General features: G+C 64.8%; 102 protein-coding genes, 2 tRNA genes and 1 pseudogene (2 of these 105 cut by a window edge). 71 read left to right on the forward strand and 34 right to left on the reverse strand.

Annotation, left to right across the window (positions count from 1 at the left end; translation table 11 throughout):
- The 15 genes from GGR38_RS11595 to GGR38_RS11665 all read left to right on the forward strand — a co-directional run.
- Positions 1-302, forward strand: partial view of an AtzE family amidohydrolase gene (locus tag GGR38_RS11595; RefSeq protein WP_246404528.1) — the 3' portion only. 967 nt of this gene lie to the left of the window's left edge; 302 of the gene's 1,269 nt are visible here — the last part of the coding sequence; the start codon falls outside the window, past its left edge; its stop codon occupies positions 300-302.
- Positions 299-1,633, forward strand: coding sequence for an NCS2 family permease (locus tag GGR38_RS11600; protein ID WP_183625679.1), 1,335 nt, complete (start codon positions 299-301; stop codon positions 1,631-1,633). Before GGR38_RS11595 ends, GGR38_RS11600 begins: the two co-directional genes overlap by 4 nt.
- Positions 1,633-3,210 (forward strand): gamma-glutamyltransferase family protein, encoded by a 1,578-nt coding sequence (locus GGR38_RS11605; protein ID WP_183625680.1) that lies wholly within the window; start codon positions 1,633-1,635, stop codon positions 3,208-3,210. Before GGR38_RS11600 ends, GGR38_RS11605 begins: the two co-directional genes overlap by 1 nt.
- Entirely contained in the window at positions 3,204-4,430 is a 1,227-nt protein-coding gene (locus GGR38_RS11610; protein WP_183625682.1) for an allantoate amidohydrolase, read from the forward strand. Before GGR38_RS11605 ends, GGR38_RS11610 begins: the two co-directional genes overlap by 7 nt.
- Positions 4,423-5,661, forward strand: coding sequence for a pyridoxal-phosphate-dependent aminotransferase family protein (locus GGR38_RS11615; RefSeq protein WP_183625683.1), 1,239 nt, complete (start codon positions 4,423-4,425; stop codon positions 5,659-5,661). The genes GGR38_RS11610 and GGR38_RS11615 overlap by 8 nt, the downstream gene beginning before the upstream one ends.
- Entirely contained in the window at positions 5,658-6,551 is an 894-nt protein-coding gene (gene puuE, locus GGR38_RS11620; RefSeq protein WP_183625684.1) for an allantoinase PuuE, read from the forward strand. Before GGR38_RS11615 ends, puuE begins: the two co-directional genes overlap by 4 nt.
- Positions 6,548-6,940, forward strand: coding sequence for an oxalurate catabolism protein HpxZ (hpxZ, locus tag GGR38_RS11625; protein ID WP_183625685.1), 393 nt, complete (start codon positions 6,548-6,550; stop codon positions 6,938-6,940). The genes puuE and hpxZ overlap by 4 nt, the downstream gene beginning before the upstream one ends.
- Entirely contained in the window at positions 6,937-7,377 is a 441-nt protein-coding gene (uraD, locus tag GGR38_RS11630) for a 2-oxo-4-hydroxy-4-carboxy-5-ureidoimidazoline decarboxylase (protein WP_183625686.1), read from the forward strand. The genes hpxZ and uraD overlap by 4 nt, the downstream gene beginning before the upstream one ends.
- Positions 7,374-7,724: a hydroxyisourate hydrolase gene (gene uraH / locus GGR38_RS11635; protein ID WP_183625687.1), complete on the forward strand. Its 351-nt coding sequence runs from the start codon at positions 7,374-7,376 to the stop codon at positions 7,722-7,724. The genes uraD and uraH overlap by 4 nt, the downstream gene beginning before the upstream one ends.
- A 1-nt stretch (position 7,725) precedes the next feature.
- Positions 7,726-9,123 (forward strand): xanthine dehydrogenase small subunit, encoded by a 1,398-nt coding sequence (gene xdhA, locus GGR38_RS11640; RefSeq protein ID WP_183625688.1) that lies wholly within the window; start codon positions 7,726-7,728, stop codon positions 9,121-9,123.
- Complete coding sequence (gene xdhB, locus GGR38_RS11645) at positions 9,116-11,401, forward strand: xanthine dehydrogenase molybdopterin binding subunit (RefSeq protein ID WP_183625690.1); 2,286 nt, start codon at positions 9,116-9,118, stop codon at positions 11,399-11,401. The genes xdhA and xdhB overlap by 8 nt, the downstream gene beginning before the upstream one ends.
- Positions 11,398-12,300, forward strand: coding sequence for a xanthine dehydrogenase accessory protein XdhC (gene xdhC / locus GGR38_RS11650; protein ID WP_183625692.1), 903 nt, complete (start codon positions 11,398-11,400; stop codon positions 12,298-12,300). Before xdhB ends, xdhC begins: the two co-directional genes overlap by 4 nt.
- Positions 12,297-13,556, forward strand: a complete 1,260-nt coding sequence (guaD, locus tag GGR38_RS11655; RefSeq protein ID WP_183625694.1) for a guanine deaminase — start codon at positions 12,297-12,299, stop codon at positions 13,554-13,556. Before xdhC ends, guaD begins: the two co-directional genes overlap by 4 nt.
- A 9-nt stretch (positions 13,557-13,565) precedes the next feature.
- Entirely contained in the window at positions 13,566-14,570 is a 1,005-nt protein-coding gene (locus GGR38_RS11660; protein WP_183625696.1) for an adenosine deaminase, read from the forward strand.
- A gap of 195 nt (positions 14,571-14,765) precedes the next feature.
- Positions 14,766-16,568: a DEAD/DEAH box helicase gene (locus tag GGR38_RS11665; RefSeq protein WP_183625698.1), complete on the forward strand. Its 1,803-nt coding sequence runs from the start codon at positions 14,766-14,768 to the stop codon at positions 16,566-16,568.
- A 111-nt stretch (positions 16,569-16,679) separates the two neighbouring features.
- Here GGR38_RS11665 and GGR38_RS11670 read toward each other — a convergent pair whose 3' ends face one another.
- Complete coding sequence (locus GGR38_RS11670) at positions 16,680-17,966, reverse strand: sugar MFS transporter (RefSeq protein ID WP_183625700.1); 1,287 nt, start codon at positions 17,964-17,966, stop codon at positions 16,680-16,682.
- Between the two features lie 198 nt (positions 17,967-18,164).
- On the opposite strand from GGR38_RS11670, the gene GGR38_RS11675 reads away from it, so the two are divergent.
- The 9 genes from GGR38_RS11675 (at position 18,165) to GGR38_RS11715 (ending at position 32,477) form a co-directional block, all read left to right on the forward strand.
- Positions 18,165-18,812 (forward strand): trimeric intracellular cation channel family protein, encoded by a 648-nt coding sequence (locus GGR38_RS11675; protein ID WP_183625702.1) that lies wholly within the window; start codon positions 18,165-18,167, stop codon positions 18,810-18,812.
- A 53-nt stretch (positions 18,813-18,865) separates the two neighbouring features.
- Positions 18,866-21,145 (forward strand): patatin-like protein, encoded by a 2,280-nt coding sequence (locus GGR38_RS11680; RefSeq protein WP_183625705.1) that lies wholly within the window; start codon positions 18,866-18,868, stop codon positions 21,143-21,145.
- 121 nt (positions 21,146-21,266) lie between these two features.
- Positions 21,267-21,668: a hypothetical protein gene (locus GGR38_RS11685; protein WP_183625707.1), complete on the forward strand. Its 402-nt coding sequence runs from the start codon at positions 21,267-21,269 to the stop codon at positions 21,666-21,668.
- Positions 21,668-22,381, forward strand: coding sequence for a nucleotide-binding protein (locus tag GGR38_RS11690; protein ID WP_183625709.1), 714 nt, complete (start codon positions 21,668-21,670; stop codon positions 22,379-22,381). Before GGR38_RS11685 ends, GGR38_RS11690 begins: the two co-directional genes overlap by 1 nt.
- Entirely contained in the window at positions 22,378-26,958 is a 4,581-nt protein-coding gene (gene bcsA, locus GGR38_RS11695; RefSeq protein WP_343059086.1) for a UDP-forming cellulose synthase catalytic subunit, read from the forward strand. Before GGR38_RS11690 ends, bcsA begins: the two co-directional genes overlap by 4 nt.
- Positions 26,955-30,497 (forward strand): cellulose synthase subunit BcsC-related outer membrane protein, encoded by a 3,543-nt coding sequence (locus GGR38_RS11700; protein WP_343059087.1) that lies wholly within the window; start codon positions 26,955-26,957, stop codon positions 30,495-30,497. Before bcsA ends, GGR38_RS11700 begins: the two co-directional genes overlap by 4 nt.
- Positions 30,498-30,510: 13 nt before the next feature.
- The gene (bcsD, locus tag GGR38_RS11705; protein WP_183625711.1) at positions 30,511-31,014 is read left to right on the forward strand and encodes a cellulose biosynthesis protein BcsD; all 504 of its coding nucleotides are present in this window, start codon (positions 30,511-30,513) and stop codon (positions 31,012-31,014) included.
- Complete coding sequence (locus GGR38_RS11710) at positions 31,004-32,095, forward strand: family 8 glycosyl hydrolase (RefSeq protein ID WP_246404530.1); 1,092 nt, start codon at positions 31,004-31,006, stop codon at positions 32,093-32,095. The genes bcsD and GGR38_RS11710 overlap by 11 nt, the downstream gene beginning before the upstream one ends.
- A gap of 79 nt (positions 32,096-32,174) precedes the next feature.
- Positions 32,175-32,477, forward strand: coding sequence for a GNAT family N-acetyltransferase (locus tag GGR38_RS11715; protein WP_183625713.1), 303 nt, complete (start codon positions 32,175-32,177; stop codon positions 32,475-32,477).
- 112 nt (positions 32,478-32,589) lie between these two features.
- On the opposite strand, the gene GGR38_RS11720 is transcribed toward GGR38_RS11715, so the two are convergent.
- Positions 32,590-32,766, reverse strand: coding sequence for a CsbD family protein (locus tag GGR38_RS11720; protein ID WP_172340674.1), 177 nt, complete (start codon positions 32,764-32,766; stop codon positions 32,590-32,592).
- Between the two features lie 223 nt (positions 32,767-32,989).
- On the opposite strand from GGR38_RS11720, the gene GGR38_RS11725 reads away from it, so the two are divergent.
- From GGR38_RS11725 to GGR38_RS11740, 4 genes are read left to right on the forward strand one after another with little or no spacing between them, the layout of a single operon-like run.
- Positions 32,990-33,268 (forward strand): hypothetical protein, encoded by a 279-nt coding sequence (locus GGR38_RS11725; RefSeq protein WP_183625715.1) that lies wholly within the window; start codon positions 32,990-32,992, stop codon positions 33,266-33,268.
- Position 33,269: 1 nt separating this feature from the next.
- Positions 33,270-34,730: a sensor histidine kinase gene (locus GGR38_RS11730; RefSeq protein ID WP_183625717.1), complete on the forward strand. Its 1,461-nt coding sequence runs from the start codon at positions 33,270-33,272 to the stop codon at positions 34,728-34,730.
- Complete coding sequence (locus tag GGR38_RS11735) at positions 34,727-35,167, forward strand: response regulator (RefSeq protein ID WP_183625719.1); 441 nt, start codon at positions 34,727-34,729, stop codon at positions 35,165-35,167. The genes GGR38_RS11730 and GGR38_RS11735 overlap by 4 nt, the downstream gene beginning before the upstream one ends.
- A complete protein-coding gene (locus GGR38_RS11740) occupies positions 35,167-36,270 on the forward strand; it encodes a histidine kinase dimerization/phosphoacceptor domain -containing protein (RefSeq protein ID WP_183625721.1) in 1,104 nt (367 codons plus the stop codon). The genes GGR38_RS11735 and GGR38_RS11740 overlap by 1 nt, the downstream gene beginning before the upstream one ends.
- 54 nt (positions 36,271-36,324) lie before the next feature.
- Here the strand turns inward: GGR38_RS11740 and GGR38_RS11745 are convergent, their stop codons facing one another.
- Entirely contained in the window at positions 36,325-36,975 is a 651-nt protein-coding gene (locus GGR38_RS11745; RefSeq protein ID WP_183625723.1) for a sigma-70 family RNA polymerase sigma factor, read from the reverse strand.
- Between the two features lie 223 nt (positions 36,976-37,198).
- Between GGR38_RS11745 and GGR38_RS11750 the strand changes: the two genes are divergently transcribed.
- From GGR38_RS11750 to GGR38_RS11770, 5 genes are all read left to right on the forward strand, one after another.
- Complete coding sequence (locus GGR38_RS11750) at positions 37,199-38,011, forward strand: response regulator (RefSeq protein WP_183625725.1); 813 nt, start codon at positions 37,199-37,201, stop codon at positions 38,009-38,011.
- A gap of 66 nt (positions 38,012-38,077) precedes the next feature.
- A complete protein-coding gene (locus tag GGR38_RS11755) occupies positions 38,078-38,293 on the forward strand; it encodes a NepR family anti-sigma factor (RefSeq protein ID WP_183625727.1) in 216 nt (71 codons plus the stop codon).
- 97 nt (positions 38,294-38,390) lie between these two features.
- A complete protein-coding gene (locus tag GGR38_RS11760; protein ID WP_183625729.1) occupies positions 38,391-38,543 on the forward strand; it encodes a lmo0937 family membrane protein in 153 nt (50 codons plus the stop codon).
- A gap of 23 nt (positions 38,544-38,566) precedes the next feature.
- Positions 38,567-38,824: a GlsB/YeaQ/YmgE family stress response membrane protein gene (locus GGR38_RS11765; RefSeq protein WP_172340684.1), complete on the forward strand. Its 258-nt coding sequence runs from the start codon at positions 38,567-38,569 to the stop codon at positions 38,822-38,824.
- A gap of 125 nt (positions 38,825-38,949) precedes the next feature.
- Complete coding sequence (locus GGR38_RS11770) at positions 38,950-40,722, forward strand: SLC13 family permease (protein ID WP_183625731.1); 1,773 nt, start codon at positions 38,950-38,952, stop codon at positions 40,720-40,722.
- Between the two features lie 30 nt (positions 40,723-40,752).
- Here the strand turns inward: GGR38_RS11770 and GGR38_RS11775 are convergent, their stop codons facing one another.
- The gene (locus tag GGR38_RS11775) at positions 40,753-41,004 is read right to left on the reverse strand and encodes a GlsB/YeaQ/YmgE family stress response membrane protein (RefSeq protein ID WP_172340686.1); all 252 of its coding nucleotides are present in this window, start codon (positions 41,002-41,004) and stop codon (positions 40,753-40,755) included.
- A 211-nt stretch (positions 41,005-41,215) separates the two neighbouring features.
- Here GGR38_RS11775 and GGR38_RS11780 point away from each other — a divergent pair, with 211 nt between their 5' ends.
- Entirely contained in the window at positions 41,216-42,346 is a 1,131-nt protein-coding gene (locus tag GGR38_RS11780) for an OmpA family protein (protein ID WP_183625733.1), read from the forward strand.
- Between the two features lie 164 nt (positions 42,347-42,510).
- A complete protein-coding gene (locus GGR38_RS11785) occupies positions 42,511-44,610 on the forward strand; it encodes a phosphocholine-specific phospholipase C (protein WP_246404534.1) in 2,100 nt (699 codons plus the stop codon).
- Between the two features lie 81 nt (positions 44,611-44,691).
- Here the strand turns inward: GGR38_RS11785 and GGR38_RS11790 are convergent.
- Positions 44,692-44,782 (reverse strand) — tRNA-Ser (locus GGR38_RS11790).
- A gap of 75 nt (positions 44,783-44,857) precedes the next feature.
- Here GGR38_RS11790 and GGR38_RS11795 point away from each other — a divergent pair.
- From GGR38_RS11795 to GGR38_RS11825, 7 genes are all read left to right on the forward strand, one after another.
- Positions 44,858-45,784 carry a peptidylprolyl isomerase gene (locus GGR38_RS11795; protein ID WP_183625735.1) on the forward strand — a complete coding sequence of 309 codons (927 nt, stop codon included), beginning with the start codon at positions 44,858-44,860 and terminating at the stop codon, positions 45,782-45,784.
- 262 nt (positions 45,785-46,046) lie between these two features.
- Entirely contained in the window at positions 46,047-47,486 is a 1,440-nt protein-coding gene (gene zwf, locus GGR38_RS11800) for a glucose-6-phosphate dehydrogenase (RefSeq protein ID WP_183625918.1), read from the forward strand.
- A gap of 30 nt (positions 47,487-47,516) precedes the next feature.
- A complete protein-coding gene (edd, locus tag GGR38_RS11805) occupies positions 47,517-49,331 on the forward strand; it encodes a phosphogluconate dehydratase (protein WP_183625737.1) in 1,815 nt (604 codons plus the stop codon).
- A gap of 29 nt (positions 49,332-49,360) precedes the next feature.
- A complete protein-coding gene (locus GGR38_RS11810; RefSeq protein WP_183625739.1) occupies positions 49,361-50,329 on the forward strand; it encodes a glucokinase in 969 nt (322 codons plus the stop codon).
- Entirely contained in the window at positions 50,329-50,961 is a 633-nt protein-coding gene (locus GGR38_RS11815) for a bifunctional 4-hydroxy-2-oxoglutarate aldolase/2-dehydro-3-deoxy-phosphogluconate aldolase (protein WP_183625741.1), read from the forward strand. Before GGR38_RS11810 ends, GGR38_RS11815 begins: the two co-directional genes overlap by 1 nt.
- Before the next feature lie 207 nt (positions 50,962-51,168).
- Positions 51,169-53,937: a phosphoenolpyruvate carboxylase gene (locus GGR38_RS11820; RefSeq protein ID WP_183625743.1), complete on the forward strand. Its 2,769-nt coding sequence runs from the start codon at positions 51,169-51,171 to the stop codon at positions 53,935-53,937.
- Positions 53,938-54,069: 132 nt separating this feature from the next.
- A complete protein-coding gene (locus GGR38_RS11825; protein ID WP_183625745.1) occupies positions 54,070-54,852 on the forward strand; it encodes a L,D-transpeptidase family protein in 783 nt (260 codons plus the stop codon).
- A 12-nt stretch (positions 54,853-54,864) separates the two neighbouring features.
- Here the strand turns inward: GGR38_RS11825 and tilS are convergent, their stop codons facing one another.
- The 5 genes from tilS to GGR38_RS24545 form a co-directional block, all read right to left on the reverse strand.
- Positions 54,865-55,818 (reverse strand): tRNA lysidine(34) synthetase TilS, encoded by a 954-nt coding sequence (tilS, locus tag GGR38_RS11830; RefSeq protein ID WP_343059088.1) that lies wholly within the window; start codon positions 55,816-55,818, stop codon positions 54,865-54,867.
- Positions 55,809-56,783: a tetratricopeptide repeat protein gene (locus tag GGR38_RS11835; RefSeq protein WP_246404536.1), complete on the reverse strand. Its 975-nt coding sequence runs from the start codon at positions 56,781-56,783 to the stop codon at positions 55,809-55,811. Before GGR38_RS11835 ends, tilS begins: the two co-directional genes overlap by 10 nt.
- Positions 56,784-56,891: 108 nt before the next feature.
- Positions 56,892-57,887, reverse strand: coding sequence for a helix-turn-helix domain-containing protein (locus tag GGR38_RS11840; RefSeq protein ID WP_183625747.1), 996 nt, complete (start codon positions 57,885-57,887; stop codon positions 56,892-56,894).
- A 161-nt stretch (positions 57,888-58,048) separates the two neighbouring features.
- Positions 58,049-60,352, reverse strand: coding sequence for a phosphoenolpyruvate--protein phosphotransferase (gene ptsP, locus GGR38_RS11845; RefSeq protein ID WP_183625749.1), 2,304 nt, complete (start codon positions 60,350-60,352; stop codon positions 58,049-58,051).
- 256 nt (positions 60,353-60,608) lie between these two features.
- Entirely contained in the window at positions 60,609-60,932 is a 324-nt protein-coding gene (locus tag GGR38_RS24545) for a YdcH family protein (protein WP_343059089.1), read from the reverse strand.
- Positions 60,933-61,201: 269 nt separating this feature from the next.
- Here GGR38_RS24545 and GGR38_RS11855 point away from each other — a divergent pair, with 269 nt between their 5' ends.
- The 5 genes from GGR38_RS11855 to nadA all read left to right on the forward strand — a co-directional run bounded on the left by GGR38_RS11855 (position 61,202) and on the right by nadA (position 64,824).
- Complete coding sequence (locus tag GGR38_RS11855; protein ID WP_172340697.1) at positions 61,202-61,399, forward strand: DUF465 domain-containing protein; 198 nt, start codon at positions 61,202-61,204, stop codon at positions 61,397-61,399.
- A 176-nt stretch (positions 61,400-61,575) separates the two neighbouring features.
- Positions 61,576-62,037: a DUF1465 family protein gene (locus GGR38_RS11860; RefSeq protein WP_183625751.1), complete on the forward strand. Its 462-nt coding sequence runs from the start codon at positions 61,576-61,578 to the stop codon at positions 62,035-62,037.
- 47 nt (positions 62,038-62,084) lie between these two features.
- On the forward strand, positions 62,085-62,960 hold the full coding sequence (locus GGR38_RS11865) for an MBL fold metallo-hydrolase (protein WP_183625753.1): 876 nt from the start codon (positions 62,085-62,087) through the stop codon (positions 62,958-62,960).
- A 67-nt stretch (positions 62,961-63,027) separates the two neighbouring features.
- Complete coding sequence (locus tag GGR38_RS11870) at positions 63,028-63,759, forward strand: hypothetical protein (protein ID WP_183625755.1); 732 nt, start codon at positions 63,028-63,030, stop codon at positions 63,757-63,759.
- 78 nt (positions 63,760-63,837) lie between these two features.
- Positions 63,838-64,824 (forward strand): quinolinate synthase NadA, encoded by a 987-nt coding sequence (gene nadA / locus GGR38_RS11875; RefSeq protein WP_183625757.1) that lies wholly within the window; start codon positions 63,838-63,840, stop codon positions 64,822-64,824.
- Between the two features lie 311 nt (positions 64,825-65,135).
- On the opposite strand, the gene nusG is transcribed toward nadA, so the two are convergent.
- From nusG to GGR38_RS11895, 4 genes are all read right to left on the reverse strand, one after another.
- Positions 65,136-65,672 carry a transcription termination/antitermination protein NusG gene (gene nusG / locus GGR38_RS11880; protein ID WP_183625759.1) on the reverse strand — a complete coding sequence of 179 codons (537 nt, stop codon included), beginning with the start codon at positions 65,670-65,672 and terminating at the stop codon, positions 65,136-65,138.
- 23 nt (positions 65,673-65,695) lie between these two features.
- Positions 65,696-65,902: a preprotein translocase subunit SecE gene (gene secE / locus GGR38_RS11885; protein ID WP_172340703.1), complete on the reverse strand. Its 207-nt coding sequence runs from the start codon at positions 65,900-65,902 to the stop codon at positions 65,696-65,698.
- A 127-nt stretch (positions 65,903-66,029) separates the two neighbouring features.
- A complete protein-coding gene (locus tag GGR38_RS11890) occupies positions 66,030-67,520 on the reverse strand; it encodes a hypothetical protein (protein ID WP_183625761.1) in 1,491 nt (496 codons plus the stop codon).
- A gap of 160 nt (positions 67,521-67,680) precedes the next feature.
- A tRNA-Trp gene (locus GGR38_RS11895) sits at positions 67,681-67,756 on the reverse strand.
- A gap of 155 nt (positions 67,757-67,911) precedes the next feature.
- On the opposite strand from GGR38_RS11895, the gene aat reads away from it, so the two are divergent.
- A complete protein-coding gene (aat, locus tag GGR38_RS11900) occupies positions 67,912-68,700 on the forward strand; it encodes a leucyl/phenylalanyl-tRNA--protein transferase (protein WP_183625763.1) in 789 nt (262 codons plus the stop codon).
- 35 nt (positions 68,701-68,735) lie between these two features.
- On the opposite strand, the pseudogene GGR38_RS11905 reads toward aat, so the two are convergent.
- From GGR38_RS11905 to GGR38_RS11915, 3 genes and pseudogenes are all read right to left on the reverse strand, one after another.
- Positions 68,736-69,134 (reverse strand): annotated as a pseudogene (locus tag GGR38_RS11905) (DUF2155 domain-containing protein); the annotation flags it as partial.
- A gap of 8 nt (positions 69,135-69,142) precedes the next feature.
- Positions 69,143-69,541 (reverse strand): NADH:ubiquinone oxidoreductase subunit NDUFA12, encoded by a 399-nt coding sequence (locus GGR38_RS11910; RefSeq protein ID WP_183625764.1) that lies wholly within the window; start codon positions 69,539-69,541, stop codon positions 69,143-69,145.
- 134 nt (positions 69,542-69,675) lie between these two features.
- Entirely contained in the window at positions 69,676-70,260 is a 585-nt protein-coding gene (locus GGR38_RS11915) for a RecX family transcriptional regulator (protein WP_183625765.1), read from the reverse strand.
- 134 nt (positions 70,261-70,394) lie between these two features.
- On the opposite strand from GGR38_RS11915, the gene GGR38_RS11920 reads away from it, so the two are divergent.
- Both GGR38_RS11920 and GGR38_RS11925 read left to right on the forward strand, forming a co-directional pair.
- Positions 70,395-72,167, forward strand: a complete 1,773-nt coding sequence (locus GGR38_RS11920) for a fatty acyl-AMP ligase (protein WP_183625767.1) — start codon at positions 70,395-70,397, stop codon at positions 72,165-72,167.
- A 268-nt stretch (positions 72,168-72,435) separates the two neighbouring features.
- On the forward strand, positions 72,436-73,518 hold the full coding sequence (locus tag GGR38_RS11925) for an alkene reductase (RefSeq protein ID WP_183625769.1): 1,083 nt from the start codon (positions 72,436-72,438) through the stop codon (positions 73,516-73,518).
- Between the two features lie 141 nt (positions 73,519-73,659).
- Here GGR38_RS11925 and GGR38_RS11930 read toward each other — a convergent pair whose 3' ends face one another.
- Positions 73,660-73,911 carry a hypothetical protein gene (locus GGR38_RS11930; RefSeq protein ID WP_183625771.1) on the reverse strand — a complete coding sequence of 84 codons (252 nt, stop codon included), beginning with the start codon at positions 73,909-73,911 and terminating at the stop codon, positions 73,660-73,662.
- Positions 73,908-74,618 carry a lipoyl(octanoyl) transferase LipB gene (lipB, locus tag GGR38_RS11935; protein ID WP_183625773.1) on the reverse strand — a complete coding sequence of 237 codons (711 nt, stop codon included), beginning with the start codon at positions 74,616-74,618 and terminating at the stop codon, positions 73,908-73,910. Before lipB ends, GGR38_RS11930 begins: the two co-directional genes overlap by 4 nt.
- A 97-nt stretch (positions 74,619-74,715) precedes the next feature.
- On the opposite strand from lipB, the gene GGR38_RS11940 reads away from it, so the two are divergent.
- A complete protein-coding gene (locus tag GGR38_RS11940) occupies positions 74,716-75,531 on the forward strand; it encodes a DUF7847 domain-containing protein (protein WP_183625775.1) in 816 nt (271 codons plus the stop codon).
- 254 nt (positions 75,532-75,785) lie between these two features.
- Here GGR38_RS11940 and GGR38_RS11945 read toward each other — a convergent pair whose 3' ends face one another.
- The 4 genes from GGR38_RS11945 to GGR38_RS11960 form a co-directional block, all read right to left on the reverse strand.
- On the reverse strand, positions 75,786-76,415 hold the full coding sequence (locus GGR38_RS11945; RefSeq protein WP_183625777.1) for a class I SAM-dependent methyltransferase: 630 nt from the start codon (positions 76,413-76,415) through the stop codon (positions 75,786-75,788).
- Between the two features lie 143 nt (positions 76,416-76,558).
- On the reverse strand, positions 76,559-76,903 hold the full coding sequence (locus GGR38_RS11950; protein ID WP_183625779.1) for an arsenate reductase family protein: 345 nt from the start codon (positions 76,901-76,903) through the stop codon (positions 76,559-76,561).
- Entirely contained in the window at positions 76,900-77,415 is a 516-nt protein-coding gene (locus tag GGR38_RS11955) for a (2Fe-2S)-binding protein (protein ID WP_183625781.1), read from the reverse strand. The genes GGR38_RS11950 and GGR38_RS11955 overlap by 4 nt, the downstream gene beginning before the upstream one ends.
- A gap of 41 nt (positions 77,416-77,456) precedes the next feature.
- Positions 77,457-79,505, reverse strand: a complete 2,049-nt coding sequence (locus GGR38_RS11960; protein WP_183625783.1) for a TonB-dependent receptor plug domain-containing protein — start codon at positions 79,503-79,505, stop codon at positions 77,457-77,459.
- A 271-nt stretch (positions 79,506-79,776) separates the two neighbouring features.
- Between GGR38_RS11960 and dxs the strand changes: the two genes are divergently transcribed.
- A complete protein-coding gene (dxs, locus tag GGR38_RS11965; RefSeq protein WP_183625785.1) occupies positions 79,777-81,720 on the forward strand; it encodes a 1-deoxy-D-xylulose-5-phosphate synthase in 1,944 nt (647 codons plus the stop codon).
- Entirely contained in the window at positions 81,717-82,157 is a 441-nt protein-coding gene (locus GGR38_RS11970) for a DUF2141 domain-containing protein (protein WP_246404538.1), read from the forward strand. Before dxs ends, GGR38_RS11970 begins: the two co-directional genes overlap by 4 nt.
- Before the next feature lie 39 nt (positions 82,158-82,196).
- Here the strand turns inward: GGR38_RS11970 and GGR38_RS11975 are convergent, their stop codons facing one another.
- Positions 82,197-82,823: an ABC transporter substrate-binding protein gene (locus tag GGR38_RS11975; protein WP_183625788.1), complete on the reverse strand. Its 627-nt coding sequence runs from the start codon at positions 82,821-82,823 to the stop codon at positions 82,197-82,199.
- A 235-nt stretch (positions 82,824-83,058) separates the two neighbouring features.
- Here GGR38_RS11975 and ispH point away from each other — a divergent pair, with 235 nt between their 5' ends.
- The gene (gene ispH, locus GGR38_RS11980) at positions 83,059-84,054 is read left to right on the forward strand and encodes a 4-hydroxy-3-methylbut-2-enyl diphosphate reductase (protein WP_246404541.1); all 996 of its coding nucleotides are present in this window, start codon (positions 83,059-83,061) and stop codon (positions 84,052-84,054) included.
- A gap of 22 nt (positions 84,055-84,076) precedes the next feature.
- The gene (gene hpnH, locus GGR38_RS11985; RefSeq protein WP_183625790.1) at positions 84,077-85,249 is read left to right on the forward strand and encodes an adenosyl-hopene transferase HpnH; all 1,173 of its coding nucleotides are present in this window, start codon (positions 84,077-84,079) and stop codon (positions 85,247-85,249) included.
- Positions 85,250-85,307: 58 nt separating this feature from the next.
- On the opposite strand, the gene GGR38_RS11990 is transcribed toward hpnH, so the two are convergent.
- Genes GGR38_RS11990 through hpnA form a run of 7 tightly spaced genes read right to left on the reverse strand, consistent with a single transcriptional unit; the run spans position 85,308 to position 93,048 of the window.
- The gene (locus GGR38_RS11990) at positions 85,308-85,985 is read right to left on the reverse strand and encodes a phosphorylase family protein (RefSeq protein ID WP_183625792.1); all 678 of its coding nucleotides are present in this window, start codon (positions 85,983-85,985) and stop codon (positions 85,308-85,310) included.
- The gene (gene shc, locus GGR38_RS11995; RefSeq protein ID WP_183625794.1) at positions 85,973-87,910 is read right to left on the reverse strand and encodes a squalene--hopene cyclase; all 1,938 of its coding nucleotides are present in this window, start codon (positions 87,908-87,910) and stop codon (positions 85,973-85,975) included. The genes GGR38_RS11990 and shc overlap by 13 nt, the downstream gene beginning before the upstream one ends.
- Positions 87,907-89,178: a hydroxysqualene dehydroxylase HpnE gene (gene hpnE, locus GGR38_RS12000; RefSeq protein ID WP_183625796.1), complete on the reverse strand. Its 1,272-nt coding sequence runs from the start codon at positions 89,176-89,178 to the stop codon at positions 87,907-87,909. Before hpnE ends, shc begins: the two co-directional genes overlap by 4 nt.
- On the reverse strand, positions 89,179-90,027 hold the full coding sequence (hpnD, locus tag GGR38_RS12005) for a presqualene diphosphate synthase HpnD (protein WP_183625798.1): 849 nt from the start codon (positions 90,025-90,027) through the stop codon (positions 89,179-89,181).
- A gap of 5 nt (positions 90,028-90,032) precedes the next feature.
- Positions 90,033-90,899, reverse strand: coding sequence for a squalene synthase HpnC (gene hpnC, locus GGR38_RS12010; RefSeq protein ID WP_183625800.1), 867 nt, complete (start codon positions 90,897-90,899; stop codon positions 90,033-90,035).
- Complete coding sequence (locus GGR38_RS12015) at positions 90,896-92,056, reverse strand: glycosyltransferase (RefSeq protein WP_183625802.1); 1,161 nt, start codon at positions 92,054-92,056, stop codon at positions 90,896-90,898. Before GGR38_RS12015 ends, hpnC begins: the two co-directional genes overlap by 4 nt.
- Entirely contained in the window at positions 92,053-93,048 is a 996-nt protein-coding gene (gene hpnA, locus GGR38_RS12020) for a hopanoid-associated sugar epimerase (RefSeq protein ID WP_183625804.1), read from the reverse strand. The genes GGR38_RS12015 and hpnA overlap by 4 nt, the downstream gene beginning before the upstream one ends.
- Positions 93,049-93,105: 57 nt before the next feature.
- Here hpnA and hpnI point away from each other — a divergent pair, with 57 nt between their 5' ends.
- From hpnI to GGR38_RS12040, 4 genes are read left to right on the forward strand one after another with little or no spacing between them, the layout of a single operon-like run.
- Positions 93,106-94,263, forward strand: coding sequence for a bacteriohopanetetrol glucosamine biosynthesis glycosyltransferase HpnI (gene hpnI / locus GGR38_RS12025; RefSeq protein ID WP_183625813.1), 1,158 nt, complete (start codon positions 93,106-93,108; stop codon positions 94,261-94,263).
- A complete protein-coding gene (hpnJ, locus tag GGR38_RS12030) occupies positions 94,260-95,705 on the forward strand; it encodes a hopanoid biosynthesis associated radical SAM protein HpnJ (protein ID WP_183625820.1) in 1,446 nt (481 codons plus the stop codon). The genes hpnI and hpnJ overlap by 4 nt, the downstream gene beginning before the upstream one ends.
- A gap of 4 nt (positions 95,706-95,709) precedes the next feature.
- The gene (gene hpnK / locus GGR38_RS12035) at positions 95,710-96,528 is read left to right on the forward strand and encodes a hopanoid biosynthesis-associated protein HpnK (RefSeq protein ID WP_221227083.1); all 819 of its coding nucleotides are present in this window, start codon (positions 95,710-95,712) and stop codon (positions 96,526-96,528) included.
- On the forward strand, positions 96,528-97,526 hold the full coding sequence (locus GGR38_RS12040; protein WP_183625822.1) for an MlaA family lipoprotein: 999 nt from the start codon (positions 96,528-96,530) through the stop codon (positions 97,524-97,526). The genes hpnK and GGR38_RS12040 overlap by 1 nt, the downstream gene beginning before the upstream one ends.
- Here the strand turns inward: GGR38_RS12040 and GGR38_RS12045 are convergent.
- A complete protein-coding gene (locus GGR38_RS12045) occupies positions 97,523-98,509 on the reverse strand; it encodes a lysylphosphatidylglycerol synthase domain-containing protein (RefSeq protein ID WP_183625824.1) in 987 nt (328 codons plus the stop codon). The two genes, GGR38_RS12040 and GGR38_RS12045, sit on opposite strands and share 4 nt — an antisense overlap.
- Positions 98,510-98,592: 83 nt before the next feature.
- On the opposite strand from GGR38_RS12045, the gene GGR38_RS12050 reads away from it, so the two are divergent.
- The 6 genes from GGR38_RS12050 (at position 98,593) to GGR38_RS12075 (ending at position 106,348) form a co-directional block, all read left to right on the forward strand.
- Positions 98,593-101,217, forward strand: coding sequence for an MMPL family transporter (locus tag GGR38_RS12050; RefSeq protein ID WP_183625826.1), 2,625 nt, complete (start codon positions 98,593-98,595; stop codon positions 101,215-101,217).
- Positions 101,214-101,957 (forward strand): DUF2334 domain-containing protein, encoded by a 744-nt coding sequence (locus tag GGR38_RS12055; protein WP_183625828.1) that lies wholly within the window; start codon positions 101,214-101,216, stop codon positions 101,955-101,957. The genes GGR38_RS12050 and GGR38_RS12055 overlap by 4 nt, the downstream gene beginning before the upstream one ends.
- 109 nt (positions 101,958-102,066) lie before the next feature.
- Positions 102,067-103,059 carry a hypothetical protein gene (locus tag GGR38_RS12060; protein WP_172340785.1) on the forward strand — a complete coding sequence of 331 codons (993 nt, stop codon included), beginning with the start codon at positions 102,067-102,069 and terminating at the stop codon, positions 103,057-103,059.
- A 3-nt stretch (positions 103,060-103,062) separates the two neighbouring features.
- Complete coding sequence (locus tag GGR38_RS12065; RefSeq protein ID WP_183625830.1) at positions 103,063-103,587, forward strand: DUF2141 domain-containing protein; 525 nt, start codon at positions 103,063-103,065, stop codon at positions 103,585-103,587.
- A gap of 158 nt (positions 103,588-103,745) precedes the next feature.
- Positions 103,746-104,939 carry a glycosyltransferase gene (locus GGR38_RS12070; RefSeq protein ID WP_183625832.1) on the forward strand — a complete coding sequence of 398 codons (1,194 nt, stop codon included), beginning with the start codon at positions 103,746-103,748 and terminating at the stop codon, positions 104,937-104,939.
- Positions 104,940-105,037: 98 nt separating this feature from the next.
- Positions 105,038-106,348 carry a dipeptidase gene (locus GGR38_RS12075; RefSeq protein ID WP_183625834.1) on the forward strand — a complete coding sequence of 437 codons (1,311 nt, stop codon included), beginning with the start codon at positions 105,038-105,040 and terminating at the stop codon, positions 106,346-106,348.
- A 256-nt stretch (positions 106,349-106,604) separates the two neighbouring features.
- Here GGR38_RS12075 and GGR38_RS12080 read toward each other — a convergent pair whose 3' ends face one another.
- Positions 106,605-109,004, reverse strand: a complete 2,400-nt coding sequence (locus GGR38_RS12080) for a S8 family peptidase (protein WP_183625836.1) — start codon at positions 109,002-109,004, stop codon at positions 106,605-106,607.
- Positions 109,005-109,153: 149 nt separating this feature from the next.
- Here GGR38_RS12080 and dapD point away from each other — a divergent pair, with 149 nt between their 5' ends.
- From dapD to GGR38_RS12105, 5 genes are all read left to right on the forward strand, one after another.
- Positions 109,154-109,996 carry a 2,3,4,5-tetrahydropyridine-2,6-dicarboxylate N-succinyltransferase gene (gene dapD / locus GGR38_RS12085; RefSeq protein WP_183625838.1) on the forward strand — a complete coding sequence of 281 codons (843 nt, stop codon included), beginning with the start codon at positions 109,154-109,156 and terminating at the stop codon, positions 109,994-109,996.
- Between the two features lie 18 nt (positions 109,997-110,014).
- A complete protein-coding gene (locus GGR38_RS12090) occupies positions 110,015-110,827 on the forward strand; it encodes a glutaminyl-peptide cyclotransferase (protein ID WP_183625840.1) in 813 nt (270 codons plus the stop codon).
- Between the two features lie 62 nt (positions 110,828-110,889).
- Positions 110,890-111,327, forward strand: coding sequence for a potassium channel family protein (locus tag GGR38_RS12095; protein WP_183625842.1), 438 nt, complete (start codon positions 110,890-110,892; stop codon positions 111,325-111,327).
- Between the two features lie 70 nt (positions 111,328-111,397).
- Entirely contained in the window at positions 111,398-112,720 is a 1,323-nt protein-coding gene (locus GGR38_RS12100) for a NupC/NupG family nucleoside CNT transporter (protein ID WP_183625844.1), read from the forward strand.
- A gap of 4 nt (positions 112,721-112,724) precedes the next feature.
- Complete coding sequence (locus tag GGR38_RS12105; RefSeq protein WP_246404543.1) at positions 112,725-113,282, forward strand: thermonuclease family protein; 558 nt, start codon at positions 112,725-112,727, stop codon at positions 113,280-113,282.
- Between the two features lie 269 nt (positions 113,283-113,551).
- Here the strand turns inward: GGR38_RS12105 and GGR38_RS12110 are convergent, their stop codons facing one another.
- A complete protein-coding gene (locus GGR38_RS12110) occupies positions 113,552-114,880 on the reverse strand; it encodes a nucleotide sugar dehydrogenase (RefSeq protein ID WP_183625937.1) in 1,329 nt (442 codons plus the stop codon).
- 152 nt (positions 114,881-115,032) lie between these two features.
- On the opposite strand from GGR38_RS12110, the gene wecB reads away from it, so the two are divergent.
- Positions 115,033-115,343, forward strand: the 5' end (the start) of a protein-coding gene (gene wecB / locus GGR38_RS12115; RefSeq protein WP_183625846.1) for a non-hydrolyzing UDP-N-acetylglucosamine 2-epimerase. Its footprint extends 829 nt past the window's final position; only the first 311 of its 1,140 coding nucleotides appear in the window; it begins with the start codon at positions 115,033-115,035; its stop codon lies off the right edge, out of view.

Here is a 115,343-nt window from a genome sequence, read left to right on the forward strand (position 1 = left end):
CACTGTTTGCCGATTTCGACCTGCTGCTCTCCCCCGCCACGCCATGCAGCGCCCCGCGCATCGGCGAGGCCACCATCGAGATCGAAGGCCAGCAGGTCCCCGTCCGCGCCAATCTGGGCATGTTCTGCCAGCCGATCAGCTTTATCGGCCTGCCCGCGATCTCCGTCCCAGCATTGGCCGACACACCCCTGCCGATCGGCGTCCAGATGATCGCGCCCGCATGGGCCGAAGCGCGCCTGATCGACGCCGCCCACCACCTTCACCGCGCCGGGATCACCGGCACCACAGGACCCACGCCATGAGCCTGACTTCTACGCTCGACCGCCATTTCGCGCTATCCGAAAGGGGCACTTCGATCCGCACCGAGGTGCTGGCCGGGGCGACGACTTTCCTGACCATGGCCTATATCATTCTGGTCAACCCCTCGATCCTCGGGCTGGCCGGAATGCCGGTGGCAGGGGTTGCGGCGGCCACGTGTTTTGCCGCCGGTTTCGCCAGCATCCTGATGGGCACGATCGCCAATACGCCGCTGGCGCTGGCGCCGGGCATGGGGCTCAACGCCTATTTCAGCTTTACCGTGGTCCAGTCGATGCATGTGCCATGGCCGGTGGCGCTGGGCTGCGTGTTTGTCTCAGGCGCGATTTTCCTGATCCTGACGCTGGCGGGGATACGCCAGATGATCGTGGCGGCGATTCCTGCCCATCTGTTCGCGGCGGTGGCGGCGGGGATTGGCCTGTTCATCGGGCTGATTGGCCTCAAAAACGGCGGTCTAGTGGTCAACAGCCCGGCCACGGGGCTGGCGCTGGGCAATCTGCATGAAAGCGGGCCGATTCTGGCGATTGTCGGCCTTGTGCTGGTGGTGGCGCTGCATGTGTGGCGGGTGAATGCGGCCATCCTGATCGCCATTGCCACCACGACGGTTCTGGCATGGATCGTGGGCGCGGTCAGCTTTGACGTAAAACCCTATTCCATTGCCGCCATGACCGAGACGGTGGGCAAGCTCGACCTTGGCGGCGTGTTCGGCTTTGGCGGCAAGGCTGGGTTGGGGATTTTCGAAATCCTGTTCGTGTTCCTCTTCGTCGATCTGTTCGACAATCTGGGCACGCTGATGGCGGTGACGCGGCGCGCTGGCCTGATTGAACCGGCGGGCAATATTCCGGGGCTGAACCGGATGCTGGTGGCCGATTCGCTGGCCACGATGGTGGGCGCGGTGGCGGGCACATCCACCGTCACCTCCTATGTCGAAAGCGCCAGCGGGGTTGAGGTCGGCGGGCGCACCGGCCTGACCGCGATTGTCACAGGCGTACTGTTTCTGGCCGCGATGTTCGTTGCCCCCTATGCGCAATTGGTGCCCAGCGCGGCAACCGCGCCCGCGCTGATTTTGGTGGGCGCGTTGATGATGGTGCCATTGGCGGACGTGGAATGGACCGATCCGGAGGCCGCGATCCCGGCCTTCCTGACGCTGGTGGGCATTCCTTTCACCTTTTCCATCGCCAATGGTCTGGCGCTGGGCATTGCCGCCCATGCGCTGATCAAACTGGTGCGCGGCAAGACCACGCAAAAGGACTGGCTGCTGCTGGCGCTGGCGGGGCTGTTTATCGCGCGCTTCGTCTGGCTGACGGGGGCAGCGTGATGCAGACAGTTCGCGGCGCACAAGGCATCGTCACCGCGCCGCATTATCTGGCATCGCGCGCGGGCCTGTCGGTCTTGCGCGATGGCGGGACGGCGGTGGAGGCCTGCGTGGCGGTGGCGGCGGCGCTGGCCGTGGTCTATCCGCATATGACCGGGATCGGCGGCGATGGCTTCTGGGTGATCCGCGAGGGCGATGGGCGCGTTCATGGCGTCCACGGCTGCGGCGGCGCGGCGGAAAAGGCGGATCTTGCGCTTTATGCCGGGCTTGATGCCGTGCCATGGCGCGGGCCTCTGGCGGCCAACACCGTGGCAGGCACGATCAGCGGGTGGCAGACGGCGCTGGAAAGCGATGGCGGGGCTTTGCCTTTGGAACGCCTGCTGCGCGATGCCATCGCCCATGCCGAGGCGGGCGTGGCGATAACGCGCGGCGGGGCGGAAATTGCCGCCGCCAAGGGCCCGGAATTGCGCATTCAGCCGGGCGCCTATGCCGCCGTGTTCGAGCCCGATGGCCAGCCCCTGCGCGAAGGGGATATTCTGCGCCAGCCCTTGCTGGCCGCGACATTGCGACGCCTGTGCGAGGAGGGGCTGGAGAGCTTCTATCGCGGTCCTCTGGCGGCGGATATGGCCGAGGATCTGGCCGCGCTGGGCAGCCCGGTTGCGGCCTCCGACATGGCCGCGCATCGCGCCACGCGCCCGGCCCCGCCGCATGTGCGGACCAGCCACGGCACGCTGTATAATGCCGCCCCGCCGACGCAGGGGGTGGCCTCGCTCTTGATCCTCGCTCTGTTCGACCGGTTGCAGGCGGGCGCGGTGGATGGGTTCGATCATATTCATGGGCTGGTGGAGGCCACCAAGCAGGCCTTCCTCTGGCGCGACCGGCATTGCGGCGATCCGCAATATATGGAGGGCGATCCGCAGGCCCTGCTCGACGATCCCGCCGCGCTGGACGCGATGGCCGCGCGGATTGATCCGGCCCGCGCCCTGCCATGGCCCCAGCCCAGCCAGTGGGGCGACACCTGTTGGTTCGGCGCCGCCGATGGCAGGGGGCAGGTCGTCTCCTGCATTCAAAGCACCTATTTCGAATTTGGCTCGGGGCTGGTTTTGCCGCGCACCGGGATCACATGGCAGAACCGGGGGGCATCGTTTCGTCTGACGCCGGGGGGATGGAATGCGCTCAAACCCTTTCGCAAGCCGTTCCACACTTTGAATCCCGCGCTGGCCCTGTTCGATGATGGCCGCGTGATGGCCTATGGCACGATGGGCGGCGAGGGACAGCCCCAGACCCAAGCCGCGCTCTTTTCCCGCTATGCCCGCTTTGGCGCGGATCTTCAGGAGGCGATCTCCGCCCCGCGCTGGCTGCTGGGCCGGACATGGGGGGATCAGAGCACCACGCTCAAGATCGAGGACGGGTTTGCGCCCGAGGTCTATGATGCGCTGATCGCGGCGGGCCATGATGTCGAGCGCGTCGGGCCGATCACGGCGATGATGGGCCATGCGGGCGCGATTGTGTGCCACCCCGATGGCGGATTGGAAGGCGCCACCGACCCGCGCAGCGATGGCGAGGCCGCAGCATGGTAGGCGGGGCCAGAGCCACCCGGCGCTGCGAGGCTTTGGGCGCCATGCCCTTTTCCGACATGGAGGGCGGGCTCTACCGCGCATGGCTGAGCCCCGCCTATCGCGCCGCGCGTGAACAGCTCTCGGCATGGATGGTCGAGGCGGGCATGACCCCGCGCACCGATGCGGCGGCCAATCTGATCGGGCGCTATCCCGGCACGCAGGACATGCCGCCCCTCATCATCGCCAGCCATTTGGACAGCGTGCGCGATGGCGGGTTTTACGACGGGCCTTTGGGGGTGATGCTGGGGCTGGAATGCGTGGCGGCGCTCTCGGCCTCCGGGCGGCGCATGCCCTTTCCTATCGAGGTCATCGCCTTTGGCGACGAGGAGGGCAGCCGCTTTCCCGCCGCCATGCTGACCAGCAAGGCGGTGGCGGGGGTTCTGGATGGCGTGCCGGACATGGCCGATGCCAAAGGCATCACGCTGGCGCAGGCTTTGGCCGAATATGGCCTTTCGCCCGGTGGGCTGGCGGGCGCGCGGCATCCCGGCGCGCTGGCCTATCTGGAGGCGCATATCGAGCAAGGCCCGGTGCTGGAGGCCGAGGGGCTGGCGCTGGGCGTCGTCACCGGGATTGCCGCGCAGTTGCGCTATGGCATGGTGGTGCGCGGGCTGGCAGGCCATGCGGGGACAAGCTCGATGCCGCTGCGCCGCGATGCCTTGGCCGGGGCGGCGGAAATGGTGCTGGCGGTGGAGGCCATCGCGCGGGCGGATGAGAGCGATCTGGTCGCCACGGTGGGCCGGATCGAGGCTTTGCCGGGCGCGGCCAATGTCATTGCGGGCGAGGTGCGTTTTACGCTCGACGTGCGCGCCGGCGATGCAGGGCGGCGCAACCGGGCAGCGGAGGAGATCCTCGACGCGCTGGTCGATATTGCCGATGCGCGCGGGCTGGATTTTGAATTTGAGCGGGTCCACGATCTGCCCGCCAGCCCATGCGACGGGCGGCTGATGGATTGGCTGGAGGAGGCGCTGGTGGAGAACGGGCATCCTGCGCGGCGGCTGGTGTCGGGAGCGGGGCATGATGCGATGGTGATGGCGCAATTGTGCCCCACCGCGATGCTGTTCATCCGTTGCCGCGACGGCATCAGCCACAATCCCGCCGAATATGTCGAGCCCGCCGATGCCGAGGCGGCATTGGCCGTCATGTTGGGCTTTATCGAGAAATTGGGAGCGACCTATGCTTGATCCGCTGCTCTTTGGCGAGATCGATCCGCCGCAACGCCTGTTGATGGGGCCGGGGCCGGTCAATGCCCATCCGCGCGTGCTGCGCGCGATGAGCGCGGATTTGCTGGGCCAATTCGACCCGGAAATGACCGCCTATATGAATCAGGTGATGGCGCTCTATCGCCCGATCTTTGGCACAGGCAATCGCTGGACCATGCTGGTGGACGGCACGGCGCGCGCGGGGATCGAGGCGGCTCTGGTCAGCCTGATCCAGCCGGGCGAGACAGCGCTGGTGGTCAATTTCGGGCGCTTTGGGCTGCTCTTGCAGGAGATCCTGACGCGGATCGGCGCGCGGTTCGAAACCGTCGATGCGCCATGGGGACAGGTCGTGCCGATGGAGGCGATCCGCTATGCCGCGCTGCGGGTGCGCCCCGCGCTGATTTGCAGCGTGCATGGCGATACGTCCACCACGATGGCCCAGCCCCTAGACGGGCTTGGCGCGATCGCCCGCGAGGTCGGCGCGCTGACCTATATTGACGCGACCGCCACGATCGGAGGTATGGAAATCGCCGCCGACCGCTGGGGTGTCGATGTCATCACGGGGGGCCTGCAAAAGTGTCTGGGCGGGCCGTCGGGCAGCGCGCCGATCACCATTTCCGACGCCGCCGCCGAGAAGATCTTCGCCCGCCGCCATGATGAAAAGGGCATTCGCAGCCCCGATGCCGTCGATGGCCATGGGCCGCGCATCGGCTCGAACTATTTCGATCTGGCCATGGTGATGGATTACTGGAGCGAGAAACGGCTGAACCACCATACCGAGGCGACGAGCATGCTCTATGGCGCGCGAGAATGCGCGCGCGTGGCCTTGGGCGAAGGGTTGGAGGCGCGATACCGCCGCCACCGCGCGGCGGGCGTAGCGATGAGCGCAGGGCTGCGCGCGATGGGCCTGACCTTGTTTGGCGATGATGCCCACCGGATGACTAATGTCACGGGCGTCTACATCCCCGATGGCGTCGATGGCGAGGCGATCCGCCGCGCGATGCGCGAGCATTTCGAGATCGAGATCGGCACCGCCTTTGGCCCGCTGGCAGGGCGGATCTGGCGGATCGGGGCGATGGGCTATAATGCGATGAAGCATAAGGTGCTGATAACGCTGGCCGCTTTGGAGGCTTGTTTGAACGCGCAGGGGTTCAACCTGCCGATGGGCGCGGCGGTTCCCGCGGCGCTCTCCGCTTGGGACGATGCCCAATGAGCCGCGACCTGATCGGCTATGGCCCTACGCCGCCTGATGCCGGGTGGCCGGGCGGCGCGCGCGTGGCGGTCAATTTCGTCATCAATTATGAGGAAGGCGCGGAGAACAGCCCGCTTTACGGCGATGAACTGTCCGAAGGCTTCCTGTCCGACATGGTGGGCGCCGCGCGCCATCCGGCCCGCGCGATGGCCATGGAAAGCCTCTATGAATATGGCAGCCGCGCCGGTTTCTGGCGGCTGCACCGCCTGTTTACCGATCGCGCCGCGCCCGTCACCGTGTTCGGCGTGGCCGCCGCGATGGAGCAGAACCCGGCGGCGGTCGAGGCCATGCTGAAGGCCGATTGGGAGGTGGCGACGCATGGCTACCGCTGGATCGACTATCAAACTATCGCGCCCGAGGTCGAGGCCGAGCATATCGCCAAAGCCATCGAGATCCACACAGCGCTGACCGGAGAGCGCCCGCTGGGCTGGTATCAGGGGCGCACCAGCCCCAATACCGCGCGCCTCGTGGCGCAGGAGGGCGGGTTTCTCTACGATGCCGATTCCTATGCCGATGATCTGCCCTATTGGGATGATCGTTTCGGCAAACCGCAGCTCATCGTGCCCTACAGTCTCGACGCCAATGACATGAAGATGGTCGCGCTCAACGGCTTTACCGAAGGCGAGCAATTCTTTCGCTATCTGCGCGACACGTTCGACCAACTGGCCGAGGAAGGCGGTCGGATGATGAGCATCGGCCTGCATGGGCGCATCGCGGGGCGGCCCGGACGGACGCGGGCGGTGGCACGTTTCCTCGACCATGTGATGCAAAGCGGCGCGGCGTGGATCACCACAAGGCGCGACATCGCCCGCCACTGGATCGCCACCCACCCTTATGGAGGCGGCGCATGACCATCGACGATCCGGTGCTGCTGGCCGAAGTTACGGCGGCGTTTCAAGAATATGAGCGCGCCTTGATGACGGATGACATTCCCGCGATGGACGCGCTGTTTCACGATGCGCCCACCACCAACCGCTATGGCGTGGGTGAGGTGCTCTATGGCATCGAGGCGATCAGGGAGTTTCGCAAGGGGCGCGGCGGATCGCCCCAGCGGCGGCTGGGCCGGGTTGCGATCACGACCTATGGCGATGCCTTTGCCACCGCGGACGCCGAATTTTTCCGCGAAGGATCGGATCGCCGCGGACGCCAGACGCAAAGCTGGGTCAAATTTCCCGATGGCGGTTTCGGGGGCTGGAAAGTCGTCTCCGCCCATGTCAGCATGGAAGGCAATTCGCATTGAGCGCCCTGTTTGAACATTCGCCCTGGGTGGAAGCGCGGGCCGATGCCGCGCCATCATCGGGCGACCGCCATGCCGATCTGATGGCGGCGGTCTATGGCGCCAGCCGCACAGAGCAGCTTGCCCTGATCCGCGCTCACCCTGAACTGGCGGGCAAGGCGGCTATGGACGGCAATCTGACGCAGGCCAGCGCCGCCGAGCAGGCCAGCGCCGGGCTGGATCGGTTGACGCCGGAGGAATTTGCCCGGTTTCATGCGCTTAACGCGGCCTATCGCGCAGCCCATGACATGCCCTTCATCATCTGCGTGCGGCTGACCGACAAGGCTGGTATATTGGCCGCGATGGAGGAGCGCGCAGCCCACGATACCGAGACGGAAATCGCCGCCGCGCTGCTCGAAATCGGAAAGATCACCAAGTTGCGGCTGGAGGATCAGCCATGAGCAGCCTTTCGACCCACGTTCTCGACACGATGCACGGCACACCTGCCGCCGGGATGGCGGTGCGGCTGACCGGGCCGTATGGGCTGGCGGCGCAGGGGGTGACCAATGAGGACGGGCGCGTCGCCAATCTGGCCCCGGCCGATCTGGCGCCGGGGCGCTATCGGCTGAGCTTTGCCGTGGCGGATTATTTCCGGGGCCGGGGCGTGGCCCTGCCCGATCCGCCATTTCTGGATGAAGTCTCGATTGATTTCGGCATAGCCCAAAGCAGCGGGGCCGAACGCGGCGGACATTACCATGTGCCGCTGCTCGTCTCGCCCTTTTCCTATTCCACCTATCGCGGGAGTTGAGATGATCCGCTTTCTGCTCGACGGGCAAGTGACGGAAATCGAGGCGGGCGCGCAGGAGACCGCGCTGCACCTGATCCGCGAAAGGCTGGGCCGCAAGGGCACCAAGGAAGGCTGCGGCGAGGGCGATTGCGGGGCCTGCACGGTGCTGCTGGGGCAGATCGTGGAAGGGGCGGTGCAATGGCGCGCGGTCAATTCGTGCATCCTGTTTGCCCCCATGCTCGACGGCAAGGCACTGGTGACGGTGGAAAGCCTCGGCACGCCCGAAAGCCTCTGCGCGGTGCAGGGCGAGATGGTGGCGCGCCATGGCAGCCAGTGTGGTTTTTGCACCCCCGGTTTTATCATGAGCCTTGAAGGCCGCGCGCGGGGCGGTTTGGGCACCGTGGGGCGACCGGTGGCCGATGTGCTGTCGGGCAATCTGTGCCGCTGCACCGGCTATGGCCCGATACTGGACAGCGCGGCGGCCTGCCCCCCCGTCCCGCGCGATGATGGCGATGTGCGGGCGGCGCTGGCGGCCCTGCCGCGCGGCGAGGGGAAAAACTGGCACGTGCCGCGCTCCGCCGATGAACTGGCCGCGCTGTTGACGCAATATCCCGATGCGCGGATCGTCGCCGGGGCCACCGATGTCGGCCTGTGGGTGACCAAGCAATTGCGCGATCTGGGGCGGGTGATCTTCATCGGCGATGTGGCCGACCTGCGCGGGATTGGCGAGAGCGAGGCGGGCGTCACGCTGGGCGCGGGGGTGCGCTATTCCGATGCGTGGGATGTGCTGGCGCGGCTGCACCCGGATCTGGGCGAGCTGGTGCGGCGGATTGCCGGGACGCCGGTGCGCAATGCGGGCACGATCGGCGGCAATATCGCCAATGGATCGCCCATAGGCGACATGCCGCCCGCGCTGATCGCCTTGGGCGCGACATTAACGCTGCGCCGGGGCGATATGCGGCGAGAAATGGCGCTGGAGGACTATTTCCTCGCCTATGGCAAGCAGGACCGGCGCGAGGGTGAATTTGTCGAGGGCGTCTTCATCCCCCGCCCCGCGCCCGATGCGGTGATCGCCATTACCAAACTCTCCAAACGGTTTGACAGCGATATTTCGGCGGTGCTGGGGGCGTTTCATCTGACCATCGAGGATGGGGTGATCGCCCGCGCGCGCATCGCCTTTGGCGGCATGGCGGCCACGCCCAAACGCGCCCATGCCACCGAGGAGGCGTTGATCCGCAAGGCATGGGATGAGGCAAGTATCGAGGCGGCGATCCCCGCTCTCTCCCGCGATTATCAGCCTTTGAGCGATGTGCGCGGATCGTCGCAATATCGCCTTGCCGTGGCTGGCAACCTTTTGCGCCGCCTGTGGCTGGCGCAAATCGGCGAGGCGGTCAGCGTGCTGGAGGTGGGCCATGGCTGAGGTCCATACGCCCCATGCGCATGACAGCGCCCGCCTGCATGTGACGGGCGCGGCGGCCTATATTGACGATCTGCCGCATCCTGCCGGGCTGCTCCATCTGGCCTTTGGGCTTTCGGCGCGGGCCCATGCGCGCGTGCTGAGCATGGATCTGTCGGCGGTGATCGCGGCGCCCGGCGTCGTGGGGGTCTATACGGCCGGTGATATTCCCGGCGACAACAATGTCGGCCCGCTGCGCCATGACGAACCCCTGCTGGCGGATGGCGAAGTACATTTTGCCGGGCAGCCTTTGTTTCTGGTGGCCGCGCACACCCACGATCAGGCCCGCCGCGCGGCAAGGCTGGCCAAGGTGGATTATGAAGACCTACCCGCGCATCTGACCGTGGACGAGGCCTTGGCGGCGGGCGACCATATCGAGCCGACCCAGCGCATGGCGCGCGGCGATGCCGATGCCGCGCTGGCCGCCAGCACGCGCCGTTTGCAGGGCGCGCTGGAGATCGGCGGGCAGGAGCATTTCTACCTCGAAGGCCAGATCGCGCAGGCGATGCCGATGGAGGATGGGCAGACCCATGTCTGGTCCTCGACTCAGCATCCGTCCGAGGTGCAGCATCTGGTCGCCCATCTGCTGGGCCGCCCCAGCGCCGATGTGACGGTGGAAGCGCGGCGGCTGGGCGGCGGATTTGGCGGCAAGGAAACGCAGGCCACCGCGCCCGCCGCCGCCTGCGCGCTGGTGGCGATGAAGACCGGGCGGCCCGCGCGTCTGCGCTATGACCGCGACGACGATATGGTGCTGACCGGCAAGAGGCATGATTTTACCATCCGCTATGATGTCGGTTTTGACGATGAAGGCGTGCTGACCGGGCTGAAGCTGGAGCTGGCCTCGCGCTGCGGCATCAGCATGGACCTCTCGCCCTCGATCAACGACCGGGCGATGTTTCATGCCGACAATGCCTATTGGCTGCCTGCGGTGGAAATCCTGAGCCATCGTCTGCGCACCAACACCGTGTCGAACACCGCCTTTCGCGGCTTTGGCGGGCCGCAGGGGATGATCGCCATCGAGCGGATCATGGACGATGTGGCAGCCAACGTAGGGCGCGATCCGCTGGCCGTGCGCCGCGCCAACCTTTATGCGCCGGGGCGCGATATTACGCCTTATGGGATGCGCGTGGCGGATAATGTCGCGCCCCAGATCATGGGCGAACTGGCCGTGTCCTGCGATTATGCGGCGCGGCGGGCGGCGGTGGCGGCCTTCAACGCATCCCACCGCGTGCTCAAAAAAGGCATCGCTCTCACCCCCGTCAAATTCGGCATCAGCTTTACTGCCCAACACCTCAATCAGGCGGGCGCGCTGGTGCTGGTCTATGCCGATGGTTCGGTGCAATTGAACCATGGCGGGATCGAGATGGGGCAAGGGCTCTACACCAAGGTCGCGCAGGTGGTGGCTGATGTCTTCGCCCTGCCCCTTTCGCGCATCCGCATCATGCCCACGCGCACCGACAAAGTGCCCAACACCAGCGCCACGGCGGCCTCTTCGGGGTCAGACCTGAACGGCATGGCCGCCTATTATGCGGCGATGGAGATCAGGGGGCGGATGGCCGCATGGCTGGCCGCGCAAAATGACGTGGCGGCCGAAGATGTGCGCTTTACGCCCAAGGGCGTGGTGGCGGGCGGTGTCACCATGCCGTTTTCCGCGCTGGCCCGCATGGCCTATATGGCGCGGGTGCAATTGTGGGCCAGCGGCTTTTACGCCACGCCCGAGATTCACTATGACCGCGCCGCGCATCATGGCCGCCCCTTTTATTACTTCGCCTATGGCGCGGCCTGTTCCGAAGTCGTGATCGACACGCTGACGGGCGAGCATAAGGTGCTGCGGACGGATATTCTCCATGATGCGGGGCGCTCGCTCAATCCGGCGATTGATCTGGGGCAGGTCGAGGGCGGGTTCATTCAGGGCATGGGCTGGCTGACCACCGAGGAGCTTGTTTTCCACCCCGATGGCCGCTTGCTCAGCCACGCGCCCAGCACCTATAAGATCCCCACCGCATCCGACCGCCCCGCCCATATGGACATCCGCCTGTGGGAACGGGGCGAGAATGTCGAACCCACCATCCACCGCTCCAAGGCCGTGGGCGAGCCGCCCTTCATGCTGGCGATCAGCGTTTTCAGCGCTTTGAGCGAGGCGGTGATGGCAGCGGCCCCCGGTGTCGGCCTGCCCGCGCTGGACGCGCCCGCCACGCCGGAGCGGATACTCAAGGCCATTGCGGAGTTAAAGGCGCGATGATCTGGCAGGATCTGGCCCGGCAGGCATTGCCGCGCGAACCCGTCGCTCTCATCAGCGTGCTGGCCACGGAAGGATCTGCCCCGCGCGGGCCGGGCGCGCGCATGGCCGTGACGGCGGGCGCTATGGCGGGCACGATCGGCGGCGGGCGGCTGGAGCATCAGTTGGTGGCGCAGGCCCGCGCGATTCTGGCGCATCCGGTCGGAAGCTGGCGGGTGCAGGATTATCCTTTGGGGCCTTTGCTGGGCCAGTGCTGCGGCGGGCGGGTGCGGGTGATGGTCGAACGCCTGAGCGACGCGGCATGGTTCGATGCGCCCACGCTGACCATCCTGCGCGAGGGGGGCGTGGAGCGGCGCGCATTGGGCGACAGGCCCGCGATGGCGATCCCGGCGCGAGGCCCCCTGCCCGCCCCCGGCTTTGCCTTTGCCGAGCCGCAGGATGGGCCGCGCCTGCCGCTGATGCTGTTTGGCGCAGGCCATGTCGGGCGGGCGATTGCCGGGCGGGTCGAGGGATTGCCGCTCTCGCTGGGGTGGTATGACTGCCGCCCCGACTATGACGCGCCCGGCGTGGTGATCGCGCCCGAGGCCGAACTGGTCGAATGCGCGGCCAGCGCGGGGGGCGATCATGCGGTGCTGATCCTGACGCATGACCATGGGCTGGATTATCGGTTGGTGGCGGCGGCTTTGCGCTCGCGGGCGCGGTTTGTCGGGCTGATCGGCTCGGCCACCAAGCGTTCGCGGTTTCTGGCGCGGCTGCGCGGCGAAGGGGTGGATGCCTCGCGCCTGACCTGCCCCATCGGATTGCCCGGCATCACCGGCAAGGAGCCGGACACCATCGCCATTGCCGTATTGGCGCAATTGCTGACCTTGCCATTGGCCGCCAGCATGGAGCAGGCCGCATGATCCATGCGTTTCGCGGCGAGATCCTGACCACACCCGCCCCCGATGTGGTCCGGCATTATCCCGATGGCCTGTTGGTGGTCGAGGATGGGCTGGTGGTGGCGCTGGGGCCTTACGCCGATCTGGCGGAGCGGTTTGGCGATGTTTCGGTGGAAACCTTGCCCGGCCTGATCGTGCCCGGTTTTATCGACACCCACATCCATTATCCGCAAACCGCCCGCATCGCCGCCCATGGCCAGCAATTGCTCAGCTGGCTGGAGCAGCATATTTTCCCGGCGGAAAAGGCATTTGCCGACCGCAACCATGCCGATCACGTGGCCGCCTTCTTCCTCGACGAATTGCTGCGCAATGGCACGACCAGCGCGCTGGTTTTCGCCACCGTGCATGAGGGCAGCGTGGACGCTTTGTTCGAGGCGGCGATGACGCGCAATATGCGCATCATTTCGGGCAAGGTGCTGATGGACCTTGGGCCGGAAGGCCTGCGCGATACGCCAGAGGCCGCGCGGGGCGAGAGCGAGGCGCTGATCGCGCGGTGGCGCGGGCGCGGGCGGCTGGGCTATGCGGTGACGCCGCGCTTTGCGCTGACATCATCGGATGCGCAATTGCGCGTGGCGGGCGATCTGCTGGCCGCGCACGATGATGTGATGATGCACACGCATATGGCCGAAAACACGGGCGAATGCGCGGCGGTGGAGGCGCGGTTTGGCGCGGCGCATTATATTGACGCCTATGACCGGTTTGGGCTGGTGGGGCCGCGTTCGCTGTTTGCCCATTGCATCCATATGAATGACGCGGCGATGGGCCGCATGGGCGAGGCAGGCTCGGCCATCGCTTTTTGCCCGACCAGCAATCTGTTTCTGGGTTCGGGCCTGTTCGATCTGGCCCATGCCGACCGGTTCGGGGTGAAGGTGGGCATGGGCACGGATGTGGGCGCGGGGACGAGTTTCTCGATGCTCTCCACTCAAGGCGAGGCCTATAAGGTATGCCAGATGCGGGGCGCGGTGCTCGATCCGTTTCGCGCGCTCTATCTGGCAACGGCCGGGGGCGCGCGGGCGCTGGGCCTGTCGGACCGGATCGGGGGCTTGCAGGCGGGGCAGGAGGCTGACTTCATCGTGCTCGACCCTTGCGCCACGCCTTTGCTGGCGATGCGCACGCAGGGCGCAGGGCTGGCGGAAAGGTTATTCGCCATGCAGGTGCTGGGCGATGATCGCTGCGTGGCGCGCACCTATATTGCTGGCATCCTTGCCCATTCGCGATAGGATCAGGCCATGGACGATCTCGACCGATTCATTACCGGCATCCCCAAGGCCGAACTCCACCTGCATATCGAGGGCAGCCTTGAGCCGGAGCTGATGTTTGAACTGGCGCGGCGCAACAAAGTGGCAATCCCCTTTGCCAGCGTCGAGGACGTGCGCGCGGCCTATCAGTTCTCGAACCTTCAGGACTTTCTCGATATCTATTATGCCGGGGCGCAGGTGTTGCAGACCAAGCAGGATTTCCACGATCTGGCCGCCGCCTATTTTGCGCGGGCGCGGGCCGATGGGGTGCGCCACGCCGAGATCTTTTTTGACCCCCAGACGCATACCGACCGCGGCATCCCCTTTGATGTGGTGATCGAGGGACTGTTGTCCGGCATGGCGGCAGTCGAGGGCGTAAGCTCGAAACTGATCCTGAGCTTCCTGCGCCATCTGAACGAGGAGGCCGCCTTTGCCACATGGAGGCAAGCGGAAAAATGGCTGGACCGGATCGCGGGCGTGGGCCTCGATTCGTCCGAACTGGGCCATCCGCCGTCGAAATTCGCCCGCGTCTTTGCCGCCGCCGGAGAAGCGGGCCTCAAGCGCGTGGCCCATGCCGGCGAGGAAGGCCCGCCCGCCTATGTCCATGAGGCGCTCGACATCCTGCATATCGACCGAATCGACCATGGTAACCGCGCGCTGGAGGACCCCGCGCTGGTCGAGCGTCTGGCGCAATCGGGGATGACGCTGACCGTCTGCCCGCTTTCCAATCTGAAATTATGCGTGGTGGGCGATCTGGCCGATCATCCGATCGACCGGATGCTGGATCTGGGCCTGAACGCCACGGTCAATTCGGATGATCCGGCCTATTTCGGCGGCTATGTTGCCGAAAATTACCGGGCGGTGGCCCATGCGCGCAACCTTGGCAAAGCGCAGATCGTCCAACTGGCGCGCAACAGTTTCACCGGCTCTTTCCTGAGCGAGGCCGAGATCGCCACCCATCTGGCGACAATCGAGGAATTTGCCCGCCAAAACTAGATTTTGTGCCGCCAAGGGCCGCCCGACTCGGGCCAACCCAAAAAAAGAACAAGCCAAACGGCAATTTTCCCGCTATGGGCGCGCCATATGACGGGCTGCTGGCTGTTGTCGCGCCCTCTTTTGGCCCCTTTGGCGCCTGTTACCGAATGTTCCCATTCCTCCTGCCCCCACCGGGGCAGAGCCACAAGAGTTTGCATGACCGAATCGAACCTTCCCGCCACGCTCGCCCCCTGCATCCTTCGCGCCATTGAGACGCAGGGCTACACCTCGCTGACCGAGGTGCAGTCCAGCGTCATCAAGGAGGAAGCGCATGGCCGCGACCTCATCGTTTCGGCGCAGACCGGATCGGGCAAGACCGTGGCCTTTGGTCTGGCGATGGCCAATGACCTGCTGGACGGCGGCGAGATGCTGCCCCCCGCACGCGATCCGCTCGCGCTCATCATCGCCCCCACGCGCGAACTGGCGCTTCAGGTCAGCCGCGAGCTGACCTGGCTCTATTCGCAGGCGGGCGCGCGGATCGTGACCTGCGTTGGCGGGATGGACCCGGTCAAGGAGCGCCGCCAGTTGAACTTTGGCGCGCATATCGTGGTCGGCACGCCGGGCCGTCTGCGCGACCATCTGGAGCGCGGGGCGTTTGACCTGTCGGGCCTGAAGGCCATCGTGCTGGACGAAGCGGACGAAATGCTCGACATGGGCTTCCGCGAGGATCTGGAACAGATCCTTGAAGCCACGCCCGAAACCCGCCGCACGCTGCTGTTCTCGGCCACGATGCCGGGTCAGATCGTGGCGCTGGCCCGCCGCTATCAGCGCGACGCGCTGCGCATTTCGACCGTGGGCGAAAATCGCGGCCATGGCGACATCGCCTATCAGGTGATGACCGTAGCCCCGGCCGATATCGAACATGCCGTGGTCAACCTGCTGCGTTTCCACGAGGCCGACACCGCGATCCTGTTCTGCGCCACGCGCGACAATGTGCGCCACCTGCACGCCACGCTGGTCGAGCGCGGCTTTGCCGCCGTGGCCCTGTCGGGCGAGCATAGCCAGAACGAGCGCAACAATGCGCTTCAGGCCCTGCGCGACCGCCGCGCCCGCGTTTGCGTCGCCACCGACGTTGCCGCGCGCGGCATCGATCTGCCCAATCTGACGCTGGTGGTCCACGTGGAAATCCCGCGTGACGCCGAAACGCTTCAGCACCGTTCGGGCCGCACGGGCCGCGCGGGCAAGAAGGGCACCGCAGTCCTCATCGTTCCCTTCCCGCGCCGTCGCCGGGTTGAAATGATGCTGCGCGGCGCGCGGATCGAGGCCGAATGGACCGAGGTTCCCAGCCCCGAAGCCATCCGCGCCGCCGATCGTCAGCGGATGCTCGACAAGATGCTGGCCCCGGTCGATGCCGAGGACGATGCCGAGGATCTGGCCATCGCCGAGGAGCTGATGAGCCAGCGCAGCGCGCAGGAACTGGCGCTGGCGCTGGTGCGTTCGCATCGCGCCTCGCTGCCCCAGCCCGAAGAGCTGATCGCATCGGCCCCGGACAACATCCGTCAGGCCCATCACCGCGCCGGTTTCGAGGATGTGGCCTGGTTCCGCATCGACATCGGTCGTCAGCAGAACGCCGATCCGCGCTGGATTCTGCCGCTGCTGTGCCGCCGTGGCCATGTGACGCGCGGCGAGATCGGCGCGATCCGCATCGGCGCGAACGAGACCTTTGTGCAGATCCCGCGCAATCTGGCCGAGCGTTTTGGCAATGCCATCGCCCGCACCGCCGTTCCGGGCAGCGATGATGAGGCCGGCGTCAACATCGAGCCCAGCTCCACCGGCCCGCGCGAGCAGGCCCGCGAGCACCGTAAGGGCCGCCATGCGCCGGGCGCGCGCCGTCCTCCGCACAGCGAAGGCCATGCCCAGCACCCCAATGGCGTGAAGCCCTATCGCCCCAAGCCTGCGGGCGGTAAGGGCGGCTTTGGCGGCGGCTTTAAGGGCAAAGGCCCGCGCGGCCGCGACTAAGCCTTAGTCACCCCAAACAAAAAGGGCGGCGGAACCAACCCGGTTCCGCCGCCCTTTTGCTGTGCCCGGATGGGGCGCTTTTGGATGCGCCCCATCCGGGCGCGAAGGGGATTAACCCTCCGCCGCAGCCGGATTGCGTGCGAACCAGCCGAAATAGGCAATGACCGCATAGCAGATCGCAGGAAGCGCCAGCGACAGGGCAAGGCTGCCCATGCCATCGGCAATCGCGCCCGTGGCCAGAGGCACCACCGCGCCGCCGAAGATGGCGATGTTGATGATGCCCGAACCGTCCGCCGCCTTGGGGCCAAGCCCTTCGCAGGCGAGGCTGAAGATGGTGGGGAACATGATCGAGTTCATCAGGCCGATCAGCAGCAGGCTGTAGGCTGCCGCATGGCCGGTGGTGTTGGTCGAAATCAGGATCAGCGCAATCGCGCCCAGCGCGTTGAAGGTCAGCACCTTGCCCGGCGAGACCACGCGCAGCAGCGCAGAGCCTGCAAAACGGCCCACCAGCGCGCCCGCCCAGTAATAGGGGATATAGCCACCTGCCGAAGCATCATCGAGGCCCAGCACGCTGGACTGCTTGAGATAATTGACGATCAGCGAGCCGATCGACACTTCCGCGCCGACATAGAGGAAGATGCAGAGCGCGCCCAGACCAAAGCGCTTTTGCGACAGCAGCGCGAAGCCGGAAGCCAGCGAGGTCTGCTCATGCTGCTCGCCCTTGAGCCGGTTGCGGTTGAACCACACGACAGCGGCCACCAGCGCCAGCGCGGCGGCCAGAGCGGTGTAGGTGTTCACCACATGCTGCGTTTCGGCCATGCGATAGGCGTCGAGCGCGGGGCCGGTCAGATCCTCGACCTTCACGTCCTTGAGCTTGCCAAGGATGATCGGCGCGCCCACCAGCGGGAAGATCACCGTGCCAAGGCTGTTGAAAGCCTGCGCAAAGGTCAGGCGGCTGTGTGCGGTCTTGGCGGGGCCAAGCAGCGAGATCAGCGGGTTGGTGACGACCTGCACCACCACGACGCCGCTGGCCAGTACGAACAAGGCGGCAAGGAAGATCGCATAGGTCGCGCTTTTCGAGGCCGGGATGAAGAGCAGGCAGCCCACCATCATCGCCAGCAGCCCGGCCACCGCGCCGCGCATATAACCGATCCGCTTGACCAGCGCCGCACCGGGCAGGCCGATCAGCGCATAGGCGGTGAAGAAGCAGAATTGCACCAGCATCGCCTGGGTGTAATTCAGCGTGAAGAGTTCCTTCAGCTTGGGAATGATCACGTCATTCAGGCTGGTGATGCCGCCGAAGATGAAGAACAGCGCCATGACAAACAGGCGCAATTCCGGTGCGTCGATATTCTGGCCCGCTTGCGCGCTGCCTTTGGTGTCTGGAGCCAATGCCATGGGCGTAAATTTCCCCTCCTCTTGTGCCTTTATGCGCCTGTCATATCGACAGATCCCGTTGCAGCAATGGCGCAGCCGCAGATATAGGTATGCAAGGCGCCAAGCAGTCTAGCCCTCGGCAATCTCGACAACGCTGTCAAGCGTTTGTCCGCCACGCATACGCTTGCAAATTGCCCCGGCTTGGCGAAAAAGCGACGAATGGTGGCCGCATCCCTCTCTGTTCAGCCTGTTGTGGATGCTTCGGCATGGATCATGCCATGGCTGGATATGGCCGCGACCACGGTTTTTGCGCTCTCGGGCGCGCTGGCGGCGGCGCGGATGCGCAAGACGCTGGTCACCTTCATGTTCTTTGGCGCGATCACGGGCGTGGGCGGGGGCACCTTGCGTGATGTGCTGATCGGGGCGCCGGTGTTCTGGATGCATCGGTCCGCGCCGATTGCGATTTGCCTTGGCGCGGCGCTGGTGGTGTGGTTCACGCCGCGCCGGATCTGGCCGGAACAAGCGCTGGAATGGTTCGATGGCATCGGGCTGGCGGCCTACAGCGTGTTTGGCGCGGCCAAGGCGCTGTCTTTTGGCATACCGCCGCTGCCCGCCGCGATCATGGGGGTGGTTACGGCCTGTATGGGCGGGATTTTCCGCGATATGCTGGCGGGCGTGCCCTCGATCGTGCTGCGGCCTGAGATCTATGTGACGGCCGCGGCGCTGGCGGCGGGGTCTTATGTCGCACTGGTCAGCATGGGGGCGCATGGCGGGCTGGCGATGGGGGTGGGCTTTCTGGGCGGGCTGATCCTGCGCTTTGCCGCGATCCGCTGGCAATTGGGCCTTCCTGCCTACAAAGACCTTTAGGCGCCATGTTTAGCCGCTTGCCTGTAAACCATATTCGGCGCAGACCATGATTCATGCGTCATAAAGAGCTTCGTCTCGCTCTGGTCTGTTACGGGGGCATCAGCCTCGCGGTTTACATGCATGGCGTGACCAAGGAAGTGTGGAAACTGGCCCGCGCCAGCCGCTTGCGCCAAAACCCCGACAATCTTTTGCCCAGCGAGCGGATCTATGTCGATCTGCTGAACAGAATCGCGGATCAGTCGGCAACCCAGCTCTGGGTGCTGCCCGATATTGTTGCCGGGGCCAGCGCGGGGGGCCTCAACGGCGTGTTTCTGGCCCAGGCGATTCACACCGGGCAATCGCTGGAACCTTTGACGCGGCTGTGGCTGGAGCGCGCCGATATCGACTGCCTGCTTGATGCCGACGATCAGGGCTGGACCGGCTTTGCCAAGCAATGGGCGGTGCCTTTGGTGCGGATGCTGCTGACGCGCACCTCGCCTATATCGCACACTTCATCGGCCATTGAGGATGAGATCAGGGCCAAGCTCAACCGGCTGGTGCGTTCGCGCTGGTTCGAGGCGCCGTTCAGCGGGATCGGCTTTTCCCGCCTGATCGCCGAGGCGCTGGACGCCATGGCCGATGGCGCCTGCGGAGCGGCGCTGCTGCCCAAGGGGCACCCGCTCGACCTGTTCACTACGGCCACCGATTATGCGGGCCATCCCGAAAAGGTGGCGCTTAACAGCCCGCCATGGGTGGAGGAACGCGAGCATCGCGTGGACATCAGCTTTCGCGCGGTCGCCGGGCATGGGGCGCTGGCCGCTTTGCCCGAACTGGTCTTTGCCGCGCGCGCCTCGGCCAGTTTTCCCGGCGCATTCCCCCCGCTGCTGCCCACAGAAATCGACCGGCTGATGGCCGAGCGCGACGAGGAATGGAGCGGGCGGACGGGGTTCCTCTCACGCGTGCTGCCCGCCCATTTTGCCGCCGGGACGGTTAACGAGACCGCACTGATGGATGGCTCGATCCTCGTCAACGCGCCCTTTGCGCAGGCCATCGCCGCCCTGCCCTCGCGCCCGGCCGAACGCGAGGTGGACCGCCGCCTGCTCTATATCGACCCGACGCAGGATGTGATCACCAATGTCCGGCCCACCGGCGCGCCGGGTTTCTTCAGCGTGATCTTTCGCGCCATTTCCACCATCCCGCGTGAACAGCCGATCCGCGACAATCTGGAGGCTTTGTCCCGCCAATCGGCGGATATGGCCCGCGTGCGGCAAATCATGGCCGCAATCCAGCCCGAGGTGGAGGCCTCGGTGCGGATGGCGCTGGGCCATGACGTGCTGGGCAGTTGCCCCGATGGCGCGCAAATGGCGGCATGGCGTCAGGCATCCCACGCCGCCGCCGTCGAACAGGCAGGGTTTGCCTATCAGGCCTATGCGCGGATGAAGCTGGAGATCACGCTGGACGCGCTGGCGCAGGCGTTAACCCGCGATGGGCCGGTTTCAACGCCCGAAGCGCAGATCGGCACGCCGATCCGCAACGCGCTGGGCCGCTGGGCCAATGCCAATCTGCGCCCCAGAGGCACCGCGGGCCAAGGCATGTCGAGCGAAATGCTGGCCTTTTTGCGCAGCCATGACGGCGGTTTTCGCCTGCGCCGGATGCGCCACCTGATCCGGCGGCTGGAGGAAGCGCGCGAGGAATTGGGCGATGTGCCCGCCCATCATCACGACACCGCGCGCGATGCGGCATGGCAGGGGCTGTCGCTGGCTCTGGGCGTGGCGGCGCCGGTTCCGGCCGATCCGGAGCGGGTATTGGTTAACCCCGGAGAGGTGCTGCGCGATATGGCATCGGCCGGCGTGCTGCCGCAACTGGACGCGCGGATCGATGCCATTCTGGTTAACGCGATCCGCCATGTGCCGGGCGCACTGGGACAGGCGATGCTGCTGGCCTATCTGGGCTTTGCCTTTTACGATGTGGCCACTCTGACCCTGACGCGGGGACAGGGCGAGGCCGAAATGAACCCGGTCAAGATCGACCGAATCTCGCCGCGCGATGTGGCCCGAGGCGATGGCGCGACGGGTCTGTCGCGACGATTGAAGGGCGAGGAATTTCATCATTTCGCTGCCTTTTTCAGCCGGGCCTATCGCGAACATGATTATCTGATGGGGCGCCTGCACGGCGCGGCACGGATGGTCGATCTGTTGATCTCGACCGCGCCCGGAGCCATCGATTCGCAGGAAAGCACCCGATTCGCCCATCGCCTGTTTCATGCCATTCTTGACGAGGAACAGGGCAAGCTGACCGCCGACCCGGAGCTGATTGCCAGCCTGCGTGCGGAATTGTCTTTACGTCCTTACTAACAGACTTTAGCCAAATATCCCCTGCAAGTCCAATAAGTGCCCCCTTGGACTATGCAAAACTTAGCTCTTTGTTAACCAATTTTATGCAGTTTTATAGGGGAACAAACCTAGGGGTCGATTCATGCGTAAGGATGTGGCCAATCTGCTGGCCAAATTGGGCAAGCGGGAATTCCATTACCAGGAATTTGCAGATCGCTTCAGCGATGTCGAACTCTGGCCCCTGTTTGAAACGTTGATCCACGATCCGCGTATCCTTAACGCTCCTCCGGCCGAAGATAATGCCGAAGCCGCAGTGACCGCCAACGCGGCCCCGGCGGCGAGCCCGGCCGCGACCGCCACGCTGGCCGCGATCACCCCGGCCCGGCCCGAAAGCGAAACCTCCGGCGGCGAGGCAACCCCGACCTCCAAGGATCTGAGCAACCTGTTCGCCCGCTATGGCGGCCAGAACGCCGAAGACGCACCCGGCGATGTCCATGCCCTGCTGCAAAAGCTGGCCCAGCAAATCGAACAAGGAAAGCTCTGATGCCGCTGATCCTTTGCCATTCGCCCAAGGGCGGCGCCGGCACCAGCTTTGTGGCCGCCCATCTTGCCATGGCCCTGGCCGAGGCCGGGCATGGCGCCACCGCCATCGACATGACCCGTCAGGACAGTCTCAAGCTCTATTTCGGCCTCAAGCCGATCAGCGAGATCCCCGATCTGGAAGCGCCTGAGAATCAGGGGCTGACCATTGGCGGTGTGTCGCTGCGTCAGGGCTGGCGCGCCACGCACGCCCCGGCCTTTGCCAATGCGCTCGACAATGGCGAGCTGCCCTTTTCCGGCGGCACTTTCGTGGTGGCCGATATTGCCAGCGACGATACCGTGCTGCGCGATCAACTGCTGCCCCATGCCTCGCTGATGGTGGTGCCGGTTTCGCCTACCGCGCTGGGTCTGGCCGCGCTGACGCAGGTGATCCCCGGCACACCGCTGATCGATCTGGACTATACCGCCTTTATCATCAACCGGCTGGATGAAACCCGCCGCTTTGCCCGCAACGCCCACAGCTTCCTGCGCGAATTGCTGGGCGGCAAGCTGATCGGGTCGATCCACGAGGACGAATCGGTCAACGAAGCCGCCGCCATGGCCAAGCTGCTGCCCGCCCATGCCCCCGCCAGCGGGGCTCTGGCCGACATTCGCACGCTGGCCAAGACCATTGCGCAGGTCTGCGCTCCCCCTCAGGCAGAGGAAGATGCGGCGTGATCGACTATCTCCCCAAGATCGGGCGCTTGTTCGGATGGGCGCTGCTGGCGATGATCGCCGTGGCGGTCATCACCGTGCCGCTGGATGCCAAATCGCAATGGCAATTTGCGGGCGCCACGATTGTGGGCGCGCTGATCATCAACCGCTGGAAATCGCAAAAGGGCGCGCTGGCCATCGGCCTGCTCTCGCTGATCGTGTCCACCCGCTATCTGTTCTGGCGCACGACCCAGACGCTGTCCTTTGGCGCCCCGCTCGAAGCAATGCTGGGCACGGGCCTCTATCTGGCCGAAGCCTATGCATGGGTCATCCTCGTGCTGGGCTTTATCCAGACCAGCTGGCCGCTCTATCGCCCTGTGGTCGAACCTGCGGGCGATCCTTCGCAATGGCCCACGGTGGACGTCTATATCCCCACCTATAACGAGAGCCTCTCCATCGTGCGCAACACGGTCTATGCCGCGATGGACATGGATTATCCGGCCGACCGCTTCAACGTCTATATCCTGGACGATGGCAAGCGCCCGGAATTCAAGGCTTTTGCCCGCAAGGCAGGCTGCGGCTATATCACACGCGACAACAATCTGCACGCCAAGGCGGGCAATATGAACGCGGCGATGAAGAAGACCGACGGCAAGCTGATCGCCATCTTCGACTGCGACCACGTGCCCACCCGCTCGTTCCTGCAGCTCTCGGTCGGCTGGTTCGACAAGGACCCCAAGCTGGCGCTGATGCAGACGCCGCACCACATGTATTCGCCCGATCCGGTCCAGCGCAATCTGGGCAATGTGGTGGGCGACATGCCGGGCGAAGGCGATCTGTTCTATGGCCCGGTGCAGGGCGGCAACGACCTGTGGAACGCAGCCTTCTTCTGCGGCTCCTGCGCGATCATCCGCCGCGAGGCGCTGGAAATCACCAATGGCTTTGCCGGTGAAACCGTGACCGAGGACGCCCATACCGCGCTCAAACTGCAGCGCATGGGCTGGAACACCGGCTATCTCGAAGCGCGCCTGTCGGCCGGTCTTGCCACCGAACGCTTCGTTCTGCACATCGGCCAGCGCATCCGCTGGGCGCGCGGCATGACCCAGATCCTGCGCATCGACTGCCCGCTGTTCGGCAGGGGGCTGAGCATCACCCAGCGCCTTTGCTATCTCAACGCGATGATGCACTTTCAGTTTCCGCTGCCGCGCATCGTGTTCCTGACCAGCCCGCTGGCCTATCTGCTCTTTGGTCAGAACATCATTCAGGCCTCGGCCTCGCTGATCTTCGCCTTTTCCGCGCCCCACCTCGTCTGTTCGCAGGTGTTCAGCGGCCGTTCGCAGCTTGGCTGGCGCCGTCCGTTCTGGGGCGAGGTCTATGAAACCATGCTGGCCTTCCATCTGGTCAAGCCCACGGTGATGACCTGGTTCCAGCCGCGCAAGGGCAAGTTCAACGTCACCGACAAGGGCGACCTGCTGGACCAGACCTTCTTCGACTGGGCGATTGTGAAGCCCCATCTGGTGGCCATCGCGCTGCTGGCCGGGGCGGTCTCGATGGGCTGGATCAAGCTGCTGTTCTTCCAGTCCAGCTTCAACATCCAGATCGACACGCTGCTGCTCAACACCGCATGGGCCTCCTTCTCGCTGATCATCCTGCTGGCCGCCGTCTCGGTGGCGCGCGAAACCCGTCAGGCGCGCAAGGACATCCGCATCCATGCCGAACTGCCTGTTACGCTCTATCTGAAGTCGGGCCATGCCATCACCGGCGTCACGCGCGACATCTCGATGGGCGGCGCGGCCATTGTATTGCCCGCCGATCTGCCGGTGCGCGAACCTGAATTGACGCATATCGCGCTCGATATGGACGCTGATCGACTGGTTATTCCTGTGGATACTATTCGCACGGCGCGCGGATACGCATTTGTACGGTTCCACCCGCTGGACATGGCCATGGGCCGCAAGCTAGTGCGTGCCGTTATGGGACGGGCGGATGCGTGGCAAATGTCGGCACCCGACCCGGTTGGGGAACTGCGGTCTGTGAAAGATATTCTTGCCGTCGATCTGATGACGTTGAAGCGCCTGCTTGGTCTGAATGTCGAAGAACGCCGCCGGATGCGCGCCCAGCGTGCGCAAATGGCCGCCGCCAACGCCGAATTGCCCACAAAGGCAATCCCGGTGGCCAAGGAAGCCGTCAAGGACAAGCCGATGGCGCGTCCCGAAGCATCGGCCGAAGCTGTTGAGGCCGAAGCGCCCGTGGCCGCCCGCCCGATGCTGATGGCCCGCCCGGTGGCCGGCATCAAGGCTGCGGCCTGCCTGCTGGCGGTGCTGGGCGCCTCGATGATGGTCCCGCATGATGGTCTGCGCGCTCAGGCTCCGGTGGCGGCGGCTGCGGCCACCGCCGCTGCGCCCCCGACCGACGCCGCCGCTGCGGCCGCCCCGCTGATCACGGCGGGCACCACCGGCACGCGCCGCGAACACCTGACCTTCAAGGATCTGCGCATCAAGACGCCGATCCGTCTGGCCGGTACGCGCGGCGAAATCGGCATTCCCTTTGGCATGCGCCCCAACGATATCGTCACCGACGCGCTGGTCACGCTGCGCGCGGCATGGAGCCCGGCGCTGCTGGGCGATGTGTCGCAGCTGGTCGTGCTGCTCAATGGCGAAGTGGTGCAGACCGTCCCCCTGACCCGCGACAATGCGGGCGGCATCACGCTGAAAATTCCGGTCAATCCCGCGCTGTTCCTGCCCGGCGACAATCAGCTCAACCTGCGTCTCGTCGCCCATTACGCCCGCGATTGCGAGGACCCGTTCCACTCCTCGCTCTGGGCCAATGTCAGCAATGTTCAGTCCGGCTTTGACCTGACCGTGCAGTCCCTGCCCAAGGCGCCCGATCTGGCCAGCCTGCCCGGTCCCTTCTTTGACCGCCACGACAATGGCGCGCTGCGCCTGCCCTTCGTGTTCGCCGCCGCGCCCACGCATGGCGATCTGGAGGCCGCCGCCAGCATCTCCTCGTGGATGGGCAGCCTTGCCTCCTATCGCGGCTTTGCCTTCAAGCCGATGGTGGGCCGCCTGCCCACCGGCAATGCCATCGTGTTCATGAAGGCTCCCGGTCTGGGCCTCAACGTGCCGATCAACGGCGCAACCGCCACGATGATCCGCAACCCTGCCGATTCCAGCGGCATGCTGCTGGTGATTGCCGGGCGCAATGATGCCGAAATCCGCCTTGCCGCCGCCGCTCTGGCCAGCGCCAAGGGCATTCCGGGCGGCGCGCAGATGAGCTTTGACAATGCCCGCGTGCCCACATGGCCGCGCTATGGCGCGCCGCGCTGGCTGACCACGGGCCGCGAGGTCAAGCTGGGCGAGGTCATGGCGCCTTATGCGCTGGTGGGCATGGGCCTGCCGCCGGGTCCGCTGGCCGCGCGTTTCCGTCTGGCTCCCGACCTGTTCTTCTGGCCCCGTCAGGGCGGTTCGCTCAGCCTGGGCTATATCTATCCCGACGCTAAGTGGCTGGACCGCGAAGGTTCGCGCATGGACGTGTCGATCAACGGCCAGTTCCTGAAAACCCTGCCGCTGACCGGCATGAGCTGGTGGCAGCGCCTGTGGTATGGTTCGGGCGCCAACAGCGTCAACGGTCGCGGCAGCGTCGGCCTGCCCCGCTATAACCTGTTCGGCTCGAACGAGGTGGTCTTCGACTATAACCTCATCATGGCCGACAAGCAGAAGTGCACCGGCACGCTGCCCGACAATGTGCGCGTGGGCCTCGACCCCAATTCGACGATCAACCTGACCGGCGCATGGCACGGGCTGCAAATGCCCGATCTGGCCAGCTTTGCAGGCGCGGGCTATCCTTTCACCGTGCGTCCCGACCTGTCGGAAACCGTGGTGATCATGGACGAACACCCCAGCGAACCGGCGATCGAGGCTTTCCTCGACATGATGGGCCGCCTGGGCGATTCGACCGGGGTGGCCACCACGGGCGTCACCGTCTCGATGGGCGGCAATGGCGAACAGGCCGCCGACCATGACGTGCTGGTGATCGGCAGCGCCAATCTGGCGGGCGGCGCGCTGTTCGCCAATGCGCCGCTGCGTAACGAAGGCGGCACGCTCAAGGTCACCGAACGCTCGCCGCTGCAATATGTCGAAAGCCTGTTCGGCGGCTGGGGCAAGGACAATAAGGAAGACGTCGAGAACACCGTCTATGCCTCCAAGGGCTTTAACGGCATCGTCGCTTTTGAATCGCCCTTCTCCTCGGGCCGCAGCGTGGTGGCCCTGATCGCCGATGACACCGCCACCCTGCCCCAATTGGTCGACGGCATGAATGACGACAAGATCAACGCCCAGATTCAGGGCGACCTTGCCGTGACCACGGGCGACGGCATGAACAGCTTTGCCATCGGCCCGCGCTATTGGGCCGGCAGCCTGCCTTTTTGGATGAAAACCGCCTATTGGTTCAGCCAGCGCCCGCTGTTGATGGCGCTGAGCGGGGTGCTGATCGCCCTGTTGCTGACGGGTCCTGTCTATCTGATCTTTGCCCGTCAGGCCAAGGCGCGCCTGCAAGGCGAAACGCCTGCCGACCTTAACCAGCACAAGGGAGACAAGAAGTGAGCCCCGCCTTTAATCGCCGCGCGCTGCGCTGGAATACCGGCGTAGCCCTTGCCGCAGCGATGTTGGCCGGCGGCCTTGCCTCCGCGCCGGTTCATGCGCAGGCATCGGGGGTCAAGACCCTGCTGGATCAGGCCCAATATTGGGAAGGCAAGGGGCGTCACGATCTGGCCGTGCAGGCATGGCGCCGCGCGCTCGAACTGGACCCGGCCAATGCGGTGGCCAAGCGGGCGCTTTCGCCCGCCGCAGCGCCCGCCCCGACGCCCCAGCCGACCCGCACGCTGGCGGCCATGCCCCAGCCTGCGCGCGCTCCGGCCCCGCGCCCGGTAACGCCGCGTGCCGCGCCTGCTCCGGCCTCCGCATCGGTGGTGGCCGAAAAGCCCGCGCCGCGCCCTGCCGCGCCTGCCGGACCTTCGGCGGCGGACCGTGCGGGCCAGTCGCGCGTGGTGGGTTTCCGCGCGCTTCAGGACAATGATCTGGACAGCGCCGAGCATCAGTTCCAGTCGGCCCTTGCCCGCAACAAGCGCGACGCCGATGCGCTGGGCGGGCTTGGTCTGGTCGATCTCAAGCGCGGCCGCTTTGCCCAGGCCCGCGATCAACTGGCGCAGGCCAGCCAGTTGGGCGATGCGTCCAAGTGGAAGGAAGCGCTGGAATCGGCGCGCTATTTCGCCTCGCTTCAGGAAGCGCAGGCGATGGTCACGCGCGGCGCTCTGGACGATGCGCGCAAGGCCGCCGAGGCGCTGATCCGTTCGGGCTATGCCGAAAATGGCGGGGCCTATGAATTGCTGGCCGACATTTACGAACGTCAGGGCCGCTATGCCGATGCCGCCGACCTCTATCGTCAGGCGGGCGGCGAAGACACGCCCAATGGCCAGCGCCTGCAAAGCCGCGCAGCGCGCGGGGCGGCCCTTTCGGCGGCGGCGCGCGGCGATGATTTCGGAGCGGAACAGGCCTTTCAGCAGGGTATCATGCTGGACCAGAGCGATCCGTGGATCCGCTATGAATTCGCCCGCTTTATGATCCGCCGGGGCCGCGTGCCCGAAAGCGAGAGCCTGATCGCCTCGCTGGCTTCCTCGACCGATCCTGATGCGCTCTATGCCGCCGCGATGCTCAATTCCGATCTGGGCCGCACGGCCGCCTCGCAAGGGTTGATCGACCGCATTCCCGACGAGGCGCGCTCGGCCCCGATGCGCAATTTCGCCATCGGGCTGAAGATCGACACCGCCATCATCCGCGCCAAGCAGATCGGCGCCAATGGTCAGAAGGGCGAAGCCGTCGGCGTGCTCAAGCAACTGGGCGGCACCAAGGGCCTTTCGCCGATCAAGCAGGCCGCGATTGCCGAGGCGCTGCTCGATCTGGGCGACAATTTCGATGCCGCCTCGATGGCGCAGCAGGCGATCAACGGGCCGGTGGCGGAAATCGCGGGCTATGAAGCGATCCTGCGCGTGGCTGTGCGCACCGGGCGCGATGATCTGGCGCGCACCGCGATGGCCAAGGCGACGCAATTGGCCGCAGGCGACCCCAATGGCCAGCGCGCCGTGGCCCGCATGGCCGCCAGCGCGGCGGCCCAGCAGGCCGACCGCCTGCGTCAGGCCGGTCAGTTCGCGCAGGCCTTCGACGTCCTCCAGACCGCCTTTAACGCCGCGCCCGACAGCCCGGAAATCCTCTCCTCGCTGGCGCGGCTCTATCAGTCGGGCAAGATGAACGCCCGCGCGGCCCAGACCTTCCAGATGATTCTGGTGCGCGATCCCAAGAATCGCGATGCGCTCTCGGGCCTGATGGAAACCGCGCAGGCGGCGGGCGACAAGAGCCTGAGCCAGCAGGCGCAGGCGCAGTTGCTGCGCGAAAATGCCAATAATTACGAAGTCTGGCTGGCCGCCGCGCGCACCGAACAGGCACGCGGCAATGCCTCGGCCGCCACGCGCTATTTCAAACAGGCTCGCGAGGTCTATCAGCGCAGCAGCGGGACGAATAACGGCGCCAATCCCTTTGCGTCCTCGCCCTTTGCCGCCGATGGCGCACAGGTGGCTCAGCAGGCGCCCGACGCCAACCCCTTCCGCGCGCAGCAGCAGCAGCAGCAGCAGCCCACCGCGCCCGCCATGCCCAATCCCTTCACCCTGGGCGGCGGCACGCGCCTGCAGATGAGCGCGCCCCAGCAGCCCAGCAGCTTTGCCCCCCAAAACGGGGCCGCACAGGGCGGTTTTTCACCGCAGGGCAATTATGGCGTGCAGCAGGTTCCGGCTGCCTATCAGGGCAATAATTTCACCCCGCAGTCGGCCCCCGCTCCGGCCACATGGGGCGGTCTGCCGGGCAATGGCTTTGCCGGAGGCGCCCAGAATAACGCCGCCCCTTTCGCGGCAACCCCGCAAGCACCCGTCGATCCGGTGCTGGCGGGAATTGAACGCGACATTGCAGGGCTTGCCGCCGACAATGGCCCGCGCGCCGAGGTCAACGCCTCGTTTCGCGCGCGCAAGGGCGAAACCGGCCTCTCGCAATTGAGCGAGATGAAGACCAATGCCCAGCTTTCCACCGGGCTTGGCCGCGGCCGCGTGTTTGCCCGCGCCGAAGCGGTGGTGATCGATGCCGGGCGTCCGACGGGTTCGGGCCTTGCGCGCTTTGGCACCAATGCCACGATCGAGGCGCAGGCCATCGTCAACAAGGTGGCCTCCGCTCTGGTCAATGCCGAAACCCAGCGCGCCTCGGGCGTGGCGCTCAGCGCCGGCTATGCCGACAAGCTGGTGCAGGTTGAAGGCGGCACGACGCCGGTGGGCTTTGGCAACACCCGCGCCACATGGCGCGTGGCCGTCACGCCGCAAATGTCCGAACACGCCACCGCGCGCGCATGGTTCGAACGCAAGCCGGTGACCGACAGCGTCGTCTCCTATGCCGGGACGCGCGATCCGGTCACGGGCCAGACCTGGGGACAGGTGATGCGCACCGGGGGCGGTGTTGGTTACTCGTATGAAAACAATGGCAACGGCGCCTATGGCGACGTCAGCTATAACCGCTATAACGGCACCAATGTGCTCTCGAACCGCAATGTCGAGGTCAATGTCGGCGGCTATATGCAGGCATGGCGCGATGAACATTCCTCGATTACCGCGGGGATGAACATCAATTACCAGTCCTATGCCAACAACCAGAACCAGTTCACATGGGGTCAGGGCGGCTATTTCAGCCCGCAGAGCTTCCTCGCGCTCAGCTTCCCGATCCGCTATGCCTATCAAAAGGGCAATCTGGATCTGAAGGTGGCGGGCACGCCGGGCTTCCAGAGCTTCTCGCAGAACCGCACCGATCTGTATCCGGGCGATCCGGCGGCGCAGGCCACGCTCAACGCTCTGAAGGCCGCCAACAGCGATGTTCGCAACTATTACGACAGCCTGAGCAAGACCGGCTTCGGCATGTCGGCCCAGACCTCGCTTTACTATCGCATCGGCCCGGCCACCCGCGTTGGCGGCGAGGTCAGCTATAACACTTTCGGCAATTATGACGAATTCCGTTCGATGCTGGGCATTCGTCAATCCCTTGGCAACACCAAATAAGGGGGGCATTCACATGAGGCTTGCATATGACGGGACACCCAAGGGGGGAGGCACGATGGATGACATGCCTTTGCCGCCGCTGACCTCGGATCGCGGACTGGCGGTGATTGCGGCGCTGGCGGTATCGGAAATCTTTGCCAATGCGGGCAAGGATCAGGCGCAGGGCTTCTTTCGCGCCGTGGGCCAGCGTCTGGCCCGGCAGAACCCGATCCCCGCCATGCGCGACCTGCGCGAGCTTCAGGGCGCGGTCAACGCGGTCTGGGCGCGCGTCGGGCTGGGCGAGGCGGAGATCACGCTCGACCTGCAAGGCGTGCTGATCCATCATCACGAGGCGCCCGCCACCATCCCCTATGATCCCGATTTCAACTGGGGCGCTGCCTTGCCCTCGCTGTTGCTGGGGGCCTATGACGGATGGATGCGTGCCATGGGCAGCCCCGAGGCGTTGCAGACCCGCCTGTTGTCCTGTGCGGACAACATCATTGAAATCCGCCATGGCGCAGAGATTGATGCAAGATAAGAACATGCTGTTCGACCGTCGCCATATGTTGATGGCCGCCAGCGCCGCCCTGATGGTGGGCTGTTCGCGCAAGGGGGAGGGCAAATCCGTGACCCCGGAAGCATCGACGGGCGGGCAGAAGTCTTTTGACGGCCCGAAGACCATGGACAGTCCGAAGAATCTGGACGGCATGTGGACCAGCTTTCGCCAGATCTATCTGGATGCATCGGGCCGGATCGTGGACACCGGCAACGGCGGGATCAGCCATACCGAGGGTCAGGGCTATGGCATGTTGATGGCCGTGGCAGTGGGCGATCGACCGGCGTTCGAGGCCATGTATAACTGGACGCAGGCCCATCTGGCCCGTGCCGACATGGCGCTCTATTCGTGGCGTTTCGATCCGCGTTCCAACAATCCGGTGGCCGACCCCAACAATGCCACCGATGGCGATATGCTGATCGCGCTGGCGCTGGCGCGGGCGGCGCGGCGCTGGGGCGTGGCGGCATGGGAGGCACGCTCGCGCCAGATCCGGCAGGCGATCCGCGAACATCTGGTGATCGCGCGCGGGGGCCAGCATTATCTGATGCCGGGCATTGCGGGTTTCGATCTTGGCGACCGGCTGATGATCAACCCGTCCTATTACATCTTTACCGCGCTCGATGCCTTTGCCGCGCTGGATGGCGCGGCCACATGGGGTCCGGTGATCGCGACGTGCGAGAACGTGCTGCGCAAGGCGCGGTTTGGCGTGCATAATCTGCCTACAGACTGGGTGGTGGTGGGCGCCGACGGCATGCCCCAGCCCGCGCCCGACAAAGCGCCGCAATTCGGCTTTGATGCGGTGCGCGTCGCGCTTTACGCGGTGGCGGCTCGGCGCGGCGCGCTGGTGGCGCCGATTGCCGATTACTGGCGGGCAAAACAGGCCGGCGGCCAGACGATCCCGGCATGGGTGGATGTCTATTCCGGGGCCGAGGCGCCCTTCCCGCTCTCGCCGGGCGGGCTCAACGTCGTGCAGCGGACTTTGAACCTGCCGATGAAGACCGAGGCGCTGGCGCAGGATTATTACGGCTGCGTGCTGCAATTGCTGGCGCGACATTTGAGGTGAATGCCCTCTGGGCGTCTGCGCTGAACACCTTGCGCAAAGGGGCGGCCCGACCCATCTTTTCCGGTAAAGGAGAATATGGATGACCGCCCCTCTCACCTTGAAACCGGTTACGTTGAACGCTCAGGCGCAACGTTTCGAGATGCCGATTGAGGAAAACGCCCTCGCCTTTTGCACCTATCGGCAGGACGCGGGCGGGGCCTATCATCTGCTCCATGCCGAGGTTCCCCCTGCCTATGAAGGGCGCGGGATCGGCGGGGCGCTGGCGAAGGGTGTGTTCGAACTGGCGCGGGCGCAAGGGTTGAAACTGACGCCGCACTGTTCCTTCATGGTTGCATGGGCTGCGCGCCACCCGGAATATGGCGACGTGCTGACCTCGCCATAATGGCCCGGAATAACACGGGACCAGAATAACGCTGGCCCCGCTCTCGCCAGCGGGGCCAACGCCCTGCCCTGCCCGGCACACGCCGGGCGGTCAGCTTATGCGGGCGCTCAGCTTATTCGCCGATGGCGGCCTTGGCCTTGCCTGCGGCGGTCTGAATCTTGCCCTTGGCGTCCTGCGCCGCGCCTTCCGCGGCCAGTTTGACGTCGCCCGTTTCCTTGCCGATGGCTTCCTTCGCCTTGCCGACCAGCGAGTTGGTGGCGCCCGAAATGCGATCGCTGACAGAACCCATGATACGTCTCCTGCGAAATGAATGGATCAATGCGAAGACCGCGGTTTGTTGCCTGACAGGCGGGCCTTCATGGGATGGAATGACGCGCGGCAGGCAGGGTTCCGCCGATAGATTATTTTTGATCATCGCGGTGCAGGCATGAAACCTTTTGCGATCTGGCGCGTCTACATGCCTGATGGAGCGGGGGAAGAACATGGATGTCAGGCCGAGGGGCGCTTGCTTCATGCTTGCAGCCGGTTTTTTGCTTGGCGCCTGTTTCCTGTTGGGGGGCTGCCTCGACAGCAGGGGACAGGACGACGTCTGGTATGGCTATTACTATGACGATCTGCGCGATAATGCCGAGGGCGCCATCTCCCGCCCCTATAAAACTGCGCAGGAATGCCGCATCGCGATGCAGGATTATACGATGGAGGCCAAGGTGACCTCCGGCTTTGCCTGCGCGCGCGGATGCGCTTCGGCGCGCGACGGGGCGATTGCCAACTGTCGCGAGGTGGTGCGCTGATATGGTGCTGGACCTGCGCGCTCCCATCGCCTTGCGCGGCAAATGGATCGGCATGATCCTTCTGGGCTTTGTCGCGCTGGCCGGGATCGTGGGTTCGGCGGCAATCCTGATGACGATGAACCAGCGCCAGATGGACGGCGTGGCCCATGCCTATCAGGTCGAACGGCAGGTTTCGGCCATGCGCGTATCGCTGCTGCGTATCGACAGTTTTCGCCGCAAAAAGGACATTGAGCGGCGCGCCGACGAATTGAAAACCTATCGCACAAGGCTGGACAGCGCGATTGCCAGTTTCCGCACGCTGACCAGCGACAATCCACGGCAACAGGCCCGCGTGCCCTTGCTCGAAGCCCTGCAGGCGCAGGTGCTGCTCGATGTGGGGGCGATCACCAAAGAGGAATTTGGCGAATCGATCCGGGTCGAGGACCCGCTGGGCATGCTCGACGTGCTGACCAAGGCGATGCAGGATGAGGAATTGCGCCTGCAACGGTTTCGCAACGCGGAAATGCGGCGGATTCAATATGGGTTCTATGTCGTGCTGGGGGCGGCAGGCCTGTTGCTGATCGTGGTGGGACTGCTCACCTTTGTCAGCCTGCGCCGTTTCACCCGCGATCTGGTCAATTCGCGTCAGGCGCTGCGCGACGCCAATGCCGGGCTGGAACTGGCCGTGCAGGAGCGCACCGCCGATCTTAAACGCGCCAATGGCGAACTTCAGCGCTTTGCCTATATCGTCAGCCATGATCTGCGCTCGCCGCTGGTCAATGTGATGGGCTTTACCTCGGAACTGGAAATCGCGGCGAAGCGGCTGGGCGAAATGCTGGAGGAGGCGCGCAAGACCCGCCCCGAAACGCTGTTTCCCGGCACGGACGAACTGATCGAACAGGATTTGCCCGAAGCGATCCATTTCATCCGCACCTCCACGCAAAAGATGGACCGGCTGATCAACGCCATCCTGCAACTATCGCGACAGGGCAGCCGCGCGCTGATGCCGGCATGGCTGGATATGAACCGGCTGCTGGCCGATGTGGTTGAAACGCTCAAGGTGCGGGCCGAACAGGCCGGGGCGCAGATCATCATCGCCCCCAACCAGCCCGAGATCTATGGCGATCGGGTGGCGATCGAACAGATCCTGTCCAACCTGATCGAAAATGCGATCAAATATAACCAGCCCGGCCGCCCGCCGATCATCGAGGTCACGGGCCGACGCATCGGAACCCATGCCGAATTTCGCGTGACCGACAACGGGCGCGGCATCGATCCGGGCGATTTCGAGCGTGTCTTCGACCTTTTCCGTCGCTCGGGCGCACAGGACCGGCCCGGCGAAGGCATCGGACTGGCGCATGTTCGTGCGGTGGTTTATCGTCTGGGCGGGTCTATCCTGATTGAATCCGAACTGGGTGTCGGATCGACCTTCATCCTCTCGATCCCGCTGCATTATTCCGAGGAGCAGAGTCAGGTCTCATGAGCAATCCATTGCCTGTCACGATTATCATGATCGAGGACGATCTGGGCCATGCGCGCCTGATCGAAAAGAATATACGTCGTGCCGGGATTTCCAACCATATCACCCATTTCGACAATGGCACGGCGGCGCTGGAATTCCTGTTCAACCCGACGCAGGATCCCGCACGGCGGGGACCGGTGCTGATCCTGCTGGACCTCAACCTGCCCGATATGAGCGGCACGGCGGTTCTGGCGCGGATCAAGGAGGCGCCCGAATTGCACCGCACGCCCGTTGTCGTGCTGACCACCACCGACGACAGGGTCGAGATCCAGCGCTGCTATGATCTGGGCTGCAATGTCTATATCACCAAGCCGGTGAATTATGAGAGCTTTGCCGAAGCGATCCGCCAGCTTGGCCTGTTCCTCTCGGTCATCCAAATTCCGGAAAGCGGTGGCTGATGCCTCTCTCGGAATCGCGCGTCCTCTATATTGACGATGACGAGGGGCTGTGCCGACTGGCCAAGCGCCACCTCGAAAGGCAGGGCTGCGAGCTGACCTATGCGCTCTCGGGCGCGGAGGGGATCGAACTGGCCCGGGCGGAGCCTTTCGATCTGGTGGCGCTCGATCACTTCATGCCGGGCATGGGCGGGCTGGAAACGCTCGAACTGCTGATGGCGCTGCCCTCGCCGCCCGGCGTGATCTATGTCACCGGATCGGACGAAACGGGCGTGGCGGTGGCCGCGCTCAAGGCGGGCGCGGTCGATTATGTGGTCAAGACCGGCAGCGGCGATTTCTTCGAACTGCTGACCAGCACGCTGCATCAGGCGCTGGCCACCTTGCGCCTGCGCCAGCAGAAGGAGCAGGTCGAACAGCAATTGCGCGACACCAATGTTCAACTTGAAGCGTTACTGCATGAAATGAACCATCGCGTGGCCAACAGCCTGCAGATGGTTTCCTCGCTGGTCAGCCTGCAATCGCGCCGGGCGACCGGACAGGAGGCGCGCGCGATGCTTCAGGATGTGCGCCACCGCATTCAGGCGATAGGCCGCATCCATCGCCAGCTCTATACGGGCGAGAGCTTTCACGCGGTCAATATGCGCGATTATCTGGAAGGCATGGCGCGCGATCTGACCGGCACGTTCTCCAGCGAGAACATCCGGCGCTCGATCAAGGTGATGGCTCAGGATGCCTCGCTGCCTGCAGCAATGGCGGTAACGCTGGGCGTGCTGGTCAATGAACTGGTCAGCAATGCCTGCAAATATGCCTATGGCAAGGAGGAATCGGGCGAGGTCCGCATCCGCTTCGACCTTGAAGGCGCGGATGGCTATCACCTGCGCGTCGAGGATGACGGGATCGGTTTGTCCGGCATGAACGACGGCCTGAACCCCAAAGGGACCGGCCTGGGATCACAGATCGTAACCGCCATGGCCCGATCACTGGGGGCCAAGCACAGCGTTACGAGCGAAGGGAAAGGATTGCAGGTGGATATTTACCGCGCGCCCTCATCCCTGCCGCCCTCGACCTTGCCGGAAACCGCAAGCGCGGTCGATTCCACGAGCTGATGTCGGGGGATCGCCGGTGGCCTTTATACCACCGGCGATCCCCGGCAGGCGGGATCAGGCCGCCCGGGGCATGGTCAGATGCGCTGGCGCAATCTGCCGAAATTGCGTGATGAATGCCTCCAGCACTTCACCCTCCAAGACGAAGTTATGGCGGAAATCGGGCAGCACCCCGCCCTCCAGCACCGCAGACAGGGCCGCGCGGGCGCGCGCAATCCGGCTCTTGACGGTGCCGACGGCCACGCTGCAGATTTCGGCGATTTCCTCATAGCTGACGGAACCCACCGCCATCAGGATAAGCACCTCACGCTGGGCATCGGGCAGCGTTTCGAGCGCGCGCAGCACGTCCGCAGCCTCCAGCTGGCTTTCCTGATCGCCCGGCGTGTTCAGGATGGTTTCGGCCACGCTTTCATCATAATCGCCCACAAAGCGTTCGCGGCGCAATTGTCCGAAATAGTGATGGCGCAGAATGGTAAAAGTCCATGCCCGGAAGCTGGTGCCCCCGACATAGCGGTCGCGCGCGGCCCATGCCTTCATCAGCGTTTCCTGGGCCAGATCGTCGGCCCGGTCGCGATTGCCGCACAGCGTGCGGGCAAAGGCGCGCAAATGGGGGATGGCCGCCGTCAGTTCCTTGTGAAACTCGGCATCGCTCAGCGGTGCACCGGATACGGCACTGTTCTTGCCGCCTTTTTCGGATCGCTCGGTCATGCGAAATTTCCTTTTTAGGTCCTCACAAGCGCTAACGTCCCGATTACGCGAAGGTTCCATCGCGGGGGCATGCTGAAATTTATAAAATTTTCTTTTATTATCATATGTATAATTAGAAATCCTGCTCCCGCGTAAAAATTTTGTCGCAATTTGCACGGTCAGCGGAACCTGTCGCGCGCTGAGCTGTTTGAAAAGCAGGCCACTACTCGCTGCGAGGACATCCATGACTTTGATCACTGAGCGCGCCGGTTCTTTTCGCAAACCTGGCGATCTTGCCGCCTCGCTGCCCTATCTGCGCCGCTATGCGCGCTCGGTAACCGGGCGTCAGGCCAGCGGCGATGCCATCGTGCGCGCCACACTCGAAGCCTCGCTGCAGGACCCCGCGCTGCTGGCCGAAATCAACAGCGGTGCAGTCGGCCTGTTCCGCGCTTTTACCAAAGTATGGACCACCAGCGACGCCGGTTTCGCGCGCGGGGCCGAAAGCTTCGCCGCCGAAACCGCCTCGCAGATCGCCCGCGTGCCCAGCTTTCCCCGTCAGGCGCTGCTGCTCAACCAGCTTGAGGATTTCTCGATTGCCCAGACCGGCGAAATTCTGGGGGTGAGCGAGGAGGAGGCCGCCGATCTGGTGCAGCAGGCGATTGCCGATCTGGCGCTTGACCGGCCGGTCGATGTGCTGATCATCGAGGATGAGACGCTGATCGCCAGCCATCTGGAGGATATCGTGGCCGATGCAGGCCACCGCGTGATCGGCAACGCCACCACCGCCGCCGAGGCTCAAACGATCTTTGCCGCCAAGCGTCCCGGCCTGGTGCTGAGCGACATGCAGTTGGCCGATGGCAGCTCGGGGGCCGATGCGGTGGATTCAATCCTGCGCATCGGCGATGTGCCGGTGATCTTCATCACCGCCTTTCCCGAATTGCTGTTGACGGGCGAGCGCCCCGAACCGGCTTTCCTGATCGGCAAGCCCTTTCGCGATGAAACCGTGCGTGCCGCAATCAGCCAGGCGCTGTTTTTCGGATCGCATGTAGACAAATAGCCGTCGAGGCGCTGTCATTGGCGCGGTCGATATGCAATGTTTCGATGAATGGAATGGGACAAGCCCGTGAAAGAAGTTCCTCCCTTCAACGCCGATGGGGCCAAGGCGGTCGTTGAAATCCCCGCGCCCTCCCCTTCGGTTTCTCCGCAGGCATCCACCACGGCGCCCCCGCCCGCGTGGAGCCAGGATATCCGCGCCTATTACCATGCTGCAGCCGAAGAACCGGTGCCGCAGGATTTTGTCGACCTGATGGCGCAGATCGCCAAGCAGATCGAAAAATAACCCCGCATTCCGCAATGGAACCTCTGCCCGCTCTGGGTATTTCTTTTCTGTAATCGTCCTCTGGCGATCACCACGAAAGAAATAAAGGAGGAAAGCGATGCTTCTTTTTCTTGCCATTGTGCTGGTTATTGCGTGGATCGGCGGCTTTGCCGTGTTTCATGTCGCAGGCGCGCTGATCCATCTGCTGCTGATTTTCGCCATCGCCTCCTTTGTGATTCATCTGATCACCGGGCGCTCCTCGGTCAGTTGAACATTACAGGAAAGGAGAAAGACATGGGTATCATCATCTGGCTCCTCTCGGGCGCGTTCGTGGGCTGGCTGGCCAGCCTGATCATGCGCCGCGACGGGCAACAGGGCTTTCTGGGCGACATGGTGGTGGGCATTGTGGGCGCCTTTATCGGCGGGCTGCTGTTTGCAGGCGGCACAATCAACGACGGCGTGATCTCACTGGGCACCATTCTGGTCTCGGTGGTGGGCGCGGTGGTCCTTTTGGCCATTGTCAATCTGGCTCGGCGCGGTTCGCTGCGCTGAGCCTGCCCGGCTCCTTCACCCTGTCCACCCTCTATGCACAAAGCCATAGTGAGATATAACCAGCTTGTGTTGTCACGATTCCCGCCCCGTCCTGCTCCGGTCTGCATCGATATGACCTTGCGTTCATGACCTATGCTCAAGGCCTGTCCTTTGCGCTGCTGCTGGGCGCCATTGCGATGTTTGTGTGGGGGCGGTTTCGTTATGATCTGGTGGCGCTGGTCGTGCTGGTCATTGCGATGGCCACCGGCGATGTTCCTGTCAAACAGGCCTTTACCGGCTTTACCAGCGATGTTGTCATCATCGTCGGTTCGGCGCTGGTGGTCAGCGCGGCGATTGCCCGCTCCGGCGTGATCGAATGGGCGGTGGGGCCGTGGCTGGAGCGGCTGCGCACCGCCCAGGTTCAGGTGCCGGTGCTGGCAGGAACCACCGCGATCCTCTCGATGCTGACCAAGAATGTGGGCGCGCTGGCGATCCTGATGCCGGTGGCCTTGCGCATCGGGCGCAAGACCGGCACATCGCCCGCCAGCCTCCTGATGCCGATGGCCTTTATGTCCTTGCTGGGCGGGCTGGTCACTCTGGTGGGCACATCAACCAATATCATCGTCAGCCAGATCCGCCAGCAGGAGCTGGGCCGCCCCTTTGCCCTGTTCGATTTTGCGCCGGTCGGTCTGGTGCTGACGGCGCTGGGCCTGCTGACGGTCAGCGTGGCGTGGCGGCTGCTGCCCAGCAAGCGGCAGGGCGCGGCCGGTCTCGATACCGCCTCGGCCCAGACGCGTTATACCACCGAGGCGCGCATCACCCCGGAACTGGCGGAGAGCGGCGTAACCATCGCGGATCTGCGCCTCAACGATGAGGGGGTGATGCTGCGGCGGCTGATCGGGCCGGATGGGGCGGCGCGCCCCGCCCTGCCCGACGCCGCGCTTCAGGCGGGCGGTTGTCTTGTGCTGGAGGGGCAAGACGAGGCGCTCGATCGCCTGTTCGCCCGCGTGCCGCAACTGCATGGGCGCGAAACGCGGCGGATGAGCAAGCCCGAACCCGGCGAGGAAATGCGCAGCATTGAGGCGGTAGTGCAGGAACACTCGCTGCTGGTGGGCCAGACCGCACAGGAGGTCGGCCTTTATGACCGTTTCGGCGTCCATCTGATGGGCATCGGCCGCAGCCAGGAGCGGATCACCGAAAGGCTGGACGAAACCGCCCTGCGCGCGGGCGATGTGCTGGTGCTGCGCGCGGGGGAAAGGGCCCTGCCCGCCATCCTGACCGATCTTGACCTGCTGCCCCTGTTCGAGCGCCATGTGAAACTGGGCGACCGGCGGCAGAGGTTTTTACCGATCATCGTGCTGGCATGCGCGATGGTGATGGTGGCCTGCGGGGTGGCGCCGGTGGCGGGGGCCTTCTTCGGCGCAGCGGTGATGATGATGGTGGTGGGCGCGCTTTCCCCGCGTGAGGCCTATGGCGCGCTCGAACCCGAAGTGCTGGTGCTGCTGGGCGCGCTGACGCCGATCAGCGAGGCGGTGCATCACAGCGGCGGCACCGAAATCATCGCCCATGTGATGACCGGTCTGCTTGACGGCATGGCGCCGATCCTTGCACTGGGGCTGATGATGGCGGCGGCGATGGTCTGCTCGCCCTTTCTCCATAATGCGCCCACGGTGCTCCTGCTGGGGCCGGTGGCGGTCGGCGTGGCGCGCGGGCTTCATCTCAATCCCGACGCGTTTCTGATGGCAGTGGCCACGGGCGCGGGATCGGATTTCCTGACGCCTGTGGGCCATCAGTGCAACACGCTGGTGATGGGGCCGGGCGGCTATCGCTTCGGCGATTACTGGCGGCTGGGCCTGCCTTTGTCGATCATGGTGATTGTCGCGGGGACGCTGGCCATCGACCTGTTCTGGCCCTTGTAGGCGCGCGCGATCAGGCGCGCGCCAAGGCTTTCAACGCAAAGATCCGCGCCGAAACAGATTGACCAGACCCAGCAGCACGATGGCGCCCACCAGCGAGACCGAAAAGCTGCCGATGGTCAGCGGGCTGTTGTTGATATCCCCGTGCGAGAACATCAGCCCGCCGATAAAGGCGCCGACCACGCCGATGACGATATTGCCGAACAGGCCCATGCTTTCGCCCATGATCATGCCCGCCACCGCCCCGACCAGCGCGCCGATGACAAGCCATAAGAGAATGCTCATCGTAACTCTCCTTGATTGACTGATATGCCATCAACAGCAGTCGGGGCGCGATGTTCCATGGCCTGTTGCACGCGGGGCCATGCTGCGCCCGCATAAAGACGTAAATTTGCAGAGCGGGCATGCAACCTTCCCGCGCTTCGATTCTTTCATCCTCAGCGCGCAGGCACAACTCGCCAACGAAAAGGCCTGCGGTATGGAAGGAAGGAAACCCATGAGAAATCTTGTTCTTGCGGCCGCGTTGGCCTCCTCCGCTCTGGCCACCACAATTGCCACCACCGCCCATGCCGAAACCGGCCCCTATGTGACGGTCGAAGGCGGCGCAGTGCAGCATGAGCGCATCGACATCCGTGACGGCAGCGGCAATTTCCAGCGCAACAACCGAGCCAAGCTGGGCTGGCAGGCGGGCGGCGCGGTCGGCTATGACTTTGGCAATTTCCGCCTTGAGGCCGAGGGTTTCTATGACAAAACGGCGCTGAGAAGCGAATACCGTCCCAACGGCACCCCGCTGCCCAATGGCTATTTCAACAATGGCAACGGCTTTTACGGCCATACCGAAACCACCGCCGGCATGGTCAACGCGCTGTTCAGCGTGGGCAAATGGGGCATGTTCAAGGCCTATGCCGGCGCCGGCGCGGGCTATGCGCGAGTGGATGTGTGGGCCGACAACGGCACCGTGGGCGGCCTGCGCGGCCATGACGAAGGCTTCGCCTGGCAGGCGCTGGCAGGGATCAGCGCGCCGCTCAGCAAGAATGTCGACCTGGGCATAAAATATCGCTATTTCCGCCCCGAGGACGCCAAGCACTTTGCCGACCGCGACGGCGCGTTTCAGGGTGCCAAGGTCCGCAGCCATGCCGTGCTGGCCACGCTGACCTACAATTTCGGCCGCGCCGCCGAGCCTGCGCCCGAACCCGCACCGCCGCCGCCCCCGCCGCCGCCCGTGGCCGAGGCTCCGCCGCCGCCCCCGCCCCCGCCGCCGCCGCCCGCTCCGGTCTGCAACAAGGGGCCCTATATCGTGTTCTTCGACTGGGATAAGTCGGAGCTCACCAGCGAGGCGGCCAGCATTCTGGACAGCGCGGTTCAAGCCTACGGCAATTGCGCCAGCGTGCCGGTGATGGTGGCCGGTTATACCGACAGTTCGGGCACGCCCAAGTATAACCTCGGCCTGTCGGCCCGCCGCGCGGACTCGGTCAAATCCTATCTGACCAGCCACGGCATCGGCAGCGCCTCAATCACCACGCAGGGCCTTGGCGAAGCCAACCAGCGCGTGCCCACCGCCGATGGCGTGCGCGAATTGCAGAACCGCCGCGTGGAAATCACCTACGGGCCGGGCGCAGGCAACTGAGCCAGCCACCCCGCAACGAAAAGGGCCGGAGCAATCCGGCCCTTTTTTAGTGCAACGCGAAAACGCCATAAAACCAGCCCACAGCAATGTCGCGCAATGACGCATGGACATTGCCCGCCCCGCGCCCAATCTGCGCGGCATCAGCCATAGCCAAGAGGACCGTCATGCCAGCCGAAAAGGAAGCCTATAGCGGCGCAAACGCGATGCAGGACCGCCGCAGCTTCATCCGGGCCATGATGGAAACCGCAGGCGCGGCGGCCGCATTCACGCCTGCCATCGCCCGCGCGCTGGAAATCCCGGCCGACCGCCGCACAGGCACCTTGCAGGATGTGGCCCATGTGGTGATCCTGACGCAGGAAAACCGCTCGTTCGACCATTATTTCGGCACGATGCGCGGGGTGCGCGGCTATGGCGACCGCTTTGCCGTTCCTGCCCCGCCGCTGCCGCTGGCGCCCCATCGCTCCGTGCTGTTGCAACCCAACGAACATGCCGAGGCCGACCCTGCGCTGATCGCCCCGTTCCGGCTGGACACGGGGGTTGATTTCCGCCTCTATCGTCCGCTGGGCACGCCCCATATCTTTCCCGACAGCCAGGCCGCATGGGACAATGGCCGGATGGGCGCATGGCCCCACGCCAAGCACAATCACGCCATGGCCCATTTCACCCGCGCCGACCTGCCGTTTCAATATGCGCTGGCCGAGGCCTTTACCCTGTGCGACGCCTATCACTGCTCGATGCATGGCGGCACCAACCCCAACCGCCTGTTCATCTGGAGCGGCACGCATGATCCGCTGGGCCGGGGCCATGGGCCTGCGCTCGACAATGGCTATGACACGATGGAGGCCGATCCGGCGCATCACGGCGGCTATCGCTGGATGACCTATCCCGAAAGGCTGATGGCGGCGGGCATCGGTTTCCAGATCTATCAGGACATGGCCGACAATTTCTCGGACAACCCGCTGGTGGGTTTTGCCGCCTATCGCGCGGCCCGTTCCGGCCTGTCGCGTGAGACGGCGCTGCTGGCCCGGCGGACACTGGCCACGCGCTCGCTCGATGATCTGCGGGGCGATGTCGTGGGGGGCCGCCTGCCCCCGGTTTCGTGGATCGTCGCGCCCGCCGCGCAATCGGAGCATCCGGGCGCCTCCACGCCCCTGCAGGGCGCCGATTACACCGCCCGCGTGCTCGATGCGCTGACCGCCGATCCTGCGGTCTGGGCGCGCACGGTGCTGCTGGTCAATTTCGACGAGAATGACGGCCTGTTCGACCATATGCCGCCCCCCGCGCCGCCCGCACGCGTCGACGGCCGGATGATCGGAGCCACCACCATCGCGGCCGAGGACGAATATCACCGCGTCTCGCATAATGCCGGGGATGCGGCCTATCTCGACCGGCCCTATGGGCTGGGCATGCGTGTGCCGATGTACGTGATCTCGCCATGGAGCAAGGGCGGCCATGTCGCCTCCGAAGTGTTCGATCACACCAGCATCCTGCGTTTCCTGGAGGCGCGCTTTGGCGTGGCCGAGCCCAATATCAGCGCATGGCGGCGCGCGGTTTGCGGGGATCTGACCTCGTGCTTTGATTTTGCCGCGCCCGACACACAGGCTTTCATGGCCGCCATGCCCGCCACCGCCGATCTGTCGCGGCGCGCGGCGGGGCTGGTCGAGGTGGCCCCGCCGCTGCCCGCGCAATGGACCGCCCCGGTGCAGGAAACCGGCCTGCGCCCCCGGCGGGCAACGCCCTACCGTCTCGATGCGGCGCTGACGGGGGGACGGCTGGTCTTTGCCAATCGCTCGGCGGCGCGGGCGGCGGTGTTCCATGTCTATGATGTGGCAAGGCCCGACCTGCCCCCGGCGCGCTATACGGTGGGGGCGGGGCGCGAACTGGCCCATGATCTGGGTGGTACGCAGGCCGATCTCTTCGTGATCGGGCCCAATGGATTTCACCGCCGCCTGACCGGCCCCGCCGACCGCTTCACCGCCAGTCTGAGCGATGCCGCGCAATTGCTGATCCGTAATCAGACCTCGGCCCCGCTCTCAATCACGATCCGCGATGCCGCCTATGGCGCGGCCCCTTTAACGCTCACCCTTGCCCCGCATGAAGCGCGCAGCATCGCGCTGGACCTGTCGGCCAGCCATGGCTGGTATGACCGGCGGATCGAGGCAGGCGATCAGGTCTGGCGAATGGCGGGCCATATCGAGACGGGCAAGGCATCCTTTTCCGACCCGGCGGGCGGCGGCCCCGGCCCGCTCAACCTGTCAGGCTAAAGCTCGACGACGCGGCATCGCACGGCCAAAGCGCGGGGCAAATCCGTGGAGAGATCAGGGGATCGTGGTCGGAAAGGGCAATGGCGGAGCGGCAGGGATTCGAACCCTGGATACGCTTTTGGCGTATACTCACTTTCCAGGCGAGCGCCTTCGACCACTCGGCCACCGCTCCGCATGCACTGGAAGGCAGGCCCCTAGCGATGAAACGCGGCTTGCGCAAGAGAGGGCGCGCAGGCAGATTGCCTTGATGCGCAAAAAGATTGTTCTGTCCGCCGCCTTTGCCCTTTCTGTCACGCAGATGGCCATGGCGGCCCAGCCGGAAAAGCCCAAAACCCGGCCCAGCGCCGAGATCATCAAGGCGGCCCCGGCGGGCGACTGGCGCGAGATCGACCCGGCGGACCTGCTGGTGATGACGCTCGCCCCGGATAGCAGCGGCAAGCCGCGACAGGTGATCATCCAGCTATTGCCCGCGCCCATCAGTCAGGGCTGGATCGGCAATATGCGCAAGCTGGCCGCCGCGCATTGGTGGGACAATGGCGCGGTCTATCGGGTTCAGGACAATTGGGTCGCGCAATTTGGCGATCCCGACGAGGATACGCCCCAAGCCAAACCCCTGCCGTCCGGCTTGGCCAAGGTGCCGCAAAGCGACTATCTGCTGCGCGCCTTTGCTGCGCCCGAATATATCAATCCGGGCCGCGATGCCTATGCGCCGCACACGGGCATCGACATGGGCTTCCACATGGCTTTTGACGACAGCCATGTGTGGCCCACCCATTGCTATGGCTCGGTGGGGGTGGGGCGCAACAATGCGCCCGACACCGGCATGGGGGCCGAACTCTATGCCGTCATCGGCACGCCGCCGCGCCAGCTTGACCGCAACATTGCCGTGGTGGGCCGGGTGATCGAGGGGATCGAGCATCTCTCCTCCCTGCCCCGCGCGCCGGGCAACGGCATGTATAATGACAAGGCCAAGAACACGCCGATCCTCTCGATCCGGCTGGGCAATGAGCTGCCCCCTGCCGATCAGCCGCATTTAGAATATCTCTCCAGCGCCAGCGCCTCGTTTCGCGATTATGTGAACGCGCGGGTCAACCGGCATGACGATTTCATCATCTATGCCCCCGGCAGTGCCGACATCTGCAACATCCCGATTCCCATCCGGCGCAAAGGGTGAGATGCGGCGATAACAGGCGGGGATGAGCCGCCCCGCGCCCTTGCACGGCGGATGGCGAAAACCTATTCATACCGCAAATTCGTATTCAAACCCTAGGATTTCCGCGCCATTCCCGGGCGATGAACTGGCGCAAACCCCATCATGGCGCTAGATCATCCGGGCAATGGGCCACCACCAAGGCGGCCCGATGAACCATGGCGCGGAAGCACTCCAACCCAAGGAGAATGCCGTGACAGTCGTGACACCCGAGGGGACTCCATCGATGAGCTTTACCGCCGACAAGCTGCTGCTGTTTGGCGCCACCGGCGATCTTTCGCAGCGTATGCTGCTGCCCTCGCTGTGCGCGCTCCATGCCGACGCTCTGGTGCCGGAAAAGCTCAACATCATCGGCACGGCGCGGTCCGAGCTTGATGACGATGGCTTCCGCAATTTCGCGGCCGACGCCTTGAACAAATTCCTGCCCGATTATCGCAAGAGCGCGATTCCCGGCTTTCTTCAGCGACTGACCTATCAGGCGCTCGACGCGAATCAGACCGCGCAATTTGCCGATCTGGCCGCCAAGGTCGGCCCGCGTCAGGATGGTCTGGCGATCTTCCTGTCCACCGCGCCCAGCCTGTTCGAACCCACCATCGCGGGCCTTCAGGCCAGCGGCCTTGCCGACGAGACCAGCCGCATCGGCCTTGAAAAGCCGCTGGGCACCGATCTGGACACCAGCCGCCATATCAATGACGCGGTGGCCTCGGCCTTTCCCGAAGACCGCATTTTCCGCATCGACCACTATCTGGGCAAGGAAACCGTCCAGAACCTGATGGCGCTGCGCTTTGCCAATATCCTGTTCGAGCCGATCTGGAACGCGCATTATATCGAGCATGTCCAGATCACCGTGGCCGAAACCGTGGGCCTTGAAGGGCGCGTGGGCTTTTACGACGGCGCGGGCGCGCTGCGCGATATGGTGCAGAACCATATGCTGCAACTGCTCGCCCTTGTCGCGATGGAGCCGCCCAGCCGGTTCGATCCGGCCGCGATCCGTGGCGAAAAGACCAAGGTTCTGCGTAGCTTGCGCACCGTTGCCGCAGGCGACACCGTGACCGGCCAGTACCGCGCGGGCGCGATCGACGGCGCCTCGGTGCCGGGCTATGCCGACGAATTGGGCAAGCCTTCGGCCACCGAGACTTTCGTGGCGATCAAGGCGCATATCGACAACTGGCGCTGGAAGGGCGTGCCCTTCTATCTGCGCACCGGCAAGCGTCTGCCCAAGCGGACCACCGAAATCGTCGTGCAGTTCCGCCCGGTGCCCCATTCGATGTTTGCCCAGCGCGGCGCGATTGCCCAGCCCAACCGGCTGGTCATCGGCATCCAGCCGGAAGAAAACATCACCTTCACCACCAATGCCAAGGTGCCGGGTCTGGATCGCGGCGGGCTTCGCCTGCGCGAGGTGCCGCTCGACATCAGCATGGAAGACGCCTTCGCAGGCCCGACCAAGCGCATTGCCTATGAGCGCCTGCTGCTCGACCTGATCGAGGGCGACCAGACGCTGTTCGTCCGCCGCGACGAGGTTGAGGCGCAATGGGCCTGGATCGACGGCGTGCGCAAGGTGTGGACCGACAATGGCATCACGCCCAATCCCTATGGCGCGGGAAGCTGGGGGCCGACCGCCGCCATCGCCCTTGCCGCCAAGGATGGCGTGGCGTGGCACGAATAATCGGGCACGAATAACGATAGGATATAGCTGATGGCCGAACTGCACCCCACTATCGCCCGCGTGACGCAGCGCGTGATCGAGCGCTCCAAGGCGACCCGCACCGCCTATCTCGACCTGATGGCGCGCGAAACCGATCGCCATGGGGACCGTTCGGCCTATGGCTGTTCCAACCTTGCCCATGCCTATGCCGGCGCGGTGGAGGACCAGAAGACGCTGGCCTTCACCCGTGGCCAGAACATCGGCATCGTCACGGCGTATAATGACATGCTCTCCGCGCATCAGCCCTATGCGCGTTTTCCCGATGCGATGAAGATCTATGCCCGCGAAGTGGGCGCCACGGCGCAGGTTGCAGGCGGCGTTCCGGCCATGTGCGACGGCGTGACGCAGGGCATGGACGGGATGGAGCTGTCGCTCTTTTCGCGCGATACGATTGCGCTTTCCACCGCCGTTTCGCTCTCGCACGCCGTGTTTGACAGCACCGCGCTGCTGGGCATCTGCGACAAGATCGTGCCGGGTCTGGTGATCGGCGCGCTGCGCTTTGGCCATCTGCCCTCGATCTTCATCCCCAGCGGCCCGATGCCCAGCGGCATTGCCAACAAGGAAAAGCAGAAAACCCGCCAGCTCTATGCCGAGGGCAAGGTGGGCCGCGAGGAACTGCTCAAGAGCGAGATGGGTTCGTACCACTCGCCGGGCACCTGCACTTTCTATGGCACGGCCAATTCCAATCAGATGATGATGGAAATGATGGGCCTGCAACTGCCCGGCTCCAGCTTTGTGCCGCCCAACACGCCGCTGCGCAGCCAGTTGACCCGCGCCGCCGTCCACCGTCTGACGCAGATCAGCCGCAAGGGCGCCGATCCGCGCCCGATGGGCGAAGTGGTTGATGAAAAGGCGATCCTAAACGCCTGCATCGGCCTGCTGGCCACCGGAGGCAGCACCAATCACGCGATCCACCTGCCCGCGATGGCGCGGGCGGCGGGCGTGCAGATCGACTGGGCGGATCTGGATGAATTGTCCTCAGTCGTGCCGCTGATCGCGCGCGTCTATCCCAATGGGTCGGGCGATGTGAACCATTTCCACGCGGCGGGCGGCATGGGCTATATCATCCGCGAACTGCTGGGCGCTGGGCTTTGCCATGGCGACATCCTGACCGTGGCCGAGGGCGGTTTCGCCGCCTATGCGACAGAACCCTATCTCGACGGCGATGCTCTGGCCTTCCGCCCCGCGCCCGAAGTCAGCCATGATCCGGCGATGCTCTCGACCGTGGCACAGCCGTTCCAGCCCGATGGCGGTATGCGTCTGGTGCAGGGCAATCTGGGCCGCGCGACCTTCAAGTCCTCCTCGGTGGAAAAGGAACGCTGGACCATCGAGGCCCCCGCGCTGGTGTTCAACAGTCAGGAAGAAGTGCAAGCCGCCTTCAAGGCGGGCGAGTTGGAACGCGACTGCGTGGTGGTCGTGCGTTTCCAGGGGCCGCGCGCCAATGGCATGCCCGAACTGCACAAGCTGACCCCGCCGCTCGGCGTGCTTCAGGACAAGGGCTTCAAGGTGGCTCTGGTCACCGATGGCCGCATGTCGGGCGCGTCCGGCAAGGTGCCCGCCGCCATCCACGTCACGCCCGAAGCCCTTGCGGGCGGCGCGCTGGCGCTGGTGGAAAATGGCGACATCATCCGCGTCTGCGCCGAAACGGGCACGCTGGAGGTGAAGGCCGACCTGTCGACCCGCACCGCCGCAACGCCGCCGGTCGGCGCGATGGGCGTGGGCCGCGAATTGTTCGCCATGTTCCGCGCCGGGGCCGATGGCGCCGAACGCGGCGGCTCAGCCATGCTGGCGCTGGCAGGTCTTTGACGCTAAAGGCCTGACGACGGAGGGGATTCATGGAACTCGTTACGGTAGATATTGGCGGCACTCACGCGCGCTTTACCATTGCCACGATCGGCGATGATGGGGCGATCACGCTGGGCGAACCGGCCACGCTGAAAACCAATGAACATGCCAGCTTTGAAACGGCATGGGAGCATTTCGCGGAAATTTCCGGCCGCCCCCTGCCGCGCGCGCTGGCGCTGGCCGTGGCCGGGCCGGTGGGCGGCGAACTGATCCGCTTTACCAACAACCCTTGGGTGATCCTGCCCGATCAGTTGCCCGAGCGTTTGGGCGTGGACAAAGTCACCATCGTCAATGACTTTGGCGCGGTGGGTCATGCCGTGGCCCGCGCGAGCAAGGAGCATTTCCAGCACCTGACCGGGCCGGACACGCCTCTGCCCGCCAGCGGCACGATTACCATCGTGGGCCCCGGCACGGGCCTTGGCGTGGCGCATGTGTGGCGCGACGGCAACGGCTTCTATCATGTTCAGGCAACCGAAGGCGGCCATCTCGATTTCGCCCCGCTCGACGCGGTGGAGGATGCGATTCTGGCCCGTCTGCGCCAGCGCCACCGCCGTGTTTCGGTGGAGCGCGTGGTGGCGGGCCCCGCGATTGTCGATATTTACGAAACGCTGGCCGCGCTGGAGCAGCGCCCCGTGCTGCATACCGACGACCGCACGATCTGGACCAGGGGCACCGCGGGCGAGGACACGCTGATGGCGGCGGCCATCGACCGCTTCTGCCTCTCGCTGGGTTCGGCGGCGGGCGATCTGGCGCTGGCGCAGGGCGGATCGGCCGTGGTCATCGCGGGCGGGCTTGGCCTGCGGATCAAGGACACGATCCTTTCCTCCGGCTTTGCCGAGCGTTTCCGCGCCAAGGGCCGTTTTGAAAGCCTGATGGCCAGCCTGCCGGTCAAGCTGATTACACACCCGCAGCCGGGCCTGCTTGGCGCCGCCGCCGCGTTTCAGAAGGAACATGCATGATGAGCACCCCTACCCCCGCCTCCGCCCGGATCGACGCCATCATGCGCACCGCCCCGGTGATCCCGGTGCTGGTGATCGACCGTCTTGAAGACGCGCTGCCGCTGGCCGAAGCGCTGGTGGCCGGTGGCCTCAAGGTGCTTGAAGTCACGCTGCGCACCGAATGCGCATTGGACGCGATCAAGGTGATGAAGCAGGTTCCCGGCGCGATTGTCGGCGCAGGCACGGTGCTCAACCCCGACGATCTGGCCCGCGCGATTGACGCTGGCAGCGAATTCATCGTCTCGCCGGGCCTGACCCCGCGTCTGGGCGAAGCCGCGGTCAAGGCCGATATTCCCTTCCTGCCGGGCACGGCCAACGCTGCCGACATCATGCTGGGCATGGATCTGGGGCTTAACCGCTTTAAATTCTTCCCCGCCGAAGCCAGCGGCGGCGTCAGCGCCCTCAAGGCCATTGCAGGCCCGTTCGGCTCGGCCCGCTTCTGCCCCACCGGCGGCATCACGCTGTCCACGGCTCCCAACTATCTGGCCCTGCCGCAGGTGCTCTGCGTTGGCGGCAGCTGGATGGTGGGCAAGGGCACCGATGCGGCGGCCATTACGGCGGCTGCCGGCGCGGCGGCGGCTCTTAAAGCCTGAAACTGATACCCTGCCCGCGCAAGCCATCGGCGCGGGCAGACATTTCCCTTCTTCCATTTGCCTAACCAAATTCGTCTGCGGCTTTGCAGTCCCCCTTCCCCTGCCCGGCGTTCATGGCCATAGTCAGAGGCAAGACCATAAGGGCAGGAGAGGCAAAGCAGGCCGCCAGCACATGGGCCATAGCGCCCGACGGGAGTGTCCATAAAGATGAGCCAGATTGCCGCCCTTTCGCAGCGTTTGCAGGATTTGCACGCGACGACCGAAGAAACCCCGCTGTTCAACCCGGTGTTTCAGCTCTCCCTCGAACTCTCGCGCCAGATTGAAAGCGGCGAGCTTGGCCTCGACAAGGTTGAGGCGATGGTGGCCGAGCTGGAATGCGAAGGGCTTCAGGCACGGGCGCGGCGGCTGCATCGCCTGCTCGAACCGGTCGAGCCGGAGGCCAATATCGCCCGCGTGAAGGGCCATGCCGAGGCGGGCGATTTTGCCAGCTTTGCCACGCGCTGGGGCCGCCCGGCAGCCCATATCGTGTTCACCGCTCACCCCACCTTCCTGCTGAACAAGGCCCAGACCGCCACCGTGGCCCATGCCGCCAGCGAAGGCGATTTCGGCCCAGCCACCTGCGCGGCCACCGCGGCGCGCGACACGATCACGCTGGACACCGAACATGACGCCGCGCTGGCCGCCATCGCGCGCGGGCACACCGCGCGGGCCAAGATCACCCAGACGCTGTTCAACACCGCCCGCACCCGCTGGCCCCAGCAATGGCGCGCGCTGCGCCCGATGCCGATCCGCTTTGCCTCTTGGGTGGGCTATGACATGGATGGCCGGACCGATATCGGCTGGAACACCTGCATCCGCTATCGCCTGATGGAAAAGGCCCAGCGCCTGTCGGCCTATGCCGCCGATCTGGCCGATGCCGCGCCCGATATCGCCACCCGCCTGCTGGCCGGGGCCGAGCGCGCCGAGGAAATGGCCGCGCTCTTTGCCCGCGACATGACCGATCCGGCCATGCTCTCGCAGGTGGCCAATACAATGACCGCCGATCATCCGGCCAAGCTGACCAGCCTGTCGGGCATCATTGCCGAGCTGGAAGCGCTGGCCGCCACCGCATCCGATGATGTGGCCGAGGTGCTGCTGACCACCGTGGCCGCGATGCAGGCCGATGGGCTGGGCATGGGCTGGGTGCATTTCCGCGTCAACAGCAGCCAGTTGCAAAACGCGATCCGCCGCCGCATCGATCCCGATGGCCGCCTCGATCTGGCCAGCCAGGCCGCCTTGGTCAAAATGCGCGAGCTGTTGGCCACGGCGCAGGTTCTGCGCACCAATTTCGCCGCGCTGGCGATTGAAAACAGCACTGCCATCCGCCTGTTCCTGACCATGGCGCAGATCCTGCACCATGTGGACGCCGACACGCCGATCCGCATGCTGGTGGCCGAATGCGAACAGCCCACCACGATGCTGGCCGCGCTCTATTTCGCCAAGCTGTTCGGGATCGAGGACAAGGTGGACGTGTCCCCCCTGTTCGAAACGGAAACCGCGCTCGAGCATGGCGGGCGCTTCCTCGATGCGCTGCTGGCTGAGCCTGCCTATCGGGCCTATGCGCGCGGTCGCGGGCGAGTGTCGATCCAGACCGGCTTTTCCGATGCCGGGCGTTTTGTGGGCCAGATCCCCGCAGCGCTGGCCATCGAGCGCCTGCAGGGCCGCCTTGCCGAGGCGATGACCGCCAACCAGCTTTCGGACGTCTCCGCGCTGATCTTCAACACCCATGGCGAGAGCATGGGGCGCGGCGCGCATCCTGCCTCGATGGCGGACCGTCTGGCATGGCCCTTGTCGCCATGGGCGCGGCGGCGTTTCGTGCGCGCAGGCATCCGGCTCGAACCGGAAGTGTCGTTTCAGGGCGGCGACGGCTATCTCTTCTTCGGCAGCGACGAACTGGCGCTGGCCACGCTCACGCGCTTCATCGAACTGGCGCCTGCCGAAACCGACCCCTATGCGCCGACCGACCCGTTCTATCGCCGCACCGACCTGTCCCTCGACTTCTACCGCGCGATCCGCCGGGTTCAGCAACAGCACCTGTCGAGCGGCACCTACAGCCGCGCGCTGACCGCCTTTGGCCTTGGCCTGCTGAACGATACCGGCAGCCGCAAGAGCCGCCGCCAGAGCGATGTGTCCTCCGACCGCACGATGTCGCTGCGCCAGATCCGCGCGATCCCGCATAATGCGGTGCTGCAACAGCTTGGCTATCCGGTGAACATCATCGCCGGGGCAGGCAGCGCGGCCGAGGGCAATTACGAGGAACTGGCCAATCTGCTGCGCTCGTCGGAGCGCGGGCGCCAGATCGTGCGTCTGGTGCGCGCCGCCAATGCGCTGGCCAGCATCAAGACGATGACGGCCTTTGGCGAACTGTTCAACAGCGCCTATTGGGCCAGCCGCCCCTATCGCGGGCATGAAGAGCATATCGAGGACGGCTGCCTTGCGCTGGCCGAATATCTGACGGGCGATGACCGGGCGGGCGTGTTCCGCCGCCTCTCGACGCGCTTGCGGGTTGATGCGCTCAAGCTCCACCGCCTGCTGGCGCTGATCCCGGACGAGGCCCCCCTGCCCGACCGCGAGCATACGCGCCGGATGATCGGCGTGCTGCAAGCGCTGCGTCTGGCGTTGTTCCAGCATATGTTCCTGCGCGTGGTCATGGTGCCGCAATTCAGCCGCGCCAATGACATCGCGCGTGAAGACGTGCTGGAAATGGTGTTCACCCTGCGCATCGACGAAGCGCTGGCCCAGCTTCGCCGCGCCTTCCCCACCAGCTTCCCCAGCCTCGATGATTTCCGGGTCGAGGAACCGGCCGATTATCCCGACGATGCCGCCCATGGCTATGGCGTCATCCGCCGCGATTATATCGAACCGATCGAGCGCGCCTATGGCCTTGCCCTGCGCATCGGCACGGCCATCGCCAATGAATTTGGCGCGCATGGGTAAAATGTGATCGGGATGGGACGGGTTTCATGCCTGTCCCATCCTGATACAGGCTTCACAGGCCTCTGGCGCTCCGCCACAAGGTAACGCATCTTTAACCATAGCGTTTAACCTTGTCCGCGAGTCTGCCCCATCATGCCCACCGGCGCCCATTTTTCCCCCGCCGCCGACCGGTTTCTGGCTCCGCGCGCGCTGATCATCACGGGCGGGCTGGGTCTGGCGGTGCTGGCGGGCCTCGCGCTGATCGAGGCGGATGAGCGGAGCGGCACGGCCCATCTGCCCCGCGATGTCGTGATCGCCGCGCGCCCGCAACTGGCGCATCAGATCGCGCTCGGGGTCGATCCCTATGCCTCGGCCAGCGGGGTCAGCTTTGATACGCCCGCCACCACCATCGGCATGCGCAGCCCGGGCAAGGGCGGCGGCGTCATGCCCATGGCCACGCAGTCGCCCACTGATCGCCGCTTTGTCATCCGCCGCATCCTGCCGATTTCCGGGCCGATCAAATATGGCCAATGGGCATGGGACGAGAATGGCGTGCCGCCCGGCCCGCTGGTCATCACCGTCGATCTGGAGGCGCGGGTGCTCTCGGTCTTCCGCAACGGCTTCGAAATCGGCGCCACCGCCGTCCTGCTGGGTACGCAGGAAAAGCCCACCCCCACCGGCACCTTCCCGATCAGCCAAAAGGACAAGGATCACGTCTCAAACCTCTATGACGCGCCCATGCCCTATATGATGCGGCTGACCGATGACGGCATCACCATCCATGCCACCAATGTGCGCAACGGCTTTGCCAGCCATGGTTGCATCGGCGTCCCGCTGGATTTCGCGCGCAAGGTGTTTGGCGAGGCCCACATCGGCGACAAGGTCTATATCACGCGGGGCAAGCAGGTGGGTCTTGGCGACGCTCTGGTGGATTAAGGGGGGGGTGGATTAGGCCCGGCGTTTCGGGGCCTTCATAAAGCTCCACACGCCGGGGCCGGGCCGGGCCACCACATCGCCGATCGACACTGGTTGCCGCGCCAGCAGGCTGTCAAAGGCGCGGGCAACAGCATTGCCGCGCGGGGCATGGCCGTCGATCTCTTCGACAATCCGGGCAATGACGCGCATGGCAATCGCGCGCGGCGCGGCGGGGCGATAATTCACCCCCAGCCCTTCGCGCAACACCCGCGCGCCATATTCCCGGTCCGCCGCCCAATCGAGCGCGGCATCGGCATCGGCGAGATTTTCCGCCGAGCGCGCCCATGCGCCCACATCCAGCCAATCCGCCCCCGCCAGCGCCTGACGCACGCGTACCCGGTCAAAGGCAGTGTTGCGGTTCGACGGATCATCAGCCGCGTTCAACCCGGCATCGGCCACCACAGCAGCCAATTCGGCCCGCCGCCAGCCCAGCACCGGGCGGATCAACAAATGCTCGGAGTCCGGCACCCAGCCGCGCTCGCGCACCCCGGCAAGGCCCGCCACCCCGCTGGCACGGTTCAGGCGCATCACCAGCGTCTCGGCCTGATCGTCGGCATGATGGGCCGTGGCCAGCGCCGCCACCCCCTCACGCGCCATCCAGTCGGCCAGAGCGGCATAGCGCGCCGTGCGGGCCTCGGATTGCACATTGCCCGGTTCAACCAACACCCGAAGCGTTTCATGCGCCACGCCCAGATCATGGCAGACCGCCGCCACCTGCGCCGCCTCCGCCGCGCTTTCCGCGCGCAGCCCATGGTCGACCGTGGCCGCGCAGACCCCGCCGGGCCGCGCCGCCGCCGCCAAGAGCAGCAGCCCCAGCGAATCCGGCCCGCCGGACACCGCGATCCCCAGCTTCAAGCTCGGATCACGCGCGCCCTCGGGCCAGACCTGCGCCAGACTCTGTGTGAAACGATCCGCGATCAGTTGCACTTCACCTTGGCGCGAATGCCGTCATAGGCCGACTTCAACCGCCCGCCCGCATCCGCCGGATAGCCATCGGCAAATTCGCCCAGAGCGATACAGGCGCGGTTGATGTCCTTCAGTTCGATCATCGCCTCGGACAGATAGAGCAGGCTGTCGGACGCGCGCGCGCCCTTCTTGTCGCTCTGATAGTTCTGGAGGAACCACGGGGCCGCATCGCGCGGCTTGCCATCGTCCAGATAGGCGCGGCCCAGCAGGTTGCGCGCATAGCTCACGCGCTTGTGCTTGGGATACTGGTCCAGATAGAGCTTGAGCTGCTGCTGCGCCTCGGGGAAGAACTTGGCCTCCCACAGCTTGTAGCCATAGGAATATTCATCCTCGCCCGCATCGCCGGTCGAAGGCTTGGTGATCGCCTTGACCGCCGTGACGCGGCTGGCGGGCGCGGGCGCAGGCTTGGCCACCGGCGCAGCGACCGGAGCCGGGGCGGGCGCAGGCTTGACCACGGGGCGCGGTGCAGGGGCCGGTTCGGCCACGGCGGGCGGGGCCGGTTCGGGCGCAGCTACAGCGGCGCCCTGTTCGACCGGAGCATTGGCCGCCGGGCGGGCGCCTTCAAGCTGGTGAACGTGGTTGGTCAATTCCTCGACCTGCGCGGTCAGGCGGGCATTTTGCGATTCCACCGCCGAAAGCCGCGCCAGAATATCGGTCAGCGCCGTATTGGCGGGCGGCACGGCGGGCGCCTCGGCCGCAACGGCCGGGGCCGCGCCAGGGGCCGGATTGGGTGCCTGCTGGCCGAACAGCTTGGTATCGCCGCCGGGGAACACCTGCCGTTGCAGGGCACGGACCTCGGCCTCCAGCTTGCGCATGCGGATTTCGCCTGCCGTGCCTTCCTGCGCCTGCGCCGGAATGGCGCTGCCTGTCCAGAGCAGCGCTGCCAGCGCCACGCCAGCCAGCCTGATCCGCTGCTTATACATCATCTTTCTTCAACTCCCACGGCGCGCCCGATCACGGGCGGCCCAGATCATCGGTTGTTCCATGCCCCAAATGCACAGTGCCGCAAGCAACCCCCTGCTGTCGAGTGCGGGTTAAGGCGTAACGGTGGATGGCGTCGCGGGTGCGGCAGGCGCAGCTTGCGCATCAGCCGTTGGCGCGGGCCGGGGGCGCGGGAAATGGCGGACCGGGCGCGGGGCCGCAACGGGCGACGGAGCTGCAACGGACGCATTGGCCGCGCCGGGGATCGGGCTGGCCGCAGGAGTTGTTGCAGGCGCGGGTTTGCCACGTTCCAGCAGGGCCTTGGCCGAAATCGGCACATTCTTGACGATCTCAGGCGTCTTGCTGATCGGGGGCACGTCCTGACCGCCCACAGTGATCGCCAGCTTGTCGGGGCGGCCGGTCCACACGCGCGGATCCTTGGCATCCTCGGGCAGCGTATAGGTCTCGCCCATTGCAAGTTGCTTTTGCACCAACTGCTTGCCGTCGGCGTCCGACACCTTGATCCACAGCTTGTCCATCTGCGCGGTCAGCACGACGGGGCCGGTGGGCGCGCTCGATGCTTCTGCGCCGGGCGCCTCGCTGGGCGCGGCTGACGCGGCCTGGCTGGGCACGGCGCTGGGCACTTCATCGGGGATCAGCGAGGGCAGGCTGTCGGTCGAGCTGGAATTGTTCTGCCACCAGATAAAGCCGCCGATGGCCGCCACCAGCAGCACGAAACCGGCCATCCAGGCAAAGCGCGAAGAGGGCACGCGCGCCGGATCGCCCGGCGCAAAGGCCGGCGAGGCGGGCACTTCGGGTTCGGGCGCGGCGCGCGAATAATCGCGGCCCATCGCGTCGACCAACGCGGCCGGGTCCAGCCCGACGCTCTTGGCAAAGGTGCGGGTAAAGCCGAAAACATAGGTGCGGCCCGGCAGAGCGGCAAAATCGCCGTTTTCCAGCGCGCCCAGATGGCGTTCGGAAATCTTGGTCCGGGCCGACAGTTCCGCCAGCGTCAGTCCTGCCGCCTCACGCGCGGCGGCCAGCCGCTGGCCCGCGCTGGCGGGCTGGCCGCTGGTTGGAGAAGCGAATTCTGACTCATCTACGCTCATGGCGATCCCGAAATCCTTTGCGGCCCGCGCCGGACACAACGCTGGAAGCTCTGGAAAGTCAACAGGCTTGACAGGTCCTTGCGCCGGTTAACAGGCATATTGCGCCCGATTACGCAAAGATATCGATGCGTCCGCGCGTAACAGCCTGTTAATTCGCCCGTTCAGTCCCCTATCAGCCCCCGCTGGGCCGCCCATGCGGTCATTTCCTCGCGCAGGCTGGCGGGCGGATGGGCCAGCCAGCCTTCCATCGCCGCGCTGATTTCGGCCAGATTGACGCGGCGGACCATATCCTTGATCGGCGCCACGCCCGCCGGCGTAATCGACAGGCGGCGGATGCCTATGCCCAGCAGCGCCAGCGCCTCCAACTGGCGCCCGCCCATTTCGCCGCAGACCGTCATCGGCACATTATGCGCATGGCCTGCCGCCGCGATACGGCGGACAAAGCGCAGGATGGCAGGGGAAAGCCAGTCATAGCGCTCGGCCAGCTTGGGGTTCGAGCGGTCGGCGGCAAACAGGAACTGCGTCAGATCATTCGTGCCGATCGACAGGAACGAGAGGCGCGGCAGCAACAGATCCAGCACCTCGGCCAGCGCGGGCACTTCGAGCATGGCGCCATATTTGACCGCCTCGGGCGGGGTCTTGCCCAGCTTGCGCAAATGGGCAAGCTGTCCCTCGAACACCGCCTTGGCCGCGTCAAATTCCCATGGTTCGGAAATCATCGGGAACATCACATGCAGCACCCGCCCCGCCGAAGCCTCGAGCAGGGCGCGGGCCTGAACCTTGAGCAGGCTGTCACGTTCGAGCGCGAGGCGCAGCGCGCGCCAGCCCATCGCCGGGTTCTCTTCCTCGCCATCCTCGTCATGGCGCAGATAGGGCAGGCTCTTGTCGCCACCGATATCGACCGTGCGGAACACCACCGGCTTGTTGCCCGCCGATTCCAGAACCTCGCGATAAAGCCGCGTCTGGCGCTCGCGGTTGGGCAAAGTGGCCGAAACGAGGAACTGGAACTCGGTGCGATAAAGGCCCACGCCATCCGCGCCGGTCAATTGCAGATTGGGCATATCCTCGCGCAGGCCCGCGTTGATATTGACCGCAATCCGCTCGCCATCCAGCGTGATCGGCACCACATCGCGCAGCGCGGCATATTTGGCCTGCTTTTCGCGATTCTTGGCATAGCGCTCGTCAAAGCCGATCATCATGTCGCGCGTGGGCCGGGCAAAGGCCAGCGCCGAATCGGCATCGAGCAGGATCGGATCGCCCTCACGCACCTTGCCGCGCAGGGATTTCACACGGCCCAGCACCGGAATGCCCATCGCCCGCGCCACGATGACCACATGGGCCGTCAGCGAGCCTTCCTCAAGGATCACGCCCTTCAACCGTCGCTTGTCATATTCGAGCAGTTCGGCCGGGCCAAGATTGCGCGCGATCAGGATCGCATCCTGACGCAGGCCCGCGCTGGCCGCCGTGCCCAATTGGCCCGAGACGATGCGCAGCAGGCGGTTGGCCAGATCCTCCAGATCGTGCATCCGGTCGGCCAGCAGGGGGTCGTCGATCTGGCGCATCCGCATACGGGTGCGCTGCTGCACGCGCTCGATGGCGGCCTCGGCGGTCAGCCCGGAATCGATCGCCTCGTTGATGCGGCGGCTCCAGCCCTCGTCATAGGCGAACATGCGATAGGTTTCCAAAACCTCCTCATGCTCGCCTCCGCTGCCGAATTCGGCTTGGCTGGCCATGCGGTCGATCTGCTCGCGCATTTTGTCAAAGGCCAGATAGACGCGCTGGCGCTCGGCCTCGGTATCCTCGGCCACGATATGCTCGATGGTGATGCGCGGCTGGTGATAGACCGCCACGCCGCTGGCCAGCCCCTTGACCAGCGTGAGGCCGCGCAATTGCTCCGGCCCCGTCAGCGAGGCGGCAAGGCCTGCAGCTTCTTCCTCATCGACCAGATCGGCGTTGGCGATCAGTTCGGACAGGACCATGGCCACGGTCTGCAGCGCCTCGATCTCGACCTCTTCATAGCGGCGCGGATCGACATGCTGCACGCAGACCACCCCCACGCAGCGTTCGCGCCGCACGATGGGCACGCCCGCAAAGGAGTGGAACTTGTCCTCGCCCGTTTCGGGGCGATAGGAGAAATCCGGGTGTGCGGTCGCCTCGGCCAGATTGAGCGTTTCGGCGCGAGAGGCGATGGTGCCGACAAGCCCCTCGCCAATGGCCATGCGAGTGACGTGGACGGCTTCCTGCGCCAGACCCCGCGTGGCGAAAAGTTCGAGCATCCCTTCGCGCAGCAGATAGATCGAGCAGACCTCGCTATCCAGACTGGCGCCGATCACCTCGACCACGGTGTTCAATTTGGCCTGCGCGTGGCTGCGCGAGGCCATCACCTCATGCAGGCGCGTCAGGATTGTGCGCGCGGCCGCCACCGCGCTGGAATTCGAGGTCGGGCCGAGAGGTGCAGTGGTCATGAAAAGGGGGTTAGACCAAACATGCGTCTTTGCAAATGCGCCCACCCCTATTTTTGCGCTAACCCTGCTTTTTGCGCGCTGTTTCACGCAAAAACGGGCCGAAATACGCATCGCCCAAAAGTATAACGCAAAGCTCATGCAAAGGCCCGATCCAGCGCCATAAGGCCGGATCGGGCCGGGTTGATCTCTAATGGTCGGGATTTCAGCGTTCAGCCGGCAGGCTAAGCCCCGCCCTCATGCTGCACGCCATGCTGCATCAATGGTGCGCGATCTGGTCGCGGATCCGCAGCTTGTGGCGCTTGAGCGCCTGAAGCGTTACTGGGTCGGGGTGGGGACTCTTGAGTTCTTCGGCAATCCGGCGCTCAAGACCGGCGTGCTTATTGTGCAGGGCGTTGATGTGGGATGCTTCCATTTTGGACTCTCCTCCATAGGCCATAAAGCCATTGAAAGTGACCTCCGCGCCAGCGCGGCCCCCTGATCCGGCCCCATGCGAAGGTCCGATCAAGGAAACCGTGTGGTGGGTGCCACCGGCTACCCCCCTATTTGCGGACGGCTGCAGACGCCCGCCCAATCGAGGCATGACACGGCATGCCTCCTGCGGCCATGCTCGAATCGCGTCATTTCCATCGATCAGGCGCTCAAAGAAACATACTTTGACCCGCTTGCGAAGCCCCGAATATGACAATTTTAGGTAAGCCGTTTATGAGCGCGGCAAATTGTTTTTAAGCCTCGACGACCCGTGCCCCAAACTCATTTCATCGCAGTCCGCGCTGGCCCCTTGCCCCGTGGCGCGCGCGCGATTAGAGCATGACGCAAGCGGCAAGATACCCTTGGCGGGAGCAAGTTTTGGTGACCGAAGAGGAACTGCGCAAGAAACTCGATGCGCTCAGGATCGAGCATCGCGATCTGGACGCCGCCATTGATGCCCTCACCCTTTCGGGCGCGGGCGATCAGATGCAGCTTGCCCGGCTCAAGAAGCGCAAGCTCAAGCTCAAGGATCAGATCTCGCTGATCGAGGATTACCTGATTCCCGACATCATCGCCTGAAGGCAGTTTTCCAGCGACAGCGGTTTTTTGTCCCGCCCCTGCCCTGGGGGTGCCGCCTTGTGCGTTCCATTGGTGGCCGGATTAATGTCCAAAACCGGGAATGTCCCAAATCGGGATCAGGACTTGCCCCTAATGACATTGCAGCAAGTGCTAATATTTGATTAACCAATTTCACCATGAAGCACACCAGCAACATCAATCCCCGAATCGTCGAGGGGCTCTATTGCGAGGCACTGGTCCTGTCGGACGAAGTGCGCGCCGCCTTCGACCTGTCGGGGCGCATCGAGGAAACCGGGACGCATGAGGATGCCCCCCGCATCGCGCTCTCCTGTGAGGCTTTGCGCACGACAACGCGCATGATGCATGCGGTGGCCTGGTTGCTCAATCATCGCGCCTATTTCATGGGCGAACTGTCCGAATTTCAATTGCGCCGCTATGGCCGTCTGGCCCCCGATTTTCCTGCTGCCGATCCTGAAAGGCTGCTCCTGCTCAGCCCGCAGATCCGCAAGCTGATCGCCGCGACCGAGGAGTTCTACGCACGCCTGCTGCGCATCGACCGGGGCTGGCGCGAGGCGGCCCCCGGCGCCCCGCGCGCCATCGACCAGTTGCGCGCACGGCTGGGCAGCGCGGTGGCCTGAGGCCTTTCCCTCGACACAGGGCGGGCAAAGCGGCATAGGCTTGCCCCATGAACATGCCTCCGCGCCCATGGCCCACCGGCGAGACCGAGCGACTCGAACCGCTCGTCCGGCGCATGCTGGCCAATAATCCCAGCCCGTTTACCTTTACCGGCACGCAGACCTATCTGGTAGGCGATGCGCGCGGGCTGGCGGTGATCGATCCGGGACCGGACGATGCCGAGCATATTGACGCGCTGATCAGCGCCATTGGCGATGCGCCGGTGCTGGCGATTATGTGCACCCATACCCACCGCGACCATTCGCCGGGCGCCGCCCCGCTGGCCGCCGCCACGGGCGCGCCGATCATCGGCTGCGCAGCCCTGACGCTGGAGGATGACGGACCGCGCGCCGACGCTGCCTTTGACACTTCCTATGCGCCCGACACGGTGTTGGCCGATGGCGATCTGGTGCGCCTGCCTTCGGCCACGCTGATGACCGTGGCCACGCCCGGCCATACCAGCAACCACCTGTGCTTTGCCCTGATCGAAAGCGGGGCGCTGTTTACCGGCGATCACGTCATGGGCTGGTCCACCACGGTCGTCTCGCCCCCCGACGGCGATATGAGCGACTATATGATCAGCCTCGACAAGCTCTATGAGCGGGGCGACCGGGTCTATTACCCCGCCCATGGCCCGCAGATCGACAAGCCGCAACAGATGGTGCGCGGCATGATCGGCCACCGCCGGATGCGCGAGCGCCAGATCCTGCGCCTGCTGGAAACCGGGGCCAGTTCGATCGAGATCATGGTGACGCAGATGTATCCGGGGCTAGACGTTCGGCTTCACCGGGCGGCGGGGCGTTCGGTGCTGGCCCATCTGATCGACCTGCAAAGGCGCGATCTGGTGGCTCAGGCGGACGAGGATCTCTGGATATTGGCAGGCTGAGCCGCCATCTTGCATGGCCCCCTCGCCTGGTGTAATATTTGGGCAACACACGTGGAGGGGAACAATCATGGCCTATTCGCCGACCTCACCTGCTGCTCTGCTTTACCGTGACCGACAGTTCTTTGCCCGCATGACCATCGGTCTTGCGCTGGTCATCGTGCTTGGCTTTGGCCAGTTCGCCGCGCTGGGGCGGGTGGATTACCGCCACGTCCCGCTCTGGTTCCATGTCCATGGCGCGCTGATGCTCAGTTGGCTGACGCTGGCGGTGGTCCAGACGCAACTGGCCGCGCGCCTTTCTTCGCCCGCGTTGGCGCTGCATCGGCGGATGGGGTGGCTGGCGCTGGCCTATATCGCGGCCATTCCGCTGGTGGGGGGCATGACGCTGCATGCCGCGATCAGCGGGCAACTGGTGCCGCCCTTCTTCACGCCCGCCTATTTTCTGGCGCTCAACGCCTGTTTCCTGCTGGGCTTTCCCGCGCTGATCCTGCTGGCGGTGCTGCGGCGGCGGGAAACGGCGTGGCATGCGCGCCTGATTATGGCCGCCAATGTGCTGCTGCTCGATCCGGCGCTGGGGCGGCTTTTGCCGATGCCTTTGCTGGGATCGAACGGCGAATGGCTGGCCATGGCGGTCGAAATGGTGCCCTTTGCGCTGCTGGCCCGCCATGACCAGCGCCAGATGGGACATATCCACCCGGCCACCATGCTGGGCGCGAGCAGCAATATGGCGCTCCATATCCTGACCGTGCTGCTGGCCCAGAGCGCGCCGATCATCGCGCTGGCCGGTGATCTGGGGCAATAATTGCAGATTTCCCTTGGGGTCTTGCGCAATGCTCCCTATCTGGGCGGCAAAGCCAATGAACCCCAAGGGGATGTGATTATGACTGCCCAGAGCGCCAGCCTCGCCGGTCTTGACCTGCGCGCCGAAATCGACCGCCTCCGCAAGGAAAAGAACGCGGTCATCCTCGCGCATTATTACCAAAAGCCGGAATTGCAGGACATTGCCGATTTCGTGGGCGATTCGCTGGAGCTGTCGCGCAAGGCGGCCGAAACGGACGCCGATGTCATCGCCTTTTGCGGCGTCAAATTCATGGCCGAGGTGGCCAAGATCCTGTCCCCGCAAAAGACCGTGATCCTGCCCGATGTGAATGCCGGTTGCAGCCTTGAGGATGCCTGTCCGCCCGAAAAGTTCAAGGCGTTCCGCGAGGCGCATCCCGACCATATCGCCATCACCTATATCAACTGCTCGACCGAGGTGAAGGCGCTCTCCGACATCATCGTCACCTCGTCCTCGGCGGAAAAGATCCTCTCGCAGATCCCGCGCGATCAGAAGATCATCTTTGGCCCCGATCGCCACCTTGGCGGCTATCTCTCGCGCAAGTTCGACCGCGAGATGCTGCTCTGGCCCGGCGTGTGCATCGTGCATGAAGCCTTCAGCGAAACCGAATTGCTGAAACTGAAAGCCCAGCACCCCGGCGCGCCCATCGCCGCCCACCCCGAATGCCCGCCCACCATCGTCGATCACGCCGACTATGTGGGGTCCACCAGCGGCATCCTGAATTATGCCAAGACCATCGACGCCGATACGCTGATCGTCGCCACCGAGCCGCACATCATCCACCAGATGCAGTTGGCCATTCCGGGCAAGACCTTCATTGGCGCGCCCGGGGCCGACGGCAACTGCAACTGCAACATCTGCCCCTATATGGCGCTCAACACGATGGAAAAGCTCTACATCTCGCTGCGCGACCTGACGCCGCAGATCGAGATCGAGGAAGGGCTGAGGCTCAAGGCCAAGGAAAGCCTCGACCGGATGCTGGGGATGGCTTCGGGGACTGTGGGTATGGGGGATTTGGGGGCTAGGTAAGGTTTGCCTCCGGCGGGCAAAGGGACTCGTCCCTTTGCAATCCCGTTACGGGGGGTGCGCCAAGTCGGCTAAGCCAGACTTATGTGATGGATTGAAAGCCTGCGGCGCGGAGAGGTTACCTCAAAGGCGCCGCAGGCTTTATCATTTCAAACGCCGCGTCCGACACCCATCCGCCGACCCCATGGCGCAACGCAGACAGTAACGGGAGCGCGAGGGTCCAGACCCTCACATTTCCCCTTTCCTTCAATCCCAAAACAAAAAAGGCGGAGGAAAACCCCCGCCCTTTTCAATCCCGAAAACCGGATGAAATCTTACTTCACCAGTTCGACATGTTCGAAGTCCAGCTCGACCGGGGTCGCACGGCCAAAGATCGACACCGAGACCTTGACGCGGTTCTTGTCGAAATCCAGCTCTTCGACGATGCCGGTGAAGCTGTTGAAGGGGCCGTCGAGCACCTTGACCGAATCGCCGATTTCGAAATCGACGGCAACGTGCTTCTTGACCGTGGTGGCGACAATTTCGCGGTGGCCGAAATAGCGGGCCGCGTCGCGCTCGGAAATCGCCTGCGGTTTGCCGTTGTGGCCAAGGAAGCCGGTGACCTTGGCGGTGTTCTTGACGAGGTGATACACATCGTCATTCATGGTCAGCTTGGCCAGCACATAGCCGGGCATGGTCTTGCGCTCGACCTGGATCTTCTTGCCGCGCTTGACCTCGGTGACCTGTTCGGAAGGCACTTCGATCTGCTCGACCAACTGCGAGAGGCCAAGGCGCTCGGCTTCGGCCTGGATGGCCTCTTTGACCTTGTTTTCAAAGCCGGAATAGGCGTGGATGATATACCAGCGGGCCATATCTTACAGTTCCTATGCTTTTCTCAGGCGAGCGACAGCAGCGTGCGCACGATGTAGCCGAAGAGCGAATCGACGCCGAGGAAGAAGATCGCGAGGATCAGCATCAGGATGCCGACAAAGATGCCGGTCTGAATGGTTTCCTGACGGCTCGGCCACACCACCTTGCGCGCTTCAACCTTGACCTGGTTGAAGAACTCTCCGGGAGAGACCTTAGGCTTCTTATCTTCCATCGACGCAATCCTCGAATAAGCCCGAAACCGTTTTGGCCATTGCCGCCGCGCCGCCCCGGATCAGGTCCGGGAGGGGCTTTGCAAGGCTCCGATGTCGGGAGATGGCGGTGATCTAGTCCCAGTCGCCTTATTTTGCAAGAGGGGCCGGTTTAAGCCTCGCCAGCAAACTGCCCTGCCCGCGCCAGACCACCATGGCGCCCTCGGGCATCGTGTCGGGCGCGCGCTCGCCCACATACCACAGCCAGTCGGCTTGCCGTGCGGGGGCGAAATTGGCCAGATCCACCTTTTGCGTATGGTGCAGCAGCAGGCGCTGCGAGGGATCGTCGAAATCGCGCCCGCCCTGCTTCAACTGCAGCATATGGACATGGGGCACCGCGAAATTGGCATTCACCAGCGCATGGCGACGCACCACCGCATAGGCGCCGATATGCTCGAAATGGTTGAGCGGCCATTGCTCGCGCGTCACCAGCACGGCGCTGGCCACTTTGGCCCCCTGCGGCACATGGTCGAGCGCGGCCAGGATCTTTTCCATCCGCGCCGAATCATCGTGCCAGTCCTGCGTGGTGATCAGCAGCCGCGCCACATAGAGCATCACCACCGGCGTGATCGCCCAGCCCGGCGCGCGCGGCCAGCGAATCGACAGGCAGCAAATCATCAACCCGGTGGTCACCAGCCGGTAATCCGCATAATCGCCGCCCGAAATATGGCGCGGCACCGCAATCGTCATGGCCAGCAGCATCACCGCCGCCCAGCCCAGCCGCCCATCGAGCCGCCGCATCGCCGCCGCCAGCAGGAACGCCAGCGCCACCACCACCAGCGACAGGTAATCCAGCGCATAGACCGTATCGCGCATGGCCTTCAGCCAGATCGCCTGCTTATAGACCCACCAATAGGGGCCATACGAGAACGTACCCGCCGTGCCCGGCACCAGCACCATGACCACCAGCGGCGCCAGCAACGGCCAAGGCGCGATAAACGCCCGCCAACCGCGCCCCATGCCCAGTTCATAACCGAACAGCAGCACCCCCAGCACGCCCCATGCCGACAGATGCGAGAGCCACACCACCAGCCCGATCGGCACGAACAGCGCGCTGCGCAGCCACCACACCGCCCCCTTACGGTCGAGCCACACCCAGAGCGCAAAGGCCCAAAGCGCCAGAGCCTGACCCAGCGCATAATTGAGCAGGCCGATCAGCATCATCGGCGACCATGCAAAAGGCATGGCCAGCAGCGAGGCGATGGTGACGCGCCCGTGCAATTGCCGGTCCACCGCGATCAGGCCCAGCGCGGTCAGCGGCGGGATGATCCCGGTGATGATCCGCCCGCCCGTTTCCAGCCCAAAGATCGCGGCAAAGGGGCGGATCAACAGGTCCACCCCCAGATTCCCGGTCCACGTCCAATGAAACGAATAATATTGCGCCAGATCCGCGCTGCGCCCGCCATCCAGCATCACCGCATAGCGCGCCAGATGGGCCGGATAATCGCTCATCTGCGGATAGCGCGCGACCAGAACGGGCAGGCACGAGGCCAGCGCCAGCAACACCGCGAACCAGTAAAGCCGCCTCTCTCCCGCACGCGCGGCCGAAGATAGAGCCGCCGATCGATCAATCACACGCATGGTTTAGAAGATGCCCCACAGCATTGCCCGAAGCCGCATCCCTAGCCGCAGCGGCGCGATTGGCAAGTCGGCATTCAGAAGGGAGCGGGATAAGCCGCAACGCGGCCACAACCAAACAGCGCCCCGAAGGGCTTGATAATCATGCTATCTGGGAAAACCCTGGCAGGAGCGGGGGGACTCGAACCCACGGCCCTCGGTTTTGGAGACCGATGCTCTACCAACTGAGCTACACTCCTGCAGGGTGCAGCGCCTCTAGGAGACCCTCGCGACTTTGGCAAGTGGGCAATATGCGATGAGCGCGTATTTTTTCGCGGGAACTCAAAGGCGGGGTTTGCGCTGCTTCTCCCTCTTCACGCCCGGATGAACAGAATGCTAGACAGGCCCAGTGACGATGGAAAACCCAGACCTGATTGATCCTGCCCTCTTGCTGCTGGCCTATCGCGGCGGGGTGTTTCCGATGGCCGATTCGCGCGACGATCCCGAAATCTTTTGGGTCGAGCCAAAGCGGCGGGGCATCCTGCCGCTCGATGGCTTTCGCGTTTCGCATTCGCTGGCGCGCAGTTTGCGGCGCGAGACCTTTACCGTCACCTGCAATGCCGCCTTCGACCTTGTGCTCGACGCCTGCGCCGCGCCGCGCCGCGCCGAGGCCGAGGATGGCGGCGAAACATGGATCAGCGCGCGAATCGCGGCCTCCTATCGCGAATTGCACCGGCTGGGCCATGCCCATTCGATCGAATGCTGGATCGACGGCGCGCTGGTGGGCGGACTGTACGGCGTTGGTTTCGAGCGGGTTTTCTGCGGGGAAAGCATGTTCAGCCGCGTGCCCGATGCCTCAAAGGTGGCGCTGGCATGGCTGGTGGCGGCGCTGCGCATCGGGGGCGCCGAATTGCTCGATTGCCAGTTCATCACCACCCATCTGGCCTCATTGGGCGCGATAGAGATCCCGCAAAAACGCTATCTGGCGATGCTGCGCGAAGCGATGCGACCCAAGGAACCGGGCCTGCCGGTTCAGTCCGGGTTTTCGGGGGTGACAGGCGCGGGAGCGGGCGTGGCCTCGGCGCTGGGCGTGCCGCTTGCGCTGCCCGATGCCTTCGATACGCTCTTGGGCGCGGCGAAATCGGCCGGGTTCTCTTCCTCGCCGGGGAAGTTCATCGCGCAATCCTTGACCCAGACGTCATAGACCGGATGCTGAACCACGTTCAGCCCCGGCGAATTGCGGAACAGCCAGCCCGAAAACACCTTCTGCCAACGCAGGGGATCGGAGATCTGCGAACGCTGCTCGACGAAAACCTGAACAAAGGCGCCGGTTTCCTGCGGGCGTTCCCAAGGCTGGGTCTTTTCACAGCTCGACAGCTTGACCACGACATTGCCGATGCGCCGCGCCTCGCCCACTTTCAGGACGATATCCTGCTGCTCATTGTTGCGCTTATTCAGCAGGCCCAGCGTCGCCACGCGATCCTTGACCGGGGTGCCGAACTGATTTTCAACCGCCTGCGCGGCGGCATTGCCCGCCACCGCCTTGGGCACGTCGGTGGCCTGCGCCTCGGGCTCGGACGAGCCGCCGCAGGCCGAAAGCGCGAAACATGCGCCAGCCACCATCAGAGTCCGGCGCATGGTATCAATCAGCCTTCAGGCGTCCAGGCTTCGTAGCCGGCAGCCTTGGCCTTGCCCGCGCCGCGCAGTTCGGGGTGGGGCTGGTGAGCCTTGGTGGTGCCGGTGGCGTTGGGCGTATATTCGGCTTCCCAGATGCGGGGCGGCGGCAGGTGGCTCTGCGGCACGGCGTCATAGGAATGGTGCAGCCAGCCATGCCATTCGGCCGGAACGCGGCTCGAATCATTGGCGCCATTATAGATCACCCAGCGGCGCTCCATACCCGCAAAGGGGCTGTTGGTGCCGGCCGGAACGACCTTCTTCGAGCGGTAATACTTGTTACCCTGAAAATCGGTGCCAACCTGTTCGCCGCCAAACTTGGTGTTGAGCCAGGTGCCGAAAGTGGAGCCGTTCCACCAGGTGAAGAGCATTGCGCAAGTTTCCCTAATTCAGGTCTGCCCGCGAACAGAATCCGCTAAGGCCCGTGACGTTTAGCGCCTAGCCCAAGCCGGGGGGCCAAAGCAAGGGCAAAGGGGCAGGCGCAAAAGGGGGCGTCAAAGCGTCCCTATTCCTCGCGCGCTTCCTCAACCCAATCCTGCGCGGCCTGCGGGTCGGCGGCCTCCAGAATCGCGCGCGCCGCCCCCATCGCGTGGCCTGCGCGCATCATGGCGGCGATCTCCTTTTCGCGGCGGGCGCGGCGCTCCATCGGATCATCGGGCATCGCGCGCCGCGCAAACGGCCCCAGCCCCCGCCGCCGCGCATAGGCCAGCGCCGCCTCGCGCGCCTCCGCCTCGCCCGGCATCACCTCGGCGCGAATATCCTCGTCGATCCCCGCCTGCCCCAATTCCTGCGCGATCCGCCGCCCACCAAGGCCCCGGCGCAACAGGCTGCCCGTCTTCATCCGGGCATAGCTTTCATCGTCAATATGGCCCAGTTCGACATGCCGCTCGACGATCGCAGCCACTTTGGCCTCGGGCGACTCATCCCCGGTCCAACCCCGCTCACGCAATTTGCGCAGCAGGTAATCCTCCAGACGCCCCGCGCTGGTGGCGAAACGCGCGACATAGGCCAGCGCCATTTCCTCAATCCGGGCCGAATCGAGGGGCTTTGGGGCCATTTTGCGGCGATTGGGGCGCTCTGTATCATCCATTGGCCATATTCGTGCCACAGTCGCGCGCCAAAGGGGACCCCCCGCGTCACCCGACTTGCGGGCCAGTTTGCGATGCCCGCCGCTTTTGCTTTCCCGCGCAAAGGCATCGGGCGCAGCCCAAGACGGATAAGACCATGACCGACGCCGCCGTGATCGAAGCGCCCACCGCCCTGATCCCCACGCCCAATATCTGCGCCCTGCCGCGCCGTTTCGGCGATTTCGCCACCTTTGGCGAGGCGCTGGATTATGCGGCGACCGGCACGCGCGGGCTGAATTTTCACGATCCGCGCGGCAATCTGATCCGGCCCTATCCGTTCCGCCAATTGCGTCTGGATGCGATCGCCATGGCGCATCGCCTGATCGCGCGCGGCGTGAAGAAGGGCGACCGCATCGCGATGGTGGCCGAAACGGGCGCTGATTTTGCCGCGCTGTTCTGCGGCGTGATCTATGCCGGCGCATGGCCGGTGCCGCTGCCTTTGCCCACCAGCTTTGGCGGCAAGGACAATTATATCGACCAGCTTGCCGTGCAATTGGCCAGCAGCGATCCCTCGTGGTTCTTCTATCCGCCCGAAATCGGCCATCTGGGTCTTGCCGCCGCGCAGGCGCACAACGCCAAGGGCGGTTCGTGCGAGGGGCTGAGCTGGGACATTCTGACCTCCGATCCGGTGGTGCCGGGCGATCTGCCGCAAGCCTCGGGCGATGACATCTGCTATCTGCAATATTCCTCAGGCTCGACGCGCTTTCCGCATGGCGTGGCCGTGACTCACGCCTCGCTGCTCAACAATCTGCGCGGCCATGGTCTGGCCATGCAATTGCAGGGCGATGACCGCTGCGTCTCGTGGCTGCCGTGGTATCATGACATGGGGCTGGTCGGCTGCTTCCTCTCGGTCATCGCCAATCAGGTTTCGACCGATTACCTGAAGACCGAGGATTTCGCCCGCCGCCCGCTGGCATGGCTGGACATGATCACCCGCAATCCGGGCCATTCGATCTCCTATTCGCCCACCTTCGGCTATGACATCTGCGCCCGCCGCATTTCCAGCCAGAGCCATGTGGACGAGCGTTTCGACCTGTCGCGCTGGCGCCTTGCAGGCAATGGCGCCGATATGATCCGCCCCGATGTGATGCAGGGTTTTGTCAACGCCTTTGCCCCCGCCGGGTTCAAGGCCAGCGCCTTCCTGCCCTCTTACGGCCTTGCCGAAGCCACGCTCTCGGTCACGATCATGCCGCCGGGCGAAGGCATCCGCGTCGAACTGGTCGAGGAAGAGCGCCTGTCGGGCCAGCCGCGCGATCTGTCGCGCCCGGCCCGCTATCGCGCCATCGTCAATTGCGGCAAGCCGGTGCTGGACATGGAAATCGAGGTCCGCGACGGCGCGGGCAAGGTTCTGGCCCATCACCAGATCGGCAAGGTATGGTGCAAGGGGCCTTCGGTCATGCACTCCTATTTCCGCGATCCCGAGGCAACGGCGGCCTGTCTGGTCGATGGCTGGCTGGACACCGGCGACATGGGCTATCAGAACGCCGAGGGCTATCTGTTCATCGTCGGCCGCGCCAAGGACATGATCATCATCAACGGCAAGAACCACTGGCCCCAGGACATTGAATGGGCGGTGGAACAGCTCCCCGGTTTCCATCAGGGCGACATTGCCGCTTTCAGCCTTGAGACCGACACTGGCGAGGAAACCGCCGCCGTGCTGGTCCATTGCCGTGTGTCGGACCCGGCCGAGCGGTTGAAGCTGAAGAATGCCGTGGCCGAAAAGGTCCGCGCGATTCTGGGCCATCCGGCCATCGTCGAACTGGTGCCCCCGCGCACCCTGCCGCGCACCTCCTCGGGCAAGCTCTCTCGCGCCAAGGCCAAGAAGCTGTACCTGTCGGGCGAAATCGCACCGTTTGAACTGGCGGCGTAAGTCTGTTTGGGAAATCGCCTCCGCGATTTCCCTGCGGCACCGGCCCACTCCCCCGGCCCTGCCACCCATATAGTGTACCCTGTTGGGTGGCAGGGCCGGGGGAGTGGGCCGGTGCCGATTGAAATTCGCCTCTTTCGGCGAATTTTCAAACAGGTCTCCCTGTTAACGGGGCGCAAGATTCAAGTCTTGCGCCCCGTTAGCGTTTCTTGGCCCCGTGATAGAACTGCTTGCACTGGAAATTGCGGCGGCGCAGCACAACATCGGGTTCATGACAAACCCCCTCCTTTCCCCGATCGCCCTTGGCGATATCACCGCCCCCAACCGCATCCTGCTCGCGCCCCTCACGCGCGGACGGTCGAACCGCGAAGGCCTCGCCAACCCGCTGATGGCGCAATATTATGCCCAGCGCGCCGGGGCGGGCCTGCTGATTTCCGAAGCCACCGCGATCAGCGCCGAGGGGCGCGGTTGGCCTAACGCGCCGGGCATCTGGAACCGCGAACAGGCCGAGAGCTGGAAGCAGGTGACTCAGGCCGTGCATGATGCGGGCGGGCGGATCGTCCTGCAATTGTGGCATATGGGCCGCGTGTCGCACCCGCAGCTCCACGGCATCCAGCCCGTTTCGGCCAGCGCCACCACCGCGCCGGGCGAAGCCCACACGTTTGAAGGCAAACAGCCCTATGTCGAAGCGCGCGCGCTGGAAACCCACGAGATCCCCCGCCTGATCGCCGATTATGAGAATGCCGCCCGCCTTGCCAAAGAGGCCGGGTTCGACGGCGTCCAGCTTCACGGCGCCAACGGCTATCTGATCGACCAGTTCCTGCGCGACGGCACCAACCACCGCACCGACGATTACGGCGGCAGCATCGAGAACCGCACCCGCCTGCTCAAGGAAGTCACGCAGGCGCTGATCCGCGTCTGGGGCGCCGGGCGCGTTTCGGTCCGCCTCTCACCCAATGACGGCATTCAGGGCGTCGAGGACAGCGACACCTATGCCCTGTTCGACCATGCGGTAAAGGTGCTGGACGATCTGAACATCGGCTTCCTCGAAATCCGCGATCCGCTACCCAGCGGCACGTTCGGTTCGGGCCTTGGGCCGCGCCGGTCTGCGCATCTCAAAACCATCTTCAAGGGCCCGGTGGTCGATAATGCCGATTATACGGCGCAATCGGGCGCGGCGGCTCTTGAAAAGGGTGAGGCCGACGCCATCTCCTATGGACGGCCCTTTATCACCAACCCCGATCTGGTCGACCGTATCGCCCATGGGCATCCCTGGACCGAAGGAGGCGATCCTTCGGCATGGTACGGCAACAGCGCGGAAGGCTATACCAGCTTTCCGCCCTATTCGGCCTGATCGCTGGCCCCGGCTCCCCCCTCTCGGCCGGGCCAGTACGAGCGATGCTGACCAGCAGGATCACACTCCGTCCCCTATGGTCAGCCTCTCGCCCAATGCCGCCCGGCCCGCCGTAAGGTTTTCGGCGGGCCGGGTTCGCAACTATTCGGCGGCGCTGGCGGCCTCTTCGGGGGCGGCTTCTTCGGTCGGCGCGGCGCTGGGCGCGGCAGCCACCGCGCGCGGGGCCAAAGGCGCCCGCGAGGTCAGCGCGTCATAGGCAATCATTGCATCGCTGGTCGAACCGGGCAGGATCTGGCCCGAGGCGGTGCGCTGATCGTCGGCCTTGCTGGCCTTCTTGCCCCAGCATCCGCCCAGAGCGAGCGTGAGAGCCAGAATGGTGACGGCGCGCTTCATGCCTGATTCCCTTCCGATGTTGCCACGGGCGGACATGCCTGCTCCAGCTTGGCCAGAAACTGATCCGCGCGGGCCAGCAGCGCCTCGTCCCATTGCTGCGCCGAAACGCTGATGCCAAGCCGGGCCAGCGAAGTGACGCCCTTTTCGGCAATGCCGCAGGGCACAATGCCGGTGAAATGCGACAGGTCCGGGTTCAGATTGACCGAAAACCCATGCATCGTCACCCAGCGGCGGATGCGCACGCCGATCGCGCCGATCTTGGCCTCGCTGCCGTCAATGTCGCGGGTCCAGATGCCCACGCCCGCCTCGCTGCGCCAGCTTTCCACCCCGAAATCGGCCAAAGTGTCGATCACCCAGCCTTCCAGAGCATGGACAAAGCCGCGCACATCGCGCGCGCGCTGCTTCAGGTCGATCAGCACATAACCGATCCGCTGGCCCGGCCCGTGATAGGTATATTTGCCGCCGCGCCCGGCCTCGACCACGTCGAAGCGCGGATCGAGCATATCGTCCGCCTTGGCGCTGGTGCCCGCCGTATAGACCGGGGGATGTTCGAGCAGCCAGATCAGATCGGGGGCAAGCCCTTCATAAATCGCATTATTGCGCGCGGTCTGATAATCCAGAGCCTCGCGATACGACACAGGCTCATAATCCCGCCGCACGGCCACGCCGTTTTCGAGCAGAATCTCAGCCTTGATTGCATCTTGCATGACCATGATTCTTGCGTGGGGCAATCCGCTCCGCTTATCAAGGGGTCAGATGCGCCGCAGGCATATGGGCCGAGCTTGGCGCGAAAGGAGTACCCCGATGCGTTTTGACAGCAATCTGGCCTGGCGGACGGCCCATTCGGCGATTCTGGCCAATCGGGATGTACTGCTGGCTCTGGCGGGGGTGTTCTTCCTGCTGCCAAGGCTGGCCTTTGCGCTGTTGATGCCCGATCCGCCCGCCGCGCAAGGGGCTTCGCCCGCCCAGTCGATGCAGGCGATGGAGGCCTTTTATGCCACCGCCCTGCCCTATGTGATCCCGATGATCCTGTTTCAGGCGGTGGGCGTGCTGGCCATCCTGACGCTGTTTACCGACCGCAGCCGCCCGACCGTGGGCCAGGCGCTGTCGCTGGGCGCCAAGGGCGTGTTTCCCTATGTGCTGGCGCAAATCATGCTGGCGGCCGCCATCGCAATGGTCGGCGGCGGGCTGATCGGCGTGCTGGCGCTGACCAAACAGCCCGCGCTGGCGGGGGGCGGCATGATTGTCGTGATGATCGTGGCCATCGCCGCCTATATCCGCATGTCGCTGGTAGGGCCGGTGGTGGCGGTCGAGCGGGTCTATAATCCCGCGCGCGCGCTGATGCGGTCCTGGGCGATCACGCGCGGCAATGGCTGGCGCCTCCTCGGCTTTGCGCTGCTGGTGGGCGTGGTGGTGATGGTGGCCATGGTGGCGGTCGTTTCAATCGGCGGGTCAATCGGCACGCTGGCGGGCGGGCCGGATACGGGGCGGATCATCTCGGCGGTGGTCTCCTCGCTGCTGGCCGCGATGGTGACGCTCTATATCGCCGGGCTGATGGCCGCGATCCACCGGCAACTGGCGGGGCCGAGTGTGGATGATATTATGACGACGTTTGAGTGAATTAGGCTTTAGGAAGGGATGAATGCGAGGGTCTGGACCCTCGCGCTCCCGTTACTGTCTGCGTTGCGCGATGGGTTCGGCGAATGGGTGTCGGACGCAGCGTTTGAGAATTAAAGCCTGCGGCCCCGATCAGCGCAAGTTCGCCGCGCCGCAGGCTTTAGAAACAAAAAAGCGCCCCGCTGCAAACGAAGCGCTCCCCCATTAAAGGAATTGCAAAGGGTCGAGACCCTTTGCCCGCCGGAGGCATAAAACCCTTAATCCTCGTCCTTCCACCCCCAGAACAGGAAGCACGGCGGGACATTGATCCACTCCAGCCCCTTGTCGATGCGCTTGAAGAACTGGGCCATGAAGTCGCCCGCGCGCGGGGTGAACTGATAGACGAGGAAGGCCCCACCCTTGCGCAGCACGCGGTAGGTGGCGCTGGCGATGGCCGGGCCGACGCCGGGCGGCAGGGTGGAGAAGGGCAGGCCCGAGATGATGTAGTCGGCCTTTTCATGACCATGGGCGCGGATGATTTCCTCAACATCCGCCGCCGAACCGTGGACCGCGACAAAGCGGCTGTCGGTGATCGTGTGCGAGAGATATTCGATAAAATCGGGGTTCAGGTCGATGACCAGCAGCGTGCCGTCGCGGCGCAGGCGGTCAAGGACGGGCTGGCAGAAGGTGCCAACGCCCGGCCCATATTCGACGAAGAGCTTGGTATTGTCCCAATCGACGGCGGACAGCACGCGGTTGATGGTGAAGCGCGAGGAAGGCACGATCGAGCCGACCATGACGGGATTTTTCAGGAAGCCTTCAAAAAAGACCCCCCACGGCCCCAGCGCCCGTTTCAGCCGGCTTTTCACTTTGGCAAGCGGCGCCTCTCCGGCCAGTTCGGTTGTCATGCTCTTGTCAAATCCCTACCCTAGACTTGCGTGCTCTGCCCAAAGGTTTGCAAAACTGCAAGCCCGTTGGCAAGCGGCCATGCGCAACATTTGCCGCAAACCGCGCGCCATCGGAACAGTAATCCACGATAACGGATATGGTTCTAAAGGATCTGGGCGACCACATCCTGCGGGCGACACAGGCGCACGCCCTTGTCGGTTTCCACCAAGGGGCGCTCGATCAGCTTGGGCTCGGCCGCCATGGCGGCCAATACGGTGGCGTCATCGGCATCGGGCAATCCGCGTTCAACCGCATCCGTCCCGCGCAGACGCAGCCCCGCCTGCGGCGTCATGCCCGCATCGCGATAGAGCTGGGCCAGCTTGTCGGCGCTCGGCGGGGTCTTGAGATATTCCACCACGCTCACTTCAACGCCGGGGGTTTCCTCCAGGATCGCCAAAGTCTTGCGCGAGGTGCCGCAGGCCGGATTGTGCCAGATGGTGGCCTTCATGGGATGCTCCTTTGATGCGTATTACCGCCCGGCGCCGGGGCCGCGGCGATGGTTTCCAGCCCGCGCATCACCCGCCCGGCGCGCTGGATCGCGCGCACCAGCCGGGGATAGACGCCGCAGCGGCAAAGATTGGTGACGGCCTTGTTGATATCATCCGCGCTGGGCTCGGCATTGGCGGCCAGCAGCGCGGCCCCGGCCATCACAATGCCCGGCGTGCAGAAACCGCATTGGATCGCGCCCTCGGCCACCATCGCCTGTTGCAGGGGGTGCGAACGGTCGTTGCTCAGTCCCTCGATGGTGGTGATGCTGCGCCCCTGCGCCTGCGCCAAAGTGATCTGGCACGAGGGCAAAGCTTGCCCATCGACCATGACCATACAGGCCCCGCACTCGCCCGTGCCGCAGCCATATTTCGCGCCCGTCAGATTGGCCCCGCAACGCAAGCCCCACAGCAGAGGCGTTGCGGCATCCATGCGCAGATCGACCGGATGGCCATTGAGGGTCAGGGCGGGCATGGCTCCTCCCATGCCCGCATGATCCCTTTACTTCAAGCTTTTCACTTCAGGCCAAAGCGCAAACCGGCCCAAACGGTGCGCGGCGCGCCGATGTCCATGCTGCCCGCCTGATTTCGGGTGATCACGGTCACATTGGCCAGATTTTCGCCGCGCAGGATAAAGCTGACACCGTGGCCCAGCGGGGCCTGAACAAAGGCGCCGATGGTGGTGGCCGAAGGCATCAGATAGGCTTGCAGATCGTCCTCATATTGCGATCCGAAATGGCGCAGCACCACCGCCCCCTGCCAACCATCGCGCGGCTTCCACGTGACTGTGGCGCTGGCGGCGATCTTGGGGGTCTGGGCCGGGCGCATGCCGTTGAGCGCGATTTGCATCCCGCTGGCCCGCACCACCGCATCGGTCAGGGCGAGACTGCCATCCAGGCTCACCTTGCCCAGATCGAGCGCGGCGGCAAATTCCAGCCCGCGCGCGCGGATCGCATCGACATTCTGGCGCACGCGGGTGATCACCGTGGCGGTCTGCGCCGTGGTGACATTGGCGATGGCATGGGCCACGCGGTTATAAAAGGCCGTGGCCGAGAGTTTCAGCGCCGGAACCGGGGCGAAATCGACGCCCGCCTCATAGCCCTGCATCATTTCATTGCCCAACGCCGGATTGGCGTTGGTCACCGTCGAAATGCCCGAAGCCACCAGCGTGAAGCTGCGATAAAGCTCGTTGATCGTGGGCTGGCGCAAACCACTGTAGGCCGAGCCGCGCAATTCCAGCCCCGGCGCCAGTTTCAGCAAGGCACCGCCGCGCCCCGTCACCGCCCAGTCGCTGCGCGGATCATAGGCGGTGTTGGCGGTGATGGCGCCCGTTGCATTGGCGGCCCGGTTATAGCCCGCATTCACGCTCCAGCGATCCGCGCGCACCCCGCCCGTCAGCGTCAGCGGCCCCAGTTTCCAGTCATCCTCGGCATAAAAGCCCAGATCATCATTGCGCCCGCCCGCCCAGCGATAGGCCGTGACCGCCCCGGTGGCGGCATTATAGGCCACCTCGTTCAGATCGCCCTTGGCGCTGCGCCAGTCGCCGCCGAGGCGCAGCAGATGGTCCGGCCCGACCGGCGGACGGATCTCGATCTTGCCGCCAAGGCCGGTGGCGGGCGTCTGACGCTGGTCGAGGCTGGGGCGGAACGTGCTGGCCGAAATGGTGACGTTGGAGAAGCCGCGGTCCTGCACATAGGCCAGCGCGTCAAACTGCCAAGGCCCGCGCCCGACCAGACGCAGCGAGAAATCCTCGCCGCTCGAATGGCTGGTGGCCCCGGCAAAGCGCAGCACGCGGTGATCGTCGAAGATCATCGCGCGAGCCTGAAGTTCGACATTGTTGGCAATCGGCGCCACGCCGCGCGCGCCGATCGACCAGCTGTCATAACGCGATTTGACGCTGGCCCCCACGCGCTGGCTTTCGGGCGTGGTCCAGAAGCCGTCGCCCCGGTCCCAGCGGCCCGATACTTCGGCAAAACCGGCGCCCAATTTCGGCGCAACCGCACCCGAAAGCGAGGTTTCGCCGCGATCATTGGCCAGCGCCTCGCCCGAAATCAGGCCCAGCGTGTCGCGCCCGGCGCTGTTCAGCTCAATCGTCCCGGCCACCGCGCCCGAACCGAAAGCCCCCGAACCGCCGCCCCGCGTCACCCGCACCGAACCGAGCCGTTCGGGCGTGATCGCATTCCACGGCACCGAGCCGAACATCGGATCGGCCATCGGCACGCCATCAAGCAGCACCTGCGTACGCGCTGCCGCATTGCCGCCCAGCGCGCGCAAGGTCGCGCCTTGGGCCGAAGGGTTGGTATAACGGCTGTCCGAACGACGAAACTGTTGAAAACCTGCCACATTGGCCAGAACGTCCTCGATCCGGCCCGAGGCCGAAGAGGTCAGCGCCTCGCGGTCGATTTCGCGTGAGGAATAGGCCGGCACAGCGGGCGCCGCATTCAGCCCCGCGCCGGTCACGATGATGGGGGAAGCAGCCTCTTCATCGGCCGCATGCGCCGCCACCGGCATCAGAGCCGCCCCGGCAAGCATGATCGCCCGCAGGCTTTGCGCGCCCAGTTTCATCCTCAAATCCCCTTAATATGCTTTTGATGCGACCTTATTGACCCGCCCCCACCCTGCCAAGATGGCCGATAGAACGAGGCGCCTTTGGCCTTTGACCCGACAGCATGTCCTTGACCCGCGCAGGAAAAACAAGGGCTGGGAGCGAACAGGGGCATTTTTTCGGGCATGCTGTGGTTCCCGCGTCCCACTTGCAACAACCGCCCGGCGCAAATGCATTATGAACACCATGGGATCAATCGACAGGGCCGATTAACCCGTGTAAGGCTGGGCCATGGAAGCTGAACTGAAGACGCCGATCCTGGATCGAGTGAAGGTGCCTGCCGACATGCGCGGCCTGTCGATGGGCGAATTGCGCCAGTTGGCCGATGACGTGCGTCAGGAAATGATCCACACCGTTGGACAGACCGGAGGCCATTTAGGCTCCGGCCTTGGCGTGGTGGAATTGACCGTGGCGCTGCATTATGTGTTCGAAACCCCGCGCGACAAGGTGATCTGGGACGTGGGCCATCAGGCCTATCCTCACAAGATCGTCACCGGGCGGCGCGACCGCATCCGCACCCTGCGTCAGCCGGGCGGCCTGTCGGGTTTCACCAAGCGCAGCGAATCAGAATACGACCCCTTTGGCGCGGCCCATTCCAGCACCTCGATTTCCGCCGCCATCGGCTTTGCCATGGCCAACAAGATGTCCGATCAGCCCGGCAAGGCGATTGCCGTCATCGGCGATGGTTCGATGAGCGCAGGCATGGCCTATGAGGCGATGAACAATGCGCAAGCTGCGGGCAACCGGCTGGTCGTCATCCTTAATGACAATGATATGTCGATTGCGCCCCCGGTAGGCGGGCTGTCGGCCTACCTCGCGCGGCTGGTGTCCTCGCGCCCCTTCCTCGAACTGCGCGAAATGGCCAAGAAGCTCTCGCGCCACCTGCCCGCGCCTTTGTCGCGCGCGGCCAGCAAGACCGACGAATTCGCGCGCGGCATGGTGATGGGCGGAACCCTGTTCGAGGAACTGGGCTTTTACTATGTCGGCCCGATCGACGGGCACAATCTGGAACAGTTGATCCCGGTGCTGGAAAATGTCCGCGATGCGGCGGCCGGTCCCTGCCTGATCCATGTCGTCACGCAAAAGGGCAAGGGCTATGCTCCGGCCGAAGCGGCGGCGGACAAGTATCACGGCGTCCAGAAATTCAACGTCATCACCGGCGAGCAGGTCAAGGCCCCGGCCAAGGCGCCTGCCTATCAGAACGTGTTTGGCGAAACGCTGGCCAGGATTGCCGATACGGACAAGCGGATCGTGGCGATCACCGCCGCCATGCCCTCGGGCACCGGCGTCGACAAGTTCGCCAAGGCGCACCCGGATCGCAGCTTTGACGTGGGCATTGCCGAACAACATGCCGTGACCTTTGCCGCAGGCCTTGCCGCGCAGGGGATGCGTCCGTTCTGCGCGATCTATTCGACCTTCCTTCAGCGCGCCTATGATCAGGTCGTGCATGATGTGGCGATCCAGAACCTGCCGGTGCGTTTCGCGATTGACCGTGCGGGCCTTGTGGGCGCCGATGGCGCGACTCATGCGGGCACGTTTGACATCACCTATCTGGCCTCGCTGCCCAATTTCGTGGTGATGGCGGCGGCAGATGAGGCCGAGCTGGTCCATATGACCTATACGGCGGCCTGTCATGACAGCGGGCCGATTGCCTTCCGCTATCCGCGCGGCAATGGCACGGGCGTGGAAATGCCCGCCACGCCGCAATTGCTGGAAATCGGCAAGGGGCGGATCGTGCGTGGGGGCACCGGCAAGATCGCCATCCTCTCGCTGGGCACGCGTCTGGCCGAGGCGGTCAAGGCCGCCGAGGTGCTGGAAGCCAAGGGCCTGCCCACGACCGTGGCCGACCTGCGCTTTGCCAAGCCGCTGGATGAGGATCTGATCCGCCGTCTGGCCTCTACGCATGACGTGGTCGTCACCATCGAGGAAGGCGCGATCGGCGGCCTTGGCTCGCATGTGCTGACGCTGGCCAGCGACGAAGGGCTGACCGATGGCGGATTGAAGATCCGCACGATGCGTCTGCCCGATGTGTTTCAGGACCACGATGCGCCCGACAAGCAGTATGACACGGCGGGCCTCAACGCGCCGCATATCGTGGAAACGGTGCTCAAGGCGCTGCGCTGGAACGATGCGGAAATCGTGAACGCCGATATCGTGGGCGAGGTCCGCGCTTGAGCCTTGCGTTGATCGCTCTGACGCTTGCCGATGCGGCAATACTGCCCCCGCCTGCCCCGTCGCTGACGGTGGTGGTCGAGAATGTGCGGTCCAATGTCGGGCGGGTGCATGTCGCGCTTTGCCCGCAAAAGACTTTCCTGAAAGATGATTGCAAACTGGAAACCTCGGTGCCCGCACAAAAGGGGGCGACGACGGTGATTTTTACCTATGTCCCCCCCGGCGAATGGGCGGCCCAGGCCTTTCAGGACGAGAACGGCAACAAGAAGGTCGACCAGAACTTCATCGGCATTCCGCGCGAAGGGGTCGGCTTTTCGCGCGATGCAAAGATCGTGTTCTCGCCGCCCAAATGGCGCGATGCCATGTTTGTCCACGACGGCAAACCGCAGACCATCAGCTTTTCGCTGCGTTACTTCATGGGGCGGTCGGGGCCGAAGTGAGGCGGCCCGGCACGACACTGGCCGCGCCGGAGCAAGCAGTTACTTCGGATTAGCGGCCAGTCGGTTGAGATGCGCCACCAGCGCGCCCGCGCCGCCCTTGGCGATCACCCCGGCGAAATCGGAGCGGCGCGTGGCGATCTGGCTGATCGCGTTGCGATAGAACACGTCGATGATCCGCCATTGCCCGCCATTTTCGCGCAGGCGATAGTTGAGCGATTCGTTCGTGCCCGGCCCCGTCAGTTGCGTGCGCACCAGCTTGTCCGTTCCGCGCGTTTCCACCCCACCCACAAGGCTGAGCTTCTCGCCCGAATAGCTGTCAAAATTGGCGGCATATTGCGCCACCGTCATCGCGCGAAAGGCGGCAATGACACTGGCCTGTTCGAGCGGGGAAAAGGTGGTCCACGGCGGGCCGACAGACAGACGCGCCATCGCGGGAATGTCAAAGGCGCGATCCACCACCGGGCCGATCACGCGCGCGCGCGCCGATTGGCCGCCCTGCGCCTTCATCGTGGCGATCAGGCCCGCATTGAGCCCCTCGATGGTCTGAACCGCCGGATCGCCCGCCTGCGCCATGGCCACGCCCGGAACAACCGCCAGCGACAAAGGAGCCAGCAGCGCCAGCGCCCCGGCAGCCTTGAACGATGCGAATCCCGATTGACGTGTCATGCTCACTCCAGATCAAACCTTGCGTTAACCCCGGACGCCCGTGCCGCAGCGGGCCTTGGCGCGTCCTTGAGCCAGAGCAATACGTAAAACAAGTGGCATGAGCGCGCAATGAAGCCGCGGTTCAGGCTGGCGCAATCTTTTCTCTGCCAACAGAAGCGGTTACAATGCCCATCGTGCTTGTAGGCGCCATGCCCGAAATCCCCCCAAGGGCACAGGTTCAAAAGGGATATACCGTTTGACACCGACAGAGAGTTCCCCCGCTCGGCTGCTCGCCGCTCCTTTATCCATCAAACTTGCCTCGCCGCGCGGATTTTGCGCGGGCGTGGTGCGCGCGATCCGCATTGTCGAACGCGCGCTCGAAATCCATGGCGCGCCGGTTTATGTCCGCCATGAGATTGTTCATAACGCCCATGTCGTAAACAGGTTGCGCGCGATGGGCGCGGTCTTTGTCGAAGAACTCGACGAAGTGCCCCCCGGCGCGGTCACGGTGTTTTCCGCCCATGGCGTGCCCCAGACCGTCGAGCAGGAAGCCGAGCAGCGCGGCCTGCCGGTCTATGACGCCACCTGCCCGCTGGTGACCAAGGTGCATCTGCACGGCGGCCGCTTTGCCCGCGAGGGGCGCGAAGTCGTGCTGATCGGCCATGCGGGCCACCCCGAGGTGGTGGGCACGCTGGGCCAGATCCCGGCGCCGGTCCATCTGGTGGCCACGCCCGATGATGTGGCCGCGCTGCCGCTGGGCGAGGATGCCTCCATTGCCTATGTGACGCAGACCACGCTGTCGGTTGACGATACGCGCGGCGTGATTGCCGCGCTGCATGACCGCTTTGACGATGTGGCGGGCCCCGACGTGTCCGACATCTGCTATGCCACGCAAAATCGCCAGAACGCCGTGCGCGCGCTGGTGGAGGAATGCGATGCGCTGATCGTGGTGGGCGCGGCCAATTCCAGCAATTCGAACCGGCTGCGCGATGTGGCGCTTTCGCTTGGCAAACCGGCATGGCTGGTGGGCGATGCGGGCGATCTGGACCCGCAATGGCTGGACGGGGTCGAGCGCCTTGGCGTCACCGCCGGGGCCAGCGCGCCCGAAGAGCTGGTCGAGGATGTGATTGCCGCAATCGCCCTTTCGCGAAAAATAACCGTCTCAGAGCTTGACGGCATCCGCGAAAACGTGTCGTTCAGCCTGCCTGCGGCGCTGCGCCGCGCGGGTGAATCTGCCCGCGCCCGCGTATAAAGCCTTAGTTGGAGTAAGCCCCTTGTCCCTTCCCCTCGCCCCAGCCCTGCGCATTGCCGGCCACGCCATTTCCAGCCAGATCAAGGGCGGCAAATATCCGCTCGTGCTGATGCTCGAACCGCTGCTGCGCTGCAATCTTGCCTGCCCGGGCTGTGGCAAGATCGATTATCCCGACGCGATCCTTAACCGCCGCCTGTCGGTGGAAGAATGTATGGCGGCGATCGAGGAATCGGGCGCGCCCGCCGTGTCGATCGCGGGCGGCGAACCGCTGCTGCACCGGGATATGCCCAAGATTGTCGAAGGCTATATCGCGCGCAAGAAATTCGTGATCCTGTGCACCAACGCGCTGCTGCTGAAAAAGAAGATCAACGACTACAAGCCCTCGTCCTATTTCACCTGGTCGATCCATCTGGATGGCGACAAGGCCATGCATGACAAGGCCGTGGATCAGGAAGGCACCTATGACGTCGCGCTCGAAGCGATCCATCTGGCCAAGTCGAAGGGCTTCCGCGTTCAGGTCAACTGCACCGTGTTCAACGATGCCAAACCCGAGAGCATGGCCAAGTTCCTCGACCTGATGACCAGCCTCGATGTCGAAGTGACCATCAGCCCCGGCTATGCCTATGAGCGCGCCGCCGATCAGGAGCATTTCCTGAACCGCGAAAAGACCAAGAACCTGTTCCGCGACCTGTTGAAGCGCGGCGCGGCCAAGAATGCCAAGCCGGGCGAAGGCGGCGGCAAGGCATGGAAGTTCACCAATTCGCCGCTGTTCCTCGACTTTCTGGCGGGCAACCGTTCGTATGAATGCACGCCCTGGTCGATGCCGCTGCGCACGGTGTTTGGCTGGCAGAAGCCCTGCTATCTGGTGGGCGAAGGCTATGTCGAAACCTTTGCCGAGCTGATGGAAGGCACCGACTGGGATCAGTATGGCGTCGGCAAGTACGAGAAATGCTCGAACTGCATGGTCCATTGCGGGTTTGAAGGCACGGCGGCCAAGGAAGGCCTGACGCGCCCGTGGGAATTCATCAAGGTGGGCATGCAGGGCATCCGCACCGATGGCCCGATGGCGCCCGACATCGACCTGTCCAACGCCCGCAAGGCGCAGGACGTGCATGCCACGCAGGTCGAAGCCGAGCTGGAAAAGATCAAGATTTCCGATCCGGAAGGCTATGCCCGCGCCACCCGCGCGGCCTGATCTTTTCAGCGCCGGATACGAAAAAGGGCGGGGGCCGCAAGCCCCCGCCCTTTTTGCATCAGCGCAAATCAAAGCCCAGATAAGGCCCCGCCTGTTTCGACCCTTTGATCAGGGCGCGATAGGCCTTGGCAAAACCCATGATCGTCTTGGTCAGCGATCCGATCTGATCGGGCTGCTGGCGGATCGACTTGAACACCGCGCCCAGCGCCAGTTCGCCATTGGGCCCCATCATCACATTGACCGCAGGCGGCAATTCCACCTCGGCAATATCGGAAATACAGCGCAGGATCACAAAAGGCAGGTTCATATGCGCCGCCACCTCGGCCACGATATGGCTTTCCATATCCGCCGCAATGGCAGCGCTCGCCCATGCGCGCTCGGCCTTGTCATGCGAATCGGTCAGCAGATGACCATCGGCATGCACCGTGCCCACCCGCGCATCGGGCAGCAATTCCTGCAACACTGCCACCCAGCGTTCATCGCATTTGGTATGAAACGCCCCGGTCAGCCTTTTGCCGATCACCATCGTGCCCAGTTTGAGCGTATGATCGACCGCCCCGCACATGCCATAGCTGATGAGCCCGCCGGCATGTTTGGCCCGCTCCATCAACTCCTCGCGCAGGCGTTCGGGGTCATTGCCCCCCGCGATCACCTCGACCTGATGCTGATCCAGCACCGCCGCCTCGCGCAGCGTGCCTGTCACCACGATCACCGGCTTGCCGTTCACATTCCCCACTGGGCTTGCTCCACATTGGCCTGCGCCATATTGCGATACCGCGCCAGAGCCCAAAGCGGGAAATAGCGCGGATAGCCATGATAGCGCAGGTAAAAGACTCGCGGGAAACCCCCGCCCGTATAATGCTCCTGCCCCCAGAGACCGTCCCCGGCCTGATTGGCGATCAGCCACGCGATCCCGCGCGCGACTGCCTCGCTTTTCGCCTCGCCCACCGCCATCAGGCCAAGCGTGGCCCATGCCGTCTGGCTGGCGTTCGAAACAAAGCTCTCGTGGCCCTTGCGGTCCAGCGCATAGGAATCGCAGCTTTCGCCCCAACCGCCATCCGCATTCTGCACCGTTTTGAGCCATTCGACCGCGCGCGCCACCATCGGATGGTCTCGCCCGATCCCTGCCCGGCCCAATGCGCACAGCACCGACCAGGTTCCATAGACATGGTTGACCCCCCAGCGGCCAAACCAACTGCCTTCCTTCTCCTGCTCCTTTTCCAGCCAGCCCAGCGCCGCCTTCATACGCGGGCTGTCGACGGGCTCGCCCATCTGGGCCAGCATCGAAACCACGCGCGCCGAAACATCGGCCGTGGGCGGATCGAGCAGGGCGCCATGATCGGCAAAGGGCAGGTTGTTCAAATAGAGCTTGTCATTGTCGGCATCGAAAGCGGCAAACCCGCCATCCTTCGATTGCAGGCCCACGGTCCATTCCACCCCGCGCGCGATAGCCTGCGCATCCTTGTCGCCGCGCAGGCCCGAGGCGCGATCCATCGCCATCACCACCACGGCGGTGTCGTCCAGATCGGGATAGTGGTCGTTATTATACTGAAACGCCCAGCCGCCGGGCCGGACATAGCGCTGTTCGACCCAATCGCCCGCCGTATCCAGAATCTGGCGCGGCCCCAGCCAGTCAAGCGCGCGGTCGGCCCCGGCCAATGCCTCCTCGCTGCCCACCTCCAGCATGGCATGGGCGGCCAGAGCGGTGTCCCACACCGGGCTGACGCAGGGCTGGCAATAGGCCTCGTCCTCTTTCACCACCAGCAGGCGCTCGACCGATTCGCGCGCAATCGCGCGATGCGGATGGTCGGGGGCATAGCCCAGCACATCAAACATCATCACGCTGTTGGCCATCGCCGGATAGATCGCGCCAAGGCCATCGACGCCGTTAAGCCGCTCGACCACCCATTCCTCACACAGCCGGATCGCGCGGGTCCGCATCGCCTTGGGCCAGCGCCCCTCGAACCGCTTGAGGCCCCAGTCCAGCGCCTCGAACCCGTTCTTCCACACGGCATGAACATGGTCGGCCTGGCTGGTCAGTTTGCGCGTCACGCCGGTATACAGCTCCGGCACGAACACCTGCTTGGGGTTCCGCGCCACGGGCTTCAAAGCGCAAAGCACCAGCAGCGGCACCACCACCGTGCGCGCCCAATAGCTCATCTTCAGCAGATGGACCGGGAACCAGCGCGGCGCGAGGATCAGCTCGGGCGGGATGGTCGGCACCGCATCCCACGGCCCGGCGCCAAACAGCGCCAGCTGAATGCGGGTAAAGACATTGACAGCCTCGGCCCCGCCCGCCTTCAGGATCGCGGCGCGGGCGCGGGCCATGTGCGGCGCATCGACATCGTCGCCGATCATTTTCAGCGCGTAATAGGCCTTCACCGTAGCCGAAATATCAAACCCGCCCTCGTGATAGAGCGGCCAGCCATCATGGGCATCCGACTGAATCCGGCGCAGATAGCGACCGATCTTGCCTTCCAGTTCCTCATCCACCGGCTCGCCCAGAAAGTGGCGCAGCAGCACATATTCGGACGGAATGGTGGCGTCGGCCTCCAATTCATAGACCCAGTGGCCATCCTCGCGCTGCTCGCTCAGCAGCGATTGCGAGGCGCGCGCGATGGTGGCGTCCAGCAGGGCGCGATCAGGGGCGGTTTGGCTCATTGTACTTTTCCATATTTCAAGGGCTGGCCCAGAACCAGCCGTGCCGCGCTGTCGCCGGAGCGGATCGCCCCCTCGATGGTCGCGGGCAGTCCGTTTTGCACCCAGTCTCCGGCCAGAAACAGGTTGCGCCAGCGGGTATTCGTATGCGGGCGCCGCGCATCCTGCTCGGGCGTGGCGGCGAATGTGGCGCGCTTTTCCTTGACGATCTGCCAGCGGGGCATCGGGGCGGCGATCCCCAGAGCCTGCGCCACCTCGGCCCAGATCATCGCGGCCAAAACCTCGCGGTCCTCGTCCATCAGACGGTCCGCGCCCGAAATGGTCACGGAAATCCGGTCGGGATGGGTGAATATCCATTCGCTGGTGGCATTGGTCAGCCCCAGCATCTCAGGCGCGCCCGCCGGGGGCACACAAGCGAAATGCGCGTTCAGGATCGAGCGGTGATCGTCCGGCACGGTCAGATCCGGCACCAGCGAGGCCGCCACCCATGCAGGGACCGCAAGCACCACCACCTCATCCGCGCCAATCGCCTGCGCCCCATCGGCCCATTCCAGCGCGGCCACCACATCGCCTTCAAACCGGATGCCGCGCAGCCGCCGCCCGGTCTGCAAAGCCACGCCCTGCGTCTCCAGCCAGTCCACCGCCGGATCGATAAACGCCGCCGCCAGCGTTGGCACGGCCACGCGCGGCGCACTGGCCCGCCCGCCCTTGGCCAGCGTTTCGGCCAGCACATTGGCGCAAAGCGCAGCAGAGGACGCCGCCGGATCCGTGTTCAATGCCGCCAGCAGAACCGGATGCAGCATCCGCTCCCACACCGGCCCCTGCGGCTTTACCAAATCACCGATGGTCTGATCCGCCCGCCCCTTGAGCAGGCGCCCCAAAGGCAGATAATCAGCCAGACGCGACCCCGGCACCCGGCGCTTGGGGAAGAAGACCCACCACGGCACCGGCCCGTCATTGATCCGCAAGGTCCAGCGCTCACCCGTGGCCAGATCGGCAAAGGCGAAATCGGCATGGGGCGGACCGGCCAGAGGAGTATCCGCGCCCACCACCGCGCGAAACCGCGAAACCGCCGGATTGCCCGCCAGCACCAGATGGTTGCCATTGTCGATGGTTAGGCCCAGCGCAGGGTCGAAATAAGAGCGGCAGCGCCCGCCCGCCCGCGGTCCGGCCTCGGACAGCGACACCGGCAGCCCGGCCGCAGACAATTCCACCGCCGCCGCCAGCCCGGCCATACCGGCCCCGATCACCTGTGCGCGCAGGAATGCCATTTATCCCATCACCAGATGGCGGATCAGCGAGAAAAGCAGGCGCGGCTTGGACGTGCTGACCCGGCGGCGCGGCGCGTGCCAGCCTTGCGCCAGCATCCGACGAAGGACCAGCGCATAGGCTTCCTCCATCAGGCGCGGGGCGATCAGGCGACCCTTGGGGCGCGCGGCAAGGCAGGCGCCCGCCGCCACGAAATGCGCCTCGGCCCGCGCGGCCAGCCAGCGCGCGGCGCTGTCCATGCCGGGGTCCTGCATCAAGGTCGTGGGCGTGGCGGGGTGGATGCCCGCATGGGTCAGCGCCTCAATGGGCAGATAGACGCGCGCGATTTCGGCGTCTTCGTCCAGATCGCGCAGGATATTGGTGAATTGCAGCGCCCGGCCAAGGTGATGCGCCAGATGGACGCCCTCGGCGCGTTCCATGCCAAAGATGTTGACCGAGAGGCGGCCCACCGCGCTGGCCACGCAATCGCAATAATGGTCGAGCAGGGCAAAGGTGGGCCATTGAATGTCGGCATCGACATCCATCTGCATCCCCTCGATCACGGCAAGGAAATCGGCCTCTTCCAGCGAGAAATCACGCACGGCCTGCGCGAGGAAAGCGGCCTGTCCGGTGTCCCCTCCGCGATAGAGCGCGCCGATCCAGCGGCGCCAGTCGGCCAGCATTGCGCCGCGCTCCCCGCGCGGGGCCTGCTGATCGTCGGCAATGTCGTCAACGATGCGGCAAAAGCCATAGATGGCGAACATCGCCTCGCGCTCGGCGCGCGGCAGGATACGCATACCGGCGTAAAAGCTGCTGCCCGCGACCTTGGCGCGCAGGGCGTCGGGAATGGGTGATAGGGTGGTTGCGGTCATGATCTTCAGCCCGGCCAGATACGGTGGCCCGCCTGCCGCATTGCAGCACGAAGCGCAAGGGTGAGCGCGCGGCCCTTGGTGTGGTGGACCTTTTCGCTCAAGGGATCGCGCGCCAGCAGGACCTCGCACAGATCCTCGGCCAGCCGCTGGATGATGGCCACCTCGGCAGCCAGCCGCCAGTCGCGGATCGCATCGGCAAAGGGCGCGCTGGCCCGCAGCAGGCCCTGCGTGCGCAGCGTCAGATCGGTCAGCACCCCGCGCAGCGCCGGATTGGCGCGCTTTTCAGCCAGAGCCTCCACCCCGATGCCCGCAGCGCGCAGCGAATCGAGCGGGATATAGACCCGGTCGATGGCGCGGTAATCCTTGGCGCAATCCTGCAGGTGGTTGATGATCTGCAAGGCGGCGCAGAGCGAATCGTTCATCGGCCAGAGGACGCGGTCTTCCTCATGGCAATCGAGGACGAAGCGGCCCACCGGCATGGCCGAATAGCGGCAATAGTCGATCAGCCCGGCCCAGTCCTGATAGCGGTCCACCGTGCAGTCGCGCTCAAATGCGGTCAGCAGGTCATGGGCATGGGCAAGGCTGATGCCCCGCTCGCGGCATACAGTGCCCAAAGCCTGCGCCAGAGGATCGCCGATACCGGCCTCGCCCCCTTCCAGCCCGGCGCGCATCAGGCCCAGCAGGCGCAGTTTTTCCTGCGCCGAGGCGGTGGGGTGGTCGGCAATATCATCGGCCGCGCGGGCAAAGCGGTAATAGGCCATCACCGGCGCGCGCGCATCGGGGCGCACCAGAAAACTGGCCACGGGAAAGTTCTCGCCCGTGTGGTCCTTGCCGCTTTGCAGATCCGCGGTGGTCAGGATGGTATCTGTCATGCCCCCGAAATGTCCCCGGAAAGATCCAATGCCTGTGCGCGGCCTTTCCACATGCCGCCCTTGCCCCGGTAATAGGCCCAAGCTGAATAGATTGTGCATGAAACATAGAACAGCGCGACCAAAGGCAGAGCCAGAGCGCGCGAGGGCGCACGGCCGTAAAAGCCCAGAATCGGCTGATAAGACCCCAGCATCAACCCCAGCGCAATCAGGCCCATGACCTGCACCGAGCCATGCGCCATCAGCGCCAGCCACACCGGCGCCCCGAACATCAAGCCCAGCCCCAGCACTGTGCCCATCAGCAGCAACGGATTATAGCGCAATTGGGCATAGGCGCTGCGCGCGATCATCATGCCGATCTCGCGCCAGTTGGCATAGGGCCGGATCGACACGCTGCGCCGCGTCAGGCCCAGCCAGATCGGCCCCTGTTTCTTGATGAGCGCGCCCAGCGTGCAATCATCAATCAGCGCCCCGCGCATCGCACCAATGCCGCCTGCGGCCTCCAGCGCCTCACGCTCGACCAGCACGCAGCCGCCAGCCGCGCCCGCGATCGGGGCCTTGGGTCGATTGATCCAGTTGAACGGATAGAGCATCATGAAGAACCAGATGAAGGCGGGCACCAGCCATTTTTCCGCCCATGTCCGGCATGACAGCAGCGCCATGAAGGACACCAGCCGACGCCCTTGGTCATGGGGGCCGCCATGGGCGATGCCGACAAGGCGCGTCAGCGTATCGGGCGCATGGTCGATATCGGCGTCCGTCAGCCACAGGTAACGCGGCGCCCCGGCCTCGATGATCCCCTGATGCACGGCCCAGAGTTTGCCGGTCCAGCCCGCCGCCAAGGGCGCACCGCTCAGCACGGTCAGACGACCACCACAAAGCGCACCACCAAGGGCGCGGGCCAGATCGCCGGTGCCATCCTCGGAATTGTCATCCACCAGCACCACGCGGAAAGGCCCGGCATAATCCTGCGCCAACAGGCTGCCGATGGAGCGGGTGATCACATCGGCCTCATTGCGCGCGGGGACCACGGCGACCACTTCGGGCCACACATCCGGCGCGGCAAAGGGGGCGTTATCGTCCGCTTCGCGGCAGGTCCAGAAGCCCGTGGCGACCAGCCCCAGCCAGATCGCCAGCACCAGCGCGGCAAGGATGGTCATGGGATCATGCCTTCCTGCGCAAACCAGCCCAGCGCATCGCGCACCGCCTCCTGCCAAGGCCGCGCGGTATAGCCCAGTTCGGCCTGGGCCCGCGCGCTGGAGAAATACATGTGGTGGCGCGCCATTTTCAGCGCGTCCACGGTGACGAAAGGTTCAACCCCCGTCATCCGCCCCCACAATTCCGCCCCCACGGCCAAGGGAAACAGCGGCGCCACCGGCAATTTCACGCGCGGAGCCTTGCGCCCGACCTGCGCGCAGATTTCCGCCAGCATCGCCCCCAGCGTCACATCCTGACCGCCAAGGATATAGCGCCGCCCGATCTGGCCCCGCTCCGCCGCCAGCAGATGGCCGCGCGCGACATCCTCGACATGGACAAGGTTGAGGCCCGTTTCGACATAGGCGGGCATCCGCCCATGCGCGCATTCGACAAGGATGCGGCCCGTGGGCGTGGGTTTGACATCGCGCGGGCCGATGGGGGTCGATGGCTGGACGATGATCGCGGGCAAGCCCTCTTGCGCCACCATATCCTCGACCAGCCTTTCGGCCACGACCTTGGATTGTTTGTATATGCCGACCGCTTCTTCGACATTGGCGGGCCGGGTTTCATCGGCCACGCCATTGTCCAGCGGCTTCAAGGTCGCCACGGACGAGGTGTAAACCACCCGCCCCACGCCCTCGGCCAGCGCGGCGCGCATCACGGCGCGCGTCATCGCTTCATTGTTGCGCAGGATCTCGCCCGGATCGCGCGCCCAGAGGCGATAATCGGCAGCGACATGGAACAATTCCGCCCCGCCGCGCATCGCCTCGCGCACCGCGCCTTCGTCGCGCAGGTCGGCCTCAACGATCTCTCCGGGGAAATCGGCCAGATTGACCCGCGAGGAGGAACCGCGCACCACGCCGCGCACCTGTCGCCCCTGCGCCGCCAGCACCCGCGCCACCGCGCTGCCCAGAAAACCGGCGACGCCGGTAACGATCGTGATGGGTCCGCTCATAGCCTGAGCCCCTAAACCCTTTTGCTGCGACTGCAAAGCGGTGTAGGGGCGTGGGGCATGGGATATGTGTTGGCATATGGCGCGCTGGCGCTGGCGGGGGTTGGCCTGCTCTATCAACTCTTTGCCCTTGGCGCGCTGGGGCGATTCTTCGCCGCGCCGCCCGCCCCCCATGCGCCCGCACAGGCCGTTACAATTCTGAAACCGCTGCATGGCGCCGAACCGCGTCTGGCCGAAAATCTGGCCGGATTCACGCATCAGGACTATCCCGGAGCTGTGCAGATCGTGCTGGGCACCAACGCGGCGGACGATGGGGCCGCGCTGGTGGCCCGCGCGTTGATCGCGGCGCATGACAATATCGCCTATTACCCCGGCCCGCGCGCACCTGCTGCCAATGGCAAGGTCGGCTCGCTGATCGCAATGATGCCGCTGGCCGCGCATGAGGTGCTGGTTTTATCCGACAGCGACATGGTGGTCGCGCCCGATTATCTGGCACGGATCAACGATGCGCTGGCTCAGCCGGGCGTGGGGGCGGTCTCGTGCCTCTATGTCGGGCGGGGCGATGCCGGATTGTGGAGCCGGGTGGGTGCGATGATGATCGCGGGCCAGACCTTGCCCAATATGGTGGTGGGTCTGGCCACCGGCATGGCGCAGCCCTGCATGGGTTCCACCATCGCCCTGCGGCGCGAGACTCTGGACGCCATGGGCGGGTTTGAGGCGCTGGCCGATGTGCTGGCCGACGATCATGCGATCGGGGCGGGCGTGGCGGCGCAGGGGTTGCGGGTGGATATTCCGCCGATGATTCTCGTCCACGCGGGGGCCGAATCCTCGTTTCGCGCGCTCTGGCGCCAGCATTTGCGCTGGGCCGTGACGGTGCGCGATCTGGCGGGCGCAGGGCATTATGGCTCGATTGTCACGCATGGATTGCCGCTGGGGGTTCTGGCGGCGGTGTTGGCGCCCGGTATCGGCGGGGCTTTGCTGCTGGCAATTATCCTTGCACGCCTTGCGCTTGCAGCAAAGGTTCATAAATATGCGCCTATTGCCCTGCCCCTGTGGCTGATACCCATCGCCGACCTCATCAGCTTTTGCGTTTTTTGCGCCAGCCTGTTCGCAACTGCGATTGATTGGCGCGGCGCAAGCCTTACAATGACCTCCAAAGGCCGCATCAGGGGCCACCCTGCCACCGACCATGCCGCCCGCACCAAGAGAGACCGATGAAGCGCACCATTTTTCTCCAAGCCCCCTCCTTCCACGGTTTCGACGGGGGCGCCGGCGCCCGCTATCAGGCCAAGCGTGAGATCAAGAGCTTCTGGTATCCGACCTGGCTGGCCCAGCCCGCCGCGATGGTGCCGGGATCGAAACTGATCGACGCGCCCGCCCATGATCAGAGCTGGGAAGACATCGCCCACGAATTTGATACGGCCGAACTGGTCATCCTCCACACCTCGACGCCCAGCTTCATGCAGGACATCAAGACGGCGGAACTGATCAAGGCGCGCAACCCCAATTGCCTCGTCGGCTTTGTCGGCGCCAAGGTGATGATCGAGACGGAGCAGAGCCTTGAGGCCAGCACCGCCATCGATTTCGTCGCGCGTGAGGAATATGACTACACCTGCGTCGAACTGGCCGAAGGGCGCCCCTTTGCCGAGATCGACGGCATTTCCTATCGCGGGCCCGACGGCACGATCATCAACAACAAGAACCGCGCCATCATCGAGGATATGGACGCGCTGCCCATGGTTTCGCCCATGTACAAGCGCGACCTGAAGATCGACAATTACTTCATCGGCTATCTCAAGGCGCCCTATGTGTCCTTCTACACCGGGCGCGGGTGCAAGAGCCGCTGCACCTTCTGCCTGTGGCCCCAGACCATTTCGGGCCACCGCTATCGCTCGCGCTCGGTCGCCAAGGTGATCGAGGAAATCCAGTACATCCTCAAGGAAATCCCCGAAACCAAGGAGATCTTCTTTGACGATGACACGCTGACCGATGACATCGACCGCGTGGAAAAGCTGGCCGTCGCCATGGGCGAACTGGGCTTTGGCAAGCCGGGCTTCCCGCTGACGTGGAGCTGCAACGCCAAGGCCAATGTCCCGCGCAAAACGCTGGAAATCATGAAGGCCAATGGCTGCCGCCTGCTGCTCGTCGGCTATGAAAGCGGCAATCAGCAAATCCTGCATAACATCAAGAAGGGCCTGCGCGTCGAAGTGGCGCGCGAGTTCACCAAGAACTGCCACGAGCTTGGCATCGCCATCCACGGCACCTTCATCCTCGGCCTGCCCGGCGAAACGCTGGAAACGATCGAAGAAACCATCCGCTATGCGCAGGAAATCAACCCGCACACCATTCAGGTGTCGCTGGCCGCGCCCTATCCGGGCACGTTCCTGTATAATCAGGCGGTGGAAAACGGCTGGTTCGCGGGCGGCAAGCCGATGACCGACGATGGCGGCCACCAGATCGCCCAGCTTTCCTATCCGCACCTGCCCGCCAGCGTGATCCATGCCAAGGTCGAAGAATTCTACAAGCGCTTCTATTTCCGCCCGCGCAAGATCGGCGCCATCGTCAATGAAATGGTGCGCGATTGGGACATGATGAAGCGCCGTTTGCGCGAAGGCGTGGAATTCTTCCAGTTCCTGCGTCAGCGCAAGGAAGCCGCGTAAACTGATGACCATACGCCGCCTCGTGGTGACGGCCGATGATTTCGGCGCCGCGCTGGCGGTGAACGAAGCGGTCGAGCGCGCCCATACGCAAGGCATCCTGACCGCCGCCAGCCTGATGGTTTCGGGCGAGGCGGCGCAGGATGCGGCGGCGCGGGCGCGCCGCCTGCCCGGACTTGGCGTAGGGCTGCATGTGGTGCTGGCCGATGGTCGCCCGGTGCTGCCGCCGGAGCGGGTCTCGGCGCTGGTGGGGCCGGATGGCTGGTTTCACGAATCGATGGTGCGCACGGCCTTTGCCATCGCCCTCTCGCCGGTGGCGCGGGCGCAGATGCGGGCCGAGGTGGCGGCGCAATTCGCCGCCTTTGCCGCAACCGGCCTCGCGCTCGATCATGTCAACGCGCATAAGCATTTCCACCTCCACCCGATGATCGCAGCGGCAATTATCGAGGAAGGGCGCCGCCATGGCCTGCCCGCGATCCGTATGCCAGCCCAAGCCGGGACCGGCATGATCGAGCATTGGGCGCGCTTTTTGGGCGCGCGCTGGCGCAAGAGCGGTCTGGCCACCAATGACAATGTGACCGGCCTGACCCAGACCGGGGCCTTTACCGCCGAGCGCATGGCCGCCGCGCTGGCCGACCTGCCCGAGGGATTGACCGAGCTTTACACTCATCCCGCCACGCAGGACGCCTATCCCGGCTCGGCGCCGGGCTATCAATATCGCGCCGAACTGGCCGCGCTGACCGATCCGGGCGTGATCGCGGCGCTGCGCGCCAGCGGGGTGGAAACCGGCCCCTTCGCGCGCTTTTCCGGGCGAGCGGCAGCCTGATGGCGCTCGCTCTTGCCCTGCCGCTGGCGCTGGCCCCTCTGGCCGCCGCCGTCAGCCCGCCCGACCCGGCCCCCGCGCCCGAGGATGTCGAAGCCGCCGCCCAAGTGGCCGCCATCGCCGCGCAAACGCCGGAGGAAAACGCCCCCATCATCGTGCTGGGCATGGCCCAGGCCGCCGAGCGCGACGGCAAGAAGTTTGACGAGCCTGAAGAAGGCCCCGACACCATCGCCAATCTGGCCAATCCCGATCCGCTCGAAGGCATGAACCGCGTGTTCTTCGCCATCACCCAGCCGATCGACCGCTTCATCCTGCGCCCCATCGCCATCGTCTATCGCACCGTCCTGCCCGAACCGGTGCGCGACGGGGTGCATAATGCGCTGGCCAATATCTTCATGCCCTCGACGCTGGCCAATGACATGATCCAGTTGAAACCGGAGCGTGCATGGCAGACCGCCAAGCGCTTCGTGCTCAATTCAACGTTGGGCTTTGGCGGTCTGGTCGATGTCGCCAAGCGCAAGCCTTTCAACACGCCCGCGCACAGCAACGGCTTTTCCAATACGCTGGGCGTGGCCGGGGCCGGGCCGGGGGTCTATCTCTATCTGCCCATCCTTGGGCCGACCACCATCCGCGACCTGATCGGCATGGGCGGCGACGCCTTTACCCAGCCGCTGCTGCTCGACCGCGTATCGCGCCCGCAGGTTGCGGTGGCCCCCAACCGGCGCCCGCGCTCCTTCGTCACCGAGGCCGTCGCCGTCTCCACCCCCGGCGCCATCGCATTGGGCACCAGCGGTGTCGACACGCGCGCGCGCGCCGAGCCTGAGCTCAAGGCCCTCAAGGCCCAGTCGGTCGACTTCTACGCCGCCCTGCGCTCAACCTATCTGCAACACCGCGCCGGGCAAATCGCCGCGCTCAAAGTCCCGCCGGGGCAAACGCCCGAGGTGCCCGAATTCGACGATCCGCTGGAGGATCCGGAAGCGAAGCCGGCGGCAAAGCCTTAGAAAGAGTGCCTCCGCGCCCGATATTCCAGCACCGGCCACATCAACAGCGAGAGACCGAAGGTCAGCTCCCGCAACCGCAAAATCAAACTCAACGCCAACGCCTGAGGCGCGGCCACGCCCATGGCGGCCCCGGCCAGCACGGCGCCCGCTTCCTGCATGACCAGCCCGCCGGGGACGAAGAAGAGGATCATGCGGGCGGCGGTGGCGGCGCTTTCGATGGCGAAGGCGGCGAAGAGCGAGAGGTTCATGCCGAACATATGGGCCGCAATATAGACCTGCACCCCGGCCATGCTCCATGCAAAGAAGTGGAGGATGATGGCCAGCGGCAGGCCGGTGCGCTGGCGGGCCAGTTCGCGGCGCATCAGATGGATTTCGGCGCGCAGGCGGCGTCCGGTGCGGGTCTGGATAAAGCGGCGGTGGTGGGCGCTGCTGCGCCAGATGCGCCATCCGACATAGGCCAGCGGCGGCACCGCCAGAAGCCCCCACCAGAGCGATGCGCCGGAGGACGGAGCGGCGGGCGCCGCCTGTTGTCCCCAATGCCCCCAATGATACAGAACATAGGCGGCCAGCCCCATATAGGGCAGCTCGGCAATCACCTCGGCGATGATGTCGAGCGCGCGCAGGGCCACCGCCGCGCGCCCTCGCCCGCCCAGCAGCACCACCGCCCGCGCGCCCACCACATCGCCAAGGCCGGGGGGAAACAGCAGCAGGCTGTGCGCCGCATCGCGCACCAATCGCGCGATCAGGCTGGAGCGGAAGGGGATGCCGACCTTAAGCGCCTGTTGCGCCGCAGTGCAAAGCAGGATCGCCACGAATTGCACCGGCAGGACCGCCAGCACCGCCAGCGGGTCGATGGTCGCCACGGCCTGGGCAAACATGTGCCGCAGCCCGCTGTTGGCCGCCACCATGCCCAACAGGCCGGCAAGCAAAAGCACCGATGGCGCAATGGCGCTCCACCGGCGCGGGGTTCTGGACTGACTCATGGGCGGGCGCGATAGGAGCATGTGGCGCTTTGGGCAAGGTTGTGCCTTGTTTGCGCCCCAGTTTTCGGTCAGAGCAACCCGCGATGATCACCGCCCGATTGACCCCCGCCATCCTGCGCGCCATCCGCGCGGCATCCCGTCGCCCTGCGGTCACGCTGGTTCTGGCGCTGGCGCTGGTGGCGGGCGCGCTGGCCTATGTGGCGGGGCATTTCGCCATGACCACCGACACGGGCGAGCTGATCAGCGCGAAAACGCCATGGCGTCAGGATGGCGCGGCGATTGAGGCGGCCTTTCCGCAACTGAAGGATTCGATCCTTGTCGTGGTCGATGGGCAGACGCCCGAACTGGCCGAGGATGGCGCGATCCGGCTCAGCGAAGCGCTGGGCAAGCTGGGGCCGAAAGGTCCGGTGGTGGCGGTGCGGCGGCCCGATGGGGGCGCGTTTTTTGACCGCTCGGGCCTGCTCTTTGCCGATCTGCCCGAGGTGCAGCAGACGACGCAGCGGCTGATCGACGCGCAGCCCTTGCTGGGGGGCCTTGCGGGCGATCCCAGCCTGCACGGCATTGCGGCCACCATCGACACCGTGGCCGATGGCGCGGCGCGCGGCACCCAGGACGCCTCGCGCCTTGCCGACCCGCTGGGCAAGCTGTCGGCCGCAATTGACGCCAAGCTTTCGGGCAAGGTGCAGTATTTCTCGTGGCAACGGATGTTCTCGACCGACAAGGGCTCGCTCGCCCCGCCCACGCGCCGCTTGCTGATCGTGATGCCGCGCATGGATTATGGCGATCTGGAACCGGGCGCGGCCGCTGTTGAGGCCATCCGCGCACAGGCCGCGGCGCTGGGGCTGGACACCGCCCATGGGATGCGCGTGGGCATCACCGGCGAAGTGCCGCTGGCCGATGAGGAATTCGCCTCGATCCGCGAGGGCATGGGGATGATCGGCCTTGGCATGCTGGCCGCGATGCTGGCCTGCCTGTGGCTGGCGACGCGCTCGGCCAAGATCGTGGGCGCGATCATGGTGACAATCATCGCAGGGTTGGCCATCACGCTGGCGCTGGGGTTGTTGGCGGTCGGGCGGCTCAATCTGATTTCGGTGGCGTTTATTCCGCTGTTCGTCGGGCTGGGCGTCGATTTCGGCATTCAGGTGGCGGTGCGTTTCAACCATGAGCGCCGCGCCGGGGCCGCGCCGATGGAGGCGCTGGAACGCATGGCGGCCGCTATCGGTGAACCTTTGTCCTTGGCGGCGGCGGCGATTTTCCTCGCGCTGGGCGCTTTCCTGCCCACCGATTATGTCGGCATTGCCGAACTGGGCGTGATTGCGGGCATGGGGATGATTGTCGCCTTCATGCTCAATATCACGCTGCTGCCCGCGCTGTTGATGGTACTGCAGCCTTCGGTTCCCGCATCGGATGTGGGCTGGGCCGGGGCCGCGCCGCTCGATGCCTTTTTGCATCGGCATCGGCGTGATGTGCTGATCGCCTTTGTCGGGGCCATGCTGCTCTCGGTGGTAACGCTGGTCTGGGTCAAATTCGACTTCAACCCGCTGCACCTGCGCGATCCCCACAGCCCGGCGATGCGCGAGCTTTCGATCCTGATGGAGGATGCGGACCGCACGCCCAACACGATCACCATCCTTACCCCCAATGTGGCCGCCGCCGACGATCTGGAGGCGCGCCTGAGCCGCCGCAAGGAAGTGGCCCACGCGATCACCATCGACAGTTTCGTGCCCGAGGCGCAAGGGGTTAAACTGGCGCTGATTTCGGACGCCTCGCTGCTGCTGGACGCGACGATCAATCCTTTCGACTTTCCGCCCGCCAGCGATGATGCGGCCACCGTGGCGGCGCTGAACAAGGCAGCCTTATCGCTCAAGGCTCTGGCCGCGCGGCCCGGCGCGACCGCCGCGCCCGCCGCGCATCTGAGCGCCAGCTTTACCGCTCTGGCCGCCGCCTCCCCGGCCCAGCGCGAGGCGGTCAGCGCCATGCTGGTGCCGCCGCTGGGCCTGACGCTGGACAAGATCCGCGCCTCGCTGACCGCCAGCGAGGTGACGCGCGAGAACCTGCCCGAGGAGATCCGCCGCGACTGGCTGGCCAAGGATGGCCGCGCGCTGGTGCAGGTAACGCCCAGAATCGATGGCGCCGGGAATGGCACCGACAATGCCGCCATCGCGCGCTTTACCGCCGCCGTGCGCGCAGAGGCGCCGCGCGCCACCGGCCTGCCCGTGGCGACGCAGGAGGCGGCCAAGACCGTCGCCCATGCCTTTATCACGGCGGGCATTCTGGCGCTGGCGCTGGTGTCGCTCCTGCTCTGGCTGGTGCTGCGTTCGGTGCGCGAGGTGGCCTTTACGCTGGCACCGGTGGTGCTGTCGGGGTTCCTGACGCTAGGCACATGCGTGGCGATCGGGCAACCGTTGAACTTTGCCAATATCATCGCCTTTCCGCTGCTGTTCGGGGTGGGCGTGGCGTTTCACATCTATTTCGTCATGGCATGGCGTTCGGGCGTGGGCGATCTGTTGCAGACCTCGCTGGCCCGCGCGGTTCTGTGCAGCGCGCTGGCCACCGGTTCGGCCTTTGGCGCGCTGTGGTTCAGCGCCCATCCCGGCACGGCCAGCATGGGGCTGATCCTGATGCTGTCCTTGGTCTGGACGCTGATCTGCGCGCTGATCTTTGAGCCTGCGCTGCTGGGTCCTGTGCATAAGAAGGATAAGCCATGAGCCGCGAGAAGATCCTTCTGGCCTCGATCCACGATGTCGGCCCGCGCGCCGAGGCGCAGGTCGATCAACTGGCCGATCTGCTCTGCGAATTGCTGGGCGGCATGAATTTCGCCATGCTGGTCGTGCCCGATCACTGGAGCGAGGCGCCGCTGGCGGGCAACGCCGCCTATCAGGCCAAATTGCGGCGCTGGTCGGATATGGGCGTGGAAATGTTCGTCCATGGCTGGTTTCACAAGGATCTGGCCCAGCACAGCGGCGTGGCGGCCTTCAAGGCCAAGCATATGACCGCCAGCGAGGGCGAATTTCTGGGCCTTTCGCAGGACGAAGCGGCGCGGCGGATGGCCGACGGGCGCAAGCTGATCGAGGATATCATCGGGCGCGAAACGGCGGGCTTTATCGCACCGGCGTGGCTTTATGGGCCGGGGGCGATGGCGGCGCTGGCCGAATCGGGCTTTCCTCTGGCCGAGGATCATATGCGCGTGTGGCGCCCCGAAACCGGCGAGACATTGGCGCGCGGCCCGGTGGTGACATGGGCCAGCCGGACCAAGGGACGTCAGTTGTCCTCACGCTTCTTTGCATCTTTGGCGCGGGTGGGGCTGCATGGGCTGGATGTGGCGCGCATCGCGGTGCATCCGGGCGATACCACTGTTCCGGAACTGATTTCCTCGATCCGCGCCACCTACAGCAGCTTTGCCGCCCGCCGCCGTCCGGCGCGCTATGGCCAATTGCTGGCAAGCTGAACATCAGCCCCATGGCGCGTTCAGCCCCCGTTAGAACCCAAAGCGGCATAAGCATGGCTCAAGTTGCCTACTGGCAATCACGGGCAAAGCCTGCCAAGGCGGCGCCACTATGAGCGACAAGACACCCACCGGGGCAGATCAGGAAGCACAACAGATGTTGACCCAAGGCTTTGCCCATGGCGAGGCATCTGAACCGGCCCCCGTGCGCGACATCGCGCTGGAGGAGGCCGACAAGGCCAACCAGCGCCGTTCCCGCATCGCCGGTTTCGCCAGCTCGCTGATCTCGCTGGCCATTCTGGTGGTGGTGGCGGTGCGCCTGCTCGATCTCAACCCCAAGGGGCTGATCGAGATGGTGCCGCGTTCGGCCCCGTTCTGGATCGTGTTCGTCATCAATTACATGATGCCGCCGCTGTCCGAATGGGTAATCTATCGCCGTTTGTGGCGCATTCCGGCCTCGGGCATCCCGGCGCTGTTGCGCAAGCAGGTGTCGAACGAATTGCTGATGTCCTATCTGGGCGAGGTGCAGTTCTATGCCTGGGCGCGGGCGCGCCTTGGCATGGTGACGGCCCCGTTCGGCGCGATCAAGGATATGGCGATCCTGTCCGCATTGACCGGCAATATCGCCACGCTGGTGATGCTGGGCGCGGCGTGGAAGATCATCCAGTCGGGCGTGATGGGCAAGGATACGACCACCGTGTTCACCTCGCTGGGCGTGGTGCTGGTGACGTCCTTTGTCATCCTGCTGTTCCGGCAAAAGCTGTTTTCGCTGCCCCGGCGCGAGCTGTTCATTATCACCGGCGTCCATTTCCTGCGCATCATCGCCTATGTCGGGCTGACCGCGCTGCTGTGGCATCTGGTGCTGCCCGATGTGGCCTATGGTATCTGGCTGGTGCTGGCCACGCTGCGTATGTTGATTTCGCGCCTGCCGCTTGTGCCTTATAAAGACGCTGCTTTTTCTGGTCTTGCCATCTTCCTGATGGGGCATGATGATCAGATTTCATACCTGCTGGCGATGATGGCTGTCCTTTACCCGATCGCCCATATCATCGTGGGCACGGTGTTTGCCACTGTCGACCTTATCACCTCGCGCAAAGAAGGATAAAGCATGGCCTTGTTGTTGCCCCTGATCCTTGCCGCCGAAGCGCCGGCCAAGCCGGCGGTGCCGCTGGCCTCCACGCCCGAGCTGGGCAAGGCGGAGGGCAAGTGCCGCGCGGGCGAAAGCGGACCGGCGTTTCTTGTCGATGTTATCGGTTTGAAAGACCGCACCGGCAAGCTCAAGCTGGAAGTCTATCCCAACAATGACACCGACTTTCTGATGGACGACAATGTGCTGGTCTATCAGGGCAAGGCGTTCCGCCGAGTAGAAGAAGAGACGCCCGCCAGCGGCAATGTCCAGATCTGTGTGCGCGTTCCGGCGGCGGGGCCCTATTCGATCATGCTGCTGCATGACCGGGACAATAACCGCAAGTTCGGCTGGTGGGTCGACGGCATCGGCTTTGCCTCGAATCCGCGCCTTGGCTGGCACAAGCCCAAGGCCGCAGCGACCAAGGCGGTGGCGGGCAATGGCCCCACGCGGGTTTCGATCACGCTGAATTATCGCAACGGTCTGGGCATGTCGCCGATCAACTGATGCCGATCAACTGATGCAGGCGTGACACACCGTGTCACGCCCGGCGCCCTGCCTCTTGCGCTTTGCCCCGCCAGAGGCCACATGCGCCCCGGATGCCGCCCGAGGCATCAAGAGCGGACATCGGACATGCAGACCTGTCCGGCGACAGGAGGGGCCAGTTGCGGATCGTTGATGTTTGCGCCTTTTACACGCCCCATGGCGGCGGGGTAAAAACCTATGTCGAGCAGAAGATGCGCATTGGCCCGGAATTGGGCCATGAGATCATCATCCTTGCCCCCGGCGACCGGCATGAGGTGATCGAGCGCGGACCGATGGCGCGGATCGTGACGATCCCGGCGCCGCGCTTTCCGCTGGACCGCAAATATTGGTATTTCAAGGATGAAGACGCGCTGCACGCGGCGATCACCGCGCTGGCGCCCGATTTCCTTGAGGTTTCATCACCATGGCGCAGCGCCAGCATGGTCGCGCGCTGGCCCGGCGATGCGCCGCGCGCGCTGGTGATGCATGCCGATCCGCTCTCGGCCTATGCCTATCGCTGGTTCGAACCGATCATGAGCCGCGAGGCCATCGACCGCAGCTTCGAGCCTTTCTGGAAACACCTGCGCGAGCTGGGCCATCAGTTCGAGCGCGTGGTCTGCGCCAGCGGCGAATTGCGCGACCGTCTGGCGGCGGGCGGCGTGGCCCATACTGTCCTGCACCCGATGGGGATCGAGGCGGGACTGTTCAGCCCCAAGCGGCGCAGCCCTGCGCTGCGGCGGCGGTTGCTGGAAATGTGCGGCCTGCCCGAAAGCGCGAAATTGCTGATCGGCGTCGGGCGGCTCAGCCCGGAAAAGCGTTGGCCGATGATCGTGGACGCGGTGGCCGCGGCCAGCCAGTCGATGCCGATCGGGCTGGTGCTGCTGGGCGCGGGCAATCAAAAGACGCGGATTTTGAAGCAGGTCGCGGGCAATCCGCATATCAAGCTGCTGAAGGCCGAAAAGGACCGCGCCAAATTCGCCACCATTCTGGCCAGCGCCGATGCGCTGATCCATGGCTGCGAGGCCGAAACCTTCTGTATGGCCGCCGCCGAGGCGCGGGCCAGCGGGGTGCCGGTGATCGTGCCGGATCGCGGCGGGGCGGCCGACCATGCGCGCGGCGGCGCGGGCGTCACCTATAGCGCGGGCAGCGCTATGGCCGCCGCCCGCGCCACCCTGCGCCTGCTGCGCAACCTGCCCAAGGCCTCGCCCGAGGTGAAGGTGGTGTCCACGCAGGGCCATTTCGAGGCGCTGTTTGCCGATTACGCCAGCGCCCGGCGCGGAGAGGGGCCGGAAGGCACCGCCCGGCGCCTGTCAGAAAATGTCCAGGTCGCCTGAGTTTTCCTGACACTGATGTTGATACGCGCTTTGCCCCTCTTGCGCAGGGGCAGGCGATGGCCTCTTGTGCGCCAAATCCTTCTTCCTGCGGAGCTTTCATGCGACACGCGATTACCGGCGCCCTCGCCTTCCTGCTTTCCACCGCTCTTTCGACATCCGGCCTGCTGGCTGCCCCGGCCCAGACGCCCGAACAGATCGCCGCCGCCGCGCTGAAGGAGGCCCCGGTATGGGACGGCCACATTGACGTGCCCGAACAATTGCGCGACCGGCGGCATAATGTCCTCAAAGGCTTCGATTTCCACGACACCACCCGCGAGCCGGGCGATGACAAGTGGAACACCGATGCCCAACCCGGGGCCAAACCCAAGATCGTGCCGATGCAGACCGATCTGACCCGCATGAAGCAGGGCCATCTTCAGGCGGTGTTCTGGTCGGTCTATGTTTCAGCCGCTTTGAACGATCAGCAGGCCGTGCAAGCCACGCTGGAGCAGGTTGATCTGATGAAGCGCATCATCGCGGCCAACCCGGCCGAGATGCAGTTCTGCGCCGATGCCGCCTGCGTCGAAAAGGCGTGGAAAGCGGGCAAGGTCGCCAGCCTGCTGGGGGCCGAAGGGGGCCATTCGATCGGCGGCTCGCTGGCCGTGCTGCGGACCCTGCATGAAATCGGCGTGCGCTATATGACGCTCACGCACTTCAAAACGACCCCGTGGGCCGACAGCGGCACCGATGCGCCCCAGCACAATGGCCTGACGCCCTTTGGCAAGGATGTCGTGCGCGAGATGAACCGGCTGGGGATTCTGGTCGATCTCTCGCATGTCAGCCAGAAGACCATGATGGACGCGCTGGAGGTTTCGGGCGCGCCGGTGATCTTCTCGCATTCCAACGCGCAGGCGATTTCGGGTCATCCGCGCAATGTGTCCGACGAAGTGCTGGACAAGGTGAAGCTGAACGGCGGCGTGGTAGCGGTCAATTTCTACCCCGGCTATATCAGCCCCGGCCAATACACATGGAACGCCAACCGCGCGGGCGAAATGGCGCGGCAAAAAGCACTCCACCCCGACCGGCCCGATGTCGCCGCCGCCGCGCTGGCCGATTGGGAAAAGGCCAATCCCAAGCCCGTCGCCACGCTGGCCGATGTCGTGGCCCATATCGACCATATCAAGCAGCGCATCGGCATCGACCATATCGCGCTCGGCTCGGACTTCGATGGCGGTTCGGTGGGGTTGCAGGGCCTGCCCGACACCTCGGCTTACCCTGCGCTCTTCGTCGAACTGGCCCGCAAGGGGTACACAAAAGAGGATCTCAAAAAGATCGCCAGCGGGAATTTCCTGCGCGTTTTGAAGGCGGCAGAGGCTTATGCGGCGGCGCATAAGGGGGATGCGGTGGTAGAGAACCCGACTTCGTTTTAATTAGGGAGTCTTTTGCCTCCGGCGGGCAAAGGGACTCGTCCCTTTGCAATCCCGTTAATGGGTAGTGGATCGTTGGCGACGTCAGGATTGGTTGATTGTTTGAAAGCCTGCGGCGCGGAAAGCTCATCGCTAAAAGCGCCGCAGGCTCTCAAAACCATGACACGCGCGCAACCTTGCCAACCAAGCGCAGCCCCATGACGGGATTGTTAAGGGCCCCTGCCCTTAACCCGCCGGAGGCACCCACCTGCTAAAATCCCTAAAACCCCTTCTTCCACCCCAAACTCACCCCCCGATCATCGGGCAAGGCCGCGTAATGCCCCGGATTCCCCCGCCAAAACAGGTTCAGCCCCGCCGAACCTCCTTTAAGCGGAAACTGCCACGCCAGTTCGGCATCCACCTCGCGCCCGGTCGGAGCCAGCGATAACCGCCGCATCCCCCAGACCGCCCCGGTGTCATAATCATAGGCAACCGGCAGGTGGAAATTCATGCCACCACGCTCCACGCGCAGAGGTTGCGAGACGCGCAGCGCCAGCAGATCGCCGAACTTGAAGAAATTGGCGATCGAGCCATCGACCACCCAGCCATTGGTCACCAGCCCCGACCCCGCGCCGATAAAGCCGGAGCCGCGCGCTTGGGTAAAGCCCTGTCGCCATGCCGCGCCAAAGTGGAAATCGGGATAGGGCCGCCAGCCGAGCGCCGCATCGACAAACACTGTATCGGCCCCATGCGCCCCCAGCGCCGGATTGAACCGCGCTCCCAGAATGCCGCGCTGCTCGCTCATCCAGCTTGCGCCGAGGCTTGCCTCGACATCGCCCCGCCGCCGGTCGAAGGCAAAGCCGAAGCGTTGCACAAGGTCGCGGCTCTCGCCTTGGCTCGATGTGCCGACCGCCTGCCACGGCGATCCGGTCCAGCCATAGCCCTGCTGGCCCATCACCGTCAGGCCCCATTGGCCCAAACCGCGCCTGATCGCCAGCGAGGTCTCGCCGCTGCGGAAAAAGCCGATGTCCTCCAGCGGATTGCCAGCGATCATAAAGGCGGGCCGATCCTGCCCCTGAAGCGAGGCCACCAGCCCATCGGCCCCCTGCGCCATGGCAAAGCCCATCGACAGGCCCGGCGCCACAAGCGCGATCACCCGCCCGGCCAGCACGCGCGCCACGCCTGCATCCTCCTGCGAAAGCCGCAGCGCGCCCGACCAAGGCAGGGCCAGATTGCGCCCGGTGGCGTCCACGCTGAAAGCCATCGCCACCGCGCCGCCGCCCAGCGAAAAGCCGCGATTCTGGTTCACCAGCGCCGGGGCCAGTTTCGGCATCAGCGAAGCGCTGCGCAGCCCATTGGCCAGATTGACCCCAAAGGCCCGCCCATAGGAATCCAGCACCACCGAGGCCACTGAGGCCCCCTGCGCCGCATCGCCCATCGCGGGCGATGTCACCGCGCTGGTGCCGCCCAGCGCCATTTGCGTCGCTGTGCCCGCCAGCGAGGTCGCCCCCTGCGCATTGAACGCCGCCGCAATGTCCAATCCCCCGCGCCCATAGGTTGTATCCTGCCCGGTCGCGCCAAGATCGGTGGCGGTGTTCAGCAGGATCGACACCGCCTGCGCGGCGGTCAGATTTGGGAAGGCCTGCCGCAGCAGCGCCACGGCGCCCGCGATCTGGGGCGCGGAAAAACTCGTGCCATTATAGACCGTCGTATAGGTCGTGCCGCCCGAGACGGTGGTCTTGATGACGCCATTTTCATACTGACAACAGATCTGTTCGCCCAGCGCCGTCAGATAGGAGGCCGCCTCGGTCCCGGCCCGGTTGGAAAAGCTGGAGATGACATTGGTCGATCCTACCGACCCAGCGATGATGACATTGCCATTGCCCGCCGCGCGCACGCCCGAGGCAAAGGGATCGACCTGAGCCGTCCCGTCATTGCCCGCCGACACCACCACCACGACGCCTGCACTGGCGGCGCTGGCAATGGCATTGGTGATATTGGCATTGGGGCTCGATCCGCCCAGCGACAGGTTGATGACCTTGGCCCCGGCGGCAATGGCGGCGGTAATGCCCGCCGCGATGGCATTGTCGCTGAAACTGCAACCGGCGCTGGTGGCGCAACTGCCCGCGGTATCGACGCGCATGGCCGCGATGGTGGCGTTAAACGCCATGCCCATCACCCCCACCCCATTGCGCGCGGCGGCGGCCACCTGCGCCACTGCGGTGCCGTGATCGCTGTCGGCATTGTTCAGACCCCGGCTGCCCGCCAGATCGGTCGAGGTGCTGGAAATCCGCCCGGCAAATTCGGGATTGGTGGTGTCCAGCCCCGAATCGACGATGCCGATGGTCACCCCCTGTCCGCTGGCGCCCGCCGCCCATGCGGTGATCGCGCCATGCTGGGATGGGCCGGTCGAGCGGATATATTCCGCCGTCTGGAAACTGGCCGAAGGGGTGGGGGTGATGATCGCGCCCGGTGTGGCGGTGGGCGTGGCGGAGGCCGTGGCCGTCGGGGCGGGCGTTGCGGTGGCGGTCGCGCTGCTGGTGCCGCTGGGCGTGGAATTGACCGCGCCGCCGCCGCCCCCGCCACAGGCAGCAAGCCCGGCCAGCCCCGCGCCCACCACCGCCGTCAGCGGCAAACGCCCGATCAGCGCCAAAGACCTGTACACCCCATCCCGATTCATAAACCCATCCCCTTGCGCCCCCTTCCTGCACCCTTTCCAGTAAACACCGGGTAACGATCCGCCTTCGCCCTTGTTCTGCGGCGCATCAGGCGATAGGCGCTATCGTCAAACAGGCTTATGCCGTCCCCCTTCGCAAAGAGGCCAAGACCATGACCGACACCACAACCCTTGCCGCCGCCATCGAGGCCGCCTGGGACGCCCGCGACACCGTCACCCCCGCCAGCGCCGATGTGCGCGCCCATGTTGAGGCGGCCTTTGGCCTGCTGGAATCGGGCGCGGCGCGCGTGGCCGAAAAGATCGACGGCGAATGGGTGGTCAATCAGTGGCTGAAAAAGGCCGTGCTGCTCTCGTTCCGTCTGAACGACAATGCGGTGGTGCCGGGCGGTTCGGCAGGCTCGCCCGCGTTTGACAAGGTGGCCAGCAAGTTTGACGGCTATGACGACGCCAAGTTCCGCGAAGGCGGCTTCCGCGTGGTGCCGGGCGCGGTGGCGCGCGCCGGTTCGTTCATCGGCAAGAACGTGGTGCTGATGCCCTCTTTCGTGAACATCGGCGCCTATGTTGGCGAAGGTTCGATGGTCGACACGTGGGCCACCGTGGGTTCTTGCGCCCAGATCGGCAAGGGCGTTCACCTGTCGGGCGGCGTGGGCATCGGCGGCGTGCTGGAACCGCTGCAGGCCGGGCCGGTCATCATCGAGGACGGCGCTTTCATCGGCGCGCGTTCGGAAGTGGTTGAAGGCGTCATCATCGGCGAGGGCGCGGTGCTCTCGATGGGCGTGTTCATCGGCGCCAGCACCAAGATCATCGACCGCGCCACGGGCGAAGTCCATATCGGCCGCGTGCCGCCCTATGCGGTGGTCGTGCCCGGCTCGATGCCCGGCAAGCCGCTGCCCGACGGCACGCCGGGGCCGAGCCTCTACTGCGCTGTAATCGTCAAGACCGTGGACGCGCAGACCCGCGCCAAGACCGGCATCAACGATCTGCTGCGCGACTGATCGGATCCGGCAGAACTCATGAAAAAGCGCGCTTTCGCTCTGTTGCTCGCCCTGTTGATTCCTGCGGGGCTGGCCTCTTATGGGGCCGCAGAAGCACAGGGCGAACGCGCGCCCAGAGTTGCGCCCAAAACCCCCATGGCGGCGGCGCAGGTCTTGCGCCGCCTGCCTCATGATCCCCATGCCTATACCGAGGGGCTGTTCATTCATGGTGGACAGCTGTTTGAAAGCACCGGGATGGAGGGGCGCTCCAGCCTGCGCCGGGTCGATCTGAATTCGGGCCGGGTGCTGGAACAGACCAACCTGCCGCGCCCCTTGTTTGGCGAAGGGATTGCGCCGTGGCGTGATCAGATCCTGATGCTGACATGGCGCGACGGGATGGGCTTTCGCTTTACCCGCGCCGGGTTCAAGCCGGTCGGCCGCTTCACCTATCTGGGCGAAGGATGGGGCATGACGGCGCGGCCCGATGGGGCCGAACTGATCATGTCGGACGGCAGCAACACGCTGCGTTTTATCGACCCGGCCACCTTCCGCACCCGCCGCCTGCTCAGCGTCACCGCCGACGGGATCGGGGTGGACATGCTCAACGAGCTGGAATGGGTCAATGGCGAGATCCTCGCCAATGTCTGGATGACCAGCCGCATTGCCCGGATCGATCCCACCACGGGCCGGGTCAAGGGCTGGATCGACCTTGCCGCCCTTGCGCGTGAGGCAGGCGCCACCGGGCCCGATCAGGTGGCCAACGGCATCGCATGGGATGCCGCGGGCAAGCATCTCTACGTCACGGGCAAGGAATGGCCGGTGATGTTCGAAATCGCCCCGCCCGTCCATTGATGCGCGACATTTTGACCGGCCAGATGGACAAAACGGGCTGAAACCGCCATGTCTGGGGTCTGATGGGCAACAGTCTGTTCCTGCAATTTGCCGTATCCTCGGCCATGGTCGTGCTCTGCGTGATCGTGCATGGCTTTGGCCTGTTCGGCCTGACCCGCGCACTGCGCAGCGAGGCCAATGTGGAAAGATTGCGCCATATCCGCCCGCTTTCGCCGCGCGGGGCGATCTTCACCCTGTCCATTGTGGTGGCGATCATCGCGCTGCACGGGGTGGAAATCTGGGCCTTTGCGCTGGTCTATTTCGCGGTGGGGGCGGTGCATGGGCTGGAGCCTTCGCTCTATTTCTCGACCATCTCCTATTCGACCGTGGGATACAGCGACATTCACATCACCAGCCAATGGCGGCTGATCGGGGCGTTTGAAAGTATTCTGGGGATGCTGCTGCTGGGCTGGTCCACCTCGTTCTTTTTCCGCATGCTGGGGCGCATTGATGCGCATTAACGCCGCTTGCGGCCCGGCCTTGCCCGCTTTACGGATGGGCGGTTGCGCCAAGACGGGATAGACCTTTTTCATGCCGATCATCCATAGCCTGCTGGGAATGCTGCTCATTCTGGGGATCGCCTTTGCGCTGTCCTCCAACCGGCGCGCGGTACGGCCAAGGGTGGTGCTGGCGGCTTTTGGGCTTCAGGCGGGGCTGGCGGCGCTGGTGCTCTATGTGCCTGCTGGCAATGCGGCGCTGCAAGTCGTGGCGGGCGGGGTATCCTCGCTCTTGGCCTATGCCCATTCGGGGGTGGATTTCCTGTTCGGCCCCTTGGCGCGGCCCGAAATCGGCGGGGCCAGCTTCGCCATTTCGGCGCTGCCGGTGATTATCTTCTTCGCCTCGCTGATCTCGATCCTATATTATCTGCGCATCATGCCGCTGGTGATCCGCTGGATCGGGGGTGGGCTTGAAAAGATCACCGGGGTCAGCCGGATCGAATCACTATGCGCGGCCAGCAATATTTTCGTCGGCCAATCCGAAGCGCCCTTGGTGATCCGGCCCTATCTGGCCGCGCTGTCGCCGGCGCAATTGTTCTGTGTGATGACCGTGGGCATGGCCGGCGTGGCGGGCACGATTCTGGCCGCCTATGCCAGCATGGGCATCCGCATCGACTATCTGGTGGCCGCCGCCTTCATGTCGGCGCCGGGCGGGATCTGCATGGCCAAGATCATGATGCCCGATCCGCGCACGCCCCCGCCGGTCGATGGCGATCTGCCCGAAAATATGGTGCCGCCTGCGGGTCTGGCCGCCGCCGCGCTGAACCGCGCCGATGTGACGCATCAGCCCGGCGTGCATGTCGATGAGCCGGTGCCGCTGGCCCATGACGAGGAACGCCCCGCCAATATCATCATGGCGGCCAGCGAAGGCGCGCAGACCGGTGTGAAGCTGGCCGTGGCGGTGGGCGCGATGGTGCTGGCCTTTGTGGCGCTGGTGGCGCTGGCCAATGGCATCGTAGGGGGCGTGGGGCATTGGTTCGGCATTCCCGACCTCTCGTTCCAGAAATTGCTGGGCTATCTGTTTGCGCCGATCTTCAGCCTGCTGGGCGCGCCGACATGGGCCGAGGCGATGCGCGCGGGCGGCATGTTCGGCACCAAGATCGTGCTCAACGAATTCGTCTCCTTCATCGATCTGGGCCAGGCCAAGGAATTGTCGGCCAAGACCGTGGCCATCGTCACCTTTGCCCTGTGCGGCTTTGCCAATTTCTCGTCCATCGCGATCCAGATGGCCGTGACCGGCAGCCTTGCCCCCAACCAGCGGCCGCTGATCGCCAAGATGGGGCTGAAGGCTCTGGCCGCAGGCGCGCTGTCCAACCTGATGAGCGCGGCGCTGGCCGGGCTGTTCCTGTCGCTGTAACACCATGAGCCAACGTTGGGATGAAGAATGGGCCGCCGCCATGCCAAAGCGCGCGCGGCCAAGGCGCAAGGCAGGCATCGGCACGGTGTTCACCGTCGTGCTGCTGTTGATGGCGATCAGCGTGGTCAGCACGCGATGGAGGCAATGGAGCGCGCCGCAGCCCGCAGGCATAACGGCATCGGACCTGAAACCCGCCGCGCAGGACCGCGAATCGGCCCATTTCGCCCTGTGCAAAGGCCATGTCCGCGTCACCTGCGTCGTCGATGGCGACACGATCTGGTATCGGGGCGAAAAGATCCGCATCGCCGATATCAACGCCCCCGAAATCAGCCACCCGCAATGTGACTACGAGGAGCAGTTGGGCGACAAGGCCCGCGATCGGTTGATGGGCCTGCTCAACGCGGGCGCGTTTTCGGTGGTGACCGAGGGCAGCCGCGACGTCGACAAATATGGCCGCAAGCTGCGCGACATCACGCGGGGCGGGAAAAGCCTTGGCGCGGTATTGGTCAGCGAAGGGTTGGCCGAGCGGTGGACCGGGCATCGGCGGGATTGGTGTCATTGATTTTTTCAGGGGTTTAAGGTGCCTCCGGCGGGTTAAGGGCGGGGGCCCTTAACAATCCCTGTAGTGGCTTTGTTGCGCCCTGCCCCGGCCAAGGCTGATGGGGGAAGGTTAAAATGATAAAGCCTGCGGCGCTTGAAGGTCCACCCTCTCCGCGCCGCAGGCTTTCAATTCATCAGACAAACATAACTCTGCCATCCTCCCGCCACCCCAAAAATGGGATTGCAAAGGGACCGAGTCCCTTTGCCCGCCGGAGGCATCAAACCCTTAAATCAAAGCGTCCAATCCGCCGCATCCCCCAGCTCACCCTTAAGGTCAGCCAGCGTACCGCCTGCGTTCAAAAGCCCGCGCAGAGCCTCCCCGCCCAGCTCGTAATATTCGCGGTGGGGCACGGCGAGGACGACCATGTCATAGGTCCGCTCCAGCGCGTCGTGGACGAGGGGGATGCCATATTCATGCATCGCCTCATCGCCATCGGCATGGGGATCGTGGACAGCCACGCCATGGCCCAAACGCCCCAAGGCAGACACCAGATCGGCCACCTTGGAATTGCGCAGATCGGGAATGTTTTCCTTGAAGGTCAGGCCCAGCATGAGGACGCTGCCGGTCTTGCCGCCGCGCGCCTTGTGCAGTTCCTTGGCCACCCAGCCCGCCATCGAATCGTTGATGCCGCGCCCAGAAAGGATCACGCGCGGGTCGAGGCCAAGCTGTTCAGCCCGGTGCGACAAGTAATAGGGATCCACCCCGATGCAGTGGCCGCCGACAAGGCCGGGCGCGAAGGGCAGGAAGTTCCACTTGGTCCGCGCTGCCGCCAGCACATCCCAAATCGAGATGTCGAGCTTGTTAAAGATCTGGGCGATCTCGTTCATGAAGGCGATGTTGATGTCGCGCTGGGCGTTTTCGATCACCTTGGCGGCTTCGGCGGCCTTGATGCTGGCCGCGCGGAAGGTGCCGCCGCTGGTCACTGAGCCGTAGAGATGCGCTACGCGGTCAAGCACTTCGGGGGTCTGGCCCGAAACGACCTTGGTGATCTTGTCGATCGTGTGTTCGCGGTCGCCAGGATTGATGCGTTCGGGGCTGTAGCCGAGGAAGAAGTCCTTGCCGCACAACAGGCCCGAATGCGCCTCAAGGATGGGCGCACAAATATCCTCGGTCACGCCGGGATAGACGGTGCTTTCATAAACCACCACCGGCACGCGCCCTTCGGCAACCGCTGCGGGCAGCATCGCGCCAACGGTCCGGCTTGCCGCCTCGACCATGCGCAGGTCGGGGCGATTCGCGCCGTCGATGGGCGTGGGCACGGTGACGATGTAATAGTCGGCCGGGGGGCAGACCTGCGGATCGGCGGCCAACGCCAGCGTGCTGGCGGCAAGGCGATCACGGTCGATTTCGCCGGTGCGGTCATGGCCGCCGTTCAATTCATCGATGCGGCGCACGTCAATATCGAGGCCGACAGTGTCGAACTTGCCCGCCAGCGCTACCGCCAGCGGCAGGCCGACATAGCCCAGCCCGACCACCACCACGCGAGTCACGCGCTGGGCCGCATCCACAGAACCAAGCGATACAGGCGCGGCACCATCCACCGCCACCTTGGAATACATATACGTCAAAGCGAACCCCCTCTGGCGGCTCGGCATGGAATTTGCCGCCCGGAGGCTTAGGCCCAAGGCTCTTATATTACAGTTAACACCTGCGAAGCTAAAGCAGCCTTGGCAAACGGCCCATGAAGGCAACCAGAAAGCAGAGTATTCGCATGACCGATCAACCGGCCAAGATTCTCGTTATTTTCGGCACCCGCCCCGAAGCGATCAAATTGTTCACGGTGGTGGCGGCGCTGAAACAGGATCCGCGATTCGAACCCATCGTCTGCGTTTCGGCCCAGCATCGCGCAATGCTGGATCAGGTGCTGGAGATTGCCGGGATCGTGCCCGACCATGACCTTGACCTGATGCGCCCGAATCAGACGCTCGATGGCCTGACCGCCGCGCTTTTGACCGAACTGGGCGAGGTCATGGACAAGGTGAAGCCCGACCGCGTGACCGTTCAGGGCGATACGGCAACGGC

The sequence above is a fragment of the Novosphingobium sediminicola genome (assembly GCF_014196525.1).
Lineage (GTDB): Bacteria > Pseudomonadota > Alphaproteobacteria > Sphingomonadales > Sphingomonadaceae > Novosphingobium > Novosphingobium sediminicola.

Coding starts and splice junctions, on each gene's coding strand:
- guaD (WP_183625694.1), top strand. CDS start 12,297: ATGATCCATGCGTTTCGCGGCGAGATCCTGACCACACCCGCCCCCGAT.
- hpnD (WP_183625798.1), bottom strand. CDS start 90,027: ATGACCGCAACCACCCTATCACCCATTCCCGACGCCCTGCGCGCCAAG.
- GGR38_RS11920 (WP_183625767.1), top strand. CDS start 70,395: ATGACCGACGCCGCCGTGATCGAAGCGCCCACCGCCCTGATCCCCACG.
- GGR38_RS11725 (WP_183625715.1), top strand. CDS start 32,990: ATGCTTGCAGCCGGTTTTTTGCTTGGCGCCTGTTTCCTGTTGGGGGGC.
- xdhA (WP_183625688.1), top strand. CDS start 7,726: ATGATCCGCTTTCTGCTCGACGGGCAAGTGACGGAAATCGAGGCGGGC.
- GGR38_RS11910 (WP_183625764.1), bottom strand. CDS start 69,541: ATGCTCTTCACCTGGTGGAACGGCTCCACTTTCGGCACCTGGCTCAAC.
- GGR38_RS11775 (WP_172340686.1), bottom strand. CDS start 41,004: ATGAGCATTCTCTTATGGCTTGTCATCGGCGCGCTGGTCGGGGCGGTG.
- hpnE (WP_183625796.1), bottom strand. CDS start 89,178: ATGGCATTCCTGCGCGCACAGGTGATCGGGGCCGGTATGGCCGGGCTG.
- GGR38_RS11820 (WP_183625743.1), top strand. CDS start 51,169: ATGAGCCAGATTGCCGCCCTTTCGCAGCGTTTGCAGGATTTGCACGCG.
- GGR38_RS11870 (WP_183625755.1), top strand. CDS start 63,028: ATGGCCTATTCGCCGACCTCACCTGCTGCTCTGCTTTACCGTGACCGA.
- GGR38_RS11760 (WP_183625729.1), top strand. CDS start 38,391: ATGCTTCTTTTTCTTGCCATTGTGCTGGTTATTGCGTGGATCGGCGGC.
- GGR38_RS11925 (WP_183625769.1), top strand. CDS start 72,436: ATGACAAACCCCCTCCTTTCCCCGATCGCCCTTGGCGATATCACCGCC.
- GGR38_RS12100 (WP_183625844.1), top strand. CDS start 111,398: ATGCCGATCATCCATAGCCTGCTGGGAATGCTGCTCATTCTGGGGATC.
- GGR38_RS11825 (WP_183625745.1), top strand. CDS start 54,070: ATGCCCACCGGCGCCCATTTTTCCCCCGCCGCCGACCGGTTTCTGGCT.
- GGR38_RS12050 (WP_183625826.1), top strand. CDS start 98,593: ATGATCACCGCCCGATTGACCCCCGCCATCCTGCGCGCCATCCGCGCG.
- GGR38_RS12040 (WP_183625822.1), top strand. CDS start 96,528: ATGGCGCTCGCTCTTGCCCTGCCGCTGGCGCTGGCCCCTCTGGCCGCC.
- GGR38_RS11840 (WP_183625747.1), bottom strand. CDS start 57,887: ATGAGCGTAGATGAGTCAGAATTCGCTTCTCCAACCAGCGGCCAGCCC.
- GGR38_RS11750 (WP_183625725.1), top strand. CDS start 37,199: ATGACTTTGATCACTGAGCGCGCCGGTTCTTTTCGCAAACCTGGCGAT.
- aat (WP_183625763.1), top strand. CDS start 67,912: ATGGAAAACCCAGACCTGATTGATCCTGCCCTCTTGCTGCTGGCCTAT.
- GGR38_RS11665 (WP_183625698.1), top strand. CDS start 14,766: ATGACCGAATCGAACCTTCCCGCCACGCTCGCCCCCTGCATCCTTCGC.
- GGR38_RS11785 (WP_246404534.1), top strand. CDS start 42,511: ATGCCAGCCGAAAAGGAAGCCTATAGCGGCGCAAACGCGATGCAGGAC.
- GGR38_RS11865 (WP_183625753.1), top strand. CDS start 62,085: ATGAACATGCCTCCGCGCCCATGGCCCACCGGCGAGACCGAGCGACTC.
- GGR38_RS11660 (WP_183625696.1), top strand. CDS start 13,566: ATGGACGATCTCGACCGATTCATTACCGGCATCCCCAAGGCCGAACTC.
- GGR38_RS11710 (WP_246404530.1), top strand. CDS start 31,004: ATGCAAGATAAGAACATGCTGTTCGACCGTCGCCATATGTTGATGGCC.
- GGR38_RS11940 (WP_183625775.1), top strand. CDS start 74,716: ATGCGTTTTGACAGCAATCTGGCCTGGCGGACGGCCCATTCGGCGATT.
- GGR38_RS12080 (WP_183625836.1), bottom strand. CDS start 109,004: ATGAATCGGGATGGGGTGTACAGGTCTTTGGCGCTGATCGGGCGTTTG.
- GGR38_RS12015 (WP_183625802.1), bottom strand. CDS start 92,056: ATGACCATCCTTGCCGCGCTGGTGCTGGCGATCTGGCTGGGGCTGGTC.
- secE (WP_172340703.1), bottom strand. CDS start 65,902: ATGGAAGATAAGAAGCCTAAGGTCTCTCCCGGAGAGTTCTTCAACCAG.
- GGR38_RS11605 (WP_183625680.1), top strand. CDS start 1,633: ATGCAGACAGTTCGCGGCGCACAAGGCATCGTCACCGCGCCGCATTAT.
- GGR38_RS11600 (WP_183625679.1), top strand. CDS start 299: ATGAGCCTGACTTCTACGCTCGACCGCCATTTCGCGCTATCCGAAAGG.
- hpnK (WP_221227083.1), top strand. CDS start 95,710: ATGACCATACGCCGCCTCGTGGTGACGGCCGATGATTTCGGCGCCGCG.
- GGR38_RS11890 (WP_183625761.1), bottom strand. CDS start 67,520: ATGCGTGTGATTGATCGATCGGCGGCTCTATCTTCGGCCGCGCGTGCG.
- puuE (WP_183625684.1), top strand. CDS start 5,658: ATGAGCCGCGACCTGATCGGCTATGGCCCTACGCCGCCTGATGCCGGG.
- GGR38_RS11610 (WP_183625682.1), top strand. CDS start 3,204: ATGGTAGGCGGGGCCAGAGCCACCCGGCGCTGCGAGGCTTTGGGCGCC.
- GGR38_RS11675 (WP_183625702.1), top strand. CDS start 18,165: ATGGTGGCCGCATCCCTCTCTGTTCAGCCTGTTGTGGATGCTTCGGCA.
- GGR38_RS11770 (WP_183625731.1), top strand. CDS start 38,950: ATGACCTATGCTCAAGGCCTGTCCTTTGCGCTGCTGCTGGGCGCCATT.
- dxs (WP_183625785.1), top strand. CDS start 79,777: ATGGAAGCTGAACTGAAGACGCCGATCCTGGATCGAGTGAAGGTGCCT.
- GGR38_RS11715 (WP_183625713.1), top strand. CDS start 32,175: ATGACCGCCCCTCTCACCTTGAAACCGGTTACGTTGAACGCTCAGGCG.
- GGR38_RS11975 (WP_183625788.1), bottom strand. CDS start 82,823: ATGACACGTCAATCGGGATTCGCATCGTTCAAGGCTGCCGGGGCGCTG.
- hpnC (WP_183625800.1), bottom strand. CDS start 90,899: ATGACAGATACCATCCTGACCACCGCGGATCTGCAAAGCGGCAAGGAC.
- GGR38_RS11835 (WP_246404536.1), bottom strand. CDS start 56,783: ATGATGTATAAGCAGCGGATCAGGCTGGCTGGCGTGGCGCTGGCAGCG.
- GGR38_RS11685 (WP_183625707.1), top strand. CDS start 21,267: ATGCGTAAGGATGTGGCCAATCTGCTGGCCAAATTGGGCAAGCGGGAA.
- GGR38_RS11740 (WP_183625721.1), top strand. CDS start 35,167: ATGCCTCTCTCGGAATCGCGCGTCCTCTATATTGACGATGACGAGGGG.
- hpnI (WP_183625813.1), top strand. CDS start 93,106: ATGGGATATGTGTTGGCATATGGCGCGCTGGCGCTGGCGGGGGTTGGC.
- hpxZ (WP_183625685.1), top strand. CDS start 6,548: ATGACCATCGACGATCCGGTGCTGCTGGCCGAAGTTACGGCGGCGTTT.
- zwf (WP_183625918.1), top strand. CDS start 46,047: ATGAGCTTTACCGCCGACAAGCTGCTGCTGTTTGGCGCCACCGGCGAT.
- GGR38_RS11680 (WP_183625705.1), top strand. CDS start 18,866: ATGCGTCATAAAGAGCTTCGTCTCGCTCTGGTCTGTTACGGGGGCATC.
- GGR38_RS11960 (WP_183625783.1), bottom strand. CDS start 79,505: ATGAAACTGGGCGCGCAAAGCCTGCGGGCGATCATGCTTGCCGGGGCG.
- GGR38_RS12055 (WP_183625828.1), top strand. CDS start 101,214: ATGAGCCGCGAGAAGATCCTTCTGGCCTCGATCCACGATGTCGGCCCG.
- ptsP (WP_183625749.1), bottom strand. CDS start 60,352: ATGACCACTGCACCTCTCGGCCCGACCTCGAATTCCAGCGCGGTGGCG.
- GGR38_RS12105 (WP_246404543.1), top strand. CDS start 112,725: ATGAGCCAACGTTGGGATGAAGAATGGGCCGCCGCCATGCCAAAGCGC.
- GGR38_RS11765 (WP_172340684.1), top strand. CDS start 38,567: ATGGGTATCATCATCTGGCTCCTCTCGGGCGCGTTCGTGGGCTGGCTG.
- GGR38_RS11735 (WP_183625719.1), top strand. CDS start 34,727: ATGAGCAATCCATTGCCTGTCACGATTATCATGATCGAGGACGATCTG.
- GGR38_RS24545 (WP_343059089.1), bottom strand. CDS start 60,932: ATGCCTCGATTGGGCGGGCGTCTGCAGCCGTCCGCAAATAGGGGGGTA.
- GGR38_RS11730 (WP_183625717.1), top strand. CDS start 33,270: ATGGTGCTGGACCTGCGCGCTCCCATCGCCTTGCGCGGCAAATGGATC.
- uraH (WP_183625687.1), top strand. CDS start 7,374: ATGAGCAGCCTTTCGACCCACGTTCTCGACACGATGCACGGCACACCT.
- xdhC (WP_183625692.1), top strand. CDS start 11,398: ATGATCTGGCAGGATCTGGCCCGGCAGGCATTGCCGCGCGAACCCGTC.
- GGR38_RS11615 (WP_183625683.1), top strand. CDS start 4,423: ATGCTTGATCCGCTGCTCTTTGGCGAGATCGATCCGCCGCAACGCCTG.
- edd (WP_183625737.1), top strand. CDS start 47,517: ATGGCCGAACTGCACCCCACTATCGCCCGCGTGACGCAGCGCGTGATC.
- nusG (WP_183625759.1), bottom strand. CDS start 65,672: ATGGCCCGCTGGTATATCATCCACGCCTATTCCGGCTTTGAAAACAAG.
- GGR38_RS12075 (WP_183625834.1), top strand. CDS start 105,038: ATGCGACACGCGATTACCGGCGCCCTCGCCTTCCTGCTTTCCACCGCT.
- GGR38_RS11670 (WP_183625700.1), bottom strand. CDS start 17,966: ATGGCATTGGCTCCAGACACCAAAGGCAGCGCGCAAGCGGGCCAGAAT.
- GGR38_RS12060 (WP_172340785.1), top strand. CDS start 102,067: ATGAGCGACAAGACACCCACCGGGGCAGATCAGGAAGCACAACAGATG.
- GGR38_RS11930 (WP_183625771.1), bottom strand. CDS start 73,911: ATGAAGCGCGCCGTCACCATTCTGGCTCTCACGCTCGCTCTGGGCGGA.
- GGR38_RS12110 (WP_183625937.1), bottom strand. CDS start 114,880: ATGTATTCCAAGGTGGCGGTGGATGGTGCCGCGCCTGTATCGCTTGGT.
- GGR38_RS11795 (WP_183625735.1), top strand. CDS start 44,858: ATGCGCAAAAAGATTGTTCTGTCCGCCGCCTTTGCCCTTTCTGTCACG.
- hpnA (WP_183625804.1), bottom strand. CDS start 93,048: ATGAGCGGACCCATCACGATCGTTACCGGCGTCGCCGGTTTTCTGGGC.
- GGR38_RS12045 (WP_183625824.1), bottom strand. CDS start 98,509: ATGAGTCAGTCCAGAACCCCGCGCCGGTGGAGCGCCATTGCGCCATCG.
- nadA (WP_183625757.1), top strand. CDS start 63,838: ATGACTGCCCAGAGCGCCAGCCTCGCCGGTCTTGACCTGCGCGCCGAA.
- GGR38_RS11950 (WP_183625779.1), bottom strand. CDS start 76,903: ATGAAGGCCACCATCTGGCACAATCCGGCCTGCGGCACCTCGCGCAAG.
- GGR38_RS11720 (WP_172340674.1), bottom strand. CDS start 32,766: ATGGGTTCTGTCAGCGATCGCATTTCGGGCGCCACCAACTCGCTGGTC.
- GGR38_RS12095 (WP_183625842.1), top strand. CDS start 110,890: ATGGGCAACAGTCTGTTCCTGCAATTTGCCGTATCCTCGGCCATGGTC.
- GGR38_RS11745 (WP_183625723.1), bottom strand. CDS start 36,975: ATGACCGAGCGATCCGAAAAAGGCGGCAAGAACAGTGCCGTATCCGGT.
- GGR38_RS12065 (WP_183625830.1), top strand. CDS start 103,063: ATGGCCTTGTTGTTGCCCCTGATCCTTGCCGCCGAAGCGCCGGCCAAG.
- dapD (WP_183625838.1), top strand. CDS start 109,154: ATGACCGACACCACAACCCTTGCCGCCGCCATCGAGGCCGCCTGGGAC.
- xdhB (WP_183625690.1), top strand. CDS start 9,116: ATGGCTGAGGTCCATACGCCCCATGCGCATGACAGCGCCCGCCTGCAT.
- GGR38_RS11780 (WP_183625733.1), top strand. CDS start 41,216: ATGAGAAATCTTGTTCTTGCGGCCGCGTTGGCCTCCTCCGCTCTGGCC.
- GGR38_RS11810 (WP_183625739.1), top strand. CDS start 49,361: ATGGAACTCGTTACGGTAGATATTGGCGGCACTCACGCGCGCTTTACC.
- bcsD (WP_183625711.1), top strand. CDS start 30,511: ATGAGGCTTGCATATGACGGGACACCCAAGGGGGGAGGCACGATGGAT.
- GGR38_RS11690 (WP_183625709.1), top strand. CDS start 21,668: ATGCCGCTGATCCTTTGCCATTCGCCCAAGGGCGGCGCCGGCACCAGC.
- lipB (WP_183625773.1), bottom strand. CDS start 74,618: ATGCAAGATGCAATCAAGGCTGAGATTCTGCTCGAAAACGGCGTGGCC.
- GGR38_RS11860 (WP_183625751.1), top strand. CDS start 61,576: ATGAAGCACACCAGCAACATCAATCCCCGAATCGTCGAGGGGCTCTAT.
- GGR38_RS12090 (WP_183625840.1), top strand. CDS start 110,015: ATGAAAAAGCGCGCTTTCGCTCTGTTGCTCGCCCTGTTGATTCCTGCG.
- GGR38_RS11945 (WP_183625777.1), bottom strand. CDS start 76,415: ATGACAACCGAACTGGCCGGAGAGGCGCCGCTTGCCAAAGTGAAAAGC.
- hpnJ (WP_183625820.1), top strand. CDS start 94,260: ATGAAGCGCACCATTTTTCTCCAAGCCCCCTCCTTCCACGGTTTCGAC.
- GGR38_RS11955 (WP_183625781.1), bottom strand. CDS start 77,415: ATGCCCGCCCTGACCCTCAATGGCCATCCGGTCGATCTGCGCATGGAT.
- shc (WP_183625794.1), bottom strand. CDS start 87,910: ATGAGCCAAACCGCCCCTGATCGCGCCCTGCTGGACGCCACCATCGCG.
- GGR38_RS11915 (WP_183625765.1), bottom strand. CDS start 70,260: ATGGATGATACAGAGCGCCCCAATCGCCGCAAAATGGCCCCAAAGCCC.
- GGR38_RS11815 (WP_183625741.1), top strand. CDS start 50,329: ATGAGCACCCCTACCCCCGCCTCCGCCCGGATCGACGCCATCATGCGC.